At 45.2% G+C, this 100,031-nt stretch carries 86 protein-coding genes, 2 tRNA genes, 1 rRNA gene and 1 riboswitch; of the genes, 55 read left to right on the top strand and 34 right to left on the bottom strand.

All coding sequences use genetic code 11. The features are described 5' to 3' along the window. Positions 1-2 precede the first annotated feature (2 nt). Positions 3-119, top strand: a 5S ribosomal RNA gene (rrf, locus tag L3V27_RS21265). Positions 120-165: 46 nt separating this feature from the next. Beyond that, positions 166-242, top strand: a tRNA-Asp gene (locus L3V27_RS21260). A 748-nt stretch (positions 243-990) separates the two neighbouring features. On the opposite strand, the gene L3V27_RS21255 is transcribed toward L3V27_RS21260, so the two are convergent. Further along, the gene (locus L3V27_RS21255) at positions 991-2,322 is read right to left on the bottom strand and encodes a sodium:proton antiporter (RefSeq protein ID WP_041852885.1); all 1,332 of its coding nucleotides are present in this window, start codon (positions 2,320-2,322) and stop codon (positions 991-993) included. A gap of 191 nt (positions 2,323-2,513) precedes the next feature. Here L3V27_RS21255 and metH point away from each other — a divergent pair, with 191 nt between their 5' ends. After that, entirely contained in the window at positions 2,514-6,194 is a 3,681-nt protein-coding gene (gene metH, locus L3V27_RS21250) for a methionine synthase (RefSeq protein WP_167426195.1), read from the top strand. Positions 6,195-6,280: 86 nt separating this feature from the next. Here the strand turns inward: metH and lysC are convergent, their stop codons facing one another. Continuing rightward, positions 6,281-7,633 carry a lysine-sensitive aspartokinase 3 gene (gene lysC, locus L3V27_RS21245; protein ID WP_104974744.1) on the bottom strand — a complete coding sequence of 451 codons (1,353 nt, stop codon included), beginning with the start codon at positions 7,631-7,633 and terminating at the stop codon, positions 6,281-6,283. A 101-nt stretch (positions 7,634-7,734) separates the two neighbouring features. Continuing rightward, a riboswitch (Lysine riboswitch) is annotated at positions 7,735-7,913 on the bottom strand. A gap of 220 nt (positions 7,914-8,133) precedes the next feature. On the opposite strand from lysC, the gene L3V27_RS21240 reads away from it, so the two are divergent. Further along, entirely contained in the window at positions 8,134-9,255 is a 1,122-nt protein-coding gene (locus L3V27_RS21240) for an alanine--glyoxylate aminotransferase family protein (RefSeq protein WP_017821323.1), read from the top strand. 59 nt (positions 9,256-9,314) lie between these two features. On the opposite strand, the gene L3V27_RS21235 is transcribed toward L3V27_RS21240, so the two are convergent. The 4 genes from L3V27_RS21235 to L3V27_RS21220 form a co-directional block, all read right to left on the bottom strand. Beyond that, positions 9,315-11,096 carry a PglL family O-oligosaccharyltransferase gene (locus L3V27_RS21235; RefSeq protein ID WP_237312692.1) on the bottom strand — a complete coding sequence of 594 codons (1,782 nt, stop codon included), beginning with the start codon at positions 11,094-11,096 and terminating at the stop codon, positions 9,315-9,317. A 67-nt stretch (positions 11,097-11,163) separates the two neighbouring features. Beyond that, positions 11,164-13,986, bottom strand: a complete 2,823-nt coding sequence (gene uvrA / locus L3V27_RS21230) for an excinuclease ABC subunit UvrA (protein ID WP_237312691.1) — start codon at positions 13,984-13,986, stop codon at positions 11,164-11,166. A gap of 149 nt (positions 13,987-14,135) precedes the next feature. After that, positions 14,136-15,008, bottom strand: coding sequence for a UTP--glucose-1-phosphate uridylyltransferase GalU (gene galU, locus L3V27_RS21225; protein ID WP_005397418.1), 873 nt, complete (start codon positions 15,006-15,008; stop codon positions 14,136-14,138). Between the two features lie 158 nt (positions 15,009-15,166). Then, positions 15,167-15,811, bottom strand: coding sequence for a LuxR C-terminal-related transcriptional regulator (locus L3V27_RS21220; protein WP_005397417.1), 645 nt, complete (start codon positions 15,809-15,811; stop codon positions 15,167-15,169). 277 nt (positions 15,812-16,088) lie between these two features. Here L3V27_RS21220 and L3V27_RS21215 point away from each other — a divergent pair, with 277 nt between their 5' ends. The 26 genes from L3V27_RS21215 (at position 16,089) to tldD (ending at position 47,064) form a co-directional block, all read left to right on the top strand. Further along, a complete protein-coding gene (locus L3V27_RS21215) occupies positions 16,089-16,625 on the top strand; it encodes a single-stranded DNA-binding protein (RefSeq protein WP_012841367.1) in 537 nt (178 codons plus the stop codon). A gap of 242 nt (positions 16,626-16,867) precedes the next feature. Continuing rightward, positions 16,868-18,877: an RNase E specificity factor CsrD gene (csrD, locus tag L3V27_RS21210; RefSeq protein ID WP_048626836.1), complete on the top strand. Its 2,010-nt coding sequence runs from the start codon at positions 16,868-16,870 to the stop codon at positions 18,875-18,877. Between the two features lie 11 nt (positions 18,878-18,888). Further along, the gene (locus tag L3V27_RS21205) at positions 18,889-20,334 is read left to right on the top strand and encodes an MSHA biogenesis protein MshI (RefSeq protein WP_237312689.1); all 1,446 of its coding nucleotides are present in this window, start codon (positions 18,889-18,891) and stop codon (positions 20,332-20,334) included. Continuing rightward, positions 20,331-20,981 (top strand): type II secretion system protein GspM, encoded by a 651-nt coding sequence (gene gspM / locus L3V27_RS21200; RefSeq protein WP_237312687.1) that lies wholly within the window; start codon positions 20,331-20,333, stop codon positions 20,979-20,981. The genes L3V27_RS21205 and gspM overlap by 4 nt, the downstream gene beginning before the upstream one ends. Beyond that, positions 20,974-21,306 (top strand): hypothetical protein, encoded by a 333-nt coding sequence (locus L3V27_RS21195; RefSeq protein ID WP_046873588.1) that lies wholly within the window; start codon positions 20,974-20,976, stop codon positions 21,304-21,306. The genes gspM and L3V27_RS21195 overlap by 8 nt, the downstream gene beginning before the upstream one ends. Positions 21,307-21,326: 20 nt before the next feature. After that, entirely contained in the window at positions 21,327-22,970 is a 1,644-nt protein-coding gene (mshL, locus tag L3V27_RS21190) for a pilus (MSHA type) biogenesis protein MshL (protein WP_046873589.1), read from the top strand. Between the two features lie 44 nt (positions 22,971-23,014). After that, positions 23,015-23,860, top strand: coding sequence for an AAA family ATPase (locus tag L3V27_RS21185; RefSeq protein ID WP_182020052.1), 846 nt, complete (start codon positions 23,015-23,017; stop codon positions 23,858-23,860). Next, positions 23,857-24,951, top strand: a complete 1,095-nt coding sequence (locus L3V27_RS21180) for a tetratricopeptide repeat protein (protein ID WP_237312685.1) — start codon at positions 23,857-23,859, stop codon at positions 24,949-24,951. The genes L3V27_RS21185 and L3V27_RS21180 overlap by 4 nt, the downstream gene beginning before the upstream one ends. Then, positions 24,948-26,672 carry a GspE/PulE family protein gene (locus L3V27_RS21175; protein ID WP_074191841.1) on the top strand — a complete coding sequence of 575 codons (1,725 nt, stop codon included), beginning with the start codon at positions 24,948-24,950 and terminating at the stop codon, positions 26,670-26,672. The genes L3V27_RS21180 and L3V27_RS21175 overlap by 4 nt, the downstream gene beginning before the upstream one ends. 8 nt (positions 26,673-26,680) lie before the next feature. Further along, a complete protein-coding gene (locus L3V27_RS21170; RefSeq protein ID WP_048626840.1) occupies positions 26,681-27,904 on the top strand; it encodes a type II secretion system F family protein in 1,224 nt (407 codons plus the stop codon). Between the two features lie 3 nt (positions 27,905-27,907). Then, complete coding sequence (locus L3V27_RS21165) at positions 27,908-28,369, top strand: MSHA biogenesis protein MshF (RefSeq protein WP_065274904.1); 462 nt, start codon at positions 27,908-27,910, stop codon at positions 28,367-28,369. Positions 28,370-28,660: 291 nt separating this feature from the next. After that, positions 28,661-29,134 carry a prepilin-type N-terminal cleavage/methylation domain-containing protein gene (locus L3V27_RS21160; protein WP_237312683.1) on the top strand — a complete coding sequence of 158 codons (474 nt, stop codon included), beginning with the start codon at positions 28,661-28,663 and terminating at the stop codon, positions 29,132-29,134. Positions 29,135-29,203: 69 nt separating this feature from the next. Beyond that, positions 29,204-29,437, top strand: a complete 234-nt coding sequence (locus L3V27_RS21155; protein WP_237312681.1) for a type II secretion system protein — start codon at positions 29,204-29,206, stop codon at positions 29,435-29,437. 115 nt (positions 29,438-29,552) lie between these two features. Next, positions 29,553-30,038 carry a type II secretion system protein gene (locus L3V27_RS21150; protein ID WP_237312679.1) on the top strand — a complete coding sequence of 162 codons (486 nt, stop codon included), beginning with the start codon at positions 29,553-29,555 and terminating at the stop codon, positions 30,036-30,038. Next, a complete protein-coding gene (locus L3V27_RS21145) occupies positions 30,035-30,601 on the top strand; it encodes a type II secretion system protein (protein WP_053809346.1) in 567 nt (188 codons plus the stop codon). The genes L3V27_RS21150 and L3V27_RS21145 overlap by 4 nt, the downstream gene beginning before the upstream one ends. After that, positions 30,601-31,314 carry a prepilin-type N-terminal cleavage/methylation domain-containing protein gene (locus L3V27_RS21140; protein WP_085344282.1) on the top strand — a complete coding sequence of 238 codons (714 nt, stop codon included), beginning with the start codon at positions 30,601-30,603 and terminating at the stop codon, positions 31,312-31,314. The genes L3V27_RS21145 and L3V27_RS21140 overlap by 1 nt, the downstream gene beginning before the upstream one ends. Beyond that, positions 31,304-31,738, top strand: a complete 435-nt coding sequence (locus L3V27_RS21135) for a hypothetical protein (RefSeq protein WP_053809344.1) — start codon at positions 31,304-31,306, stop codon at positions 31,736-31,738. Before L3V27_RS21140 ends, L3V27_RS21135 begins: the two co-directional genes overlap by 11 nt. Before the next feature lie 6 nt (positions 31,739-31,744). Then, positions 31,745-36,073, top strand: a complete 4,329-nt coding sequence (locus L3V27_RS21130) for a DUF6701 domain-containing protein (protein WP_237312677.1) — start codon at positions 31,745-31,747, stop codon at positions 36,071-36,073. Positions 36,074-36,224: 151 nt separating this feature from the next. After that, a complete protein-coding gene (locus L3V27_RS21125) occupies positions 36,225-37,268 on the top strand; it encodes a rod shape-determining protein (RefSeq protein ID WP_005381144.1) in 1,044 nt (347 codons plus the stop codon). 150 nt (positions 37,269-37,418) lie between these two features. Then, positions 37,419-38,318 (top strand): rod shape-determining protein MreC, encoded by a 900-nt coding sequence (mreC, locus tag L3V27_RS21120; RefSeq protein ID WP_053809360.1) that lies wholly within the window; start codon positions 37,419-37,421, stop codon positions 38,316-38,318. After that, on the top strand, positions 38,308-38,796 hold the full coding sequence (gene mreD / locus L3V27_RS21115) for a rod shape-determining protein MreD (RefSeq protein ID WP_012841380.1): 489 nt from the start codon (positions 38,308-38,310) through the stop codon (positions 38,794-38,796). Before mreC ends, mreD begins: the two co-directional genes overlap by 11 nt. 4 nt (positions 38,797-38,800) lie before the next feature. Continuing rightward, the gene (locus L3V27_RS21110; protein WP_048626847.1) at positions 38,801-39,370 is read left to right on the top strand and encodes a Maf family protein; all 570 of its coding nucleotides are present in this window, start codon (positions 38,801-38,803) and stop codon (positions 39,368-39,370) included. A gap of 18 nt (positions 39,371-39,388) precedes the next feature. Further along, on the top strand, positions 39,389-40,858 hold the full coding sequence (rng, locus tag L3V27_RS21105; protein WP_005381138.1) for a ribonuclease G: 1,470 nt from the start codon (positions 39,389-39,391) through the stop codon (positions 40,856-40,858). A 12-nt stretch (positions 40,859-40,870) separates the two neighbouring features. Beyond that, the gene (locus L3V27_RS21100) at positions 40,871-44,752 is read left to right on the top strand and encodes a YhdP family protein (RefSeq protein ID WP_237312675.1); all 3,882 of its coding nucleotides are present in this window, start codon (positions 40,871-40,873) and stop codon (positions 44,750-44,752) included. Positions 44,753-44,785: 33 nt separating this feature from the next. Beyond that, on the top strand, positions 44,786-45,607 hold the full coding sequence (locus L3V27_RS21095; protein WP_085344285.1) for a carbon-nitrogen hydrolase family protein: 822 nt from the start codon (positions 44,786-44,788) through the stop codon (positions 45,605-45,607). A gap of 11 nt (positions 45,608-45,618) precedes the next feature. Then, on the top strand, positions 45,619-47,064 hold the full coding sequence (gene tldD, locus L3V27_RS21090; RefSeq protein WP_170892775.1) for a metalloprotease TldD: 1,446 nt from the start codon (positions 45,619-45,621) through the stop codon (positions 47,062-47,064). Positions 47,065-47,130: 66 nt separating this feature from the next. Here tldD and L3V27_RS21085 read toward each other — a convergent pair whose 3' ends face one another. Continuing rightward, positions 47,131-48,507, bottom strand: a complete 1,377-nt coding sequence (locus tag L3V27_RS21085) for a PhoH family protein (RefSeq protein WP_237312673.1) — start codon at positions 48,505-48,507, stop codon at positions 47,131-47,133. Positions 48,508-49,067: 560 nt separating this feature from the next. On the opposite strand from L3V27_RS21085, the gene rapA reads away from it, so the two are divergent. Further along, on the top strand, positions 49,068-51,977 hold the full coding sequence (gene rapA / locus L3V27_RS21080; RefSeq protein WP_237309670.1) for an RNA polymerase-associated protein RapA: 2,910 nt from the start codon (positions 49,068-49,070) through the stop codon (positions 51,975-51,977). A gap of 128 nt (positions 51,978-52,105) precedes the next feature. Here rapA and L3V27_RS21075 read toward each other — a convergent pair whose 3' ends face one another. Beyond that, positions 52,106-53,371: a divalent metal cation transporter gene (locus L3V27_RS21075; protein WP_225462001.1), complete on the bottom strand. Its 1,266-nt coding sequence runs from the start codon at positions 53,369-53,371 to the stop codon at positions 52,106-52,108. Between the two features lie 342 nt (positions 53,372-53,713). Between L3V27_RS21075 and L3V27_RS21070 the strand changes: the two genes are divergently transcribed. Together L3V27_RS21070 and L3V27_RS21065 are read left to right on the top strand one after the other, a co-directional pair. After that, positions 53,714-54,466 (top strand): pseudouridine synthase, encoded by a 753-nt coding sequence (locus L3V27_RS21070; RefSeq protein WP_237312671.1) that lies wholly within the window; start codon positions 53,714-53,716, stop codon positions 54,464-54,466. A 93-nt stretch (positions 54,467-54,559) separates the two neighbouring features. Continuing rightward, a complete protein-coding gene (locus L3V27_RS21065) occupies positions 54,560-55,522 on the top strand; it encodes a D-2-hydroxyacid dehydrogenase (protein WP_237312669.1) in 963 nt (320 codons plus the stop codon). Positions 55,523-55,610: 88 nt separating this feature from the next. Here L3V27_RS21065 and yjgA read toward each other — a convergent pair whose 3' ends face one another. Then, positions 55,611-56,138 carry a ribosome biogenesis factor YjgA gene (yjgA, locus tag L3V27_RS21060; RefSeq protein ID WP_237312667.1) on the bottom strand — a complete coding sequence of 176 codons (528 nt, stop codon included), beginning with the start codon at positions 56,136-56,138 and terminating at the stop codon, positions 55,611-55,613. Positions 56,139-56,248: 110 nt separating this feature from the next. Between yjgA and pmbA the strand changes: the two genes are divergently transcribed. Beyond that, positions 56,249-57,592: a metalloprotease PmbA gene (pmbA, locus tag L3V27_RS21055; RefSeq protein WP_006742351.1), complete on the top strand. Its 1,344-nt coding sequence runs from the start codon at positions 56,249-56,251 to the stop codon at positions 57,590-57,592. A gap of 61 nt (positions 57,593-57,653) precedes the next feature. Here the strand turns inward: pmbA and mgtE are convergent, their stop codons facing one another. From mgtE to L3V27_RS21000, 11 genes are all read right to left on the bottom strand, one after another. Next, positions 57,654-59,012 (bottom strand): magnesium transporter, encoded by a 1,359-nt coding sequence (mgtE, locus tag L3V27_RS21050; RefSeq protein ID WP_006742352.1) that lies wholly within the window; start codon positions 59,010-59,012, stop codon positions 57,654-57,656. Between the two features lie 148 nt (positions 59,013-59,160). Next, positions 59,161-59,436, bottom strand: a complete 276-nt coding sequence (locus L3V27_RS21045; protein WP_005396244.1) for an HPr family phosphocarrier protein — start codon at positions 59,434-59,436, stop codon at positions 59,161-59,163. A gap of 2 nt (positions 59,437-59,438) precedes the next feature. Beyond that, positions 59,439-60,302: an RNase adapter RapZ gene (gene rapZ / locus L3V27_RS21040; RefSeq protein WP_006742353.1), complete on the bottom strand. Its 864-nt coding sequence runs from the start codon at positions 60,300-60,302 to the stop codon at positions 59,439-59,441. Between the two features lie 14 nt (positions 60,303-60,316). Next, positions 60,317-60,763 carry a PTS IIA-like nitrogen regulatory protein PtsN gene (gene ptsN, locus L3V27_RS21035; protein WP_237312666.1) on the bottom strand — a complete coding sequence of 149 codons (447 nt, stop codon included), beginning with the start codon at positions 60,761-60,763 and terminating at the stop codon, positions 60,317-60,319. A gap of 2 nt (positions 60,764-60,765) precedes the next feature. Beyond that, positions 60,766-61,053, bottom strand: coding sequence for a ribosome hibernation promoting factor (hpf, locus tag L3V27_RS21030; protein ID WP_005381114.1), 288 nt, complete (start codon positions 61,051-61,053; stop codon positions 60,766-60,768). Positions 61,054-61,077: 24 nt separating this feature from the next. Continuing rightward, a complete protein-coding gene (locus L3V27_RS21025) occupies positions 61,078-62,547 on the bottom strand; it encodes an RNA polymerase factor sigma-54 (RefSeq protein ID WP_005396241.1) in 1,470 nt (489 codons plus the stop codon). A 50-nt stretch (positions 62,548-62,597) separates the two neighbouring features. Beyond that, entirely contained in the window at positions 62,598-63,323 is a 726-nt protein-coding gene (gene lptB, locus L3V27_RS21020) for an LPS export ABC transporter ATP-binding protein (protein WP_005396240.1), read from the bottom strand. A 1-nt stretch (position 63,324) separates the two neighbouring features. Next, a complete protein-coding gene (lptA, locus tag L3V27_RS21015) occupies positions 63,325-63,819 on the bottom strand; it encodes a lipopolysaccharide transport periplasmic protein LptA (RefSeq protein WP_005396239.1) in 495 nt (164 codons plus the stop codon). After that, positions 63,800-64,363 carry an LPS export ABC transporter periplasmic protein LptC gene (gene lptC, locus L3V27_RS21010; protein WP_005396238.1) on the bottom strand — a complete coding sequence of 188 codons (564 nt, stop codon included), beginning with the start codon at positions 64,361-64,363 and terminating at the stop codon, positions 63,800-63,802. The genes lptA and lptC overlap by 20 nt, the downstream gene beginning before the upstream one ends. Before the next feature lie 86 nt (positions 64,364-64,449). Continuing rightward, positions 64,450-65,421, bottom strand: a complete 972-nt coding sequence (gene kdsD / locus L3V27_RS21005; RefSeq protein ID WP_047009142.1) for an arabinose-5-phosphate isomerase KdsD — start codon at positions 65,419-65,421, stop codon at positions 64,450-64,452. Between the two features lie 29 nt (positions 65,422-65,450). Beyond that, positions 65,451-66,416, bottom strand: a complete 966-nt coding sequence (locus tag L3V27_RS21000) for a calcium/sodium antiporter (RefSeq protein WP_005396236.1) — start codon at positions 66,414-66,416, stop codon at positions 65,451-65,453. Between the two features lie 374 nt (positions 66,417-66,790). Between L3V27_RS21000 and mlaF the strand changes: the two genes are divergently transcribed. From mlaF to L3V27_RS20960, 8 genes are all read left to right on the top strand, one after another. Beyond that, positions 66,791-67,594 (top strand): phospholipid ABC transporter ATP-binding protein MlaF, encoded by an 804-nt coding sequence (gene mlaF / locus L3V27_RS20995; RefSeq protein WP_005396235.1) that lies wholly within the window; start codon positions 66,791-66,793, stop codon positions 67,592-67,594. Then, the gene (gene mlaE / locus L3V27_RS20990) at positions 67,584-68,375 is read left to right on the top strand and encodes a lipid asymmetry maintenance ABC transporter permease subunit MlaE (protein WP_005396234.1); all 792 of its coding nucleotides are present in this window, start codon (positions 67,584-67,586) and stop codon (positions 68,373-68,375) included. Before mlaF ends, mlaE begins: the two co-directional genes overlap by 11 nt. Before the next feature lie 2 nt (positions 68,376-68,377). Continuing rightward, positions 68,378-68,866, top strand: a complete 489-nt coding sequence (mlaD, locus tag L3V27_RS20985) for an outer membrane lipid asymmetry maintenance protein MlaD (RefSeq protein ID WP_012841383.1) — start codon at positions 68,378-68,380, stop codon at positions 68,864-68,866. Between the two features lie 2 nt (positions 68,867-68,868). Continuing rightward, complete coding sequence (gene mlaC, locus L3V27_RS20980) at positions 68,869-69,507, top strand: phospholipid-binding protein MlaC (protein WP_005396232.1); 639 nt, start codon at positions 68,869-68,871, stop codon at positions 69,505-69,507. Continuing rightward, positions 69,507-69,827, top strand: a complete 321-nt coding sequence (locus L3V27_RS20975) for a lipid asymmetry maintenance protein MlaB (protein WP_005396231.1) — start codon at positions 69,507-69,509, stop codon at positions 69,825-69,827. Before mlaC ends, L3V27_RS20975 begins: the two co-directional genes overlap by 1 nt. 3 nt (positions 69,828-69,830) lie before the next feature. Then, positions 69,831-70,085 (top strand): BolA family iron metabolism protein IbaG, encoded by a 255-nt coding sequence (ibaG, locus tag L3V27_RS20970; protein WP_005396230.1) that lies wholly within the window; start codon positions 69,831-69,833, stop codon positions 70,083-70,085. Between the two features lie 9 nt (positions 70,086-70,094). Then, positions 70,095-71,360, top strand: coding sequence for a UDP-N-acetylglucosamine 1-carboxyvinyltransferase (murA, locus tag L3V27_RS20965; RefSeq protein ID WP_046873610.1), 1,266 nt, complete (start codon positions 70,095-70,097; stop codon positions 71,358-71,360). Between the two features lie 146 nt (positions 71,361-71,506). Continuing rightward, positions 71,507-72,232 carry a 1-acylglycerol-3-phosphate O-acyltransferase gene (locus tag L3V27_RS20960; protein ID WP_005381088.1) on the top strand — a complete coding sequence of 242 codons (726 nt, stop codon included), beginning with the start codon at positions 71,507-71,509 and terminating at the stop codon, positions 72,230-72,232. Between the two features lie 85 nt (positions 72,233-72,317). Here L3V27_RS20960 and L3V27_RS20955 read toward each other — a convergent pair whose 3' ends face one another. The 6 genes from L3V27_RS20955 to arcA all read right to left on the bottom strand — a co-directional run bounded on the left by L3V27_RS20955 (position 72,318) and on the right by arcA (position 76,906). Further along, positions 72,318-72,707, bottom strand: coding sequence for a RidA family protein (locus L3V27_RS20955; protein ID WP_005381087.1), 390 nt, complete (start codon positions 72,705-72,707; stop codon positions 72,318-72,320). Between the two features lie 128 nt (positions 72,708-72,835). Next, the gene (pyrI, locus tag L3V27_RS20950; RefSeq protein ID WP_005381086.1) at positions 72,836-73,297 is read right to left on the bottom strand and encodes an aspartate carbamoyltransferase regulatory subunit; all 462 of its coding nucleotides are present in this window, start codon (positions 73,295-73,297) and stop codon (positions 72,836-72,838) included. Between the two features lie 15 nt (positions 73,298-73,312). Continuing rightward, positions 73,313-74,242 (bottom strand): aspartate carbamoyltransferase, encoded by a 930-nt coding sequence (pyrB, locus tag L3V27_RS20945; protein ID WP_237312693.1) that lies wholly within the window; start codon positions 74,240-74,242, stop codon positions 73,313-73,315. Between the two features lie 87 nt (positions 74,243-74,329). Continuing rightward, positions 74,330-74,425, bottom strand: coding sequence for a hypothetical protein (locus L3V27_RS20940; RefSeq protein ID WP_031780631.1), 96 nt, complete (start codon positions 74,423-74,425; stop codon positions 74,330-74,332). Positions 74,426-74,524: 99 nt separating this feature from the next. Continuing rightward, a complete protein-coding gene (locus tag L3V27_RS20935; protein ID WP_012841385.1) occupies positions 74,525-75,529 on the bottom strand; it encodes an ornithine carbamoyltransferase in 1,005 nt (334 codons plus the stop codon). 156 nt (positions 75,530-75,685) lie between these two features. After that, positions 75,686-76,906: an arginine deiminase gene (gene arcA / locus L3V27_RS20930; RefSeq protein ID WP_005397470.1), complete on the bottom strand. Its 1,221-nt coding sequence runs from the start codon at positions 76,904-76,906 to the stop codon at positions 75,686-75,688. 583 nt (positions 76,907-77,489) lie between these two features. On the opposite strand from arcA, the gene rraB reads away from it, so the two are divergent. Next, the gene (rraB, locus tag L3V27_RS20925) at positions 77,490-77,903 is read left to right on the top strand and encodes a ribonuclease E inhibitor RraB (RefSeq protein ID WP_005381081.1); all 414 of its coding nucleotides are present in this window, start codon (positions 77,490-77,492) and stop codon (positions 77,901-77,903) included. A gap of 166 nt (positions 77,904-78,069) precedes the next feature. Further along, the gene (locus L3V27_RS20920; protein WP_237312665.1) at positions 78,070-78,870 is read left to right on the top strand and encodes a hypothetical protein; all 801 of its coding nucleotides are present in this window, start codon (positions 78,070-78,072) and stop codon (positions 78,868-78,870) included. A 19-nt stretch (positions 78,871-78,889) separates the two neighbouring features. On the opposite strand, the gene L3V27_RS20915 is transcribed toward L3V27_RS20920, so the two are convergent. The 5 genes from L3V27_RS20915 to pepA form a co-directional block, all read right to left on the bottom strand. Next, on the bottom strand, positions 78,890-79,795 hold the full coding sequence (locus L3V27_RS20915) for a bifunctional helix-turn-helix transcriptional regulator/GNAT family N-acetyltransferase (protein WP_080936680.1): 906 nt from the start codon (positions 79,793-79,795) through the stop codon (positions 78,890-78,892). Positions 79,796-79,910: 115 nt separating this feature from the next. Next, positions 79,911-80,315: a DUF2061 domain-containing protein gene (locus L3V27_RS20910; RefSeq protein WP_053809377.1), complete on the bottom strand. Its 405-nt coding sequence runs from the start codon at positions 80,313-80,315 to the stop codon at positions 79,911-79,913. 202 nt (positions 80,316-80,517) lie between these two features. Further along, positions 80,518-83,376: a valine--tRNA ligase gene (locus L3V27_RS20905; protein ID WP_237312663.1), complete on the bottom strand. Its 2,859-nt coding sequence runs from the start codon at positions 83,374-83,376 to the stop codon at positions 80,518-80,520. A 96-nt stretch (positions 83,377-83,472) separates the two neighbouring features. Then, positions 83,473-83,922, bottom strand: a complete 450-nt coding sequence (locus L3V27_RS20900; protein ID WP_046873623.1) for a DNA polymerase III subunit chi — start codon at positions 83,920-83,922, stop codon at positions 83,473-83,475. 115 nt (positions 83,923-84,037) lie between these two features. Beyond that, positions 84,038-85,546, bottom strand: a complete 1,509-nt coding sequence (gene pepA / locus L3V27_RS20895; protein WP_005397459.1) for a leucyl aminopeptidase — start codon at positions 85,544-85,546, stop codon at positions 84,038-84,040. Positions 85,547-85,746: 200 nt separating this feature from the next. Here pepA and lptF point away from each other — a divergent pair, with 200 nt between their 5' ends. Then, positions 85,747-86,847, top strand: a complete 1,101-nt coding sequence (gene lptF, locus L3V27_RS20890) for an LPS export ABC transporter permease LptF (protein ID WP_006742363.1) — start codon at positions 85,747-85,749, stop codon at positions 86,845-86,847. 3 nt (positions 86,848-86,850) lie between these two features. Next, positions 86,851-87,921 (top strand): LPS export ABC transporter permease LptG, encoded by a 1,071-nt coding sequence (lptG, locus tag L3V27_RS20885; RefSeq protein WP_237312661.1) that lies wholly within the window; start codon positions 86,851-86,853, stop codon positions 87,919-87,921. Positions 87,922-88,008: 87 nt separating this feature from the next. Here the strand turns inward: lptG and L3V27_RS20880 are convergent, their stop codons facing one another. Then, positions 88,009-88,488, bottom strand: a complete 480-nt coding sequence (locus L3V27_RS20880; protein WP_005397453.1) for an RDD family protein — start codon at positions 88,486-88,488, stop codon at positions 88,009-88,011. Between the two features lie 184 nt (positions 88,489-88,672). Then, a complete protein-coding gene (locus L3V27_RS20875; protein ID WP_104970976.1) occupies positions 88,673-89,941 on the bottom strand; it encodes a DUF2254 domain-containing protein in 1,269 nt (422 codons plus the stop codon). Positions 89,942-90,168: 227 nt separating this feature from the next. Here L3V27_RS20875 and L3V27_RS20870 point away from each other — a divergent pair, with 227 nt between their 5' ends. Both L3V27_RS20870 and L3V27_RS20865 read left to right on the top strand, forming a co-directional pair. After that, complete coding sequence (locus tag L3V27_RS20870; RefSeq protein WP_109170278.1) at positions 90,169-90,834, top strand: SDR family NAD(P)-dependent oxidoreductase; 666 nt, start codon at positions 90,169-90,171, stop codon at positions 90,832-90,834. A gap of 190 nt (positions 90,835-91,024) precedes the next feature. Further along, positions 91,025-91,109, top strand: a tRNA-Leu gene (locus L3V27_RS20865). 199 nt (positions 91,110-91,308) lie between these two features. Here L3V27_RS20865 and L3V27_RS20860 read toward each other — a convergent pair. Next, on the bottom strand, positions 91,309-92,592 hold the full coding sequence (locus L3V27_RS20860) for a carbohydrate-binding protein (protein ID WP_046873617.1): 1,284 nt from the start codon (positions 92,590-92,592) through the stop codon (positions 91,309-91,311). 247 nt (positions 92,593-92,839) lie between these two features. On the opposite strand from L3V27_RS20860, the gene L3V27_RS20855 reads away from it, so the two are divergent. The 7 genes from L3V27_RS20855 (at position 92,840) to L3V27_RS20825 (ending at position 99,524) form a co-directional block, all read left to right on the top strand. Next, positions 92,840-93,145, top strand: coding sequence for a PTS sugar transporter subunit IIB (locus tag L3V27_RS20855; protein WP_025767645.1), 306 nt, complete (start codon positions 92,840-92,842; stop codon positions 93,143-93,145). 88 nt (positions 93,146-93,233) lie between these two features. After that, positions 93,234-94,568: a PTS sugar transporter subunit IIC gene (locus L3V27_RS20850; protein WP_167713413.1), complete on the top strand. Its 1,335-nt coding sequence runs from the start codon at positions 93,234-93,236 to the stop codon at positions 94,566-94,568. Positions 94,569-94,619: 51 nt separating this feature from the next. Continuing rightward, a complete protein-coding gene (locus L3V27_RS20845) occupies positions 94,620-94,931 on the top strand; it encodes a PTS lactose/cellobiose transporter subunit IIA (RefSeq protein ID WP_031780628.1) in 312 nt (103 codons plus the stop codon). 10 nt (positions 94,932-94,941) lie between these two features. Beyond that, positions 94,942-96,264: a 6-phospho-beta-glucosidase gene (locus L3V27_RS20840; protein ID WP_005397437.1), complete on the top strand. Its 1,323-nt coding sequence runs from the start codon at positions 94,942-94,944 to the stop codon at positions 96,262-96,264. 18 nt (positions 96,265-96,282) lie between these two features. Then, positions 96,283-97,038 carry a chitin disaccharide deacetylase gene (chbG, locus tag L3V27_RS20835; RefSeq protein WP_237312659.1) on the top strand — a complete coding sequence of 252 codons (756 nt, stop codon included), beginning with the start codon at positions 96,283-96,285 and terminating at the stop codon, positions 97,036-97,038. A gap of 105 nt (positions 97,039-97,143) precedes the next feature. Beyond that, entirely contained in the window at positions 97,144-98,142 is a 999-nt protein-coding gene (locus L3V27_RS20830; protein ID WP_006742369.1) for a LacI family DNA-binding transcriptional regulator, read from the top strand. Positions 98,143-98,270: 128 nt separating this feature from the next. Next, on the top strand, positions 98,271-99,524 hold the full coding sequence (locus tag L3V27_RS20825) for an HD-GYP domain-containing protein (RefSeq protein ID WP_237312657.1): 1,254 nt from the start codon (positions 98,271-98,273) through the stop codon (positions 99,522-99,524). Positions 99,525-100,031 lie beyond the last annotated feature (507 nt).

Raw genomic sequence — 100,031 nt, 5'->3', positions numbered from 1 at the left:
TGCTTGGCGACCATAGCGTTTTGGACCCACCTGATTTCCATGCCGAACTCAGAAGTGAAACGAAATAGCGCCGATGGTAGTGTGGGGCTTCCCCATGTGAGAGTAGGACATCGCCAGGCTTTAAATTATGGACACTTGCTGATTACAAGCGAGTGATACCACTGCGGAGTGGTAGTTCAGTTGGTTAGAATACCGGCCTGTCACGCCGGGGGTCGCGGGTTCGAGTCCCGTCCACTCCGCCACTTATATTAAGCCTCAGTCGAAAGACTGGGGCTTTTTTCGTTTTGGTTACCCGATTTACCTTAACCTCATTTCCATATTGAAACCTTGCATCGAGAGGCAGGCTTCCCTCTTCGCTATGCTTTCTAAGCCCTGTCATGAACTAGTTGATGCTAGTCTCGAGCTCTCGTTTTGAGTACCAGCACATGCTTACCAAAGATTCCTCTATAACATATTAGAAATATCTAGCCATGTGACAGAACTTAGTCGTTCGAGGTGTCGCTTTGTTTCTATCTCGAAAACAGAACAACTTTGAATATAAGTTCAGTGTCGCTGAGATCAAGTATGAGGACTCTAAACTTCTGCTAAGGGCTTGAACAACCTGAGTGCTAGCTCAGACCTTAGTTTGGTGGGATTTCAAGCCCGTTTGGGGGAGTGATCTCGCAATCATCCTCAATGCTTCTTTCTCTATACAAATACAAAGTCGCTCATTGTTAAGTGTTGTGGAAGTTTAGCTTTGATGTTTGCGAGGAGCCTATATTGCCAAGGGAAGAGAAGTGATACAGATGAAAATGGGTAAATTAAAAGGCTCGTCTATGAATACTATCTATCGGCAATAGTTAGTATCTATGAAAATGTAGCGTAGCGATTCTTAGTATATTTGAAGGTATATCAAAGAATAAGGAGCATTCGTCCTTGAAGGGGAGTCTGAAAATTAGTTATGAAAAAAGCAGCTAGGTAGCTGCTTTTTATCTATTAAGTTACGTGTCTTTAAGAGTCCACTGGCTCCGTATGCTCTGGAGTGGTTATTGCTTGGTTGTTCTCTTCCATTTTCTTCTCTTCATCTTTTGCTTTTTCAATCATTGGGGTGATTGTTGAGCCTTGAATGAGGATAGAGAAAACAACGACGGAGTAGGTCATTACAAGAATAATCTCTTTTACATCGATTAACTTATCTTGAATCACCCAAATACCTGATGGAATAGAAAGTGCCATCGCTAGTGCCAGGCCTCCGCGTAAACCGCCCCACGTCAAAATACGTACTGACCACGGGTTATATTTTCTGTAACGTTTAAAGCCTATGTAAGAAAGAAATACACTTAGATAGCGAGCTGCTAGTACAAGAGGGACTGATATAGCCATCATGATCCAGTCTTCTTTGTGGAATTCAAATAGCAGCATCGACATACCGATCAGTAGGAATAACACGCCATTCAAGAACTCATCGACGAGCTCCCAAAAGTGGTCAAGGTGATCTTCACTCTCTTTTGAAAAGCCAATAAAACGTGTCCAGTTGCCAATCATAATACCAGATACAACCATCGCTAATGGTCCTGATACATGGATGTATTCAGCAAATGCGTAACCTGCCGTTGGGACACCAATGGTAAGTAATAACTCCATTGAGTGATCATCGGTGGCACTGATTAAGTAGTGGAATAGCAAACCGAGTACGAAACCATAAGTGATACCACCGATAGCTTCTTGGATGAAGAGTAAGGTGACACTACCTACAGTTGGTGCCTCAGTACCAAATGCAATCGTAAATAGAGTGACAAAGATAACCAAACCGAAGCCGTCATTGAAGAGCGACTCTCCTTCAATCTGGGTGGAGATACGTTTGGGAGCATCGAGCTTTTTAACTATAGCCAGTACAGCGATTGGGTCAGTTGGCGATATAAGTGCACCGAAAAGTAAGCAGTAGACTAAATCAAATTGGATGCCAATTAACTGACAGAATCCGTAGAGCGCAAACCCGATAAAGAAAGTGGAAAACAGGGTGGCTCCAAGGGCTAAAACAGTGATCTCCCACTTTTGATCTTTAAGGTTCGGGAGTTTGATGCCTAATCCACCCGCAAATAGTAAGAAGCCAAGAATGCCTTTGAGCAAGAAATCTTCGAAGTTGATCCTTGTGACCGTCTCCGTCGCAATTTCGGTGAGATGGAACCAGTTGTTTTGACCCGCAATTAAGATTAGAAGTGAAAGCACCATTGAACCTGCGGTAATCGCAATGGTGGTTTGCATCTTTCCTATCTTGCTGTTTACAAAAGCAATTAGCATCGCAGCTGCGGATAGAAAACATAAAGTATGATAGACCGACATAGAGCTCTCTATTTGTAACATTTTATGAATGGGATTCTCGACTGATGCTGCTTAAATAGCAAACATTTTTTCGCGATTATTTTGTAAGTTAAGAAGGAGATAAAATAATCATTAATTCCACGTTTAGACGTCTAGACTCCTGAAGTTTGTGTGATAGGATGGAAAGATAACTAAAGGAATGAGGCTGTACTGTGGGAAGTAACGTAAGACAACAGATTGAAGCTCAATTGAAGCAACGTATTCTTTTGATTGATGGTGGTATGGGAACCATGATTCAGGGATACAAACTTGAAGAGCAAGACTATCGAGGAACGCGCTTTGCGGATTGGCATTGTGATCTAAAAGGTAACAACGACCTGTTGGTTCTAAGTCAGCCTCAACTTATCAAGGAAATTCACGCTGCATATTTAGAAGCGGGTGCAGATATTCTCGAAACCAACACGTTTAACGCAACAACCATTGCGATGGCTGACTACGAGATGGAAAGCCTAAGTGAAGAAATTAACTTTGCTGCTGCCAAGCTTGCACGTGAAGTTGCAGACGAATGGACCGCAAAAACACCCGATAAACCGCGTTATGTCGCAGGGGTTTTAGGGCCGACGAACCGCACTTGTTCTATCTCTCCTGATGTAAACGACCCTGGATATCGAAATGTTTCTTTCGACGAGTTAGTTGAGGCTTACTCTGAATCGACTCGAGCGCTGATTAAAGGTGGTTCTGACCTTATTCTTATCGAGACCATCTTCGATACTCTTAACGCTAAGGCTTGTTCATTTGCTGTTGAAAGTGTGTTTGAAGAGATGGGTATTGAGTTACCTGTGATGATCTCGGGGACTATTACTGATGCTTCCGGTAGAACATTATCAGGTCAAACTACAGAAGCGTTTTACAACTCATTACGTCATGTTAAACCGATTTCGTTTGGTTTGAACTGTGCGCTGGGCCCAGATGAGCTTCGTCCTTATGTTGAAGAGCTTTCGCGTATATCAGAATCTTTTGTTTCCGCTCACCCAAATGCCGGGCTTCCGAATGCATTCGGCGAATACGATTTATCGCCAGAAGATATGGCTAAGCATGTTCAAGAGTGGGCTCAAAGTGGCTTTTTAAACTTGATTGGTGGGTGTTGTGGCACAACTCCAGAGCACATTCGCCAAATGGCACTCGCGGTTGAAAATGTCGCCCCTCGTCAATTGCCTGACCTTCCCGTTGCTTGTCGCTTGTCTGGCTTAGAGCCGCTCGCCATTGATAAAGACTCTTTATTCATCAATGTCGGTGAGCGTACGAATGTAACTGGCTCTGCGCGTTTTAAGCGCTTGATTAAAGAAGAACTGTACGATGAAGCGCTCGATGTGGCTCGTCAACAAGTTGAAAATGGCGCTCAAATTATCGATATCAACATGGATGAAGGCATGTTGGATGCACAAGCTTGTATGGTTCGATTTTTAAACCTTTGTGCGTCAGAACCTGAAATCTCAAAAGTACCAATCATGGTCGACTCTTCCAAGTGGGAGGTTATTGAAGCCGGTCTTAAGTGCATCCAAGGCAAAGGCATTGTTAACTCGATCTCTCTCAAAGAAGGCAAAGAGAAATTCGTTGAACAAGCTAAGTTGATTCGCCGTTATGGTGCGGCTGTGATTGTGATGGCGTTTGATGAGATAGGGCAAGCAGATACACGTGAGCGCAAAGTGGAAATTTGTACCAACGCTTACCGAATTCTCGTTGATGAAGTGGGCTTTCCACCAGAAGACATCATCTTTGACCCGAACATTTTTGCCATTGCTACGGGTATCGAGGAGCATAATAACTACGCGGTGGATTTCATTGAAGCCGTTGGCGATATCAAACGTGATTTACCACACGCGATGATCTCGGGTGGGGTTTCTAACGTCTCGTTCTCTTTTCGAGGGAATAACTATGTGCGTGAAGCGATTCACGCGGTGTTCCTCTATCACTGTTTTAAAAATGGTATGGATATGGGGATCGTGAATGCGGGTCAGTTAGAAATCTACGATAACGTGCCTGAAACGCTGCGTGAGGCTGTGGAAGATGTCGTTCTTAACCGTCGCGATGATGCCACTGAGAGGTTGTTAGATATCGCGGCGGAATACGCAGGCAAAGGGGTAGGTAAAGAGGAGGATGCCTCTGCACTTGAGTGGAGAACTTGGCCTGTTGAAAAGCGTTTAGAACACGCGTTAGTGAAAGGAATAACCGAGTTTATCGTTGATGATACCGAAGAGGCTCGTGTCAATGCTTCAAAGCCATTAGAGGTGATTGAAGGCCCACTAATGGATGGGATGAACGTCGTCGGAGACTTGTTTGGTGAAGGTAAAATGTTCCTTCCTCAGGTCGTAAAATCTGCCCGAGTGATGAAGCAAGCAGTAGCGCATCTGGAGCCCTACATCAATGCAGAAAAGCAGGTGGGACAAACAAACGGTAAGATCTTGTTAGCGACGGTAAAAGGTGATGTACACGATATCGGGAAAAATATCGTAGGCGTTGTATTGCAGTGCAATAACTATGAAATTATCGATCTTGGTGTCATGGTTCCTTGCGAAAAGATCTTAAAAGTAGCGCAAGAAGAGAACGTCGATATTATTGGTTTGTCAGGGTTGATCACGCCTTCATTAGACGAAATGGTGCATGTTGCAAAAGAGATGGAGCGTCTCGACTTTAACTTACCTCTTCTCATCGGTGGCGCAACAACGTCAAAAGCCCATACAGCAGTTAAGATTGAGCAAAATTACAAGCATCCAGTTGTTTACGTGAATAACGCCTCACGTGCGGTGGGCGTATGTACTTCTCTATTGTCAGATGAACGTCGCCCTGAATTTGTTGAAAAACTTGAAGCTGATTACGAACGAGTACGTGATCAACATAATCGAAAGAAACCGAGAACCAAACCAGTGACATTAGAAGCTGCTCGAGCGAATAAAGTTGCGATCGATTGGGAAGCTTACACTCCTCCAGTGCCTGTTAAGCCTGGCATTCATATCTTCGATGATTTTGATGTGGCTATATTACGTCAATACATCGATTGGACACCATTCTTTATGACTTGGTCACTTGTGGGTAAGTATCCAACAATTTTCCAACATGAAGAAGTTGGTGAAGAAGCAAAACGTTTATTCGAAGATGCCAACGAGTTACTTGATCGAGTTGAGCGAGAAGGCCTGTTAAAAGCGCGTGGAATGTGTGGCTTATTCCCTGCTGCGAGCGTGGGGGACGACATTGAAGTTTATGCTGATGAAACTCGTACCAACGTTGTGAAAGTACTGCGTAACTTGCGTCAACAGACCGAGAAACCAAAAGGATTTAACTATTGTTTATCCGACTACATCGCACCTAAAGAGTCGGGTAAACATGATTGGATAGGGGCATTTGCTGTCACTGGTGGTATTGGTGAACGAGAGCTTGCTGATGAATACAAAGCACAGGGAGATGATTACAACGCAATTATGATTCAAGCGGTGGCGGATCGCCTAGCCGAAGCGTTTGCTGAGTATTTGCATGAGCGTGTCCGTAAAGAAATTTGGGGTTATGCTGCGGATGAAGATTTATCTAACAATGATCTCATTCGTGAAAAATACCAAGGTATTCGCCCTGCGCCGGGTTATCCAGCGTGCCCTGAGCATACTGAAAAAGGACCGCTTTGGGAGCTACTTAATGTGGAAGAGAATATTGGCATGACTCTAACCTCCAGCTATGCAATGTATCCGGGCGCGTCAGTCTCTGGTTGGTATTTCTCTCATCCTGACTCACGTTACTTTGCGATCGCACAGATCCAAGAAGATCAGCTAGAGAGCTACGCCGATCGTAAGGGGTGGGATAGGATCGAGGCTGAAAAATGGTTAGGGCCAAACATTAACGGTTAAATTGATGTTTACCTCGTTCAAATGTAACAACTATTGAAACAACAAAGGGCTGCAGATACGCAGCCCTTTGTTTTATTGAGTTGAACTTACTTCTCAAACAACTCGGTGTGGAGTTTTTGTATGGCTTTTTTCGATACCGATTCATGGAGCAAGAAGCATAAGTTGTGAGGGCTAGCACCATAACAAATCATGCGTAGGTTAAAGTCTTCTAGCGTGCCAAAAACCTGTTTCGCGTAGCCTTTACTCTCACTCATGTTGTTACCAATGAGAGCAACGAGGCATAGGTCATGTTCAACTTCTACCTTACATAGCTCTTCTAACTCTTCTCGTACAGCTTGCGGCAGCTGTGGTGCTCCGCCGGATGTATCGGTTTGATCAAGTGTTAACGATACACTGATTTCAGATGTCGTGATCAAATCGACAGAGATCTTATGTTTTGCAAGGATCTCAAAGACCTTTGCTAAGAAGCCGTATGCGTGGAACATATTGGCGCTGCGTAGCGTTACCATGGTTTGGTTACAACGCAAAGCTAGCGCACGGAACAACGGTGAGCTTTCGACTTGGTGGCGAATCCAAGTTCCTCCTTTTTCTGGCTCTTTCGATGACCCTACAAATACCGGAATGTCGTGGCGCAATGCGGGTACTAGCGTAGAAGGGTGAAGGATTTTAGCGCCAAAGTTAGCCATTTCTGAAGCTTCACTAAAGCTGATCTCGGGAATTGGTGAGGCTTTTGGCGCAATTCGCGGGTCTGTTGTGTAGATGCCCGGTACATCAGTCCAGATTTCTAACCCTGCCGCTTTGACGCTCTCAGCAATTAAGGCGGCGCTGTAATCGCTGCCTCCTCGACCTAGTGTTGTTGTATTACCGGCTTCGTCAGATCCTATGAAGCCTTGAGTAACAACAACGGATTGTTGGCAAAGTGGTACGAGTTTATCTTGCGCAAGCGTCGAAATTGCTTCAATGTTTGGCTCCGCGCGACCAAAGTTGTCATCAGTACGCAGCACATCGCGGATATCAAAGCGCACTGCTTGAATGCCTCGCTCACACATTAACTGAGCTAGAATGTGCGTCGACATGAGCTCACCACATGCGACTAAATGATCGGTTAACTTCGCACTAGCTTGGATAGATGCAGCCTCGGCAAGGCTGGTTACGGTATCTAATATGGCATACACCTCGGCAGCAGTTTTTGTGCTGTCTTCGAGCTGAGTTAAAATGGCGTCATGAATGTTGGCCAGATTTTGCAGCAGCTCAGTACGGTGCGTTTGATCCTGTACACCATTGGCGAGTTCCACCAATAGGTTGGTGACGCCAGAACAAGCGCTGCTCACGACCAGGCGAGTAGTTGGATTGTTTTCGATAATGGTGGCACAACGACTCATTGCCTCAAAGTTGGCAACACTGGTTCCACCGAATTTAGCTACGTTAAATGCGCTCACTGCGTTCTCCCACGACTTCCTAAAAAATTGTACATCCAATGTTTAGTGAGAAAAGGAACAGAGCAAAAAGAGAGGTATTTAGAATGCTGTTTGAAAAATTTACCCTCAGAAGCCCTTCATCAGACTGCGCTGATGACAGTTGATGGGATTCAGCCCAATTCAACCGACAAGTCAAATCCTGCAACTTTGACTTACCTCGGCACTACTCCCCCTCAATGATTGGTGTTGGAATTGCGGTTCCACAAATCATCTACCTGGGTAGCGCTCCTCTTCTACATAAAGCTCAAACATTGAACGGTTTTGAGGCCTTAATGTCAATCAATATTTCAACCTTTATGGTGTTTTTTATTAACGATTTTGTGACACTGGTTTGACCTCCATACTTACGGCTAATTGCTGATAGAGGAAAAATCTATTAGGGTGAAGAACCCTACACCTGAGCCATGTTATTGAATAGAACTTTTAGAATGCTCAGGATAAAAGATAATCAAGGAGCTGACATGTCGATCCAAAGCTTTATTCCGCCTCACCGTATTTTAATGGGACCTGGTCCTTCTGATATTTATCCTCAAGTGTTACAAGCGCTAAGCCGTCCTACCGTAGGTCACCTTGATCCTCTGTTTATCGGTATGATGGATGAGCTCAAGCAGCTATTGAAGTATGCCTTTCAAACTGACAATGAGTTCACTATTGCGGTTTCAGCGCCAGGTAGTGCAGGGATGGAAACCTGCTTTGTAAACTTGATCGAGAAAGGCGACAAAGTGATCGTCTGCCGTAACGGTGTTTTTGGTGAACGCATGCGCGAAAATGTCGTCCGTGCTGGTGGTGAAGTTGTTATCGTCGATGATGAATGGGGGACGCCTGTTTCCATTGATAAAGTCGAGCAAGCACTCGAACAGCACCCAGATACAAAAATTCTTGCTTTTGTGCATGCCGAAACCTCAACTGGTGCAGTCAGTGATGCTCAAGCATTGGGCAAGCTGGCGAAGCAGCATAATGCATTATCTATTGTTGATGCGGTGACGTCACTTGGTGGTGTGCCGTTAAAAGTGGATGAATGGCAACTGGATGCGGTTTACTCTGGCAGTCAAAAATGTTTGTCATGTGTACCAGGACTCTCACCCGTGACGTTTTCTCCTGCCGCAATTGAAAAGATTCAAGCAAGAACAACACCAGTACAGAGTTGGTTCCTCGATCAGAGTTTAGTGTTGGGCTATTGGAGTGGAGAAGGTAAGCGTAGTTACCATCATACGGCGCCAGTTAATAGCTTGTATGCGCTTCATGAAGCTTTATTGATACTGAAAAATGAAGGATTAGAAAACGCTTGGGCTCGTCATCAACTGATGCATGAAAAACTCAAAAATGGCTTACAAAAGTTAGGCTTTGAATTTGTTGTGGACGAAGCCCATCGGTTGCCACAATTAAATGCGATTTACGTGCCTGAAGGAATTGATGAAGCAAAAGTTCGTGCTCACTTGCTAGAAACCTATAACCTAGAAATTGGTGCAGGCCTTGGGGCATTAGCTGGTAAAGCGTGGCGTATTGGCTTAATGGGTTACGGCGCTCGATCTGAAAACGTTGCGCTGTGCTTAAAAGCGTTAGAAGAGTCACTCACTGAATAAAACTATACCGCAATGAGATAAAGAAAAGCGAAGGTCATCCCTTCGCTTTTTGGTATTTATTACTCAGCTCCTGAAATGGGGGCTGGTGAGGCAGAGATTGCTTGAGAAGGTGGTTGGTAATTGACGTCACTGAAATCAATCTTCGGGAACAAAAACTGCGCTTCAGCTCTAATTTGCTCCGCTTTACTTGAGTCATCTAAGCCTTGGTAGGCCAAAATCAAATTATTATAAAATGCAGGGCGAGGCTTATCTTTGATGATTTTTAGCGACCAATCGATATAAGGCTGAATCAAGGTTGCGTCTTGTTGGTACAGCCCAATGTTTAAAAACGTGCTATAGACATCCCAATCAAACCTGTCTTTCCAAACTACAGGGTTACTGACTTGATTCAGAATATCAGGGTTAGTTGGCCTAGTGGTCTCAAACTTCGTCAATACATAGTTCGTATGCAATGCGCTTACCATGTAAAACGTAAACGTAACGGGAAGTACCAAACTAAAGACTCGCAGCAAGCTTTTGGTCACATTACTAAAGCCGACTTGTCGATAACGAGAGACGCGCTGATCGACCCAGTACAGCAGGATAACGAAGATCAACCAATGTACGAGAGAGTGGTAGAAAGGGTATTCCAGTTGTGAGTGCAATACGATAGGTATAAACAAGGCCAGCAACGCAAGACGAGTTCCGCGTTTGGCTTGATAGATTCGATACAGTACCAGTGCCATCGCTAAGAAGATGCCGAGTATTGGCAGCAAACCACCTTCTACTCCCCAGTAAAGTAGCTCGTTATGCGGATGATCCATGGCTGGCAAACCAGCTGGGTAATTCTCATTTAGGGCATGTTGACGAGCCGTATACAGCATGTACTCAGATTCAAACTTGCCATATCCATAGCCAGTAAAAGGCTTTTCAATCACCATGTCTAATGTTTGCGGAAAAGTATACGCTCGAGGAGACTCCATGTTTACTTTTTCTGCGGCTAACCCACTTCCATCAGGAAAGGCAAGATACATGACAACGACTGAGAGTGCGAGCCCAGTGACAAGCGACGTAACCCAGCGGATAAAGCGCCCTTTGGTCGCAAAGCGATACATGTATGGGATGGCCAACAACACGGCGATGATCGATGCTAACCAACCAGTGCGTGAAGCCAACGCCACAATCAATGGTAAGGTTAAAACTGGCACTGCATAGAGAAGATAAACATCGCTTAACTTACGGTCGTATTTGTAGGGCTGACGTGCAAGTAAATAGCTGGCAATCACCAATCCTGTCGCAAGAAAACTGGCCATTACATTAGGCTGTTGGAAAATACCATAAGGACGATTGGCCATCGTGTCGTAACCAAACGGATTGCCTGGTTTGAGATACAGATATTGTGTCAGACCAAAAATGGCTTCGATAACAACCGCAAGGACAATAAACCATAACAGGCGTTGGCGATGTTTATTACTGAAATGAAATTGTTGTAAGACAATAAAAAACAGGACACCACACCACAGACCAATGAGCTTGTTGGCTGCCAAACTGCTATTCGCATTTGGGTACAGAATGGGCACCGTCATGATAAGAGCACTAATGAACAAGCCGATGGTTAATTTTGAGTAACGTAGCGCTCGATTATTCGCGAGTTGGTAGCACCCAATGCCTAATGCAAAGCTAAAAGTAATCCAAGTTGTCGCATTGAAGGAAAGTGAAAGCCCTGAACCGCCGGGGTTGGGCATGAAAAAGTGCATTGCCAACACAAATAGTGTTGCCAAGGCAATGAGAAACTTGCGATTGAGGGGAACCTGTACTTTTTCGGGAGAAAGCTTTGTTCCACTTACATGTATAGTAGCCATAGTTATTGCGTTGTTTTGAATGAAAAAAGACCAGCACTTGCTGGTCTCGGTACTTTACCTGTTTTTTCTACTTCAACATAGGCTTAAGGAAGTGAGCTGTGTGCGAACCCTCGATTTGCGACACATCTTCCGGTGTGCCTTGAGCGATTATCTCGCCGCCACCCTGTCCCCCTTCAGGTCCTAGATCGATAATCCAGTCCGCAGTCTTAATGACGTCCAGGTTATGCTCGATCACCACGACAGTGTTTCCGTGGTCGCGAAGTCTGTGCAGCACGGTGAGCAACTGCTGGATATCATGGAAGTGCAGGCCGGTTGTTGGTTCATCCAAAATGTACAAGGTTTTTCCTGTATCGCGCTTGGATAGCTCTCGCGCCAATTTCACACGCTGTGCTTCACCACCGGAGAGTGTCGTTGCCGCTTGACCTAGGCGAATGTAAGACAAGCCAACATCCATTAGAGTCTGTAGCTTACGTGCTATAGCAGGTACGGGTTCAAAGAACGTTCGGGCGTCTTCGACCGTCATTTCTAGCACTTCATCAATGGTTTTGCCTTTGTAGCGTACTTCAAGTGTTTCACGGTTGTAGCGCTTACCTTTACATACATCACATGGCACATAAACGTCTGGTAGGAAATGCATTTCAACTTTAATGACACCATCACCCTGACAGGCCTCACAACGACCACCGCGTACGTTAAAACTAAAACGGCCCGGCTTGTAACCGCGAGAACGCGACTCTTGTGTGCCTGCAAACAGTTCACGGATTGGGGTAAAGATCCCCGTATAGGTTGCAGGGTTAGAGCGAGGTGTACGACCAATTGGGCTTTGATCGATATCGATAACCTTGTCGAAGTGCTCTAGGCCTTTAATCGATTTATAAGGTGAAGGTTGAGCCGTTGTTGCTCCGTTGAGTTGGGTGTGAGCAATTTTAAAGAAAGTATCATTAATCAGCGTTGATTTACCTGAGCCAGATACCCCTGTAATACAGCTGAATAACCCAACAGGAATAGAGAGATTAACGTTCTTAAGGTTATTACCTGTTGCGCCTAAGAGCTCAACCGTTTTTTTCGGATCACGCGGCGTGCGATCTTTCGGTACTGCGATTTCTTTAACGCCACTTAAGTACTGACCTGTCAGAGAATTCGGATTTGCGATGATCTCTTCCATGGTGCCTTCCGCGACAACATTACCACCGTGTACGCCAGCGCCAGGACCGATATCTATGACATGATCCGCACAGCGAATCGCATCTTCATCGTGCTCTACTACAAGTACGGTGTTACCTAAATCACGCAAATGAGTGAGCGTTCTTAATAAGCGTTCATTATCACGCTGGTGGAGACCAATCGACGGTTCGTCCAGAACATACATCACACCAACAAGACCCGCCCCAATTTGGCTGGCTAAGCGAATGCGTTGGGCTTCACCACCAGAGAGCGTTTCGGCGCTGCGAGACAAGTTTAGATAGTTCAAACCGACGTTAACTAAGAATTGCAGGCGGTCGTTGATTTCCTTCATCACTTTTTCAGCGATTTGGGCTCGTTGACCTTCCAGTTTCAAGGAATGGAAGAATTCCAATGCATCAGCAATGCTAAGTTCAACAATCTCAGGCAGTGTCGTATCAGCAATAAACACGTTACGTGCTTCAAGGCGCAGACGAGTACCACCACAGCTTGAACAAGATTTAGTGGAGATGTATTTCGCAAGCTCTTCACGGACAGAGTTGGATTCTGTATCACGATAACGACGTTCTAGGGTATTCAGAATACCTTCAAATGGATGGCGCTTAACGCGAATATCGCCACGATCGTTGATGTATTTAAACTCAATCTCAGTACGACCTGAGCCCTTTAGAATGACATCTTGCGTTTTCTTTGGCAGAGAGTTAAAAGGTGCATGGAGATCAAAACCATAATGATCAGCCAATGAGGTGAGCATTTGGAAGTAGTAATAGTTCTTTTGATCCCAACCGCGAATCGCACCTTGTGCCAAGCTTAATGAATCATCTTGAATTACTCGGCTTGGATCGAAGTATTGCTGCACACCCAAACCATCACAAGTGCCACATGCACCAGCAGGGTTGTTGAATGAGAAAAGTCGCGGCTCTAACTCTTGCATGCTGTAACCACATTGTGGACAAGCGAAGTTGGCGGAGAAAATAATCTCTTCACCGTCTCCATCCATTGGCGCGACAACCGCAATTCCTCCTGATAATTCGAGCGTTGTCTCAAAAGATTCGGCTAAGCGCTGTTGCAGGTCTGGACGAACTTTAAAGCGGTCGACCACGACTTCAATGGTGTGCTTTTTATGTAGCTCTAGCGTTGGAGGATCAGATAGATCGCATGTCTCTCCATCAATACGCGCACGAATAAAGCCCTGAGCTGCCAGGTTCTCAAGCGTTTTAACATGCTCACCTTTACGCTCTTTGACAATAGGGGCCAACAGCATCATTTTGCTGCCTTCTGGCATCTCCAGAACTTTGTCCACCATTTGACTGATGGTTTGTGCGGCAAGAGGGGCATGGTGCGTTGGACAGCGTGGTTCGCCTACACGAGCATACAACAGACGTAAGTAGTCGTACACTTCGGTAATTGTACCGACGGTTGAACGCGGGTTATGAGAAGTAGACTTCTGTTCAATAGAAATCGCGGGTGATAACCCTTCAATGTGGTCGACATCGGGTTTTTCCATCAGAGACAAAAACTGACGAGCGTAGGCAGAGAGAGACTCTACGTAGCGTCGTTGGCCTTCTGCATACAATGTATCGAAAGCGAGAGAGGATTTACCGGAGCCACTTAGCCCAGTAATGACAATCAGTTTATCGCGAGGGATTGTAAGATTAATGTCTTTGAGGTTATGGGTTCGGGCACCGCGAACTTCTATTTTATCCATCGTTTTTGCTCTATGTATAACCAAGTGGGGCAAGTATTACATAGTGTGAGAAATGTGCAAAGAAAATTACTGGATAAAAAAACAGTAAAAATAAAAGCCCAACATAATGCTGGGCTTTAGAAACAATAATTTCGTACTACGACGATGCTTTATACCGCTTTTTGTGTTGCGTGTTTACCTAACTCTGAAGCTTTTTCATCTTTTAGATAAAGGTTTTCAAAACAGTAGTTGGTTGCTTCGATGTAACCTTCAACACTACCACAGTCAAAGCGTTTGCCTTTGAATTTGTAAGCCAAGACACAGCCCGCTTTTGCTTGTTTAAGTAGCGCGTCAGTGATTTGAATTTCACCACCTTTACCTGGCTCTGTATTTTCAATCAGTTCGAAAATATCAGGGGTCAGAATGTAGCGACCAATGATCGCAAGGTTGCTTGGTGCCGTGCCTTTCTCCGGTTTTTCTACCATGTCGTCTACGCGGTAGATGTCATCTTTGATCATTTCACCAGAGATAACGCCGTATTTGTGAGTCTCATCTTCTGGGACTTCTTGTACGGCAACGATAGAACAACGGAACTGTTTAAATAGCGCCACCATTTGAGCTAGCACGCCTTCTTCTTCGTTGACACAAAGGTCATCAGCAAGAACGACGGCAAATGGTTCGTCACCCACCAGTTCACGCCCGGTCAGAATCGCATGGCCTAAGCCTTTCATCTCGCGTTGACGGATGTAAGTGAAGTTTGCAGATTCAATGATTTCACGGATATCTACCAATAGCTCTTCTTTATTGGTACCGCTAATCTGGTGTTCTAGTTCGTAGTTCTTATCAAAGTGGTCCATGATAGAGTGTTTGCCACGACCTGTCACAATACACATGCCGTTCATACCAGCTTGAATTGCTTCTTCAACGCCGTATTCAATAAGCGGTTTATTTACGACTGGCATCATCTCTTTTGGCATAGATTTCGTTGCCGGTAAGAAGCGAGTGCCATAGCCTGCAGCAGGGAACAGACATTTTTTAATCATTGGGGGAATATCCTATCTCGTTATTATCAAGAATCTGCGCATAACTTTAACACGAGAGTCGTCAATGAATCATGAATAAAGTAGGAAAAAGTGTGAGACTCAGTGCGGAAAAAAGATGAGCGACTCGTCATTTTAGTCATAAGAGTCGCGGCATCGCATCATGACATTAAGTTTTGATCTGCCCAAGCGATTGCTTGAACGCGATTCTTCACTGATAGCTTTTTGAATATCTGATACAAGTGCGATTTGATGGTGAATTCACTGACAAATAATTCCTCGGCCATTTGGCTGTTTGAGGCGCCAGCTTGCAAGCAACGCAGTACTTGCAGCTCGCGAATGGTTAGGTCTACCGTAGCTGGGGCAGTATGAGTATTAATGACGTTACGGTAATAGTGTAAAAGTTGACTGGTTACATTACGCGGCAGCCAGTTTTGACCGTTAACAATGCCTTTTAATCCTTCTCCAATTTGCTCTAGCGTATCTTCGGAATAGAACAGCCCCTTTAGTTGACCAAATGAAAGAAGCTCATCCGTGGTCAGCCTTTTAGGGACATTGAACACAACGGTTTCAAAGTTCTTCCATACCAGCGGTAAGTTTTTGATCGATTGAACGAGTGATTTATGTTCACTGAAGTCGATCAGTAGGATTTTATTACGATGCTGTGGCTTAGCTTCCATGAGTGCTTCGGTCGAAATCACCGGGATGCTCATATCAATGTATTTTTCGAGTGCCGCCACCTTTTTTTGCGCATTATCTTCCATACTGATCAGAAATAGCTTTCTTGCGTAAGCCGACTTTCTCACGTGTTCAAATCTCCCAGCGTTCAATAAAGGCCATAAGTTGGCATTAAAGAGAGGTTATAACCATAGCTTTACTGAATAAATGCGTTCGAATTCAAAGCTTCACGAAACGATGTCTGCAACGCGAATCAAAAATGCTACAGGCGTAAGTTGAAATGCGATTTGGGTTCTAGTAGGTGACTCATTAGATCACAATGGTATTAGACTTTAATCAAAACATTAAAGCGTGCTATTCTAATGCGCTAAAATTTTATATATCCAGAGTGAAACGGAGCACATCATGGCCAGCCGTGGAATTAACAAAGTTATTTTGGTGGGGAATCTAGGTAACGACCCTGAAATTCGTTACATGCCGAACGGCGGTGCAGTAGCAAACATTACTATTGCGACTTCTGATTCATGGCGTGATAAAGCGACTGGCGAACAGCGCGAAAAAACGGAATGGCACCGTGTTGTGTTGTTCGGCAAGCTTGCGGAAGTAGCAGGTGAGTACTTGCGTAAAGGTTCTCAAGTATACATTGAAGGCCAACTGCAAACTCGTAAATGGCAAGACCAAAGCGGTCAAGATCGCTACTCAACTGAAGTCGTTGTTCAAGGCTTCAACGGCGTGATGCAAATGCTTGGCGGTCGTGGTCAAGGTGGCGGCGCACCAATGGGCGGTCAACAGCAGCAGCAAGGTGGATGGGGTCAGCCTCAACAACCAGCTCAGCAGCAGTACAATGCGCCTCAGCAACAGCAACAACAGCAGGCTCCGCAGCAACCACAGCAGCAGTACAATGAGCCACCAATGGATTTTGACGACGATATCCCGTTCTAAATTCTGCTTATGCTTGAATCGAAAAGGCCGCGAATATCGCGGTCTTTTTTATTGTCACTATCTAATGATCTCAAAGGCTTATCTCAGCAAGGTTAGGCGTAACAATAAAACTTATCAATGAGTGTGATGTTCTTTATGCTCCAGCCTCTCACTATCAGACGAATCCGATTGTTTGATGAACTCTTATCAAGTATAAATATTTCAATAAGGTATATGATGAATAAAAAAGGAATTTGGTATTCATGAGGTATACCCCAACTCTTAAGTTAAGCACACGGCTGGTGGCTTTTGTCACCATGATCGTCATCTGCGCCATGTTTATCTTGTTTGTCGGTGGCACCCTCTCTTTTAAGCGTCTTGGGCAGGAATATCTCACCCATTATTTAGAAGGGATCGTAGAGGTGGTCGACAAGGAGATGGAAGATCCTGACGCTGCTTATTCTATGCAGCGCTGGATGCCGAAAATGCTGCAGGCTTCCAATATTGTCGAAATGACATTGTCGACCAACAATGCGGTTGTTTATCGCTTCAAAGATACTTCTCATCAAATGGAAGCGTCAGTCTTGTTTGAGACAGAATACCAACTGACTCACAATCAAGATTACACGATTCATTTTAAAGCGATCCCGCCTTACTTAGGTTACAGCTACTCAATGCAGGCGCTTTGGTCGATCACGCTTGCCGTTATCTTGATCATCTTCTGTTTAATGCGCGGCGTTGCGTGGCTTAAGGAGCAATTAGAAGGCTCTGAAATGCTCGAAGAGCGAGGCAGGATGATCCTTGCTGGTCGGGTAGAGCAGTATGCAAAAGGTGACAAAAAAGAATGGCCTTATACTGCCAGTGAAGCGCTCGATGTATTAATTGAAGAGTTACAAGATGCGCGTCAAGAGCGAAGCCGATTTGATACCTTTATTCGAACTCAAACCTTCCTTGATAAGTTAACAGGTACCGCCAATCGAGTGCTGTTTGATAGCAAACTGGAATCGGCGTTACTAGAAAGTGGGGCTCGCGGCGCCGTTTTGCTAGTACGTATTCAAGACTGGAAACTGGTTGAAGAAGAGCAAGATAAGCAAATTACGGATGAGTTTATTGTTGAAGTTGGGAGTTTATTATCCAACTTAGTTCAGCGATACCCTGATGTTGTGTTTTCTCGTTATTACGATGCTGATTTTGCGTTATTTCTGCCGCATCAAAGTGCCAAAGATGTGGCTAATTTGGCATCACAATGCATTCGCCAGTTAGAAAAATTAATTCCGCCAGAGCCACTCGACCCAGACAACTGGTGCCATATAGGCATCACTACTTATAAAGAGGGTGAGCGACACAGCCAAATCATCGATGAGGCAGAGACAGCTTTGCGTAGTGCGCAACTACAAAATAACAATAATTGGAGTCGCTTCAAAAAATGGAACCACGATGAAGAAGCTCGCGGAAGTGTGAGGTGGAGAACGTTATTTGACACAGCACTTACACCAGAAAATGTGATACTCTACGCACAATCTGTGCACCCAATAAGTGACGCGACGCATAAAAAATCATTATATGAAGAGTTAACATGCCGGATTCGCGATCCTGAGAATGGCATTGTTAAAGCGTCTCGGTTTATTTCTGCGATCAGACAGGTTGGTTATGAAGCGCAAATGGATAAGTCAGTTATTAATAAATTCTTAAGAGAATTTAAGGATAATTTTGATAACTCAAGATCGTATGCGCTCAATTTGAATGTAACGCCTTTTTCTAACCGAGAGTACTTTAAATGGTTTCGTGATGAACTCTTACAGTTGTCACGTGAACAGAGAAAGTGTCTCAGTTTTGAGTTTGTTGAAGCACAATTTGTAAGACACTTAGACTTTATGCGACCAGTCGCTAAAATGCTGGCCGGTTTAGGGTGCCACTTAATGGTTGGGCAGGCTGGACGAACCATCGTCAGCACTCACTATTTAAAAGAAGTGGATATTCGTTACCTTAAACTTCATCGCAGTTTAGTAGCAAAAATCGACCAGCGACATGAGAACCAGCTATTTGTCCGCAGCATGCTAGGTGCCGCGGCAAACAGTAAAACTAAAATCATAGCAGTGGGAATTGAGAATCAAAACGAGCTCAACACGTTAATTGAACTCGGGGTTTATGGTGGGCAAGGGCGCTACTTCTCTGCAGAGCAGCAGTTTCTTCCTCGTCCACAAGCATTGCCAAGTTCTCAATCAGAATCCCAAGTGAAATTGGGAAGACGAAATCGCTGGCGTAAAAAATAAAGATAATAATCATGGATTTCAAAGCACTACTCGACAAGCTCAAACGATCATCTGGTGGTGGTCGTTCCTGCTTTTTGGTTATTCAGCCAGACGCCGTTTATTTATCATCTTCAATAAAAAGTGGCCGCCCATACCAATTTGATATTTCTGAATCCAATTGGGAGAAAGCCGTAGAGCAAGCATTGAGCGTTGCTGCGAGTGCGTATGATTCTCTAACGGTTGTCCTTTCTCATAACTATTATCAGATGTATCAAATCGACAAACCTGTCATGCCGCGCCAAGAATGGCCTGCAGCATTACCGTTTTTGTTGAAAGAACTGATCTCTGAGCGCGCCGTTGACATCATTGCCGATGCGGTAGAGCTACCCAATTCAACCAAAGTGCAAGCTTACGTCTTATCACGAAAAATGTTGGATAAGATCGTGTTACTGGCCAGTCGCGCCCAGTTGCCATTAGAAGCTATTCTTCCTGAAGACGACATTTGGGGAGAGACCGCAGGTGAACTAGGTAACTTCCTATTATTACAACGCAGTGTGCGTGGTCACTTCCGTATTAGCGCTTTTGTCGAAAATACTATCGCGTTCCATCGTTCGATTCGCAGTGTGACGCCACCGTTAACGGGTGTTCCGTCTAGCGAGTTACAGATGGATAGCCTCTCGTTAGAACTGCAACGTTCGATTGATTATCTTTCTTCTCAGTTGCGCCATGTGCAGCTGCATCAATTGAAAGTATGTTGTGATGAGGAGGATGAGAGTGAGCTTGTTCAGTCTCTGAACTACCGTTTAAGCACTAAAGTTTCTCCGTTATTACCACCAGAACATGAGTTATCAGGACACGTTTTAGCAGATGCTGCTGCGGCTTTTAATACTCGACGCGTTAACTTATACCCTGATTACTTAAAGCCGAAAAAAGAGCTCCTGACACTAAGAAATATCGCGTTATCTTGGGGTGTCGCGGCTGCGGCCATTCTACTCTCTTACGGCTATGTGACTTGGCAGAGCAGTGGTTTAGAAGATGAAATTGCTATTGTAAAAAGCAAAGGCGATATCATGAAGTCAGAGCTTGAACGCTATCAAGTCAAGCTACGTAAGCATCAACCCGACAATAATAAGCTGGCAGCTAAAGCCCGCTTAGAGCGTGAAGTCAAGGCGAAGCGAGACTCGCTTAAAGCCGTCGGGAAATACGATGACTCGCAGCGCACGGGTTACTCTGGCGTTATGCAATCATTAGCTAAGCTAGGAAACCAAGAAATTTCTTTGTCCGAAATTCGAATCAATAACCATACCTTAGATCTGAAGGGACTGGCGAAAAAGCCGAGCTCAGTACCAAGTTGGGTTAACCAATTTAAAAATGAAATTAGCTTGGTTGGCCGGACATTTGACGACGTCAAAATTGGCCGAAATGATAAGGATATTGTGACGTTTGAACTAAAAACGCGCGAGGATAAAGAGAAATGAACGAATTCTGGATCTCATTAGAAGAGCGCTTTGGCGAAATGAGCGCGCGTGAAAAAGTGCTTATCGCGCTGTGTGGTTTAGTTGTCGTGATCATGTTGCTTTTTACGCTGGTACTGGAACCAAAGCTTAACGAGATCATCAGTAATGAGAGGCAACTAAGCAATTTAAAGCAAGCCAATCAAAAGATTGAAATCGACACGCTACGTATTCAAGCGCAGCTGAAGAAAGATCCAAACGCTGAGATTGATCGCACGATATCTAACCTGCTAACAGAAAGTCAGCACCTTTCGATGCAGCTAGCGGAGATCATCGAACACCTTATTACACCTTCGCAAATGGCTGAGCTGCTGGAAAATGTATTAGAGCAGCAAAGTGGCATTCACCTTTTGTCTTTGCAAACTTTGCCATCTGAGCCAATTACGGAAGATAAAGAAGCATCGCAATACTCTGGTTACTACGTGCACCCTGTACGCATGGAGCTGACTGGCGACTACTTTTCTATTGCCAATTATCTAAATAAGTTGGAGAGCCTTCCTGCCAGTTATTATTGGCGCAGCTTTAGTTACAAAGTCGAAGAGTACCCGAAAGCGAAGCTTGTGTTGGAAGTCTACACTCTAGGATCTCGAGAGGAGTTTATTGGTGGTTAAAAAACTCATCATCTCATTGCTTGTCATGGCTGCGGCAGGAACCGCTTGGGCGAACCAAGATCCAACGGCACCACTTGGCTGGGAAAAGCCTGCGGTTGAAACGTCAGCGAAACCAAAAGCAAAACAGTACCGACTGCCTACGCTCAACAGTATTGTGTGTAAGCCAAGTACTGCTTGTGTCGCGATTATGGATAACAAGCTTGTTGAAAAAGGCGAGCTATTTAAGGGTTATCGCGTCGCGAGCATTAATAGTGAATTTGTAACTTTAAAGCGTGGTAACCGTCAGTGGGACCTAGAGCTTTTTGGTTTAAACGTAAAAAAATAATAACCAGAGCCTGATCAGATATGCGCAAATTAGTTGTAGGAATAACGATTGCTTCTTTAATGGGATGTTCAATGGGTCATCGTGACCCAGTGGAAGTCAAAGAAGCGCTCAATGAATCTATCAATCAAGCGAACAGCCGCACGTTAGAAGAAATTCCTTCTTCTGTCGAAGCGGACCTGATGCCTAACTTAGACTCGAATGTTGCTTCAGAGCAAGGCACCTCGAAGCGTTTCCGTATTCAAGCGAATGCGGTCGATGCACGAAGCTTTTTTGCCTCTCTAGTCAAAGGCACTGAGTACAGCGTGGCGATTCATCCAGCGGTACAAGGTAATATCACCGTCAACTTGTCAGATGTTACGTTGGATGAAGTCCTGAGCGTTGTACAGAACATGTATGGCTATGATGTGGTGAAGTCTGGCAAAGTTATTCAAATCTACCCTGCTGGTATGCGTACGGTAACCATTCCTGTTGATTACCTCCAGTTCAAACGCTCTGGTCGATCATTGACGAGCATTGTCACGGGCTCAGTGACCTCGGCTGGTACGTCTAATTCTGGCGGTAGCTCAGACAGTTCTGACTCATCAGACTCTGACAATGGAAGTAACAGCGGCGATAGCTCGACGACTTCTACGGGCGGTACGCGCATCGAAACCATCACTGAAAGTGACTTCTGGCCGATGCTGCAGCAAGCCGTTGCGAATCTAATTGGTTCAGGCAAAGGACAAAGTGTTGTCGTAACACCACAAGCAGGAGTGATTACGGTTCGAGCGTTTCCAGATGATATTCGAGAAGTCCGTGAGTTCTTAGGTGTATCGCAGGAGCGCATGCAGCGTCAGGTCATTCTTGAAGCTAAAATTCTAGAAGTGACGTTGAATGATGGCTACCAACAAGGCATCAACTGGTCGAACTTATCGGCGTCAATTGGTAACTCGGGTAGTGTCGTCGTGAACCGCCCAGCGTCGGCATTACCACCGTTGGATGCGATTGGCACGCTATTGGGCGGCCAAACCAACGTGACTATCTCTGATGGCAACTTCAATGCTGTGTTGAGTTTTATGTCTACGCAAGGTGACTTGAACGTTCTTTCGAGCCCTCGTATTACCGCAGCCAACAACCAAAAGTCGGTCATCAAAGTGGGTACCGATGAGTATTTTGTTACCGAGTTATCGAGCAATGCAGGCAACGGTGAAAACTCAAATGCCGTTCCAGAAGTGGAATTGACACCATTCTTCTCAGGTATCTCTCTCGATGTGACTCCGCAAATTGATAACAAAGGCAATGTGTTCCTGCATGTTCACCCTGCGGTTATTGAAGTCTCGGAAGAAGTGAAGAAATTGAACTTGGGCGGTGAGTTCCAAAACATCCAATTGCCATTGGCAAAAAGCTCTATTCGTGAATCTGACTCGGTTATTCGTGCTAAAGATGGCGATGTTGTGGTTATCGGCGGTTTGATGAAACAGCAAAATCGTGAGCTTGTTTCTAAAGTCCCATTCTTAGGCGATGTGCCCGCATTGGGGCATTTGTTCCGCAACGTAAATAACGTGACTGAGAAAACAGAATTGGTCATCTTGCTAAAACCGACCGTAGTTGGTGTGAACTCTTGGCAGAAAGAGCTAGAGCGCTCTCGTGATCTGCTGCAAGAGTGGTTCCCAGATGCGCAATAAGCGCGGGGAAAGGTTCCGTTTTTCAATGAGTTTGTGATTCGAGTATGTACTTGTCACATTTTGGATTCCGAGTTCAGCCTTTTTCGTTAACCCCAAATACAGAAATGTTCTTGGGGTTAGTCCCTCACTATGAGGCGATCCAAACCATTTTAGCCGCTGTGCAAATGGGAGAAGGGGTGATTAAGGTTACGGGAGAAGTCGGCACCGGAAAAACCATGGTGTGTCGTAAGTTAATTGAGCAGATTGAATCTGAAGTCGAGCTGATTTACTTACCCAATCCAGTTTTGAATGGAGAGCAGTTGCAGTTTGCTGTCGCCAGAGAGTTAGGCATCGAGAACGATGACCCGCTACGTATTGTTTCTCTCATTCAAGAACACCTGATTCAAGTGCATTCTACGGGAAAGAAAACCGTCTTGATCGTCGATGAAGCACAAGCTCTTTCTCCACAAGCGTTAGAAACATTGCGTCTGTTCGGCAACCTAGAAACGGAACAAGATAAACTCATTCAACTGGTGTTATTCGGACAACCTGAGTTGGATGAGCGGTTAGCCAGTCACGAGCTAAGGCAGTTTCGTCAACGTATTACGTTTAGTTGTCAGCTGCGTCCTCTTTCTATCGATGAAGGCGTGGCTTACATCAATAATCGTTTAGACAAGGCAGGCAATGGAGCGCACATCTTTTCTATTGAGCAGAAAAAAGCGATTTGGCGTTCATCCATGGGGATTCCACGTTTGATCAACCAAATTAGCCACAAGTCGTTGCTTGCGGCATTTAATGATCGTTGCACACTATTAAAAAATCATCACGTTTACGCAGCTATGCACGATACGTTTGATGCCCGTAAACCTAAGTTTAAAACACCCGTATTTTGGGGATGGAGTCAACCTTGAGTGCCATCAATAAAGCATTATCAGAACTCGCTGAAAAAACATCACCGTCAGAGCTTACTCGTGCGGACATTCCCAACGTTTCACGCAGTAAACCTTGGCTTTGGCTCGTTGCCGGTTTCTCGTTAAGCCTTGCGGTGGGCGGCTGGGCGGTCTCTCGCGGTCCTATCCCTTCAGGCGAGCTTTCATCTGCTCAAACAGAAACCATGCTATTGTCGTCAGTGAATGCTTCGTCAATCACATCATCAGAGCATACTCATTCGCCAACGAGTAAAATGACGCCCGAGACAGCCCATGTGGTTTACACGAAGCCAGTGACACAACCGGCTGCGCAACAGCTTCATATGCCTGAGACTGATAGGTTCACGCCAAGAGCGGAGGTAAATGCGGTCTCTGAAGATGCAGTGCTACTCGCGCAAGTGGCAACGATGCCAAGCGATGAGCAATCTAATCACGTAACCCGCACGACAGCAGAAAACAGTTCAATGCGTATTGAGCAGGTTGAGCTGACGCACCGCCAGTTATCTCTTAAAGCGGTTAGACGAGCGGAAAAAGCACTGGATGCTAACGATATGCAAACGGCGTTGTCGGCTTATGCTGAGGCGTTACGTTATGAGCCAATGAATGCAGACACGCGTCAAAAATTATCGGCGTTGTACTTTGGCAAAGGCGACACGCGTAAAGCGTATGAGATTATCCAAGAAGGGATCAACCTTGACACGAACAACCAAGTACTTCGTTTGGCCTTGTCTAAGTTGTTAGTGAAAGCTAATCAACCTGAAGCGGCGCTGAGTCCGCTTGTGCATTTGCCTCCAATACCAAGTCGAGATTACTTGGCGATGCGTGCGGCATTGGCACAAAAACACAAGCAGAATGATATTGCGCTTGAGAGTTATCAACTCCTTACTCAACGTGAGCCGGAAAATGCGCGCTGGTGGCTAGGTTTAGCGATTCAACAAGAGCGCGCGCTGACGTTTACCGCCGCGATCAACTCTTACAACCAAGCTCTGGGTAAAGTTGGCATTTCGAATCAATCGCAAGCGTTTATTCGTGACCGTTTGAGCATCTTGAAACAGCTGGAGAGTGCACAATGAAAATTCAGTTGAGAAAACGCTTAGGCGATCTTCTGGTTGAAGAAGGCATCGTCTCTGAAGAACAAATCCAGCAAGCACTAAACGCACAACGTAGTACCGGGCAGAAGCTAGGCGATGCGTTAATTGATCTCGGCTTTATTACTGAGAAGCAAATGTTGGACTTCTTGTCCCAACAACTTGGTTTGCCATTGATCGATCTTGGTCGTGCCCCTGTGGATGCGGAAGCGGTACAGATTCTACCTGAGGTACACGCACGTCGCTTACGTGCGATGGTCGTTGCTCGAAATGGGGACACGTTGCGCGTTGCTATGAGTGACCCTGCAGATTTGTTCATCCAAGAGTCACTGATGAATTTGCTAGGTGAATACAACCTTGAGTTCATTGTGGCTTCAGAGCGCCAACTCATTTCAAGCTTTGACCGCTATTATCGCCGCACTAAAGAGATCGCTTCTTTCGCGGAACAGTTGCATGAAGAGCATAAAGACGAGCAAAGCTTCGATTACGGTATTGATGGAACCGACAGTGAGGAAGTTACCGTTGTAAAGCTGGTTAATTCCATGTTTGAAGATGCGGTACAAGTCGGGGCATCGGATATTCATATTGAGCCAGACGATCAGATATTGCGCTTACGTCAGCGTATTGATGGTGTACTGCATGAAACCATCCTGAATGAAGTGAATATCGCATCGGCTTTGGTTCTTCGATTGAAGTTGATGGCGCACCTAGACATCTCTGAGAAGCGCTTGCCACAAGATGGCCGATTCAATATCAAAGTGCGTGGTCAATCAATCGATATTCGTATGTCGACGCTACCAACGCAATACGGGGAGTCCGTGGTAATGCGTCTGCTTAACCAGTCTGCTGGTTTGCGTCCATTAGAAGAGTCAGGTTTGCCGCCAGATTTGCTTGCTCGTTTACGTCGACAGTTGGCTCGTCCGCACGGCATGATCTTGGTGACGGGGCCGACAGGTTCAGGTAAAACCACCACGCTTTACGGCGCATTAAGTGAGCTCAACGAACCTGGGAAAAAGATCATTACAGCAGAGGACCCGGTTGAATATCGCCTGCCTCGCATCACTCAGGTACAGGTAAACAGTAAGATCGATCTGACTTTCTCGCGTGTGCTTCGAACCTTCTTGCGTCAAGACCCAGACATCATTCTTGTTGGTGAGATGCGTGACCAAGAGACGGTAGAAATTGGTCTACGAGCTGCACTAACGGGTCACTTAGTATTGAGCACTCTTCACACCAATGATGCTGTCGACAGTGCGTTACGCATGATCGATATGGGCGCACCGGGTTACTTGGTTGCTAGTGCGGTCAGAGCTGTGGTAGCGCAGCGTCTTGTTCGCCGTGTTTGTCCAGATTGCAAAACAGAAGACCATCTAGACGATTCACGCCAACAGTGGTTAGCTGGGCGTTTTCCAAACCAAGTGGGCACCACTTTTTATAAAGGTGCAGGCTGTCAAAACTGTAACTTGACTGGCTATCGAGGCCGAATCGGTGTGTTTGAAATGCTCGAACTGGAGCAAGAAATGATGGATAAACTGCGCGCCAATGATGCGGTTGGCTTTGCCCAAGCCGCGCGTCGCTCAGAAAACTATAAGCCGCTGCTTGCCTCGGCGATGGAACTGGCGCTGCAAGGCACCGTCAGCTTGGATGAAGTGATGACCCTAGGTGAAGGTGACGCTTCTGGTAAGACTGATCCCATTTTCATATAGGTAAGTGAATGCCAACTTTTCGTTATCAAGGTCGTACTCTAGACGGCTCATCCACTAACGGCAAAATCGAGGCAGTGAACTCAGAAGCTGCAGCGGAAGCGTTGATGAACAAAGGGATCATCCCGCTCAATGTGCGGTTAGAGAAAGAGTCGGCAAAAAGCCAAATGAGCTTGTCTAAGCTATTTGTGCCAGCCATTCCATTGGAAGTGATCATTCTTTTCTCTCGCCAGTTGTTTAGCTTAACTAAAGCGGGCGTACCGTTGCTGCGTTCTATGCGTGGCCTGCTGCAAAATTGTGAAAACAAACAGCTCAAAGAGGCACTGGAAGATGTCGTTTCTGAACTGAGTAATGGCCGAGGTTTGTCTTCTGCGATGCAGCAACACAGCAAAGTATTCAGCCCACTGTTCGTTTCTATGATCAACGTAGGTGAGAATACGGGTCGACTCGATCAAGCGCTATTGCAACTGGCAAATTACTACGAGCAGGAACTCGAGACTCGCAAACGCATCAAAGCGGCGATGCGTTATCCGACGTTTGTCATTATCTTTATTACCATCGCCATGTTTATATTGAACATCTTGGTGATCCCTGAGTTTGCATCGATGTTTACGCGCTTTGGTGTTGAGTTACCACTGCCGACGCGTATTTTGATCGCTACTTCTAATTTCTTTGTTAATTATTGGGTGTTGTTGATTGTGGCAATGATTGGCGCGTTTGCGGTTTTCAGAGCCTGGGTGGCGACGGCTGATGGTCGGGAAAAGTTCGATAAGTTTCGGCTTCGGCTTCCAATTGTGGGCGATATCGTTAATCGCGCGCAGCTTTCCCGTTTTGCTAGAACCTTCTCGTTGATGCTGAAATCAGGCGTTCCACTTAACCAGTCTTTAGCTTTAGCCGGGGAAGCCCTGGGGAACCGCTTTTTAGAAAATCGAATTCTTGAGATGAAATCCGCGATTGAAGCGGGTAGCACCATCTCAGTGACTGCTATCAACAGTAAAATCTTTACCCCTTTGGTGATTCAGATGATTGCAGTAGGGGAAGAAACCGGTCGTATTGATGAGCTGCTGCTAGAAGTGTCGGATTTTTACGATCGAGAAGTCGATTACGATCTAAAAACACTAACCGCAAGAATAGAACCGCTACTTTTGGTGATTGTCGCCGGCATGGTCATGGTGCTAGCACTGGGTATCTTCCTGCCAATGTGGGGAATGCTAGACATCATCAAAGGCGGCTAATAGGTGGTTGAAAATCAAAGTCGAGCGACGCTAATCGTTTTTGGGGTAATTGCTACCATCATTGCTGTTGGCTTGGCGGTCAAATTACGTCCTGTTACCGAGCAGGCGCAAGTGACCGGAGCGAAGTTGGCGAGAGTTTGGATGCAAGATAGTGTTCAGCGTTATCGTCAAGCTTGGTTAGTACAAGGCGAGCCAAAACATATGCTGATGGATGGTTTTAATCTCACCATGACTGAGGGCGGGCTAGTGTCTCCCTTTACTCAACAAGGTGTTTTAGATTGTGGTTATTGGCTAGCAGTGCATTATCCACAACGTAAAATAATGACCAATAAGTTAATAGATATCAGTGGAGCCATCAAAACTGATCGTTATGTCTGTCACTATACTTATGAAAATGGTCAGTCGATTGTAGTTATTTCAACAGCTAATCAACTGAAAATAGACGTCGAAATGTCGGCGGAGTGAATTTTTTGACACTTAATCACTATAATTGGTATTGAAAGTCGGTATAATGCAATCATTACCATAAGTAAGACGCTGTAATAGAGGGTAAACAATAATGTGTTTTTCTCATTGCAGCATGAACTGAATAATGGCGAATAGTCATTCTGCTCAAGCGGTAGATACAGTATCCACTTCACGGTCAGTTTTAGTGAACGTTGCTGCCCCAAACCGTTTTGACAATATCCAAAATGGTCGCGTGACCTAAACAAAACTTTGCAGTTGTACTGCATGCTTACATAGAGAGAGTAAACAATGAAAAGACAAGGTGGTTTCACCCTTATCGAACTAGTGGTGGTTATTGTAATCCTAGGTATTCTAGCGGTCACTGCAGCACCACGCTTCCTTAACCTGCAAGATGATGCTCGCAACTCTACGCTTGAAGGGTTAAAAGGAGCTATTACAGGTGCTTCCGGTATCGTTTATGGCAAGGCCGCGATTGCTGGTCTTGAATCAACAAGCGGTGCGGTGAGTGCTGGTGCTGGTTCAATTGATACAGTGTTTGGCTACCCTGTTGCTACTAGTGGTGCAATTGCTGCTATCGTTGATGGTATCGGGAGTGACGATGATTTCCAATTTATTACTAATGATGGTAACGGCTCTGCTGCTGGTAATTGGGTCACTTTCGGTATTCCAAACTATACGAAAAACTGTGTTAAATACACACGAGCAGCTGACGAAAACTCAGCTCCATTAATTGAAGTTACAAGTGCCAACTGTACTAAGTAATTTTATATAGTAAAGGCCAGCTAGTCTGGCCTTTATCTCTTTATTTTGATTAATCTCGGAATAGTTCATATGCGTAAATCATCGGGTCTTAGTGCAATAGAGTTTGTGGTTGTGCTAATTATCTTGGGTGTGATCGGTTATGTGGTATTACCAAGATTTATCAGCTTTGAACCAGAAACTTATGAAGTTAAGTGGGAGCAAACTAAGCAAACCGCCGAGCACGTTTCTGAGACGCTGAGCAACAAAGAAACGTACGATCGGATTGAAGAAGAAATTGGTCGTTCAAAGGGGCAAAATAACTAGACATTGGTTATTTGTTCATCTGTTCACACTTCGAATCGAAAAATTATAAATCTATCATTATTCTCATAATTTCATCGTATACTTATCTCGCTTGTTCTAAGCCTAAGGTTGGGTTATGAAAATTCGCAGCTCTACATTAGGGTTTACATTAATGGAGCTGATCCTAGTGGTCGTCCTCCTTTCCATTCTTTCTCTCTATGCTGCTAGCCGCTTTATGGGCAAGGGCAGTGTTTCTGCATTTGCGCTTCAAGAGCAAGCTATTTCAGTGATTCGCCAAGTACAGGTGAATCGCATGCAATCAAACACCTCAACCACGGATACCAACTTCCAATTACAAGTCTCCTCTAGTTGTATCGGCTCAGTTGCGGCTTGTTCGCTGAGTGGTAACGCGAAGGACGCTCGTAGTGACTTGGTTGAAGATTCCGTTGCAACGATTAGTCTAACTGGCGCAACAAGCCCAATTAGCTTTGATTTACTGGGGAATCCGTTGAATGTCGCTTCTGGTGGCGTGTCTATTCTTATCCGTGATGTAAACGGTCAAAGCCAATGTCGAGTGCTGATTAACTCTCAAGGCTATGTCTCTGAGGGATCGTGTTCATGAGAAAGCAACTCGGTATGACCTTAGCTGAAATGATCATCGCTATTGTCCTAATGGGCATTGCGATGGTTGCGTTTACCTCCTTTCTTGTACCTCAAATTCGCGACTCTGCAATGCCACATTACCAAACCCGAGCAACCGCGCTCGGGCAAAGTTTTATGTCGCAAATTTTGGCGCGTGGTTTTGATGAGAACAGCGACTTTGATGGTGGCCTATTACGTTGTGGGGAGAACTCGACTTCCTGCACCCTACCAGCCAATCTTGGTCCTGACTCTGGTGAGTCTATTCCCGAAAACTTTGACGATGTTGATGATTACATCGGTTGTTGGAGTACACCAACGACAGTTGCTCAATGCCAAGGGACCAGCCGGGGTAATATCTCAGATGTTTTGGGGGGAAGCAGCGAGAATAAATACCGAAACTTCCGAGTTGAAGTCGGTGTGGTATATGACAATCTGACTGCTACACCACCGACAGGAATCACTAACTATAAAAAAGTCACGATTACGATTTTTGCTAGTAACACTCAACCCCTCACACTGACTGCAATAAGAGGTAACTACTGATGAAAGTTCGTGGTTTCACCTTAATGGAAATGATCGTCACCATCGTAATCGGCAGCTTCATCATGCTTGGTATTGCGGGTTACGTACAGCTAGGTATGAAGGGATACGCAGACACGATTGATCGCCAACGAATGCAAACGCAAGCGCAGTTTGTGCTAGAGAAAATGTCGCGAGAAATTCGTCACGCAGTCCCAAACAGCTTTCATGTCCCTACCGGAACTACCAATTGCTTGGAGTTTATGCCGATTGAATATTCTGGTTTTTACACGCTGACGAATAACAATTTAGAGTTTCTGTTAGGCAATGACTCTACATTGAATCCTATTCCAGCGGATCGTTGGATGGTGATCAATCCAAGTCGCTATGAAGATTTGCAATCTGCCTCTCCTCAGAGTTTGGCGATTGGCAATCTAGCGAAAACTGGTGATGTTTTTATTGTCAGTGGTGCAGCTAGTACGATTGGCGGGTCTTCCATTTCGAGCCGTCATTATATCTATCAAGATAACTCTGAAGTACGTTACTGCTTCGACAATGGTCGAATCACACGGAATGATATTACGGTCGCGGACAGTGTAGATACTTCCGTTAGCGATATGCATTACCTCGAGCCAACACTTCAACGTGGCGGTATCGTGCATATCAATTTAGAGTTCACTCAAAATGGGGAGCGTAGTGTTTACCAACAAGACGTACAGGTGCTCAATGTTCCGTAAAAAAGCTCTGCAAGGTAATGTCCTGATCGTCGTATTGTTCGTCATCATTGTGATGGGCTATCTAGCCGCATCTTTAATGAAGGTGAGTTGGTCAAACCAAAGTACGTTAACCAGAGAATTCTTAGGAACGAAAGCTTGGTTTATTGCGCAATCTGCCAATGAGTGGGCACTAACCCAGCTCTATCCTTTAAACGACACTACTCCAGATGTGGCCGATTTTTGTGCCAATACGGTAAGTGGCGCTACACCAAATGTTACACAAGGCACTAGTTGTCAATTACGTGCTATGACATGTTCAAACATTGGTACCTTTAATGCAGGTACCTCTGAAGCTGAATCTCTATTTAGAGTGCAAGCCACAGCAATTTGTGGTTCCGGGGTTGCACAAGTACAGCGACAACAAGAGATTTGGGTTAGGGAGTAAATAATAATGAAAAAACTGGTTAATTTGGTAGTGGCTACCATTGCTTGCTTACTTGTATTTCCTGCTTTCGCTGGGACGTGTGAGTTTTGGGGGAATAAAAGCTTTGAAGTTACTTTTGATGTTGTAGGTCCTGCGCATAATAGTTATGTGCTTCTTGAACACAATGGTAATCACCCTGATGAAGTTCTTTGGTACACAACGGACCGTCTTTCCAATTCAAATCATTACTTTTATGAACTAAACTTGTTAGAAGGCCAGCGTTATAATATTCGTATTGACTACTCTGTATCATCTGCGACCCTGAAGTATTACCGCAAGTTTGCTAGTGAGAGTCACTGGCTACTTATTGAAACCCAATCTGGCGTTGATTTGAAAAATGGTAAACTTTCCCTTGTTCATTCTGGCAGCCCAAGCAACGTAGATTGTGGTGGTGGTGACGAACCTAACCCTGTTGAGCCTGAAATACCTGATAATGTCTGTCAGTATTTCCCAGAACCGATTCAAGGTATGAAAGGCGTTACAAATAACACTCTTGTTGTGCCAAACAAATCTGCGCGTGCGTTAGGTTGGTCAGAAGACTACAAGACTTACTATACCGTTACAGATAAACAAGATTTATTTCGCTACTCAAGCTCAATGCCAACTCCGAGACAATCAAAATTTATTCTGGCGGGCTTTGATACGGTGAGTCAATTGGATGCTCAAGATCGCTTATATATGGAGCCAATGTGTGACTCAGATGCTGGCTGTGATGTGGGTAATAAAGATGGCTACCTAGAAAGCCGAAAAGCGAATGAACCACTGGGCGTGGCTACCAACTTTGGCGATGGTTCATTACGTATTACTGCTGAAAATATAGGACAGATTTGTTCTAACAATAGTCTTTGTCGAGCTAATACGTATTCAGTTGATGGAAAAACAGGGATCGAAATTCAAGTCACATCGAATTTAGATACGCTAGATGTAAATCAATACAACTCACCTTATGATCAAGTGAAAGTCATTCTTCCAAATCAAACTAATATCAAGAAATTAGTTATGGAGGTCGGGACAAATGATGATGTGCGCCTAGTGATTCCCGAAGATGCAGAGGTAACTCTCGGGCAATGGAGTCATACTGGGCATGGTAAGTACACTTTTTTCAACCAGTCGAAAATCAATGTCAGTGGGGATTCTGTAATCTTCAATAACTCTATTGCGATAACTACTCATTACTATGTAACGATTTATGCTCCTGATGCGAACATAATTTTCAAAACTCGCAACCCTGATTTTTATGGCTTTGTATTAGCAAATCGCATTAGTTTTGAGAACCCAATAACTGTTCATGGCTCAGTGACGTCTCGACATCTAACCATGAAAAACGGTGTAGTTATTAAGAAGCCAGATTACTCTTGTCCAGTTCAGCCTCCAGTCCAACAGTGTAATCTATTACCTATGGAAACGTTTAGCTCATCTAATGTAGATAACTGGTCTGTTATTGGTTACGGCAGCAGTGTTAAGCCACAAGTAATTAATGGGCGCTTCAGGTTAAATGATAATCGTGCTCGTCAAGCTACGGCTTCGGCATACAATTACTTGTTCCCATCCAAAGAGAATTATCTAGAAATAGAGTTTGATCACTATGCGTATGGTAGCTCTCGTAATGGTGCCGACGGTGTAGCTCTCGTGATTTCTGATGCTAATGTTCCTCCCCAAACAGGAGCGTTTGGTGGTCCACTAGGCTACGGTATGAAATTGAGAAAAAACCACTCACACGAAGTCTCACAAGATGTTGAGGGCTTTGCTGGTGGTTGGTTGGGTATTGGTATCGATGAGTACGGTAACTTTTATCGAGAAGGTGGAGAAAATCTAGCTCGCAATGGTATTCCTAACAATGTTGGTATTCGGGGCGCTGGTTTAAAAGATAGTGATGGGAAATGGTTACGCGGATATAAATACATTAAAGGTCAGCAATTTAATGGTGATTTAGATAATCGTAAAAATAAGCGCCATCGCTATAAAGTTATTTTAAATTCACGAAAATCTGGCGTTATTACACTTTCTGTTCAACGAAAAATCAAGAATGGGCAGTGGAGTATGGTTATTCGCGACTTTGATGTCTTAACTGAGGGAGGTTTTAATTATACTCCGGAAAATTTCCGTATCTCGGTTACAGCCTCTACTGGTGATTATACTAATACTCACGACATGGATAACTTCCAAGTTTGTGCTGATAAATACCAAAAAATTACGGACGGTATTCATCACTTTGAGTTTGATTACGCAGGGACAGGAAGTATTTGTCAGGCATCTGAAGTTACGCTTCGTGCCTGCATGGATGAATCTTGTTCAAAAACTTATCCTTCTTCAATATTGAATGCGAATCCAGGAGCTGTTGTTGATCCAGTGACGGTCTCCTTATTACCTCAATCTGATTCTCTTGTAGCATGGGAAGGTGGCGATCATGTTACGTTCTCTGACTCAGTGTCATTGAAGTTACAAGCATTCCAATCAGGCTCCGCAAAACTTGGGATTGCAAGTAGCTCGGTTCCGCAGTTTGGTTTTGACGGTGCGAAGTGTCGTATCGCTGGTGGTCCGCTATCTGAACAAAACTGTAATATCTTGTTTAACTCTGCTGCATTAGGGGTCACTGTGCCGGATAAAGTCGCAGGTAAGCCATTCTTTAACAATGACGGAGATGCATTATATAGCAACCAAAGCTCACCATATTTAGAGTTTTGTAGCTTGCCAAGTCAGCAAGGTGGTAACGGCGAAAATCGAGATGTTCAGCTGTCTATCGAAAGAATAGAGCCGACAAGTAACGCAGTATCAGTACCAGCTTACGTTTCTTTCAAAAAACGAGATGGTAAGTTCAGTGATGAAGTTAGTGTTGGAACAACTGATGTTGATATCGCAGATGTTTATTTTAATAACCAAGGTAAAGCATACTTTAACCTGAGATACCCTGAAGCTGGCAAGGTTGCGCTGAAGGCAAGAATTAAAGATGAAAGTGACTCCTTGGGCCAGAATAGCTTTGTTAGTTTCCCTGCATATCTGACGCTGTCAACCGATGGGGGACAATGTAGCTCAGGTTCTTGTTCTCAAGGTTTTGTTGCTGCTGGTGAACCTTTCAATATGTTCGTAACAGCTCATCAATTTGGCGGAGCATTGGCGAAAAACTATCAGCAAGAAGGGCTATCTGTCGCTCATAAAGTGACTTATCCAACGGCTGGCGCTTTGTCAACCGGGGTTTTAGGTAAGGATGTGTATAATCATGACACGCCAACAAATGCAAAAGATTCAATTGAGCAAAGTGTCTCCGAGGTTGGGGCGTTTGAGTTTACAGTAACGCCACCAGAAGCCTACTTGGGTAGTAAAGCATTTGTGATTGAGCCCGCGAAAGGCGTCATTGGTCGATTCTACCCTAAATACTTTAAAGTTTACCCAGATGAAAGTGTGGACTGGGATTATCCCAACGCGCAGAGCTTTGCTTATATGAATCAGCCGTTTGGAGTGAGTAAGTTTTATGTTGAGGCTCTAAATGCGGGTAAAGGTGCTTTAACTAACTACACATATTTTGATGATTCTTTGTTGGCTAAGTTCAACCTATATGAGAATGGGGCATACACGTCTCGTTTCTCTTCTGTGAAGACGTACAGCGGAACATGGAAGGAAAGCTCTGGTAAGTCGCTCGCGGATTCTAGAAGTGTAGGTATTTATACGGGCTCAAGTAGTGATGGTTTGTTTGTAGCGAAGGGAAATGGAGCCCATTACCCTGATGGACCTTTTAACTTGTTTGAGCAAGGTAAGGACACATTAATTTCAATCACAGGCTCAAGTGCTAGTAAGGATCCTGTGACGGTAATCGAGAGTGATTCAGTTTTGGCTCCGCAACCCGACATCCGCTTTGGTCGAGTTGACCTAGATGATGTAGGTGGCAACCAAGGCACGACATTACATGTGCCACTTCGAGTTGAATACTGGAATGGTAGCCGCTTTATTGCTAACCCTGATGACAGCCAAACTAAAGTGTTTGGAGAAATTGAAGATGACTCTCAGGTGCACATTTGGCCGACAGATAATAGTGCAAAAGAGGTAACTCTAGGCGATGGTGGGACCGTTTCTTCTGGTTCTTCTCGCTCTGTTACTGCAACTCAAGCTGAACCATACCGTCAGCAAACGCGCGTTTGGTTAGACCTTGATGATTCAAAAAATGGTTTACCTTGGCTCAAGTACAACTGGGATAATGACAAAGTGGGAGAAGAAAACCCATCCTCCGTCGTCACCTTCGGTATTCACCGTGGTAATGACCGTGTGATTTACCGTGGTGAGCCAGGGTTAACCGGACAGTAACAACTTAGGTTTTTGCCCTTAAGTTAGGAAACTGCAAGAAATTGAGGCTTTCTGCTCATGTTTGTGTACCAATACCTTGCTGTGACAGCGAGGCATTGGTACATTTAGAGCAATTTTTGTCTTCTATATTTTTGCAGGATGAGCGAAGAGTATGTTTAAGAAACTTCGTGGCATGTTTTCTAACGATCTATCTATCGATTTAGGTACAGCCAACACTCTAATTTACGTAAAAGGGCAAGGTATTGTCCTTGATGAACCTTCTGTAGTTGCTATTCGTCAAGATCGTGTAGGTTCTGCAAAAAGCGTTGCTGCAGTCGGTCACGCAGCAAAACAGATGCTTGGTCGTACACCTGGCAACATTTCCGCTATCCGCCCAATGAAAGACGGCGTAATCGCTGATTTCTACGTAACCGAAAAAATGCTTCAGCACTTTATCAAACAAGTGCATGACAACAGCATCCTAAAGCCAAGCCCACGTGTTCTTGTTTGTGTTCCTTGCGGTTCTACCCAAGTTGAGCGTCGCGCGATTCGTGAATCAGCACTCGGTGCTGGCGCGCGTGAAGTTTACCTAATCGACGAGCCAATGGCGGCAGCAATTGGTGCAGGCCTGCGCGTATCTGAGCCGACAGGTTCAATGGTGGTTGATATCGGTGGTGGTACAACTGAAGTTGCTGTTATCTCTCTAAACGGTGTTGTTTACTCATCGTCTGTACGTATCGGTGGTGACCGCTTTGATGAAGCGGTAATTAACTACGTACGTCGTAACTACGGCAGCTTGATTGGTGAAGCCACGGCTGAAAAGATCAAACACGAAATCGGTTCTGCTTACCCTGGCGATGAAGTTCAAGAGATTGAAGTTCGCGGTCGCAACCTTGCAGAGGGTGTGCCACGCAGCTTTAGCCTGAACTCAAACGAGATCCTAGAAGCGCTTCAAGAGCCGCTATCTGGCATCGTCTCAGCAGTCATGGTTGCACTAGAGCAGTGTCCACCAGAGCTTGCTTCAGACATTTCTGAAAACGGCATGGTTCTGACTGGTGGTGGCGCGCTACTGAAAGATCTTGATCGTCTATTAATGGAAGAAACCGGTATCCCTGTGGTTATCGCGGAAGATCCACTAACGTGTGTTGCGCGTGGTGGCGGTAAAGCACTAGAAATGATCGACATGCACGGTGGCGATCTGTTCTCTGAAGAATAAAGGTTTAGGTGAAGCTCATGTCGGGCTTCACCTTCATTTCTGCTCTCTCTGTAATTCAAACATGCTCCATACCTAAAAGTATTTATTTAAGTATTTTTAGGTTGCCAAGTAAGGCTCAATAACCATGGAAGCAATCAGGTCAAAAACAAGATGAAACCGATTTTTGGCAGAGGGCCGTCTCTGCAATTACGTCTGTTTTTTGCTGTCATCGTGTCGGCGAGCTTAATGCTGGCTGATAGTCGTCTAGATACGTTTTCCAACGTCCGATACTTATTGAACAGTATGGTTGCCCCCATTCAATACGCAGCCAATTTGCCTCGCAGCATGTTCGATGGCGTATTTGAACGTTTTAATACTCGTCAGGCATTAGTTGAAGGCAATCGCAACTTAAAGCGAGAAGTGCTACGCCTGAAAAGCGAGCTGATCTTGCTCGATCAATATAAAGAAGAAAACCAACGTCTACGCAAATTGTTAGGTTCTTCATTTGTCCGGGATGAAAAGAAAGTCGTAACAGAAGTGATGGCGGTTGATACCTCACCTTATCGTCATCAAGTGGTGATTGATAAAGGACAAATAGACGGTGTGTACGTCGGACAGCCAGTGATCAACGAAAAAGGCATTGTTGGTCAGGTCACGTTTGTCGCAGCGCACAACGCACGTGTTCTGTTGCTAACGGATGCGAAAAATGCGATTCCTGTCCAGGTGATCCGTAACGATATTCGAGTGATCGCGTCGGGCAATGGTGAAATGGATGAAATCCAACTGGAGCACATTCCAACCAGTACTGATATTCAGGTTGGCGATCTACTGGTGACATCCGGCCTAGGTGGGATTTACCCAGAAGGGTACCCAGTCGCGACGGTTACCAATGTGGATCACGATACGCGCCAAGAATTTGCGGCAATCAAGGCTGAGCCAGTTGTAGAGTTTGATCGTTTACGTTACCTCTTGCTGATTTGGCCGAATGAAGATCGTCAACACAAAGTGCTGCGATCCAATGTGGAAGAAGGGTTAGAGCAAGAAGAACAAGAGGTAACTGATGGCCAATAATGTAGTGAGTAGCCGAATGGTGATTGGTGTCAGTTTCTTCGTTGCGCTGGTGTTGCAAACCATTCCGTGGCCAGGTGTGTTAGATGTTTTACGTCCATCATGGTTGTTCCTTGTAACGTGTTATTGGGTGTTGGCACTGCCGCACCGAGTGAACGTTGGAACCGCGCTAGTACTGGGCTTATTATGGGATATCTTGATCGGTTCAACGCTTGGAATTCGCGGCATGATGATGTCGATTGTCATCTATCTGGTGGCGTTGAATTTCCTGTTGATTCGTAACATGGCATTGTGGCAACAGTCGATTTTAATTGCCTTTTTTACTGCGTTATTGGAAGTTTTGATATTCTGTGGGGAATATTTGAACCAGGACGTAGTATTTAATCCATTATCTCTGTGGACGGCGGCAATAAACTGTATACTTTGGCCATGGATGTTTTTATTAATGCGACGAGTTCGTCGTGCATGGCACGTAAGGTAAAGCGGTGAAGAAAAGCTTATCTCTCGTTCTCGCTTCGGGTTCTCCGAGAAGAAAAGAGCTGCTTGCTCAACTAGGTTATGACTTTGAGATCGTATTGCCTGATATTGAGGAAGCTAAACAGGCTCATGAGCAGGCACGAGAGTACGTGCTGCGTCTTTCTTTGGAAAAAGCTCAGGCAGGCTTAGCATTAGCTAAGCCTGATTCCGTTGTATTGGGCTCTGACACGGTCGTAGTATGCGATGACCGTGTGCTAGAAAAACCAAAAAGTTTTGAAGATTCAAAGCGTATGCTTACTGACTTATCCGGTCGTCGTCATCAAGTGATGACTGCGGTGAGCGTCGTATCATCGGAACAACAACATTCAGTGGTCGTCACCACTGACGTGTGGTTCAAACAACTGACTCACGAAGAAATCGAACAATATTGGCAGTCAGGAGAGCCATGCGATAAAGCTGGAAGTTATGGTATTCAGGGACTCGGAGGGCGATTTGTCACCCGAATCGAAGGCAGTTATCACGCTGTAGTAGGCTTACCTTTGTTCGAAACCGATCAGCTAATTCAAGAATTTTTATAATTGTTTTGAGGTGTGCACATGAGTGCAGAATTGCTGCTTAACGTGACCCCGAGTGAAACTCGTGTGGCCATGATTGAAGGTGGAGTACTACAAGAAATACATATCGAGCGCGAATCGCGTCGTGGCATTGTGGGCAATATATACAAAGGCAAAGTCAGCCGAGTACTGCCAGGTATGCAAGCGGCTTTCGTCGATATCGGTTTAGATAAAGCGGCGTTTTTACATGCGTCAGATATTGTCCCGCATACCGAATGTGTGGCAGAGAACGAAAAACAGCAGTTTCAAGTCCGTGATATCTCTGAGCTGGTACGTCAGGGGCAAGACATTGTTGTACAAGTGGTCAAAGATCCGCTCGGTACGAAAGGCGCGCGTTTAACGACGGATATCACCTTACCTTCGCGTTATCTTGTTTTTATGCCGGGGGCCAGTCATGTCGGTGTTTCGCAGCGTATTGAGAGTGAGAAAGAGCGCGAGCGTCTGAAAAAAGTGGTGAATCATTACTGTGATGAGCACGGTGGTTTTATCATTCGTACCGCAGCGGAAGGCGCGGATGAAAAAGAGCTTTCTCAAGATGCGGCATTTCTAAAGCGTTTGTGGCTAAAAGTCATGGAGCGTCGTTCAAAATACAAAACGCGTTCAACGCTTTACGGTGAGCTTGGTTTAGCCCAGCGCATTCTGCGTGATTTTGTCGGCACAGAGCTCGATAAAATCATGGTCGACTCCCGCCTCGAATATGAAAACCTGAAAGAATTCACTTCTGAGTATGTACCTGAGTTAACAGACAAGCTTGAGCTTTACGAAGGTGACAAGCCAATCTTTGACATGTACGACACCGAGAATGAAATTCAGCGCTCCTTAGAGCGCAAGGTTGAGCTAAAGTCGGGTGGCTATTTGATCATTGATCAAACTGAAGCTATGACAACTATCGACATCAACACTGGTGCATTTGTTGGTCGTCGTAATCTTGAAGAGACCATCTTTAATACCAACATTGAGGCAACGCAAGCTATTGCTCGTCAGCTGCGTTTGCGTAATCTTGGCGGCATCATCATCATCGACTTTATCGATATGGCGTCTGAAGAGCACCGTCAGCGAGTGCTTACCTCATTGGAAACCGCACTGGCTAAAGACCGAGTAAAAACCAACATCAACGGCTTTACTCAGCTCGGCTTAGTCGAGATGACGCGTAAGCGCACACGAGAAAGTATTGAACATATCTTGTGTTCTGGCTGTCCTACTTGTGAGGGCCGTGGTAGCGTGAAAACGGTTGAAACCGTGTGCTTTGAGATATTACGCGAGATTACTCGTGTAAACCGTGCTTACGACGCCGATAATTTTGTTGTGTACGCATCGCCGTTTGTTGCTGAAGCGCTGTTGGGTGATGAGTCTCATGCATTGGCTGAGCTCGAAGTATTTATTGGCAAGCAAGTGCGAGTTCAGGCTGAGCCCCTGTACATTCAGGAACAGTTTGACGTCGTAATGATGTAATTTGGAACATTTGTGAATTCTGGTGTTAACCGTTTTGGGCGTTTTTGTGCGTGGAGTTTAGTTACTGTACTGGTGTTATTGGCCATATTAGTAACCACACTGCGCGTCACATTGCCACAACTTAACCACTTCCAAGATGAGATCAAAACCTGGGTCAAGCAGGACACAGGTTTTGACTTTTCTATCGCTAACGTCGCAGGGACGTGGCGCAATAATCACCCCTCCATCGCGCTACTCGGTTTAGAAGCGAACCTGCCGAATATTCAGGATGCACGCTTTGCCGTTGAAGAAATCCAAATTGAATTCGATCTCATTCAATCTCTTTTGCAACTCAAACCGGTGGTCGCAGACCTCACCATCCATAACCTCGCTCTGGATATTCACACCGTAGACATTCTGCCGACCTCTAGTCGTCAAGAGCAGGAGTCGAGTGTGGACAAGAGCGAAGTGAAGCTCATCGACCAACTCGACTCACTTCTTTTACGTCAGTTTGAAGACTTCACCATTACCGACTCACGGATTTGGTATAAATCGGTATCTGGTGAGACTCGCCGTTTAGATATCGAGCAGCTCCGTTGGAGCAACCAAGGCAAGCACCACTTAGCAGAAGGCACCGTGAACATTGCCGATGTTCGTCTGAATTCATTGTTAGTGAGCGCTAACTTTAAAGACCATGGTTCGCTGCGTGATGTGTCTGGTGAGTTTTACGTGAGTGCCCAAGATGTCTCAGTGACGCCTTGGTTAACCACTTACATGCAAGAAGAGTCGGGTGCTGAATCGGGTAAGGTCAGCTTAAACACTTGGCTGACGCTGAAACACAGCCAACCGAATGATGCGTATGTTGAACTGTTGCCTTCTGAGCTCGTGTGGAATGAAAACGGTCGTCATGAGCTGTTTATCGAGTCAGGTATTTTCAATCTTCGACCAGATAAACAAGGTTGGAAAGTAAATGGTCACTCACTTCGGATCCGAACCGACAACACCCCTTGGCCGGAATTAGACGCAGCGTTTGATTGGCAACCGAATGGTTGGACGCTCAACCTTTCTCAACTCGATATCGAAGCACTTATTCCGCTCATCAAATTGGCTCCAGAGTCGGAATCGACCAGTGATCTTATCAACAAACTGGCACCGAAAGGCCGAGTTGAAGATGTTCGCTTGTCCATGAACGGTGGCTTAGACACGTTACGCTACTCCGCGGAACTGGATGAACTTGCGATGACGCAATGGGAACTGCTACCAGGATTCCATCATGTACAGGGCAGTGTATCTGGTGATTTAGATCAGGCAAAAGCGAAAGTAACCGTCATTGATGATGTATTTCCGTACGGTGATGTATTTCAAGCTCCGCTGAATATCAAACAAGGTGAAGTCGATATTATCTGGCAACAAGATGAGAGCGGCTGGCGCTTGTGGTCTGATAAAGTGACGGCAGCGACACCAGATCTTCAAGTACTAGGAGCATTCCGTCTTGATTTTCCAAAAGAACAAAGCCCATTTTTATCGTTTTATGCTGAAGCAGATCTCTATAACGCAGGTGAAACATGGCGTTACCTGCCGACTCTGGCACTAGGACAAGACTTAACGGATTACCTATCGACTGCGATTCAAGGCGGTAAAGTGAATACGGCTAAGCTGCTGTGGTATGGCGAGTTAGGGGATTTTCCTTACAAAGATCATAATGGCATGTTTCAGGCGTGGGTCGGTTTAAAAGACGCGAAATTTAGCTTTGATACGGCGTGGCCAACCATCACGGATCTGCAGCTGGACTTGCTGTTTGAAAATGATGCCATGTATTTGGATTCAAAGTCCGCTACGCTAAATGGTGTTCATGCCAAGCGTATTACTGGGCGAATCCCTGAGTTGGCGGAAGGTGGACACATTGAGATTGAAGCCAAAGCGAGCGCGCCGGGCAATGAAGTTCGTGACTACATGATGGCGACGCCATTGGTGGACTCGGTCGGGGCAGCGTTGACGGCGCTGCAAGTGAGTGGTCCGGTTTACTCTGAGTTCCAGCTCAACATTCCGTTTGATTTTGAAAAAGAGTCCCGTGCTTGGGGTTATGCCGATTTAACAGAAAATCGTGTCGATATTGAAGCGCCGCCAATGACGCTGGAGAAAGCCACAGGGCGTATCCACTTCGATAATGATGTGGTCACCACATCGGGTTTGTCTGCAGAGTTGCTTACCCAGCCTATCTCCCTCGATTTTCGTGGTGAGAGTGCGGAACAGGGCTACAATGTGACGATTAACACATTAGGGGATTGGGACGTTGAGCCTCTCAAACCTTATGTTGGTGAGCGTTGGTTAAAGCTTGTTTCTGGGCATGCGCCGTGGCAAATGGACATTGACTTACAACTTAATGATGTAGGCTTCACCTATCAACTTGATGTGTTGGCGCAGCTAAATCGTTTAGCGAGTCAATATCCCTATCCGCTAGCGAAACAAGTTGGCGAGTCCGGGCAAGCAAAACTGCAGGCATCCGGCAACCAAGAAAGTATTTCAGCAAGACTACAGATCCCAAATGCTAAGTATCAAACCGAGATAGATATAACTGGCGAGGTACCTGTTCTGACGGCGACTCATTTAATGGTCGGCAAAGGTGGTTTCAGGATCAGCCCTATTGTCGGACACGATGCATCAGTGCGTGTCGGTGAGCTTAATTTAGACCAGTGGGCAGAGCTGCTTCAGGGCTCGGAAGGTAAGCAATCCTCATCTGTTCTGGCAAGCATGAAGACGCCGAGTATTCCATTGCCTACACGGATTGATGTTGAAACGCCAAACTTGCAGCTTGGTGGGATTGAGTTTCATGATGTGGACTTCTCCGCAAGCAAAAAGAATTTGAGCTGGCAACTCGATGTGGACAGTCAAGAGGTTAAAGGTAAGGCTAACTATCTGAAGCCGTATGACTTATCGGTCTCTTTGGAGCACTTGCACCTGTATATTCCAGGGTTTGAAGAGATGACCAAAGAGCGCAGTTCGCTCTTTGCCAGTGAAGACCAAAATGCGCCTTTGATTACCAATTTTGACCGCCAGTTTCACGCTGAGATGCCAAACTTAACTTTGAACATCGATGATTTTTGGTTGCAAGGTTACAAAGTGGGGAAGGTGAATGTTGATTTGCAGCGTCGCGAGAATCGTTTGGAGTGGAAAAATATCACCTTTAGCAGCGGCAAAAACCGCATTGATATGAGCGGTTGGTGGGACCTGACAAAAGAGAGTAGCCATTCCAACTTAACCATGAAAATGAAAGGTGATAACAACTCTGACCTTATGGAGCGCTTTGGTATCACATCGGGTATTCAGCAGGCACCATTTGAGATCAACGCCAATATGGAATGGGACGGCGCGCCTTGGTCGATGAAGACACAAACCTTGCAAGGGCATGTCTCAACGGAATTTGGTAAAGGCGTGATCAGTGAAGTCAGTGGTGCGGCACGCTTGTTAGGCTTGTTCAGTTTGGATTCTATCATCCGTAAGATGCAGCTCGATTTTACCGACGTATTCGATAAAGGCATGGCGTTTAACTCGATCACGGGCACGGGCAAAATCCAAGATGGCGTGTTTATCACCAACGATATCGTGATGGATGCCTTAGCAGGAGAAATGCAGATCCGCGGCATCGCCAATATGACCAGCAGAATGGTCGATGCGGAAGTGAAGTTCACCCCAGACATCACATCAGGCCTACCAATGCTGACCGCGTTTGCAGTAGCGCCACAAACCGCGTTGTATGTTTTAGCCATCTCAACAGTGATTTCTCCGGTGGTTGAGGTCTTCACTCAAGTCAATTATGAAGTGAAAGGCCCACTAGATTCACCAACGGTGAAAGAAATTTCGCGAAGTAAAGGTGAATACAAACTGCCAGAAAAGCTGCGTGAACAGGCCAAATAACTCACCGACTAAAATGGAATAAGGAGGAAACACATGGAACGTGTTGGCATTATTCAAATGACATCGGGTCCAGATATCACCGCGAATCTGGACTTTATTGAAAAACAGTGTGCTTTGGCGAGTAAGCAAGGTGCCAAGCTTGTCCTTACCCCTGAAAATACGGTGCTGTTTGCCAACCGCGAAGCGTACCATCAACATGCAGAGCCACTTGGGAGTGGCGTGATTCAACAGCGGCTCTCTGAAATCGCAAGAAAGAACCAGTTAACACTGATTGTCGGAAGCATGCCCATTCAAACCGCAAAAGGTGTCACGACCACAACGCTTGTATTGCCGCCGCACGGTAAATGCATTGCTCACTATGACAAACTGCATATGTTTGATGTCGACGTAGCCGATGGTTATGGTAGTTATCGTGAGTCGGATACGTTTATGGCGGGTAATCAAATAGTCGTGGCGGAAACCGATATCGGCAGCGTTGGATTGAGCATCTGTTACGATCTTCGTTTCCCTGAGCTTTATAAAGTATTACGCCAAGAAGGCGCGGATATCATTGTGGTGCCTGCTGCGTTTACCGCTGTGACGGGGCAAGCTCACTGGGAAGTATTATTGCGAGCTAGAGCGATTGAGACACAATGTTGGATTTTGGCAAGCGGACAAACTGGAACGCATCCATGTGGACGAAAAACATGGGGACACTCAATGGTCGTTGACCCTTGGGGACGTATTCATAAACAGCTTCAGGATGAAGTAGGCTTATTGGTGACAGAGATAGATTTGTCACAAAGCCAACAAGTAAGGCAGAATATGCCGCTGACTCAACACAGTCGCTTTCAAAATGAATTGAGACGGAAATAAAAGAGCTAACTATGAGCACAAACCAAATAGAACAGGCACTCCTTGCCCCAAATGGTCTGACAGAACAAGACATTGCTGACACGCTTGCCAGCATTGCGACACGCCAGATCGATTATGCGGACATTTACTTTCAGTCCAGCTGGCATGAGTCTCTGGTTCTAGAAGACAGCATCATCAAAGATGGCTCTTTTAACATTGATTGTGGTGTTGGTGTCCGTGCGGTAACTGGTGAAAAAACCGGCTTTGCCTACTCTGATCAAATCCAGCCTGAAGGTCTGAAGCAGAGTGCAATGGCGGCGCGCGGTATTGCTCAACAAGGGCAGAATGGTAAAGTCCAAGCGTTTAAACGCACCGAAAACCAAGCGTACTACGCCGCTGTGAATCCATTAGCTGGGTGGGAAAAGCAGCAAAAAACAGAATTGCTCAAATCTCTAGATGCTTACATCCGCACTAAAGAACCATTGATTAAAGAAGTCTCGATCAGCATCAGCGGTGTGCATGAGCAGATGCTTGTTGCGGCAACAGACGGTACTTATGCAGGCGATATTCGTCCTTTGGTGCGTTTGTCTATTAGTGTGCTTGCACAAAAAGGTGAACGACGTGAACGAGGTAGCGCTGGTGGCGGTGGCCGTTTTGGTTACGATTTCTTTTTAACGGAAAGCAATGGTGTGAAACAAGCTTTCCATTATGCAGACGAAGCGATTCGCATGGCGTTGGTAAACCTTGAAGCAGAAGCCGCACCAGCAGGCATGATGCCAGTGGTATTGGGCTCAGGTTGGCCAGGCGTATTGCTACATGAGGCGGTAGGTCATGGCCTAGAAGGTGACTTTAACCGTAAGGAATCTTCGGTTTTCTCTGGCAAAATGGGTCAACAAGTGACGTCTTCACTGTGTACCATCGTCGATGACGGCACGTTAAAAGACCTTCGTGGTTCACTCAATGTGGATGATGAAGGAGTGAATGGCCAGTACAACACGCTTATCGAAAATGGTGTGCTGAAAGGTTACATGCAAGACAAGCTAAACGCGCGGTTAATGGGTGTGAACCCAACAGGTAACGGTCGTCGTGAGTCGTATGCACATTTGCCAATGCCTCGTATGACCAACACCTACATGCTTCCAGGTGAACATACGCCAGAAGAAATTATCTCGACGGTCGAGAAAGGGTTGTATGCGCCAAACTTTGGTGGCGGCCAGGTGGACATTACTTCGGGTAAGTTTGTGTTCTCTGCATCCGAAGCATACTTGATTGAAAACGGTAAAATTACGCGCCCTGTTAAAGGTGCGACGTTGATTGGCTCAGGTATCGAAGCAATGCAGCAAGTGTCTATGGTCGGTAACGACCTAAGTATCGACAAGGGCGTTGGCGTATGTGGTAAAGCAGGTCAAAGTGTACCTGTTGGTGTTGGTCAGCCGACCTTGAAGCTGGACTCACTGACAGTGGGTGGCACTGAGTAACTCAGTCGAATCGTTATAAAAAGAGCGCTCATTAGAGCGCTCTTTTGCTTTGTGAGTCGGTGTCAATTACAGGTTTTCTTCAGCAAATTCCGCCAAGCGGCTACGAACCACGCCGTTGAGGTGAATATTTGCGCTGCCTTCAAAGTTCTTGAAGCGCTCAACCATGTACGTCAACCCTGATGTCACTGGGGTGAGGTAATGAGAGTCAATCTGCGCCAAGTTACCGGAGCAGACGATCTTGGTTCCTTCGCCGCAGCGGGTGATGATGGTTTTGATTTGTGAAGCGGTGAGGTTTTGACACTCATCAAGCAGCACAAACGCATTTTGAATCGAACGGCCACGCATAAAGTTGATCGATTTAAACTGAATATTGGCTTTATCGCAGATGTACTTCAATGAGCCTTCAGTGCAGTGATCGTGTTTATGTAGCGCTTCCAAGGTATCGGTCACCGCCGCTAACCACGGCATCATTTTCTCCTCTTCTGAGCCGGGTAGGAAGCCGATGGATTCACCGATGTCTGGCGTGTTACGCGTCACGATAATTTTATCGAACATGCCTTTTTCAATCGTTTGCTCCAGTGCTGCTGCCATGGCTAATAGCGTTTTACCACTACCAGCGGCACCGGTTAAAATCACCAGGTCAATATCCGGGTCAAGTAAGGCATCCAACGCCATTCCTTGGTAGATATTTTTTGGTGTGATGTCCCAAGCCTTACGGTGCATCATGCGTTCGCGGCTCAGGTCGAGTAGCGTTAATTTGTCTTCATTGATGGTTTCTACGCGGCCAGCAAAGTCGCTGTCTTCATCAATCACATATTGGTTAATAAAGGTTGGTTCAAAAGGTTCACGACTGAGCTTGTGATAGGTTTTTCCGTCCAGCGCATAACTTTCTACTTCCTCAATATCACTCCAGAAGTCCCCCTCACGCAGTTGAAAACCTTTGGTGAGGTATTGAATGTCGTCAATCAGTTGATCGGTTCGGTAGTCTTCAACAAAACGTACGCCAGCGCCTTTGGCGCGCAGACGCATGTTAATGTCTTTCGTGATCAGTACCACTTCACGTGGTGCTCGTTTGTTTTGCAGATAAAGCACCGCATTGAGTATGCGGTTGTCACCGGCTTTGTCGGCGAAGGCTTTGACGGTTTCCTGCAGTTCAAAATCCGCCAAAATGGAAATGGTGCCTTGGTCGGGGCTGTCTTTAGAAACAGGAATACCTTCAGAAATTTCATCGGGCGTTGCTTCTTTAAATAAATCTTCCAAAGCGCGAATAGCCACGCGAGCGTCTCTTGCGACATCGCGTTTGCTGTCTTTGATTCGGTCGAGTTCTTCCAACACGGTCATGGGGATAACGACATCGTGTTCTTGGAAAGAGAAGATGGCAAAGGGTTCATGAAGAAGAATGTTGGTATCAAGTACAAACAGTTTCCGATCGGTATCGCCCATAGCGTCTCCTTGCCGTAATACGGCTCTGCATGCGAGTGGTTAGGTCGTTCTCAAATAGGTGTGAAGCGGCCTAACTCTGATTGCTTGCAATAGAGGTTGTCGGGCTGATGTCGGTTAGTGTGCAACCGAGTAGCAAGACAACTTACTGCAAACCCGTGTTGATCCTAATCGTGTACTAACGCGCTTAAATCATATGCAATGGTTTTAAACGCCCCTCACTAGAAGTATACGTAATATTTACGTTCTACAACTTAATAATTGGCATGAGTATTTTACAATTTGATTGCATTTATAGTTTGGGAAAAAAAGTTTCCGCTTGATGCGGTTTCGGCGTGACCTAAATCACAGCTTCAAGTAAGATTAGCGACCTTTTTCTGCGTATAGGCTACGTCCGATTTATCATGTTGAGCTGGCTTAAAAATACTCAGTTCATACTGGAATGACGAATGCTATCGGCATAGCAGAAGCCAGAATCAGATCTAAACTATTATCCATGCCTACGGGCATGAGTAGACCAACAAGAAACACGAATCAAGAACTAATAACGAGGTAGTCAATTCATGACATTTGCTTTGGGGCAGCGCTGGATTAGCGATACGGAAAGCGATTTAGGTTTAGGTACCGTTGTAGCAATGGATGCTCGTACTGTGACATTGATGTTTGCAGCGTCAGAGGAAAACCGAGTTTACGCACGTAACGATGCACCTGTTACCCGAGTCACCTTTAACGTTGGTGATGTCATCGACTGCCAAGAAGGTTGGTCTCTAAAAGTTGAAGAAGTACTGGAAGATGAAGGTCTATACACCTATTTCGGTACTCGTGAAGACACGCAAGAAACCGCCGTTGTTCTGCGTGAGATTTTTCTGAGCAACCAAATTCGTTTTAATAAACCTCAAGATAAGTTGTACGCCGGTCAAATCGATCGCATGGACAACTTTGTTCTGCGTTACCGTGCGCTAACCAACCAGTTTGAGCAGCATAAGAGTCCAATGCGTGGCTTGTGTGGTATGCGTGCAGGTTTGATCCCTCATCAGCTTTACATCGCGCACGAAGTTGGCCGTCGCCACGCGCCACGCGTATTACTGGCGGATGAAGTGGGTTTGGGTAAAACCATCGAAGCGGGCATGATCATCCACCAGCAAGTGCTGTCTGGCCGTGCAGAACGCATTTTGATTGTGGTACCTGAAACACTGCAGCATCAATGGCTGGTTGAGATGATGCGTCGTTTCAATCTGCATTTCTCTATCTTTGACGAAGAGCGCTGTATCGAAGCTTTTGCGGATGCAGAAAACCCATTTGATACCCAGCAATACGTGCTGTGTTCTTTAGACTTCCTACGCAAGAGCCGCAAGCGTTTTGAACAAGCACTGGAAGGCGAATGGGACCTATTAGTTGTCGATGAAGCGCATCACCTTGAGTGGAGCCAAGATAAACCGAGCCGTGAATACCAAGTGGTAGAAGGTTTAGCTGAACGTACTCCTGGAGTGTTGTTACTGACGGCAACGCCAGAACAGCTTGGTCGTGAGAGCCACTTTGCTCGTCTGCGTTTGCTGGATCCTGACCGTTTCTACGATTATGAAGCGTTTGTCGAGGAAGAAGAGCAATACGCACCTGTAGCGGATGCGATTACTTCACTTTTCTCTGGTGAAAAACTGCCTGATGAAGCGAAAAACCAGATTACTGAGTTGTTGTCTGAACAAGACGTAGAACCACTTTTCCGCATTATCGAAAGTGAAGCGGACGAAGAAGCGAAAGCGTCAGCGCGCCAAGAGTTGATCGACAACTTGATGGATCGTCACGGTACGGGACGAGTTCTGTTCCGTAACACACGTGCGGCTATCAAAGGCTTCCCTGCGCGTAACGTGCACCTGATGCCAATGGATATTCCACCGCAATACACCACGTCAATGCGTGTTGCTGGGATGATCGGCGGTAAGATGAGTTCGGAAGCACGTGCGATGAAGAACCTTTACCCGGAAGAAATTTTCCAAGAATTTGAAGGCGATGACGCAAGCTGGTGGCAGTTTGACTCGCGCGTGAATTGGTTACTTGAAAAGGTAAAGGAGAAGCGCAGCGAGAAAATTCTGGTGATTGCCTCTCGTGCAAGTACGGCTCTGCAATTGGAGCAAGCACTGCGTGAGCGTGAAGGCATTCGTGCGACCGTCTTCCATGAAGGTATGTCGATCCTTGAGCGTGACAAAGCAGCCGCTTACTTTGCGCAAGAAGAAGGTGGTGCACAGGTTCTTATCTGTAGTGAAATCGGCTCTGAAGGTCGTAACTTCCAGTTTGCCAACCAATTAGTCATGTTTGACTTGCCGTTCAATCCTGACTTGCTTGAGCAACGTATCGGTCGTTTGGACCGTATCGGCCAAAACCGCGACATCGACATTCATATTCCTTACCTGAAAGGTACCTCGCAAGCCATTCTTGCTCGCTGGTTTGATGAAGGTTTAAACGCTTTTGCAGAAACTTGCCCAACAGGCCGTGCCGTTTATGATAAGTACTCTGATGATCTGATTGAAATCCTTGCTTCTGGTGATACCAGCACGCTAGATGAGATCATTGAAGCGTCAGCAAAAATGAATAAAGAGCTGAAATCCCAATTGGAGCAAGGCCGTGATCGCCTGTTAGAAATGCATTCAAATGGCGGAGAAAAAGCACAACAAATCGTTGAGAAAATTGAATCAACCGACGGTGATACCAATTTGGTCACCTTCGCACTTTCTCTTTTTGATACGATTGGCTTGAACCAAGACGACAAAGGTGAAAACGCACTGATTGTGACCCCATCTGAGCACATGATGGTACCAAGCTACCCAGGCCTGCCATACGAAGGGGCGACGATCACGTTTGATCGTGATACGGCTTTATCTCGTGAAGATATGCACTTTATCAGTTGGGAGCACCCAATGATCCAGGGTGGTATCGATCTTCTGATGAGTGAAGGGGTGGGGACGTCTGCGGTATCTCTACTGAAAAACAAAGCGTTACCAGTCGGGACCATTCTTCTTGAGTTGATTTACGCGGTAGATGCGCAAGCGCCAAAACGCAGTGGTATCGCGCGCTTCTTACCGAAAACGCCAATCCGTTTGATGATGGACTCGCGTGGCAATGACTTGTCTGCTCAAGTGGAATTTGAAAGCTTTAACCGCCAGCTCAGCCCTGTAAACCGTCACTTAGGCAGCAAGTTGGTCACGTCGGTACAGAAAGACGTACACCGCTTAATTGAAGCGGGGGATAGTCTTATCGAAGCGAAGGTTGAGGAAGTACGCAAGCAAGCTCATCAAGATATGCAGCATAGCTTGAATGCAGAACTTGAGCGTTTGCAAGCACTGAAAGCGGTAAACCCAAATATTCGTGATGAAGAAATTGAAGCCATTGATGCACAAATTAAGGAGCTCACTGGTTACATCAACCAAGCTCAAGTGCAGCTCGATTCGCTACGTTTGATTGTGGTGAGCCACAACTAAGTAAGCATTTATTGCTCATTAAAAAAGGTCTTCAGTTGAAGACCTTTTTCTTTATTTGCGGTTTAGTTTCTTTATTTGCGGTTTAGTTTCTTTATGCAGCATGCATTACTCACTCATAGCTAAGTAATTTATATCAACCACTTCCACCAGATAAATACAGCCAAGAAGCCAAACAAGTAAATCAAACCGGCAATCGACAACCACTTCAATTTAGGTCCAACAGCCAAAGGTTCAGGTAACTCGGTTTTGCTCACTAATGTGTAATTCAGCAGAGCAAAGAATGGCGTGGTCATAAAGGCGAGGATCATCGCAAAGTTCAGCATAGGCAATAACGCAGAAGCCCAGAAAACCACAATACCTAATGCAAGTAAGGCGACCACCAGCATGATCGCTGACGTGGCTTTAGGGTTAGTGTCTGGTTGTGAGCGCAGTAGACGTTGAGAGTCAGAAATAACGCGTGAGTAGCCATCAATAACGGTAATCGTGCTGCCAAAGATACAGAAAAACGCAATTACCGCGATTAAGTAACGAGACCATTCGCCAATTGTTGCCGCATATAAGCCAACCAATTGGTGGGAGAAGCCAACGCCAGAGCTTTCAAGCGCAACGCCAGAGCCATAAAGCATCAAAGAACCTAATGATACAAAGATAATGGCAAGAAAAGCCGTGCCAATATAACCGACATTAAAGTCAAATAGAGCAGAGCGATACGTTACTTCTTGCTGGCTTGATTGGCGTTTTAGCCATGCAGAGGTTAAACAGGAGATCTCTATCGGTGCTGGCATCCAGCCCATTGTTACGACGATAAAGCCAATTGCCGCAATCGACCAAGGTGACGGTGGCTCGAAGTTGGCCACTTGCTCAACAGGGTTACCAAAGGCGATAGAAACGGCAAGTAAAGTCGCGATGGTTAACACCGACATGATCACCTTAGATAGCGTATCGAGCGCTTTGTAATGGCCAGCAAATAATATGATCAGGCAGGTGACAATCACAATGATACTGAGTGATGCCATTGATAGTGAAAACGGAATGAAGTAGCCCAGCAAGCTAGCACTAAACATCAACAAAGCGGCGGTATTGATTACGGCTGAGACCACGCTCAGAAATAGAAATAGCCATAGATAAGGCCGACCTAATTTCGCGTAGCCCTCAACCAAGGTGAGCCCTGTCCCCATGGTGTACTGTACGCCCGCTCGGAAAAAAGGGTATTTAAACAGGTTTACGAGCAGAATCAGTGCAGCCAATTGCCAACCATAAATCGCACCAGCTTTGGTTGATGCGACGAGGTGAGAGCCACCGACTGCAGCAGATGCCATTAATATGCCGGGGCCTAGCGAACGAAAAAATAAGGAAAGTTTGGATTGGGGTTTATCTATAACGGCGGAGTCCATTGCTTATTGTCCTTTTTATCTTATGTATCTTTCTAAAGAGATACATACCGCAGTACATGACAAGCTGAGCGCTCGCCCTATACTGCGCAACGGTAATGTCTTTTAAATGCTGTGTTTTGATGTATTTATTTTAAGTATTCTTTGCGAATATCATGCTGTGTGCATCTAGCACTCTATTCAGTTATGCGTCTTGTTGTCAAACTAAATTTACAACGTGCTAGTTTTAGTTTTTATGCTAAAGGATTGACTTTGTTTTATTGGTTTGAACTTTTCTTCAGAACCCTGCATCTGGGGGCTATTTGGGTATATAATCGCGGCGTTTTTATTTTGTAGAGATCTCCCATGGCAATGCTTGAATATACCCCTCCCACCGACCCTTGGGTCGATATCGTTTTTGAGGATGACGACATTCTGGCAGTGAATAAGCCATCAGGATTGCTGTCTGTTCCTGGTCGCCTTGCAGAGCATTACGACAGCATGTGGAGCCGCCTCAAGGAAGTGCATCCAGAAATCCAAGTAGTGCATCGCTTGGATATGTCGACATCAGGGTTGATGCTGCTGGCGAAAAACAAACCTTCGGAGCGAGCATTAAAAAAGCAGTTCCAATATCGTCTCACTCACAAGGTGTATTACGCACGTGTTTGGGGGCATGTTGAGCCGAAAGAAGGGAATATTGATCTTCCATTAATTTGTGATTGGCCAAATCGTCCGCGACAAAAAGTATGTTTCGACGACGGTAAACAATCTCAAACTTTATTCCAAGTGGTGAAGCGTGAAGTGCACCCTGATGGCACCCATACGACCGTTGTGCGACTACTGCCCATTACTGGTCGATCGCATCAGTTACGCGTGCATTTGATGGCGATTGGTCATGCGATTGTGGGTGATGAGTTTTATGCAAGCGAAGAGGCGTATCAGTTTTCAGAACGTTTAGAGTTGCACGCTGCGGAGCTAAGTTTTTATCATCCAGCTACGGATCAGCTGAGCAGTATTTTTGTACCTTGTGACTTTTATCCTGAAGCCGAGGCGGCGATCTTTAACTATTTTTCGCCAGAACGTACATTGCCTGATTATAAAACATTGCCACACCCTTAATGCCAACCGCAGTCAACAACGGTTCTTTCTAGTTCGCTATTTCGTTACTGTGGTTGATGTATCCTGTCTTTCAGCCGTGAACAAGGAGTTGTTATGTCTTTGCCGACCATCGTATTTTTGGACCGAGCGACCATCCCAGAACATATTGAGATCCCACGACCTAGCTTTCAGCATCACTGGCGTGAGTATGACTTAACCGCGCCAGAGCAGGTAATAGAAAGGTTAGCAGATGCAGATATCGTGATTAGCAATAAAGTCCTGCTTGACCAAAATGTATTAGAGCAACTACCACAATTGCGGATGATCGCGGTTGCCGCGACTGGTTTTAACAACGTCGATGTGGACTACTGTGCTAAGCATGATATTGCGGTTGCCAATGTACGCGGTTACGCGACGCGTTCGGTGCCTGAGCACGTGATTGCGATGCTGTTTGCTTTACGCCGAAATTTATTTGGTTACCATCAAGATATTGCCGCTGGCGAATGGCAGCGTAATAAGCAGTTCTGCTTTTTTACGCACCCAATCGGGGATATAGGTGGTAGCACGTTAGGTGTTGTTGGTAGTGGGGCGCTGGGGCAAGCGACGGCGAATCTAGCTCAAGCGTTAGGAATGACCGTGTTGTTTTCTGAGCGTAAAGGTGCATCAGAATGCCGACCTGGTTATGTGCCGTTTGAGGAAGTATTGAAACGCTCTGATGCGTTGACTTTGCATTGTCCGCTCAACAAGCATACTCAGAATTTGATTGGCAAAGCAGAATTGCAGCAAATGAAGCCCAACGCCATTCTAATTAATACGGGGCGTGGAGGCTTGGTGGATGAGGAAGCGTTGGTGGATGCCCTAAAACAGGGAGAAATCGCTGCGGCTGGTTTTGATGTTTTTACACAAGAACCAGCTGATGAAAGCAATCCGCTGATTGCCAATATGGGTTTACCTAATTTGTTACTTACACCGCATGTTGCATGGGGCAGCGACTCATCGATTCAACGTTTAGTGGAAATCTTGATTGAGAACATTAACGCTTTCGAGCGCGGAGAGCGTATTAATCGCTTGGTGTAACGCTGACATTTAAGTAAAAGATAAAAAAGCAGACATCATGTCTGCTTTTTTTCGTTAATTGAATGCTCGTTGGAATCGAACCGTCGAATTAAAACTCTTCTTCGTTCAGACCTTTTAGGAGCTGGAAGATTTCGCGGTACGCTTTTGCTGGTTTCCCTGCTTTTTTCTCTTTGGCTGCTTGGCGAGCCAGTTGGCGTAGACGCTGACGATCCGCCTCTGGGTACATTTCCATTACGTCATCAATGGCTTTGTCACCTTCTTCCACCACGCGATCACGCAGAGCTTCAAGCTTGTGGAATACCGCCGTTAATTGAGAGTGCTTGTTACGAATCTTATCCAACGCCGCTTGGATTGGCTCTGGATCTTCATAACGCATCAACTTACCAATACGTTGTAATTGGCGACGACGTGCTTCGTTTTTAAAGCGTTGTGCGTCTGCAATTGCTTCTCGCAGGTCTTCGCTCAATGGAAACTTTTCGAGAACTGCAGGTTTGAGGCCGACAAGCTCCTCACCTAGCTTTTGCAGTTCTTCCATGTCTCGCTTCATCTCGGATTTGCTTACCCAGATGATCTCTTCTTCTGGTTCCCATGGCGCTTTTTGATTCTTACGTGCCATTTCAGTTGCCTGTGTTTTGATTAATATTATGACTATTTTAACAAGAATCGTGGGGAGAAAGCGAAATTCTTGTTATCCTATTGTTCATCAAAGACAAGATGTGAAAGACAATGGATATTAAACAGCAGGTTGCTGAGCAACGTACCGAGCTAGAGCAAGCCGTCGCAAGAGCCTTAAAGCTTGCATCGGCAAAATCTGACGCCGCCGAAGTCGCAATTACCAAAAGCACTGGTTTAAGTGTATCTACTCGCATGGGCGAGGTAGAGAATGTCGAGTTCAACAGCGATGGTGCGCTGGGCATTACCGTTTACCGAGGTCAACGCAAAGGCAGTGCTTCCACGTCTGATTTAAGTGAAGCTGCTATCGAGCAAACCGTTATTGCGGCGCTGGATATTGCGCATTACACATCTGAAGATCCATTTGCAGGGCCCGCAGCCAAAGAATACATGGTGCAAGAGATCCCTGAGCTTGATCTTTTCCACCCAGACGCCCCTGATCCCGATTATGCTGCCGATGTGGCGATCGCCGCTGAGAAAGAAGCGTTAAGTTATAACAGTGCAATCAAGCAAAGTGATGGCGCGAGTTATGATAGCCACTACGGGGTGAAAGTGTATGGTAACAGCCATGGCTTATTAGCAAGCTATGCGTCTAGCCGCCACAGTACCAGCTGTTGTGTGATTGGCGTTGGTCAAAATGGCGAAATGGAGCGTGATTACAGCTACACAGTGGCACGTCATCGCGATGACTTATGGACACCAGAAACAGTGGGTCGTAAGGCGGCAGAGAATACGATTAACCGCTTAGATGCGCAGCGCCTAAAGACAGGTAAATACCCAATCATGTTTGCGGCTGATGTTGCGACAGGCTTGATTGGCCATCTCGTTATGGCGATCAGCGGTGGTAACCTGTACCGAAAATCTTCTTTCTTACTTGACCATCTAGGCAAACAAGTGCTTCCTGAATGGTTCAATATCTCAGAACGTCCGCATGTATTGCGTGGTTTGGCATCAAGTCCATTCGATAGTGAAGGTGTGTACACTCAAGACCGTGAGATCATTACCGACGGTGTGCTAGCAACTTATCTGTTAACCAGTTATGCCGCACGTAAAATGAAGATGGCGCCGACAGGTCACGCTGGTGGCATCCATAACTGGTACGTGAAATCGACTGGTCAAAACTTCGAACAAATGCTCAAAGAGCTCGGCACTGGTTTGTTAGTGACAGAAGTGATGGGGCAAGGCGTGAACGTGGTAACAGGGGATTACTCTCGCGGTGCTGCAGGCTTCTGGGTTGAGAACGGTGAAATCCAATACCCAGTATCGGAGATTACCATCGCTGGTAATCTAAAAGACATGTTCAATAAGATTGTTGCCGTAGGTAGCGACGTTGAAACGCGCTCGCAAATTCAAACGGGTTCAATCTTACTGGATGCGATGAAAGTTGCGGGTGAGTAAGCTTTCCTAATTCAGAATTAAAAAAGCCTGATGTGTTCATCAGGCTTTTTAGTTTTTGCAGCTAGGTAATCAGTATTGTGGCAAGCCCTAAGAATACTGATAAACCAATTACATCCGTTACGGTCGTTAACGCCATACCACCAGCTAAAGCTGGGTCGATGTTCATTTTCTTTAAGAGGATTGGAATCGTTACTCCGGCAACCCCAGCGACCAATAAGTTGGTCAGCATCGCGGCGGAAATGATTCCCCCTAGCATCCAGTTACCTTTCCAAGCGACAACAATGCCGCCAATAATCAGCGCCCACATGATGCCGTTGAGTAAACCGATCGAGGCTTCCTTCATCAACAGTTCTCGTTTGTTCGAGTCACCGATATGACCAAGAGCAAGACCACGAATCACTAGTGCGACGGTTTGGTTACCAGCGACACCACCCATGGAAGGAACAATCGTCATCAATACGGCAATGGCAGCCATCTGGTCTAGCGTGGCTTCAAACATGTTAGAAACAGAAGCGGCAGCTAGTGCGGCCAACACGTTGGCCCCAAGCCAGATACTGCGTTTGCGAGCTGATTTTACAACGGGTGCGAAGGTATCTTCGTCATCGTCCATACCTGCCATACTCATCATCGAGTGCTCGGCATCTTCACGGATAACGTCAACTACGTCATCGATAGTGATACGGCCAACGAGATGCTGATTCTCGTCTACGACAGGAGCAGAGACCCAGTTACGACGTTCGAACAGACTAGCAACATCTGAATCACTGGTATCGACAGTGATCGCTTCGTCAGCATCTTCCATGATGTCGACAATTTTGACATCAGGCTGGGTCGTGATCAGCAGAGTAATGGGTAGTTCACCAATCAGTTTGCTTTCTTCATCAATGACATAAAGTGCATCCGTTGCTTCTGGTAGTTCACCTTTCATACGCAGATAACGTAAAACCACGTCCACATCTACGTCACCACGAATCGTGATAACGTCGGTGTTCATCAGCCCACCTGCAGTGTCTTCTGGGTAGGACAGGGCGGTTTCGACACGCAGACGGTCAGAGGAGTCCATTTGCGACAGGACTTCGCGTGACAGGTTGTCTGGCAAGCTACGCAGTACATAAGCCACGTCATCGGTATCCATGCCTTCTGTCGCTTCTGCAAGCGCTTCTGGTGCCATTTTGGATACGAGACTATCTTTGACGTCTTCGTTCAGTTCGTCGAGGATTTCACCGTAGTCTTCAGGGTCGGTGAGTTGCCAGAGAACTTCACGGCTTTTGCGTGGAGAGGCTTCTAAAAGGTGAGCGATATCCTCAGGTTCCATGTCCTGTAACTGACGACGAACATGGACGAAGCGGCCATTTTCTAGCGCTTCTGTGACTTCTTGGAGGGCTTGGTGAGCTTGGTCGAATTCAATTTGCTCTGCCATTCATTCCTCCCAATTCCTGATATTTACAATGCGTTGAATAATAACTTAATTCTAGGCGCCTTTTAATAACAACTTATGATACTAAGCAAATTTATTTATTGGCGCAGTCAGGGGAAGGGGAGTGAGAGGTAATAAAAAAGCGAGTAAATTACTCGCCTTCATCAAATTTATCTTCGATTAAGTGGCAAACGGCATCCAGTGCTTCTTCTGCTTGCTCACCCGCAGCGTGGATTGTGACGTACTGTCCTTGAGCAGACTCAAGCATTAATAAACCCATTACGCTGTCTGCTGTGGCGGTTTTGTCTTCTTCATTGTCGATAGTGATGACCGCTTCAAAGCTCTGGGCCAGTTCGACCAGTTTGACGGCTGCGCGAGCATGTAAGCCAAGGCGATTTTGAATCAATACTTTACGACTTAACTCCACAGCTACTCCTTAGTGTTTTTCTCTAGTGAGGTATGGCGAATTTGCACTTGGTGTCCTTTATTGGCGAAGTACTCACCGATTTGCTGAGTTAAGTACACCGAACGATGTTTACCTCCGGTACAACCTATTGCAACGGTCAAATAGCTGCGGTTGTTCTTCTCGAGCAGAGGTAACCAATTCTCTATAAAGTTTTCAATTTGGTATTTCAAACTTAACACCGATTGGTGCTGCTCCAAAAATGCGGCGATAGGAGCATCCAAACCCGTAAGTGGGCGCAACGCTGGTTCCCAATGTGGGTTGGGCAAGAAGCGAACGTCGAATACGTAATCGGCATCGGAAGGCAGGCCATATTTGAAGCCAAAAGACTCAAATACCATAACAAGCCCTTTGCGATCTCTGCCTTCAACACGCATACGCACGGTTTCACTCAACTCATGCAAAGATTGTCCACTGCTGTTCAGTACAAGATCGGCATGCGCTTTAAGTGGCGTTAAAATTTCTTTCTCACGCTCGATGGCTTGGTCAAGGGAGAGAGAGGTGCCACCTAAAGATAAAGGGTGGATTCGGCGTGTTTCGCTGTAGCGTTTGAGTAGCGTTTCCTTATTGGCGTCCAAGAAAAGCACGGTCACATCAAGCTCTGTTTTCAACTGCTCCAGTGTACCAGTCAGTTCTTTTAGCTTTTTAGGGATATTGCGAATATCAATGCTTACCGCAACATTCTGCTTGCTGTCAGCAACAGAGTGAACAAATGCGTCCAGCAAATTCACTGGGAGGTTATCAACACAGTAATAACCTAAGTCTTCCAGTACGCGCAGCGCAATACTCTTACCGGCACCTGAGTGCCCGCTAACCACGATTAGTCGCATGATGTCCGTCCTGCTTATTGGTGAATCATGATGTCGTAAAGTTCTTCATCACTCTGAGCATTGCGCAGTAGTTTCAATACTTGCTTATCGCTCAGACGTTCTGCCATAGAGGATAGAGTCTTGAGGTGCTCTTTGCACTGTTCTTCTGGTACAAGGAGCGCAAAAAGAAGGTCGACAGGTCGATTATCAATCGCATCGAATTCAATGGCTTCATCACATTGCAGCAAGACAGCAATAGCCTTGTCGCTCGATTGCATTCTAGCGTGTGGGATCGCAATACCGTTTCCGATACCAGTACTGCCCATTTTCTCTCTGTTGAGCATGCACTCGAACAGTTCGGTAGAATCTTGGCCCGTGTGATCAGCCACGATGCGGCTGATCATTTCAAGGGCGCGTTTTTTACTCGTGCAGTGGACCGCACTCTTGGTGCAGTCCAATGACAGTATTTCGCTCAGTTGCATGATTAATGACTGTTTAGTTTTTCTTTGTGCTTATTGAGTTGGCGAACCAATTTATCTACCAGCGAATCGATCGCGGCATACATATTTTCGTCATCAGCTGATGCGTGGATTTCGCCTTGATTTATATGAAGCGTAGCTTCCGCGATTTGAGTGATTTTTTCAACTTTTAGTACAACATGTACTTGATTGATATGGTCGAAGAACCTTTCGAGCTTCTGAAACTTAGAATTTACATAGTCTTGCATTGAATCGGTAAGATCAACGTGATGGCCTTGAATATTGATTTGCATAGACTTTCCTTTTCAGTTAGTGCCTTATAATAGGCGTTTACGCTGACTTGAAGGGGCAATTCCCAAGGATTCTCGATATTTGGCTATCGTACGTCTCGCGACCTGAATCCCTTGGTCAGCCAGAAGAGCAGCAATCTTGCTATCACTCAGTGGTTTAGCAGTATTCTCTGCTGCGACCAGTTTTTTAATGAGTGCGCGAATTGCTGTTGACGAACATTCTCCGCCGTTGTCAGTACTAACATGGCTAGAGAAGAAGTACTTCAATTCAAAAATGCCACGTGGTGTATGCATAAATTTTTGTGTTGTTACACGAGAAATCGTGGATTCATGCATGTCCACTGCCAAGGCTACATCATTTAGTACCATTGGCTTCATGGCTTCCTCACCATACTCGAAGAAATCTTGTTGATGTTCAACAATACATCTTGCAACTTTGAGTAGCGTCTCGTTTCTACTCTCTAAGCTCTTAATTAACCATTTTGCCTCTTGCAAATTGCTGCGGATGTACTGGCTATCCGCGCTATTGCCTTTGCCTAATTGAGCATATTGTTGATTTACTTTTAATTTTGGAACGCTATCTGGGTTGATAGAAACGGTCCATTTGCCGTTGTCTTTAAAAACGGACACATCTGGAATTACGTACTCGGTATCATCCGGTGTGATACGGCTACCGGGACGAGGATCTAACTGCTGGATAAGTTTGAGGACTTCACGGAGATCGGCTTCTTTCAGCTTAGTCTCTTTGATGACTAGCTTGTAATCACGGTTCCCCAGGTGATCAATATGATCCGCAAGAATCATTTTGGCTTCAGCAAGCCACGGTGTGTCTTCTGGGAAAGTCGCTAGCTGTAGCAGTAGGCACTCTTGTAAGTTGCGTGATGCCACACCGAGCGGATCGAACTGCTGAATACGTTTACGAACGGCTTCTACTTCGTCTAACTCAATCTCTTCGTTATCGAAGCTCTCATGAATTTCTTCAGGCGATAGGGTTAGGTAACCGTAGTCGTCAACAGCGTCAATAATCGCTAATGCAATCGTACGATCGGTTTCACTGAATGGTGTCAGGTCAAGCTGCCACATTAGGTAGTCATGCAATGATTCAGTGGTTTCGCCTTGGTAGACGGGCATATCATCATCAAGAGCTAAGCCAGTGCTACCGGTATTCGCGCTGTAGACGTCATCCCAAGTGGTATCGATTTCAAGTTCAGAGCTGATCTCTGACTTCTCAATTACGTCTGAACTGTCTGGAACGTCAATGTCTGCTGGTTCGTTAGCACTGTTGCTATCAGCAGCCTCGACCGCTGATTTATCTTCACCGTTTGCTAGAGGCTCATCTTGGCCTTCTTCAACTTCCAATAATGGGTTTGAATCCAAGGCTTCTTGGATTTCCTGTTGAAGATCGAGTGTCGACAGTTGCAGTAAGCGAATCGCTTGTTGCAACTGTGGCGTCATGGCTAACTGTTGACCTAGCTTGAGTTGTAATGAAGGTTTCATTCAGTGTTACTTACCTTGTAATGCTCAGAATCTTACCGTTCCTAATATAATCATAGACGGAATTGTTCGCCGAGATAAACTTGTTTCACCTGTTCATTATTGAGAACTTCTGCCGGAGTTCCCGATGCAATTAGGTGCCCTTGGCTTACGATATAGGCTTTTTCGCATACGTCCAGTGTTTCACGCACGTTATGGTCAGTGATTAACACTCCGAGGCCGCGATCGCGTAGATGCTCGATGATTTTCTTGATGTCATTAACCGAGATTGGGTCAACACCAGCGAAAGGTTCATCCAACAAAATGAATTGAGGGTTGGCTGCTAAAGCGCGAGCGATTTCCACTCTGCGTCGCTCCCCCCCCGATAGTGCCATACCCGCACTGGTTCTGATGTGCTGAATGTGGAATTCTTCCAACAAATCTTCCAGCTTATCTTGGCGCTCTTCACGTGTCATTTCTTGACGAGTTTCGAGTACAGCCATGATGTTATCTTCTACCGACAGCTTACGGAAAATCGACGCTTCTTGCGGAAGGTAGCCAATCCCGAGACGCGAACGACTGTGCATCGGCAGAATACTGATATCTTTATCATCAATGGTGATGGTGCCTTCATCTCGTGGCACCAAGCCGACAATCATATAAAACGAGGTGGTTTTACCTGCGCCGTTTGGGCCTAGCAGCCCAACAATCTGACCAGATTCAACTTCCAAGCTAACATCGGTTACGACTTTGCGCTTTTTGTAGCTTTTCGCCAAGTTTTTCGCACTCAGTACTGCCATATTAGTTCTCTATCTGATTGGGTTGCAAAATGGTCGTAACGCGCTCTTCCTTAGAGCTATCAGCGACTAGCTTTTGTTTACCAATTTGGTAACGAATCGAAGAACCTTTGATGGTGTTGTTGTCTTGTGCCAGTTGCGCTTGACCTTTCATGGTCAGTTCGTCTGTAGAAATACGGTAATCCAGCTCCACAGCTTGACCACTCAGTGTCTTACCATCGTCCATCAGCTGAGAAAACTTGGCAGGTTTACCAAATGCTTGAATCTGTTTGATGGCTTCGGTTTTAGGATCGCGCGTTACCACGATTCTATCAGCATCGATATTGATGCTACCTTGCTTAAGAGATACATCGCCTTTAAAGATAACCTGGTTACTCTTCATATCCACCTGTTGGGTGTCAGAGTTAATGTAAACCGGTTGTTGAGTATCCGACTTAAGTGCCAGCGCTTGAGGCGCCGCCAATACCAGTGCCAGTAGGCTAAGGTGTAACGGTTTCATATCGACCTTGAACTTCGTCTGTCAGAGTTGCGGTATGCTGCTTTAAGTTGCCTTGCATTGCGCCTCCAGTAGTTTCAAATTGTGGCCCAACCAACATGACCTGTTGATCAGCTTTAAAATCACGATTGGTTAGATTAATGACTAACTTGTCTGTTGCCATGGTATCAAAACTCGCACCCGGCAGAAGATTTTGCATTAAGACTTTGTCATATAACGTTAAGACTTGGTCTTCATCTAACACGGCTCTTGTGGCCGTCACCTTCCATTCAATGACGCTACCTTCACGGTAAACCATCAAAGTCGGGTTATTAAAAATGGTATCTCCACTCTTAGCATAATGGTCTAAGTTCGTGGAGCGGATGATGTAACTGCGGACACCATCTTCACCATAGGTGATGTTTTCCAGTCCAGTACCACTGAACATGGGCAGTTCAGAATCTGGTGCTACTTGAATTGCGTCGTTGCCTTTTGGGGTCAGTAGGTAATAACCGCACCATGCGACAACGAAGATCAAGAGCAAATAAATAAGGCGAGTAAAACTCATATAATGAAGGCCTATCGTTTAGCTCAGTACTTCCCTGACCATTGCCTTTATTTGTGTAATAAATGATTTAAATGTTTGTGCTGATATTACATCACGCCAGCTTTTAGTAAATCGTGCATGTTCAGTGCACCCACAATTTTTTCGTCTTTACATAAAATCAGAGCGTTAATATTTTTATTCTGCATCAAGTTCAAACCTTCAACCGCTAGCATATCAGGGTGCGCTGTGGTTGGATTTGTCGTCATGACTTCGCCAATCGCGGTCGTATGAATATCAATGCGTTTGTCTAAGGTGCGACGTAAATCACCATCGGTGAATATACCAAGCATAGCATCGTGTTCATCGACGATAGCGGTCATGCCTAGCCCTTTTTCTGAAATTTCAAGCAGGGCATCGCGAATCAATGCGTTTGGAGAAACTTTAGGTAACGCTTCTCCAAAGTGCATAATATCAGACAACTTAAGCAGCAGTTTTCTCCCTAACGCGCCACCTGGATGAGATAGGGCAAAATCTTCGGCAGAAAAACCACGCGCTTGAAGTAGGGCTACGGCTAATGCGTCTCCCATTACTAATGTGGCCGTGGTACTGCTGGTCGGTGCCAACCCTAGTGGGCAAGCTTCTTGAGGTACCGTAATTTGTAGGTGCAAGTCAGACAGTTTTGCCATATTGGATTCTGGCTTGCCTGTCATGCTAATTATCTTGATGTTCAGGCGTTTTAATACCGGAAATAGAGACAGAATTTCGTTTGACTCACCAGAGTTAGAAATTGCGAGCACAATATCTCCAGGGCTGATCATGCCCAAGTCGCCATGTGCAGCTTCGCCAGGGTGAACGAAAAACGCAGAAGTCCCCGTGCTTGCCAGAGTCGCAGCAATCTTATTACCAATGTGGCCTGACTTGCCAATACCCATAACGGCTACTTTGCCGCTGTTGGAAAGGATCAGTTCGCACGCTTTCTCAAATTGATCATCAAAGTAGGTATCCAGCTCTTGCAGAGCAGCAACTTCGATATCAAGAACTTGTTTAGCAGCAGCGCGAAAATCAAATTGATTGGACATATCAGTTCTCTACTTATTTATCGTGGTAATTAAGCGGCCATGTTTGCGAATAAGTACACTTGATAACCTAGGAAGCATGCAAACAAGATTGCACCTTCAATACGGTTAATACTGCGTGATTTACCCAAACACATCGCGACAAGTAACAGTGAAACGCCTAACATGACCCAGAAGTCACGTCCCATCGCGTACTCACTCAGTACCGATGGATTAATGATGCCAGGAATGCCCATTACGGCCAGAATATTAAACACATTCGAGCCAATAATGTTACCGACGGCCATGTCGTCTTCACCTTTTAAAACACCAGCAAGCGATGCTGCGAGCTCAGGTAGACTAGTACCGATGGCAATGATAGTCAGCCCGATGACAAGATCGCTCATGCCAAAATACTTTGCAATAATCACCGCGTTATCCACTAGCATGCTTGCTGCCAAAGGAAGCAGTATCAGGCCAATAACCACCCACATGATCGCTTTAGGGTTGCTGACGCCTTCTGGGATCTCTGACTCTTGGTCATCAAGAAAAACATCACCTGATTTTTGTTCTTTGCGGCTGATCTGCAACATAGCAAATAAAAATGCCCCAAAGAGTACAAACAATAAGACACCTTCATAAAAACCGAGATGGCTATTCCAAAGCAGAATACCGGCGAGTACTGTTACAGCAATCATTAATGGCAGTTCCCGGCGGATGACCGCGGAGCTAATCGACAGAGGCTTGATGAGTGCTGTAATACCTAGGATTAACGCGATGTTCGCGATGTTTGAGCCTAAAACGTTACCCACTGCAGTATCGGTTTTTCCGTCCCAGGCTGCGGTTGCAGAAACCATCATCTCTGGCGCAGAAGAGCCCATCGCAAGGATTGTCATGCCGATGACAAGAGGTGAAATACCGACGTTGCGGGCTATCGCTGCAGAACCAAAAACAAGTTTATCTGCACTCCATACGAGCAAAACAAGACCGACTATAAGCAACGCTACGGCTTCGAGCATGAGAATTCCTAAGTATTAAATAAGTAAAATGAATAACCGCTAATTTTGACCTTTTGCGGCCTAAAATGGAAGATAAACGACGAATAAATTAAAGGTTAGTAACGAAAATGTATGCAAATGTCGTTCATTTAAATCAGCAATTCTTGTCTAGGATTTAAACACTTTGCGCTGATTTGATCGTAATCCACAAAAAATTGCAGGTATATACTCGACTTTATTTAATTGAACAGTGCTTTAAATTCAAAGCCAATGTGCTTATGATTGCAGCCTAATAAATGTACCGACGTTACTTTATTAAACGTGAAATTCAACTCCGTTGTGTGTCTGGTTGATGATGCCGTGAGTTGCAACGCTCCGACAGTAGAAGAGATGATATGTCGAACAACGATTTAGTCACCGTGAACAACCTCACTTTTTCACGGGGAGAGCGCAAGATCTTTGATGGTATTGATCTGCATGTTCCTGAGGGCAAAGTGACGGCCATTATGGGACCATCGGGAATAGGTAAAACTACACTGCTGCGTTTAATTGGTGGTCAGTTGTATCCCGAGCAAGGAGAGATCTGGTTTGATGGCGACAATATTCCCTCTCTCTCGCGTAAAAAGCTCTACCATGCTCGAAAGAAAATGAGCATGTTGTTTCAATCAGGAGCTTTATTCACTGATTTGAATGTCTTTGATAACGTCGCCTTCCCATTGCGAGAGCATACGAATTTATCTGAAGAGCTGATTCGTACCATGGTGTTGCTTAAGCTTGAAGCCGTCGGTCTACGCGGCGCGGCACAATTGATGCCGAGCGAGCTATCGGGTGGCATGGCTAGACGCGCTGCGTTGGCGCGTGCGATCGCCCTGGATCCTGATTTAATCATGTATGATGAACCATTTGTCGGACAAGACCCAATCACCATGGGTGTCTTGGTTGAGCTCATTAGTAATCTAAATCAAGCGTTAGGTTTAACTTCTATAGTTGTTTCTCACGACGTGCCTGAAGTGATGAGTATTGCTGATTGGGTTTATCTGATGGCCGATGGCAAAATTATCGCTTTTGGCACACCAGAAGAGCTTAATCAGAATCCTGACCCTCGCGTTCAGCAGTTCTTACAAGGTGATGCAGATGGTCCTGTACCGTTTCGCTTCCCTTCTCAAAGTATCGAAAAGGACTTATTTGATGGTCGATAACTTTATGCATTTTGTCGCCTCACTAGGTAGACGAACGCTCTCCATCTGCGGAGCATTTGGTCGTGCGACTTTCATGCTGATTGGGGCACTGTTTACTAAGCCACAACCGCTTAAAAGCTTTCCTTTGCTCGTTAAACAACTTTATTCCGTAGGCGTCCAGTCTCTGGCGATTATCGTCGTATCTGGGTTGTTCATTGGTATGGTCTTGAGCCTACAAGGCTATGTTGTTCTGGTGGATTACGGCGCAGAGGGCAGTTTGGGGCAAATGGTGGCGCTCTCATTGCTACGTGAATTAGGGCCCGTTGTCACTGCACTTCTGTTTGCTGGTCGTGCAGGCTCTGCGTTAACTGCAGAGATAGGTTTGATGAAAGCGACGGAGCAACTCTCTAGCCTTGAAATGATGGCGGTAGATCCTTTGAAAAGAGTGATCGCGCCACGTTTTTGGGCTGGTGCTATTTCAATGCCATTACTGGCTATGATTTTCATGGCAGTGGGTATTTGGGGCGCTCAGCTTGTTGGTGTTGACTGGAAAGGTGTTGACCATGGCAGTTTTTGGTCAGCGATGCAGTCCTCAGTTGAACTAGGACAGGATATTGGTAACAGTATGATCAAATGCTTTGCGTTTGCAATTACGGTTACTTGGGTCGCTCTATTTAATGGTTATGATGCTATTCCAACTTCGGAAGGGATCAGCCGAGCAACTACGCGCACTGTTGTGCATTCTTCTTTAGCAGTACTAGGACTAGACTTTGTACTGACCGCATTGATGTTTGGGAATTAATCATGCAACAAACACGTAAAACTGAATTATGGGTTGGCAGCTTTGTATTAGCGGGAATTTGCGCGATTCTTGTGATGATTTTTCAAGTTGCTGACGTAAAAAGCATTGGCTCTGGTGATACTTATACCCTCAAAGCTGAGTTCGATAATATTGGTAGTTTAAAAGTTCGCTCGCCAGTAAAAGTGGGTGGGGTTGTGATTGGTCGGGTAAGCAACATTTCACTTAACCCAGATAACTTATTACCTGTTGTAACTCTATCGATCAATAGCAAATACAATCAATTCCCAGAAACGTCGAGCGTACAAATTTTGACGTCTGGCTTGATTGGTGAGCAATACATTGGTTTAGTGCCAGGCTTTGTTTTTGACGATGAAGTCATGCTGGTCGATGGCGATACCATCGAAGACACCAAATCAGCGCTCGTGCTTGAAGACTTAATTGGTCAAGTGCTTTACAGCGTAGGTGGTTCAGACGATTCAAGTAAGGAATAACTATGTTAGCGAGATTATTACTTTCAGTTTGTGCTGTGTTTAGCGCGTTTGGTACAAGTGCAGCAGAAGTGGATAAAACTGAACCTTATAAGATGATGAAGCAAGTGGCTGAAGTCACGTTCGAAAGATTAAAAGCTGAGCAGCCGAAAATCAAACAAGACCCAGATTTACTTAAGGTGATTGTTGAAGAAGAGCTAATGCCTTACGTCAACTACCGCTATGCTGGGTTAAAGCTCCTAGGTCCAAACCTAAAAGGAGCGAAACGTGAAGACGTACTTGAGTTTATCGATGCATTTCGCGCGTACTTAATTGCTTCTTATGCCCAAGTGCTAACGCAATACAGTGACCAACAAATTGAATTTGGTCCTGAGCCTAGCATTGACGACTCTAAGCGTATCACCAGTATTAAAGTTGATATCATCGATACGCCGCGTCCAAACATCAAGCTAGAGTTCAAATTGCGTAAAGACAACAAATCTGGTGAGTGGGAAGCGTTCGATATGATTGCGGAAGGCATTAGTTTACTCTCTAGCAAACAGTCAGAATGGAATAGCAAAATTCGTCAAGAAGGCATTCTATCTGTCGCGAAAGATCTAGAAAAATTAGCTGCGGAACCGGTTCGCTTTGAGGCGAAGAAATAATGGCCCAGACTCCCGCTCAGTGGCAATTAGATCAAAACATTCTTAAGCTAACAGGGGCACTTGATAGAGATACGGTGCCCTCATTGTGGGCGTATGCTCAGCAATGGCAACCAGCTCAAGCTGAGCTGGAATGCTCGTTAAAAGAGATAGAGCGCGTCGACTCTGCAGGAATGGTGATGTTAATCCACTTATTAGAGCATGCAAAAAAGCAAAACTGTCATATAATGCTCAGTTTCGTGCCGGCGCAACTGCGCACTTTGTTTCAACTGAGCAATGTTGAATCTTTAGTGGCCAAACACATACAGAATTATCAGGGGTAAATTGTGGATAGCGCAAAAGTACAACAGTTATTAGAAGAAGCACTAAACCTTCAAGAAGTGCATGTAAAAGGTGAAGGTAGCCACTATGAGGTGGTTGCTGTTGATGCTTGTTTCGATGGAATGAGCCGCGTTAAGAAGCAGCAGTTAATTTATGGTCCTCTGATGGAATACATCCAGCGTAACGACATTCACGCATTATCAATTAAAGCGTTCACACCAGAAGAGTGGGCTCGTGATAAGAAACTGATGTCGCTTTAAGGTTTATTGATGGAAAAGTTTCGAGTTATTGGGTCAGATAAACCACTCGTTGGTGAAGTGACCATTTCCGGTGCAAAAAACGCAGCACTGCCGATTTTATTTGCGTCTATCTTGGCGGAAGAGCCTGTAGAAGTGGCAAACGTGCCACACCTTCGTGATATCGATACAACCATGGAACTGCTTAAGCGTTTAGGCGCGAAAGTAAGCCGTAATGGTTCTGTTCACGTCGATCCTAGTAGCATTACTGAATACTGCGCACCGTATGATTTGGTGAAAACCATGCGTGCTTCTATTTGGGCTTTGGGCCCGCTCGTAGCGCGATTTGGTCAAGGTCAGGTTTCTCTACCTGGCGGTTGTGCTATCGGTGCTCGTCCTGTTGATCTGCATATTTCTGGCCTAGAGCAGCTGGGCGCAACGATTACGCTTGAAGATGGTTACGTTAAAGCTGAGGTTGATGGTCGTCTAAAAGGTGCGCACATCGTGATGGATAAAGTCAGCGTAGGCGCGACGATCACCATCATGTGTGCTGCAGCACTTGCTGAAGGCACTACAACACTAGACAACGCGGCGCGTGAACCTGAAATTGTAGACACCGCGGATTTCCTAAATAAGCTTGGTGCAAAAATTTCTGGTGCAGGTACAGATACGATCACGATTGAAGGTGTTGAGCGCCTAGGTGGTTGTAAACACAACGTAGTTGCCGACCGTATTGAGACAGGAACATTCCTTGTCGCTGCCGCGGTATCTGGTGGTAAAGTAGTATGTCGTAACACTAACGCTCATTTGCTTGAAGCGGTTTTAGCCAAGCTAGAAGAAGCTGGCGCGCTTGTCGAAACGGGTGAAGATTGGATTTCAGTTGATATGACTGATCGCGAGCTGAAAGCAGTGAGTGTACGTACAGCGCCGCATCCAGGCTTCCCGACCGATATGCAAGCGCAATTTACGCTACTAAACATGATGGCGAAAGGCGGCGGCGTGATCACTGAGACTATCTTTGAAAACCGCTTTATGCACGTACCAGAACTCATGCGTATGGGCGCGAAAGCCGAGATTGAAGGCAACACCGTTATCTGTGGTGATGTTGAGTCATTAAGTGGTGCGCAAGTCATGGCAACCGACCTACGAGCTTCGGCTAGTTTGGTAATTGCGGGCTGTATTGCTAAAGGCGAAACCATCGTTGACCGTATTTACCATATCGACCGCGGTTACGACAAAATCGAAAATAAACTGGCTGCACTTGGCGCAAATATTGAGCGAGTGAGCGAGGCAAGTTAAACTGCACCGCAGGTAACTTGGATATCAAGAGAGCCGAAACCTGAGTTTCGGCTTTTTTATATCACTCTCATGACCATAGTTATCCTTTATGGAAAGAGAGAAATTAATAGCTGTATCTGGCAAAAGCCGGTTCCTGGAGAACAAGAATGATTGCACTGTTACGTGTATTTGCTGTCGCTATCTTTGCGATTGTTATGTTTATTGGTGGTTGTGGTTACTGCCTGTTAAGCCCCCGAAACCCTAAGCACGTTTTCACTTTTGGCCGCTTGTTTGCCAAGATGTCTCGTGTGTTTGGGATTAAGTTAGAGTTGCGTATCCCTGAAGATGCGTATTCACGCGGCCAACATGTTTACATTGCTAACCACCAGAACAATTGGGACATGTTTACTGTTTCTGCGGCTGTGACTCCGAAAGTTGTGACAGTAGGTAAAAAGAGCTTGGCTTGGATGCCACTGTTTGGTCAGCTTTACTGGCTTACGGGTAACATTCTGATTGACCGAGCGAATCGCTCGAAAGCAAAAGGTACTATCGATCAGGTCGTGAGCAGCATGAAAGAAAGTGATGTTTCGGTGTGGATGTTCCCAGAAGGCACGCGTTCTCGTGGGCGTGGTTTGCTGCCATTCAAAACAGGTGCTTTTCATGCGGCAATTGGTGCAGGTGTGCCAATCATTCCTATCGTATGTAGCTCGACGAATAAAATTAAGCTGAACCGTTGGAACAATGGTCATGTGATTGTTGAAATGTTACCTCCAATCAGTACAGAAGGCTATGGTAAAGAGGGCATTCGCGAGCTAGCAAATATCTGTCGTGAACAGATGAAAGAGAAACTTGAATCGTTAGATGAAGAAGTCAAACAGCGCAACGCTGCTTAAGTTTTACTGCGATATCATCACGAAAAGACAATAAAAAACGGGTAGCCTGAGCTACCCGTTTTTTTATGTTTGTCAGCAAGTGCAATTATTTGCGAACTGCGATTGCTTCAATCTCGATACCAACATCTTTAGGTAGGCGAGCGACTTCTACACAAGAACGTGCAGGGTAGTTTGCTACGCCGTGCTCATCAAAGAACTTGCCGTAAACTTCGTTCACCGTGCCAAAGTCGTTTAGGTCTTTAACAAAAACCGTTAGCTTCACGATATCTGACACTTTAAGGCCTGAAGATTCAACCACAGCCTTTACGTTTTCTAGAGACTGACGAGCTTGCTCTGCGATATCAGCAGACACTTCACCTGTCGCTGGGTTTACTGGGATTTGGCCTGAAGTAAGAACCATGTTACCTAGATCTACGCCTTGAACGTAAGGACCGATTGCTGCTGGTGCAGATTCAGTGTGAAGTACTTTCGTCATTTGATTTTTCCATCAGTTGTAGGGAATAAAGATTCTCAGTTTGCCTCTAAACCCGTGGTAGGTAAAGAGTAAAATACCCCGACATTGCGGGGTATTTTAAACGTATCACGCCTAGTCGTACGGTGTGTTTATCGTTCGGTTACGATCTCACGTGAGAACACTTTCTCGCAGTACTTACACTTTAAGCGGATTTCTTGTTTCTTTTCGAATACGCTAAAGCTGCTTTCTACTGGCTCATTGTGAGAAATACAGTTTGAATTTGGGCATTCGAAGACATCATTGATGCGCTCTGGAAGCTCTAACGCGAGCTTTTTCACCACTTCATAATTTTCGATTTGGTTCACGGTCGCGTGAGGAGCATACAGAGCCAACTTGCTCGCTTGCTCTTCATTAATAAACACATTTTCGATTTTGAGTAGATCTTTATGACCGAGTGCTGATGATGGCAAGTTCAGACCAATAGTAACGCGCTGTGATGAATTGTGCATATCGAACAGTCTTAGTACTTTGATGCCGATTTGCGCAGGGATGTGGTCGATGACCGTGCCATTTTTGATTGCTTCTACCTGCAATTGAGTTTCTTTAGCCATGGGTTTTCTCCTCGATTACAGTGTTTCGTTTAGAACAAGCGCCAACAGTGCTTGGCGAGCGTATACGCCATTTTGAGCTTGCTGGAAGAAGTAAGCATGAGGTGTTTTATCAACATCGGTTGTGATTTCATCCACACGTGGTAGTGGGTGGAGTACTTTTAGATTTTCGCGCGCCCCTTCGAGTAATGCAGCTGTCAAAATATACGCCGATTTAATGTGCGCGTACTCCGATTCGTCAAAACGTTCTTTCTGTACTCGTGTCATGTACAGAATATCCAGTTCAGGAATCACGCTCTCCATGTCCGTGTGCAGGCTATATTGAATGCCAGCTTCGTCTAGCTCTTCGCAGATGTAATCTGGCATTGCCAATGCTTCTGGTGCAACAAAGAAGAAGCGGATGTTATTAAACTTCGCTAATGCTTGAGTCAGTGAGTGCACTGTGCGGCCATATTTTAGGTCACCGACGAACGCGACGTTCAAGTTGTCTAGACGACCTTGTGTTTCCGCGATGGTGTATAGGTCGAGTAGCGTTTGAGTTGGGTGTTGGTTTGCACCGTCACCAGCGTTGATCACTGGCACGCCATTTGAGAATTCAGAGGCCAAGCGAGCGGCGCCTTCTTGTGGATGACGCATAACAAAGGCATCGACGTAAGAAGAGATGACTTGTACTGAATCTGCGAGTGTTTCGCCTTTTTTCGCCAGAGAGGTATTACCATCATTATCAAAGCCAATCACGTCACCACCAATGCGTTGAACCGCCGTTTCAAACGATAAACGTGTACGTGTTGATGGTTCAAAGAAACAACTTGCAACGACTTTGTTTTTAATCAGTTCTGGTCGAGGTGCTTTTTTAAGGCTGCCTGCTGTTTCTACGATAAGTTCCAGTTCTTCACGTGAAAGCTCTGGAATAGAGATGATGTGCTTCTGGTAAAGCGAGTTCGCCATGATCTTCTTCCCTATAACATTGATGACTACATCCAAATTGCCGAAAGGAATTTTGGACATAAAAAAACCTCCCCAAATGGGGAGGTTTTAAAATTCAATAGAATTAACGAAAATAACACCACGTAAGCGTAGTCGCTTAGCTAGAGCAAATCGCGTTTTCATGTCGGCAATTAGCTTGGTCATTTCTTAATCCTCAGACAAATTGCCGAGCATTATACGCTTAACTTTCGTGAGCGCAAGCGATTACATCATGGTTTTTAGCGGCTGTTTTGGCTTGCTAGTTTAGCTTCCTAATGTTGCTACCATCACGGCTTTGATAGTGTGCATACGGTTTTCAGCTTCGTCGAATACGATGGAGTATTCTGACTCAAATACCTCTTCTGTTACTTCAAGGCCTTTCATGCCGTATTTTTCAGCGACTTCTTTGCCGACGGTGGTCTCATCATTGTGGAAAGCAGGAAGACAGTGCATGAATTTCACATGTGGATTACCCGTTTGTTTAATCACGTCCATATTGATTTGATATGGTGTCATTAAAGCCACACGTTCATCCCATGCCTCAGCGGATTCACCCATAGATACCCAAACATCGGTGTAAAGGAAGTCACAACCCTTCACGCCTTCCTCCACGCTTTCAGTTAATGTGATTTTTGCACCAGTTTGCTGCGCGATAGTTTGGCAAGTTGCCACCAAATCTTCTTCAGGCCAGAACGCTTTTGGCGCGACAAGGCGAATATCCATGCCCATTTTAGCGGCACCCACCATGAGCGAGTTGCCCATATTGTTGCGTGCATCGCCTAGGTAAGCGAAGGTCATTTCATGCAGCTGCTTACCACGTCCGTGCTCTTGCATGGTAAGGAAATCGGCAAGGATTTGGGTAGGGTGGAACTCATCAGTCAAACCATTCCACACTGGAACACCAGCATAAGTGCCAAGCTCTTCAACAATGGATTGGCCAAAGCCGCGGTATTCGATGCCATCATACATGCGGCCAAGTACGCGAGCGGTGTCTTTCATTGATTCTTTATGGCCAATCTGAGAACCAGAAGGGCCTATGTAAGAGACTTGAGCGCCTTGATCAAAAGCTGCGACTTCAAACGCACATCGGGTACGAGTCGAAGATTTCTCAAAGATGAGTGCAATGTTTTTACCTTGAAGTGTCTTCTGCTCTGTTCCTGCATATTTTGCTTTTTTTAGCTCTGCAGACAGTTCGAGCAAGAACTGGATTTCTTTGGTTGAGAAATCCAATAGCTTCAAAAAGTTGCGGTTACGTAAATTGAAAGCCATAGCTCGTCCCTTAGTACGTGTGATTGAATTAATAGAATGCATTAAAACATATAAATGCTTTATTTGTGAATAGTTATTTTTGTGTAGAACTAAAAAAGGTTGATGCATTCACATCAACCTTAGTTTTTATTCATTTAATGTAAAAGGACGAATTGGTTATATATCGTCTCGTTCTATCGGACAACTCATGCAGCGGGCGCCACCACGGCCACGGCCAAGCTCGTTACCTGGGACTGTCAGTACTTTGATACCAGCTTTGTCGTATTTTTCGTTGGTGTATACATTGCGTTCGTAACCAATCACAACGCCCGGTTTTACGGTAAGAACGTTATTGGCGTCATTCCATTGTTCGCGCTCAGCTTCATAACTGTCACCACCCGTGGTGATGATTTTCAGCTGATCTAAGCCAAGAGCAGACTCAATCGCATGTAGGTAGTTATGAGATGCTTCAACATGCATTTCACCATTGCCTTTTGGTGTTAAGCGCCATGTGTCGAGATCTTTGCGCATGATCTCTGGGTAAACAGAGAACGTGTCCACATCCATATGGGTCATAACGGTGTCTAAATGCATGCATGAACGGTGTTTAGGCAGATCAATCGCAATCACTTCGGTCGCTTGTCCTGCCTTAAACAGGCTCGCTGCAAGGTTCTCTACGCCTTGCGCGGTCGTACGCTCAGACATACCGATCAGAACTGCACCTTTACCAATAACCAACACATCACCGCCTTCGACATTCGCATTATCATAATGCAGATCATCATCACCGAAGTATTTGATAAAGTCTTGGCCAGCAAAAATTGGGTGCCAACGATAAATTGCACGTAAGTGGTTTGTTTCACGTTGGCGTGCTGGCATCATCATTGGGTTGAGCGATACACCACCATAAACCCAGCATGAGGTATCACGCGTAAATAGGTGGTTAGGTAGCGGCTCAATAACAAAATCCAGCGGACGCTTCATTTTTGGCAGCATAGAAGATGAGGTGATCGGCAGCTCTGAGTAAGCTAAGCCACCTAAAAAGATGCTGGCAAGGTGTTCATCATCCATTTCTGAAAAATATTGGCGCAGGTCTCGCGCAAAGGTTGGCCCGTAACGAAAGTCAGAAATCTGAGTATTTAGCAGCCACTGTTTTGCTTCTGGAACGGCGAGAGTTTCGACCAGTAAATCGTGGAGGAGAAGCACTTCTACATCTTGATCGCGTAGCGTGCGTGCGAACGCATCGTGCTCTTCACCGGCCGCTTCTACAGCAAGAACATCATCAAACAGTAATTCATGACAGTTTGATGGAGTTAAGTGGGTTAGGGCGCGCTCTGGGCGATTTAATAGAACTCGTCGAAGTTGACCAACTTCTGATCCAACGTACAGCTTGCTCATTTTGTATCCTTACAAATTTTCCAGCCGTTAGTTATGACAAGCTTCCTAGAAAGATGCAAATCACTACGCTTTGCCTATATTCTGAGTTTTTATTGATTTTTAGATTTTAGTTTTGGGTGTTTTACTTTTTAAGTCTTGTTTTAGGTTTAAATTCTATTTTGTGAAATGTGGAGAGCGTGCGTTTTTATTCTAATTTTCCCGTTGAGAAAGAATACATGCATAGTGCATAAAACGTGCATTTTTATTCTAAATTATGCATTATTAAAGTGAGTTTATTCGTTATGCTTCTTCGTTTTACACGTGAGTGTATTCAAGAAAGCGCCATAAACACGCACAGAAAGAGAAAATAACCGCATTAAGTGTCAGTTAGGATGTTCTGAATATTAAAAAATGCCATTTTTTGTTAATTTTTTGTTTCTTTGCGTGGTCGGTTTAATATTTATATTCAAATAACCGATAAGAATCGCGGTGGTATGATGTTTGTTTGTGGCTTTTCATCGCAATCCATGCCATATTTCACCGGATCAGCATACTCAGTATCGGGTATAGTGTTTCTATCAAGTAACTAATCTGGAGCCAAAACATGTCTCACGAAGATGAATATCTATCAGTAGAAGAATTAATTGAGATTCAAAAGGAAGAGACTCGCGATATCATTGCAGCATTGCTAGAAGATGGCAGCGATCCAGATTCGCTATACGAAATCGAGCACCACCTGTTTGCAGAAGATTTTGACACGCTAGAAAAAGCGGTAGTTGAAGCATTCAAGATGGGTTTTGAAGTGCTTGAAGCGGAAGAAACTGAAGATGAAGATGGCAACAAGTTGCTTTGCTGTGACGCAACCATGGAATCAGCATTAGACGCAGAAGCCATTGATGCGCAAGTTGAAAAACTGATTCACTTGGCAGAAAAATACGACATCATCTACGACGGTTGGGGTACGTACTACGAAGGCGAAGATGCGCTTTACCCTGAAGAAGATGAAGACGACGAGTAATCAAAGCTCACCTCTTTTAGAAAAACCAGCGTTTAACGCTGGTTTTTTTATACCTTGAAAATGGCATCCAACAACAGATGAATGTGGAGGTGATAAATAATTCACATTGAGTTTATAGGGGATTTCTCCCTATAATGCGTGAAAATTGATCTAGCGCAAGGTGTATATGCAACTCTCACTCGCCGGTTTATGGCAAGTCTCTCCACTGACGGACCTCTCGATTCCACAGGATGACATCACTTTTCCCGCCCCTTTAAGTCTGGTCCTGCCTGATGAATTGACGGAAGAAGCGATTCGTCAACAAGAATGGCACTTGATGCACGATATTGAAGTGGATGAGGCGATGATGGCATTTCCTGTAGTGGAAATGGTAATGGGTGGTGTTGATTACCATGCGGAGGTACGTTTGAACGGCGTGGCTGTGTTTGATTGTGATGGCTCGCAAAGTGTGTATAAGAAAGACATTCGCCCATACATGCAAATGGGGCGTAATCGCTTTGAGATATTGTTCCTAGAGGAAGAAGAAGATCTTTTATTCGATGAGGATAAGCCAGAGCTGTGCCCGCTTTCTGAACATCAATATAAGAAAAGTGATGAGCGACTGGGCGTGTGGCAAGAACCGTACTTGCAGTTTATTCGCAACGTGCGTTTAGAGCGCGTGGCAACCGAGCAGATTTGGCACCATGGTGGCGGGTGTGAATTTAAGGTCGATTTGTATTACCAGACATTTGCACCAGGGCTAGTGTCAGCAGCGGTAAAGTTTAATGGCATGACTTACCATATCCCAATTGACGTTCGTGCAGATCACGCCAGCGCACTCTTTCAGATTGAAGCGCCAAAGTATGCTGATCTTAATGACCCTGATCCAAATGATCTCTATCAGTTGTCTGTTGAATTGGATGGGCAACGCCAAAACTTCACTGTTGCATTGAGCCAGGAGCTTTGCGTTACCCATGTTTTGCTTTAACGTCTGATAATATTTTTTATTACAGTACCTTAAGCATTACGACTTCACATGCATCATGCCCTGTTTGCCCAAGCGGGGCATCAAGATGCTCAAAGCCTAGCTTTTCATACAAGCCTACCGCCTCTCTTAGACATTCTGTTGTCTCTAAATAGCACTGCTGATACCCAAGCTGTTTCGCCAGTTGTAAGCTCAATGCGACGATGCGTTTGGCTAAACCGTGTCCTCGTGTTTGAGGTAAGAAGTACATCTTTTGCAGCTCACACACATTTGGCTCACCAGCTAAAGGGGCAAAGCCACCGCCACCAACGATCTCTCCGCGATGTTCAATGACCCAATAGGCGGCCCCGTTTTGATTATACACCGAATACATATCATCAAGCGTTGGATCTGCCACACCATAACCTCTGTCTGCGGTTAAGCCGTATTCTGCGGAGACTTTACGAATTACGTCTGCCACTTGCGGATTGTCTGCTTTGGTAAGAGGTCGAAGGGTGTATTCCTCTGCCTGACACACTTTTGTTAGCCCTTTTAGGTAAGTCTCTAGACCAAGTTTGAGTTGTTCTTGCTCACAGTCATCAAGTTGTGTAAGCAACTGCTCAAAAAAGCTGTTTTGCTGTTGGTCTAGTTGCGATAACGCCTGCTGTCCTTGAATTGTGAGCACTACGAGTTGGCTTCGTTTATCTTTCGGGTTTTCGATGCTCTCAACCAAACCTAATTTAATCAAACCAGTAATGGTGCGGCTTGCATTGGACTTGTCGACACTAAGCTGCTGCGCCAGTTGGTTGATGGTCAATGGTTGCAATTGGATTTCACCTAATGCGTGCGCTTGTACCGGGGTAAGAGCGACATCGCCGCATTGTTTATCGAGCATACCAAGCAATCGGACGGCTTGACGGGAGTAGTGTCGGAGTTGACGAGCGTTCATTATCACTTACCTCTAAAAATAAAGTTGCGCACCGCAATTAAATTAATTGCGGTGCGCAACTTTGTCAATGATAAATGTCATTTGGCTCGTTAGGAGACGTAGTGAGCCTCCATGTTTAAGCGTGGTGATGTAAACAAAACTGCAGTGCTGGAGTTTTTGCTGATGATTTACGCATCCATACTTTCTCGTGGAAGTAGTAAGCCACCGTATTCAAACTCGGCTCTAGCATCGCCATTACGCCGCCGACAAATGCATCACCTGTTAGTAAGTAAACCACGGTAAAAGCGACGCTGAAGTGCACGGTCGCAAAGCTTGCGGTTTTTAATTTGGTCATCCACTGACGAGCTTTAAGTGCTGGGACTTTTGCCCATGCCTTTTCATGAAAGTAGAAGGCTACGGTGTTCACTGAAGGCTCAATCATGGCAATTAAACTACCAATTAAAATGTCGCCTGTGAGTACGTAAGCGACACTAAATGCGATAGTAAAATGCAGTGCTGCGAAAGTTAGTGTCTTTTTCATGATAATTACTCAATCGTGTTTGTTTCGATGAGTTTATTATCGATAATAATTCTCATTAATGCTAATGGATGATGAGTATTGTTGCGATAGGGGAAAGCTATTGATGATGGTTTTTGGTGAAAGATATACAAAAAAGGTTGACCATGATGGCCAACCTTTGGATTCAAAGTGAGAAGTGTTAGTTCTTCTCTTTTACTGAGGCTTAAAGTGCAGCGATCGTTGTCTTCTGCTCTTCTAGCTTAGCTAGTGTCTCTTTGTAGCCTTCAAGCTTCTCACGCTCTTTAGCAACAACCGCTTCAGGTGCTTTCGCTACAAAGCCTTCGTTGCCCAGTTTGCCTTCGATACGCTTGATTTCGCCGTGCGTCTTCTTGATTTCGCCATCTAGACGAGCAAGCTCTGCATCTTTGTCGATCAAACCCGCCATTGGGATCATCAGCTCAGACTTGCCAACCAGTGCCGTTGCACACGCAGGGGGCTCTTCGCCAGCTTCAAGCACGCGTACTGCTTCTAGCTTCGCTAGAGACATCAATACTTGTTTGCTTGCTTCTAGACGAGAGGCGTCTTTCTCATTCGCTGCTTTCAGCATAACGTCTAGAGGCTTGCCAGGGTTGATGTCGTACTCTGCACGTAGGTTGCGGATGCTAGTGATGAACGCTTTCACCCATTCGATGTCGTCTAGCGCTTCTTGGTGGAAGTTCGCTTCGTCGAATTGAGGCAGCGTTTGTAGCATGATTGTCTCGCCCTCAACACCGTCAACTAGTGGCTTGATGCTTTGCCAGATAGTTTCTGTGATGTAAGGAATCACTGGGTGAGCCAGACGTAGCGTCTTCTCAAGTACCGTGATTAGTGTACGGCGAGTACCACGCTGTTGCGCTTCAGTACCTTTCCATAGAACGGGTTTAGTTAGCTCTAGGTACCAGTCACAGAATTGGTTCCAGATGAATTCGTAAAGTGTGTTTGCAGCCATATCTAGACGGAAGTTGTCGATATGGTTGTTGAACGCTTTCGCTGCGAGTTCAAACTGAGACTCGATCCACTTGTCTGCTAGTGAGTACTCGATCTCACCTTCACCAAAACCACAATCTTGCTCTTCTGTGTTCATCATTACGTAACGGCTTGCGTTCCATAGTTTGTTACAGAAGTTACGGTAACCTTCAAGACGCTTCATATCCCAGTTGATATCGCGACCTGTTGATGCCATTGCTGCAAGAGTGAAACGCAGTGCGTCTGTACCGTATGCTTCGATACCGTTTTCAAACGTCTTACGCGTGTTCTTCTCGATCTTCTTCGCTAGCTGAGGCTGCATCATGTTGCCACAACGCTTCTCTACTAGAGACTCTAGGTCGATACCATCGATCATGTCGATTGGGTCAAGTACGTTACCTTTCGACTTCGACATCTTGTCGCCGTTTTCGTCACGGATTAGGCCGGTAACGTAAACTGTCTTAAATGGTACTTGTGGTTTGCCATTTTCGTCTTTCACGAAGTGCATGGTCATCATGATCATGCGCGCAACCCAGAAGAAGATGATGTCGAAACCAGTTACTAGAACGTCTGAAGGGTGGAATACTTTCAGATCGTCAGTTTGCTCTGGCCAACCTTGAGTACCGAACGTCCATAGTGCAGAAGAGAACCATGTATCCAGTACGTCTTCGTCTTGGTGCAGTTCAATGACTGACTCTAGGTTGTTGTTCTTGCGAACTTCTTCTTCAGTGCGACCTACGTAAACATTACCTTGGTTGTCGTACCAAGCTGGGATGCGGTGACCCCACCATAGCTGACGAGAGATACACCAGTCTTGAACGTCACGCATCCAAGAGAAGTACATGTTTTCGTATTGCTTAGGAACGAATTGGATGTCGCCGTTTTCTACTGCTTCAACTGCTGTTTTCGCTAGAGGCGCAGTACGTACGTACCATTGGTCAGTTAGCATTGGTTCGATAACCACGCCACCACGGTCGCCGTAAGGAACTTGTAGATCGTGATCTTTCACTTCTTCAAGTAGACCTAGCTCGTCGAATTCAGCAACGATAGCTTTACGAGCGGCAAAACGCTCCATACCGTGGTATTTAGCTGGTAGCTCAGTGCTGTAAGCGTCGCTTGCTTCGCCGTTAGTGTTGAATACTTCTGCTGCGTCGCGGATGTTCGCGTCGAAAGTCAGAATGTTGATCATTGGTAGCTGGTGGCGCTTACCAACTTCGTAGTCGTTGAAGTCGTGCGCAGGTGTGATTTTCACACAGCCAGTACCTTTTTCCATATCGGCGTGCTCATCGCCCACGATTGGGATGCGACGATCAACGATAGGAAGGATGATTTCTTTACCGATAAGATCTTTGTAACGTGGATCTTCTGGGTTAACTGCAACACCCGTATCGCCTAGCATGGTCTCTGGACGAGTCGTTGCAACAACGATGTAGTCTTTGCCATCCGCTGTTTTAGCACCATCTGCTAGTGGGTAGCGGAAGTGCCACATGTGGCCTTTAGTGTCTTTGTTCTCTACTTCTAGATCTGAGATCGCTGTGTGTAGCTTTGGATCCCAGTTAACTAGACGCTTACCGCGGTAGATTAGATCGTCTTCGTATAGACGTACGAAAACTTCTTGAACGGCGTTAGATAGACCATCGTCCATCGTAAAGCGCTCACGGTCCCAGTCTACTGATGCGCCAAGACGACGAAGCTGTTTAGTGATAGTGCCACCAGATTCGCCTTTCCATTCCCAGATTTTGTCGATGAAAGCTTCACGACCGTAATCGTGTTTTGTTTTGCCTTCTTCTGCAGCGATCTTACGCTCAACAACCATCTGAGTAGCGATACCAGCGTGGTCAGTACCTACTTGCCAAAGGGTGTTTTTACCCTTCATACGTTCACAACGGATAAGCGTATCCATGATCGTATCTTGGAACGCGTGGCCCATGTGTAGGCTACCAGTGACGTTCGGTGGCGGGATCATGATGCTGTATGATTCTTTAGTAGTGTCACCGTGTGGCTTAAAGTAGCCTTTCTCTTCCCAAGTCTGATACAGAGCTTGTTCGATTGAAGTTGGGTTGTATGTCTTTTCCATAGCGCTCTTTTAATGGATACGTTGATGGTTGAATCTTAGTCAATCTTTATAAGTGAGGGATCTTAACAAGATCGCCTTAACTATAAGGATTGACCGTTAAGGATATTGAATTTCGATCGTTTGCAGCTGGTAACCTGCTTGACGGTAAATTTTATATCTTTCTCTTGCGAGTTGTTTAGCTTTTTCTTCGCAGGGCACGAAGTCTACCACTTGAGCAAACTTGTTCGCAAAGGTTGTCTCATTTTCCGCCAAATTAATTACCAATTGACGATTCCAAGACGGCTTTACACCGTTATGGCCGATCTCAATATTGGTGGCGTATTTCGGTCCTTCGCCTACGAGGTTATGTGCCATGAACTTGTCTGCATCAACTTGCCAAAAGGCTTCAGCGAGCTGCTCGGCGTGTGGTTTGTCTTGGCAGTTTAAATACACTTTAGCGCCTTGGCGGGCAAAGTGCTGCGCCAAAAACACAATGTACTCTTCAAAGCCAGCCACCGTTGCTTGCGGGCTCTCTTCGTTAATGATGTAGAAGGTTGCAGTTTGCATCATTCTCTCACTTGCCTTGGGTCTCTTCCTAAGACCATCTTAAATCCCATTTTCATTTTAGAAAATTAGGATAATAAAAAAGGGCCTTGCGGCCCTTTTAGATTTTGTTCAGAAATTACTCTTCTGTCTCTTGGCCGCTGCGGTTCAAAAGGAATTGGACAAGCATTGAGACAGGACGGCCCGTTGAGCCTTTCGCTGCGCCTGATTTCCACGCAGTACCTGCGATATCGACGTGAGCCCAGTTGTACTTCTTCGCGAACTTAGATAAGAAGCAACCCGCAGTGATAGTACCAGCAGGGCGGCCACCAATGTTTGCCATATCCGCAAACGGGCTCTTCAGCTGTTCGTGGTACTCATCTGCCATTGGTAGACGCCATGCACGGTCACTCGCTTGCTCTGAAGCGTTAACTAGCTCATGAGAAAGAGGGTTGTGGTTAGAGATAACGCCACTGATGTGGTGACCTAGTGCGATAACACAAGCACCAGTTAGGGTTGCAACGTCAACCACGCAGTCTGGTTCGAAACGCTCTACGTAAGTCAGTGCGTCACAAAGAACAAGACGACCTTCTGCATCCGTGTTCAGAACTTCTACAGTTTGACCAGACATTGTCGTTAGGATATCACCTGGACGGTAAGCATTGCTGCCAGGCATGTTTTCACAGCCTGCTAGAACACCAATAACGTTAATTGGTAGGTTTAGCTTCGCTAGCGCTTTCATTGTACCGAATACCGATGCCGCACCACACATGTCGTACTTCATCTCATCCATACCTTCACCCGGCTTTAGAGAGATACCGCCTGAATCGAAGGTTAGACCTTTACCTACAAGCACGATAGGTTTTGCATCTGAGTCAGGGTTACCTTTGTACTCGATGATAGACATCATAGATTCGTTTTTAGAACCACGACCGACTGCTAGGTAAGAGGTCATACCCAGTTTTTCCATCTCTTGCTCACCAATGATTTTGGTGGTTACGGTTTCGTAATCGTCCGCTAGACGACGAGCTTGAGAAGCAAGGTAAGCTGGATTAGCTACGTTTGGCGGCATGTTGCCAAGGTCTTTTGAGGCTTTGACACCTGATGCGATAGCGAGACCATGAGTGATTGCTTTTTCACCCAAGTTTAATTCACGACGCGTTGGTACGTTGAAAACAAGCTTGCGCAGTGGGCGGCGAGTCTCAGGTTTAACGCTCTTGAATTGATTAAATGTGTATAGACCATCTTTAGTCGCTTCTACAGCCTGGCGTACTTTCCAGTATGTATCGCGACCCTTAACATGCAGTTCAGTTAGGAAACATACCGCTTCCATTGAGCCTGTCTCGTTAAGCGTGCTGATCGTCTTTTGAATGATTTCCTTGTACTGGCGCTCGCCAAGTTCACGTTCTTTGCCGCAACCGACAAGTAAAACGCGCTCTGACAAAACACCTGGTACTTGATGCAGTAGCAGCATCTGACCAGGTTTACCCTCTAGATCACCACGGCGAAGTAGTGAACTGATGTAACCGTCACTGATTTTATCAAGTTGTTCGGCTACTGGAGAAAGGCGACGTGGTTCAAACACACCAACAACGATACATGCGCTACGTTGTTTCTCTGGACTGCCACTTTTTACACTGAACTCCATGCGTACTCCTACATCCTGAAGACAAATTGCTCTAAATGTTAGATAATGATCGCTTACTTGTTGAATTTTAGCTCCAGGCTTACATGCAGAGCTGATTAAGCGACTAACATCTAGTTTATAATTTTTAAAAAAATAAATGGTTCAACGGGAAACTATAGTGATTCGACCAAAAAAACAAGTTTTGTATAGGTAATTTCAGCGTGATTATTGTTAGATATTTGATCCGCGAAACACTCAAGAGCCAATTTGCGATTTTTTTCGTACTTTTTTTGGTGTTTGTAAGCCAGAAATTCATAAGTGTTCTTGCTGATGCTTCTGATGGGGATATTCCTGCTGGATTGATTTTCTCGATTGTTGGTTTGAATATGCCAGCAATGGGGTTGTTAATGCTGCCTTTGAGTCTGTATATCGGCATACTGATCACCTTTGGTCGCCTGTATGCAGAGAGCGAAATTGTCGTTATGAACGCGACAGGTATTGGTAACAAATTCCTGGTACAAGCGGCCTTGTACTTAGCACTGATTACTTCTGCTGTGGCGGCTTTCAATGCATTGTGGTTATCGCCGTGGTCTCAAGACCGTGTTGAGCAACTTTATGAACAAGTGGCAGCAGAAAACAGCGTTGACTTGCTAAAGAAAGGGCAATTCCAAGGCACGCCAGATGGTTCATCGGTTGTCTTCATCGATGACATTAAAGACAATACATTGAGCAACGTTTTTGTCGCGCAGATGCGCCCGAGAGATTCAGTATTGCCGAGTGTGATGTTCTCGTCCTCTGGTGAAGTAAAAGAACTGTCGGACGGCCGTCAGGTCATCACCATGAAAGAAGGCACGCGTTATGAAGGTGTGCCTACTCGCGTTGAATATATGATCACAAAATTCGATGAATACGAAGGCGTTATCGGCCAGCGTGAGGTCAAAAAGAAAGGGCGAGATTGGGAAGCGTACCCAACGGTTGATTTGATTGGACACCCAGACCCAGAAGCACAAGCAGAGCTGCAATGGCGAATTTCGTTATTTGTGTGTATTCCACTCTTAACGATGCTGGTTATTCCTTTGTCGGCGGTGAATCCGCGTCAGGGACGATTTGCCAAAATGGGGCCCGCGATTCTTATTTATCTAGCGTATTTCCTGGCGATTAGTGCAACAAAATCTGCATTAGAAGATGGTGACATTCCGGCGGCAATCGGCATGTGGCCAATTAATGCGATGTTACTGATTGTCGCAATCATGGCCAATATGATGGACAGCGTTGCTGCTCGACGAATAAAAGACAAATTCCGTAAGAAGAGGCTCGCGTAAGCTGTGTTCAAAATCTTAGACCTTTACATCGGTAGAACCATCATCTCTACCACTGCCTTGGTTTTAGCGACGTTTGTTGGCTTATCGGGCATCATCAAATACGTAGAACAGTTACGTAAAGTAGGGCGAGGCGTGTATGACCTCACTCATGCGTTGTACTTTGTGTTGCTGAGTGTGCCGCGTGATATCGAAATGTTCTTCCCAATGGCGGCATTACTCGGTGCCCTTATTGGTTTGGGTATGTTGGCGTCAAGCTCTGAGCTGGTGGTGATGCAAGCTGCTGGTTTCTCAAAGTTGGATATCGGGTTATCCGTGCTCAAAACGGCGGTGCCACTTATGCTTATCGTTATGACGTTAGGGCAATGGGGCGCTCCAGAAGCACAAAAGATGGCGCGTGACTTACGTGCGTTTGCGATATCGGGAGGTAGTATTGTCTCAGTTCGTTCTGGAGTTTGGGCTCGTGACGCAAACGACTTTATCTTTATAGGTAAAGTCGAAGACGACAAGCTTTATGCTTTAAATATGTGGCGTTTTGATGATGATAAGAATCTACAAAAAGTTATTTTCGCCGAAGAAGTCGACTATCAACAAGATAACAACTGGTTGATGCGCGACGTACAAATCACGGATATGAAAAATGAAAACGTGATTTCGAAGCAAGACATCGAACAGGTGGAATGGCATACGTCATTGGCTCCAGATAAGCTAGCTGTGGTGACGGTAAAGCCTGAAGAGTTATCACTGAGCGGTTTGTATGATTACGTGACCTATCTGAAAGCATCAGAGCAAGATGCGTCTCGCTATGAATTGGCGTTTTGGCGTAAGTTGACACAGCCGCTTTCAATTGCCGTGATGATGTTGATGGCGCTATCGTTTGTTTTCGGTCCACTCAGAAGTGTGACCATGGGGGCAAGGGTATTGTCGGGCGTGGTTGCCGGGTTTACTTTTTATATATCCAGTGAGTTCTTTGGCCCATTAAGCTTGGTATATGGCATATCCCCAGTGTTTGGTGCATTGGCTCCGAGTCTGGTGTTCTTAGCCATTGCGATTGCGCTGCTGAGAAGAAAGCTGTAGCTGAAGTATCACCGAATAAACCATGTTTCATCGGACTAAATGTAAAAGGAAGGCATTATGCCTTCCTTTTTTGTATTCCCGGATAAGTTAGTTTGCCTTAGGCAACACAACAACCTCTGTTTTTGCCCAAATGTCGTGGAAACCACGTTTCTTGGGATCAATCGGCACAGTCAGGTTTGCCAAACCAAAGCCAGATGTTGCAATGCGAATCAGGGCTTGAGTGACTGTAATCGGAGCACCGTCTTTGGCATTGCGAACTCGAAGTTTCCAAGCGCGCATCCCAAGTGTTTGCCCTGCTCGCGTCCAGAAGAAGACAAAGAAGTATATCCACACAACCGCAAGATACAGTGTAAATAGAGGGCTTAATACAGGGTGCTTTCCGAGCATATCAGCGGCATCTGCGTACTCGCCATAGCTCAACAGCCCTGCTGCATTTAGTGCAAATACAACGGCCATAACAATACCTGCGGCCATCATTTCAATTGCGATAATAATCAATGTGTCGTAAATCAACGCTGCAAGTCGACGAAAGAGACCAGCAGGTGGAAGAGTTGTAGACGTCGTCATTATTCCATCACTTACCTTAAAAATTGTGCGTCAGAATATAGATTCCCTCACCAAGAGAAAAGAGACCTAACGCACAGAGTCTTTAATTATGCATAAACGAAGTGACTTTTCTGCTGTGTGTTATGAACACATATCACGATGTACAAGGCCTTTCGGTAACCTATTTCAACTGAATTTTACTTGCCTAACCATTAGCTTTTTGGTCTGTAACTAGATTAGACAGATGAGAGAGTTGGTGTTTCTCATCTTCGGTATAATGCTGGCTCAAGGAGAGCTCTAAAGCTTTTTCTGATAGCTTGGTTGCAGGTGATAAAAACAACTTGGGGTGCATACTAGAGAGAGCTAGCAAGGCTTTTTGTAGGCGAATCTGTATTTGGAGTTGCGCTGCACCATCGTGCGCGATTGGCAAAAAGACATCATCAAATAAATCTTGGCAGCTTAATGCGGGCACAAATAGCCTAGGGTATCGAGTCTTGGTGGGAGGTTCGCTGAGTAACTCTCCCCATAATGAAAGCGCTCGTACAGAACGCCCAAGAACATCAATCGCGGTACCGTTATCATTCACTGCGGGGGAGAGAGCTCGTGAGGCGATCTCCGCCATTACGACTAATCCAAAACGAGGATCTTGATCATAGGAACGCTCCGTTCGAATCGTGAAGGCTGCCGTTATTTCGTTTTCGTCTGGCAACGCTCCACAAACCCAAGCCAATGGTTGACTCACATACACAAAGCTTCCTGGTTGTCGTTCAAGATAGATAGTGCATTGGTTTGCTTCGGCAATACTATCGAGATGATGCATATCAACATGCTGTAAGTAGCCAATTTCTTGGCTGAAAATAGGCTTGCTTCCTCTGGGTTTATGTTCTGGATGGCTCCATGGGTGAGCACCTAGCCAACGCTCTTTGCCCCGTTTTCTTATCGCATCTAACAAGGCTTGCTCTACGTATGAAGTGGTTTCACTGACCCTTCCTAGTACGGAAAGGTGCTGAATCCAACGTAGCAGAGTGAGTATGATCATCACGATTACGGCGATAGTCACGATGAACAGATAAATTTGTGCTTGTTGATGATAGGCCCCAATACCTAGCGCGATAATTCCTACCAAACTAAATAGAAAAGAGCCAAGAAAGGTTGCTAAGGCATTTTGTGTTGTGCTGTCTTCCATCAACAGTTTTGTCGCTCGCGGCGTTACCCCTGCACTAGCGGCACTGTACGCTGAGACCATTATATTGAGCGAGAATGTGGTCACCGCAAGCATGGAAGTCGCGAGGATATTTAATATGTTGTTAAGCAAATCCTTACTGACGTTGATTGCAGGAGGCAGAGTAATGAACTGGTTTAAAACAATGGATATTAGGGCAGTGGCGACAGCAAGCAAGGCATAAAGTGACGTGCGAACCCACAGTTTGCGCGTCATTTGCTTCAGTAACCATTGCCATTTTGACCCAGTCATTCGTATGCTCCTATTAGGCTCTTACTCGAAAGTCGATAGAAAATTCAGAAAGTTATTCTTGCTTAAGCATAGGTTAAATCTTCCTCATTCTACTTGGTATTTCATGCATCATGAGAGTAAGAAAGCCGCTTGCTTCAAAGAATGGTGTTCTTGAGGTGTGAATTACCAAGATTCTGTTACCTTAATTGATAGATGCATTAAAAGTATGTGATAGAAAAGAGGTAGCCATGATTGTAATTACAGGTGCAAGTAGCGGTTTAGGGGCTGAGCTGGCAAAGCGTTATGATGCGGAAGACAAAGAGACGTATATCATAGGAAGAAACACAGAAAAACTATCCGCATTAGCTAAACAACTCTCTCATAACGTCGGCTATCAAGCTTGCAACCTTTCACTGCATCAAGATGTGAAACACCTATTTGATGGGATGAAACAGCCGCCTGAAATGGTCATTCATAGTGCAGGAAGTGGTTATTTTGGCGAACTGGAAGAGCAGGAACCGGAAGAGATTCAAAAACTGATTGATAATAACCTGAATTCTGCCATTCATGTATTAAGAGAGTTAGTAAAGCGTTACAAAGATCAACCGATAAAAGTGGTCATGGTTATGTCTACTGCTGCGCAACAGCCTAAAGCGCAAGAGTCTACGTATTGTGCTGTGAAGTGGGCTGTCAAAGGATTAATCGAGTCGGTTCGTTTGGAGTTAAAAGGAAAGCCAATGAAAATTATCGCGGTTTATCCTGGTGGAATGGATACGGAATTCTGGAAAACAAGCGGCAACATGATGGACACGAGTCACTTCATGCAAGCGGAAGATGCTGCCGAGATGCTCCATACGGCTTTGTCGAGCATCGGGAATGGTTATGTTTCTGATATTACAGTGAATAGAATTTAAAAAGAGTTACGTATACTCATTTCCACCTGGAACAGTAGTAGGAAATGGAGTGTACGTTTCTTATCAGTACAGCTTTGTCACACTTTGTGGCGAAATTATCAGCAAACGATAGTTATTTAAGGTATTTCTGCTTGCGCAGGTCAAAAGCTTCCGTATAATGCCAATCATCAAAGGGCAATAGCCCAAAGATGCCGGTGTGGTGAAATTGGTATACACGACGGATTCAAAATCCGTTGCCTTCGGGCGTGGCGGTTCAAGTCCGCCCACCGGTACCATAATTCATATGATAAAGCCTCGACGTAAGTCGGGGCTTTGTTGTATCTAGGGTTTGTGAATTCAAATCCAGCGTGGCGTCAGGAATGCCAGGCCCAGTCAGTCCACTCTTTACTGCTTTCCATTTTTACTTTTCTAAAAATAAAAAAGCGCGAGGGATTACCTCGCGCAAGCTACTACATGATAATAGTAGGGAACAGCTTATAGAGCTGTGAACAAGGTGTTCTGTGAGTCAGGTGTCCAATCGGCTTGAGAGACGTGTGGGACGTTGACGAGATAACGTTTGCCAGAGTACGTCACTACATCTCCCTCTTTATATGAAACATTCACTTCCCAATTTGTTGCCGGATCAGCATTGGTCCAAAGGCTAGAGGTTGGGGAAGGTGCCCAGTCCTGCTGTGCGTTATGGCTGGTCACTGCTTGGTAAACGGTGCCTAAATGTAGGACGTAGTCGCCAGCGTTGTAGCTATGACCAACTTGCCAGTTTGGTGTGTAGTTATCCATCGTATCGAATACATAGCCAGCTTGTTTTGCTAGTCGGATAAATTCCGCTAATTTAGGTAAATTCTTGGTTGCACCCATTCCTCGCTTACCATCTTCAAACAAAAACTCATGCGTTAGAATAATGACCTTGTCTGCGTGGAGTGGTGTACCACATGGAAACTCTTGTGCTTTTGAGTTGATCGGGTTGATGGTGGTAGGAGCACAGTTGTTCAATGCTGCATCTACGTAACCTAGGAAAGGTTCTGCCTCTGTTAGACTGTTGGCTGGCATTGCTATCCCCCAGTTTTCAGGTGCCCAATCTACATCCCAACCATGTGTTTGATAGCCTTTATTAGCCAGAATGTTTTGTACCGCAATTGAGGCTTTCACACTGTTTGATGGGTCGTTGATATTACAAACGTAGCCTGGTTCCCAAGGTTTAAAGTCATCAGACGTTGCACATAATCCATCTGCTTTGAAGTCTTTAGTCACGCGCCAGCCGTTGGTGTAGGGCAGTCTAGCAAACTCTGTTGCCTTATAATTCGGGTAGCTTGTAATGTTAGGCAAATACTTCTCTAACACAGATAAGTTTTCCGTAAACATTGAGGCATCGTAAACAGGATCTTGGTACGAGTTAAGCTGGTGGTCGCCGGTAGCATTACATTCTGCTGCGCTATTAGGTCCAAACTCATCAACGCAGTTATGAACCATATGATCGTAACTATGGTTCGCGACAATATGACCAGTGTCTAATGCGAGCTTTAAGGCTTCTAGCGAACGGTCTTCATTCTCATCACCAATTCCGTCTAAGTGCCAAGCATTAAAGTAAAACGTCGCTTTGATATCTTCCTGGTTAAGTACTTGAATAACGTCAATAGAAGCATTGATTGGTCCATCATCAAACGTTAGATAAATGGTGCCTTTAGAGTCGGTTTGAGCAAATGAGTATTGTGATAGTGCGGCACTTACAAGCGTTGCAATAGCCAATTTATTAAATTTCATTCTCTATTCCTTTTTAGAAATTAATAACGACGTTGTCAGTAGTAATATATTGATAATTTGAAACCTAATGTAGTGTCTTAATTTATTTCCTGACTTTTATCCTAGACCTAAATAATTACTAAAAAACAGGTCGTATTTTCTAAATTGGGATTGTGTTCACGAATAATGCAACCGGTTGCGCTTTTTTGTCTTGGTTATTTTTGCTACAGTTTTTGCAGGTTGAAATTTACACAACGGGAGTAAGGCTATGAAAAAGATCCTTTTATGCTGTAGCGCAGGGATGTCAACCAGTATGCTTGTTAAAAAAATGGAGCAAGCTGCTGAAAATAAAGGAATTGAGTGCAAAATTGATGCGATGTCAGTGAATGCATTTGAAGATGCAATTAAAGAGTACGATGTTTGCCTTCTCGGGCCTCAAGTACGTTTTCAGCTAGAAGAGCTAAGAAAAACGGCGCAAGAGCATGGTAAAAACATTGATGCGATTTCTCCTCAGCATTATGGAATGATGAAGGGAGAGGAAGTACTAGAGCAAGCATTAGAATTAATTAACTAAACCATAGTTTTAAATTAAAAAAGATAACTGTACATCAAATATAAATATTTGATGCGGGATTCTTTTGCCTAAAATAAGGATGGATTCTATGAAGCTTTATGACGCAATTATAGGCGCAGTCGAAAAGCATATAGCCCCTATAGCAGCAAAAGTGGGGAATCAGCCCCATGTTCGAGCAATGAGAGACGGTTTTATAGTTGCAATGCCGTTTATTATTGTCGGTAGTTTCATTTTGATTTTTGCATTCCCACCATTTGCCGAAGACACGACCTTTACTTTTGGTCGAATTTGGCTCGATTTCGCCACCACACATTTTGATACCATAATGATGCCCTACAACATGTCGATGGGGATCATGACCATTTTTGTTTCGCTCGGCGTTGCTTATAGCTTAGCTAAGGCTTACAAGATGGATGGGATCACGAGTGCTGTATTGTCGCTGATGTCTTTTTTACTCATCGCGGCCCCTGCTAAAGATGGCGCGTTGTCTATGTCACACATGGGAGGAACCGGGATCTTCACTGCTGTGATGTGTGCATTCTTCTCGGTAGAGCTCTACCGTTTTATGAAAAAACACAACATTACGATTCGCATGCCAGAGCAAGTTCCACCGGCGATTGCACGATCATTTGAAGTACTGTTACCAGTCTTAGCGATATTCATTACCTTATATCCACTTAGCCTTTTCGTGCAAACCCAGTACGACATGTTGATTCCAGATGCGGTCATGGCAGTTTTTAAGCCTTTAATTAGTGCGTCTAACTCATTGCCTGCCATTATTGGCGCTCTATTGCTTTGCCAACTACTTTGGTTTGCGGGTATCCATGGTGCTGCAATTGTTGTGGGGCTGCTTTCTCCAATTTTCTTGACCAACATTGGTGCCAACATCGAAGCCTTTGTTGCAGGTGAACCGATTCCAAACGTATTTACTCAGCCTTTCTGGGATTTTTACATCTTTATCGGTGGCTCTGGTGCAACACTTGCTCTTGTTATGCTGATGTCATTTAGCCGTTCTGTTCACCTTAAGAGTATTGGTCGAATGAGTGCGGTGCCTGGCTTCTTCCAAATCAATGAACCTGTGATCTTCGGTAGCCCAGTTGTGATGAACCCGACCTTGTTTATCCCGTTCGTCTTCGCTCCAGTCATCAACGCTACGATAGCGTACTTTGCTGTGCATGTCGGCTTTGTGGGTATGGGGGTCGCTACAACGCCTTGGACAACACCAGCACTGATAGGTGCTTCGTGGGGTAGCGGTTGGACCTTTGCTCCAGTATTGCTCGTCATTGGTTTATTGATTCTTGATCTAATTATCTACTTCCCATTCTTCAAAATGTTTGAGAAGCAAATGTTGGAGCAAGAACTACCAACGACGAAAGAAACTAAGGATGAGACGCAACCTTCAGGTGAAGGTGTTACTGCTTAACGGTGCTTAATGGGCCGCAATTACCGCGGCCCGATTTTCGGAGAGAAAATGATGGAACAAGAATTGGTTGTGATGGAGATCATCTGTAATGCTGGCGAAGCCAGAAGTTTGAGCTACGAGGCGTTGCGTTTATCTAGAGAACAAGATTTTGATGCGGCTGAGGAGAAGCTCTCTCAAGCAAGAGAGTGCATTAACAAAGCCCACTTAATTCAGACTCAGTTGATTGAGGAAGATCAGGGGGAAGGGAAAGTCCCGATGACGTTAGTGATGGTACATGCTCAAGATCACTTAATGACCACGATTTTGGCTCAAGAAATGGCTGTAGAAATCGTTGCACTGAACAAAAAAATCTCGAACAAATAAGGGGAGAAAAATGTCTAGAGAGGCGATCAAACTTGCCATTATTGGCGGTGGTAGTAGCTATACTCCTGAACTGGTTGAAGGGGTTATTAAGCGCTTAGAATATTTACCCGTTAAGAAGATTCATTTTGTGGACATTGAGTCAGGAGCAGAGAAGCTTGAGATTATCAAAGGTCTAGCGCAGCGAATGGTTGATAAAGCAGGTGCAAAGATTGAGATAAAAGCAGACTTTGATCGTCGTGCTGCGATAAAAGATGCGGACTTTGTGATGACGCAGTTCCGTGTGGGTGGTCTTGCTGCTCGTGCTAATGACGAGCGAATTCCAATTAAATACGACGTCATCGGCCAAGAAACAACAGGCCCTGGTGGGTTTGCTAAAGCACTGCGAACCATCCCGGTTATTCTTGATATATGTAAAGATATTGAAGAGTTGGCACCCAATGCATGGATGCTCAATTTCACCAACCCTGCGGGTTTGGTCTCTGAAGCCGTCAGTAAGTACACCAAAGTAAAGAGTATTGGTTTATGTAATGTGCCGGTTTCGATGGAAATGATGATCGCAGAAATGATGGAGTGCGAGCCAAAAGAGCTACAACTGGAGTTTGCCGGATTAAACCATCTCGTTTGGGTGCACAAAGCATGGCTCAATGGAGAAGATATTACTCAAACGGTATTAGAGAAAGTCGGTGATGGTGCTAACTTCAGCATGAAGAACATCTGGGAAGAACCGTGGGATCCAGCATTTTTAAAAGCGCTGGGGGCGATACCATGTCCTTACCATCGTTATTTCTATCAAACCGATGCTATGCTCGCTGAAGAGAAACAAAGCGCGGGTGAAAAGGGCACTCGTGCTGAGCAGGTAATGGAAACAGAAAATGCGCTATTCAAGCTCTATCAAGATCCTAATCTCGATCATAAGCCGAAAGAGTTAGAAGAGCGGGGTGGGGCTTATTATTCAGATGCATCACTAAACTTGGTTGATTCAATTTATAACAATCGTAATAGTATTCATGTTGTTAACGTCTTAAATAACGGAGCGATTAACGGCCTCCCCGACGATGCTGTGATTGAGTGTAGCGCGGTGATTGGTAGTTGGGGCGCGAAACCTCTTGCGGTTGGTGAGCTGTCAAACAATATCAAAGGATTACTCTATCAAGTCAAAGCATATGAACAGTTGACAATAGACGCTGCTGTGGAAGGTAATTATGACAAAGCGCTCATGGCATTAACCAACAACCCATTGGTGCCAGACATTGGTCGTGCCAAGTCAATTCTGGATGATATCCTAGCGGTGAACGCTCCGTATTTACCTCAATTTAAACTAACGACGTTGTAGTACTAAGGAAGGGCGCCAATGAAAGTCATTTTTAATGCTGATGATTTTGGTTTAACGAGAGGTGTAAATAACGGCATCGTAAAAGCTCATCAGCAAGGTGTTGTTCATTCAACCACCATGATGGTCGGTATGGATGCTGAGAAACATGCTTTAGAGTTGGCTCGCCATAATCCAGACTTGAGAATTGGCGTTCATCTTAGGTTTACAGCGGGAGTGCCTCTAACTGGGCACCCTAATTTGACCAACGGTCGAGCGCATTTTATCAAATACGACGAACTGTGGGGTAAGCAGGACTTCGAAACTCAGGTCATTTATGACGAAGCAAAAGCTCAGGTGGAACATTTTTTATCGCTTGGGTTAGAGCTAAGCCACTTAGATAGCCATCATCACGCGCATACTCACCCTCAAATTTTGCCCGTTATTAAAGAGGTAGCGAGTGAATACCGAGTGCCACTGCGGGGCACTGGCTTGTGTCAAGAATCGATTACAACAAGGTATGTCTTTACTGACGAGTTTTACGATCAAAAAGTAAGTTTAGATGGTTTGATGGCGCATTTATTGAGTCTAAAGACAAACTATGATTTGGTTGAGGTGATGTGCCACCCGGCAGAGGCCGATCAAGCGCTGATTTTAAAGAGTGGTTATGCGCTTCAGCGAGAGCTAGAGTTACAAGTTCTAACCTCTCCCATTTTAAAAGAACAGTTAGCTCAACATGGTATAGCTGTCACGGATTACTCTGAGCTCGTTTCTACCAATCAAATGGTCGGTGTATGATTAAAGGCTGCCAGCTTCGCCCCCTATAAGCACCTTACGAATTGCTGGCAGCCGTTCTACACAAACGGATATTTAATAACAATTGCAGTTGGACCCAATAGCATTATGGCAAGGATTAAAGATGTCGCCGAACTCGCCGGTGTAAATCGCTCTACCGTTTCTCGAATCATTAATGGGGAGGGGAAGTTTCGCGAAGAAACTCGAAAAAAAGTAGAGCAAGCTATGGCGCAACTGAATTATCGCCCGAGTGCGATTGCTCGTTCACTCGCAACCTCATCCAGTAATATGGTTGGCTTATTGGTGACTTACTATACGGGGGGCTTCTTTGGCGAGATGATGGAGCAGGTTCAGACTGAGCTGGATATTCATAAAAAGTTTCTGATTACCGCTCAAGGACATCATTCTGCAGAAGGTGAAAAGGAAGCCATTCAGCGTTTTAATGATCTGCGTTGTGATGGCTATGTCCTCCATAGTCGTTATTTGTCAGATGATGATTTACGTGAATTAGCAAAACAGCCTACGCCTTTCGTTCTTCTGGATCGCTATGTTGAAGGAATAGAAGAGCGTTGCGTTACTTTTAATCATCATCATGCAAGCCGTATTGCCGTCGAGCATCTTTTAGCTGGTGGTCATAGAAAAATCGCCTGTATTACCGGTCCATCCCAACGTCATAATAGTTTATTAAGAAAGCTTGGGTACGTTGACGCGATGAAGGACGCAGGTATCGATATTGACGAAAGCTGGTGTGAAGAAGGGAATTATGGTCGGCAAAGTGGTTATGATGCAATGGCTGCAATTTTACAACGACACCCTGAAGTTACTGCAGTCTTTTCTTGCAGTGAGGAAATGACGGTCGGTGCAATGCAGTACTTACACGAGCACAATATTTCAGTACCGGAGCAAATCTCTTTAACTAGCTTTGACAGTGTCGACCTTTGTGAAAGCCTTTATCCTACAGTGTCGGCAGTGCACTTTCCTATCAGTGATATGGCCCGTGTAGCGGTACAAACATTAATGGGATTAGTCAAAGGTCAAGAAATAATAGATAAGCCAACGTTCGAGGCTCAGCTAAAAATACGCAAAGCAGATCGAACCTTAAAGTAGCTTGCTTTTGCTCATTAAATGAGTCATTAGAAATGACCATCTGATGTTTTGATACTTACTGATGAATTTATTCACAAAATTTACTAGTATTCTAACTCTCTTAGGCAACGTAAATCAGTAGTGAATAAGTGGCAGCCATTAAACTTACGGTCGATCGTATTCAACCCGGATTACATATCCGTCTTCCGCTAAAGTGGAACGATCACCCTTTTCTACTCAATAGTTTTAAGATTAAAGATCAAGAACAAGTCGAGATGATCCGTCACCTCGGTGTAAAGTTCGTTTACTTTAATCCAGAGCAAAGTGATGCCGCACCACTTCCAGTCGACCAGATACAAGCTGATAGAGTAACGAATGAAGCGTCGCTAGATCATGAAACTCAAAAACTTTGGCAAGAAAAACAAAACCGCATAGAAAAGTTAAGTGCGTATCGTCGACGCGTTATCCAGTGCGAAAAAGAGTTTGAGCGCTCTCTTGCGCGTATGCGCTCGGTCATGACGAAAATTCGTAATCGTCCAACAGCTGCCGTTGATGAAGCGAAGCTTCTTATTGAAGATATCGTCGAGAAGTTAATGTGTGATGATAATGTCACTCTACACCTGATGAACGGTAAAAATGAGTTTGAAGATATTTATTTCCATTCGTTGAACGTTGCTGTTGTCGCCATGATGATTGGCCGTGCTAAGGGGTACTCAGCTGCGCAGTTGAAAGAGCTTTCATTCTCAGCGCTATTCCACGATATCGGGAAAATAAAAATTCCTACCGCAATATTAAGAAAGCAAGCACCGCTGACGGAACCAGAAACTAACTACTTAAAGTTGCACACCAAATATGGAGTAGACCTTGCGAGTCAAATAGAAGGTTTTCCCGAAGTTGCAAGAGTTGTGATTGCACAGCACCATGAACTAAGAGATGGGTCTGGCTATCCCAAAGGTCTGAAAGGAGATGAGATCAACGAGTTTGCTCAAATTATTGCTGTAGCTAACGCATTTGATAACTTGTGTCATACACCTATAGTCTCAGAGCAAAAAATTCCTTATACCGCACTCTCTCATTTATATAAGAACTGTAAACACCTATATAAAGAAGAAAACCTGAATATCCTGATTAAGTTTATGGGCGTGTTTCCTCCAGGCACTGTGGTTCAGCTTTCCAATAATATGGTGGGCTTGGTTATCTCAGTGAATGCATCGCATCTATTATTCCCAAATGTATTGGTTTACGATCCATCAGTGCCAAGGACGCAGGCGCCAATCATTGATCTTGCATCAAAGGATATAAAGATAGTTAACGCTATTCATCCGTCTAAATTGCCGGAGAAAATCAAAGAGTATCTTAATCCGCGTTCACGCATTTCTTACTTCTTCGATAGTGATGAGTAGTTATCCACAGATTTTTGTGGGTAAGCTGTAGAGATCTTGAGTGTTATTTAGGGGGAATTTTGAGGTTGGGTGGAAAGTATCCACTTGGCATGTTTTTTTAGAAAAAATGCATTTTTAGTATTGCCAAAGAAAATCTTATCCCTATAATGCGCACCCATCGACACGGCAGACGCCACAAGGCTTCAGCAGGGTCGAAGAGGTAAAAAGGTTCTACGAAAAATTAGTTGAAAAAAGTGTTTGACACTAACAACCAAATCGCTAGAATTCACCTCCGCTTTGAGAGAAAAACTTCTCGAAAAGCAAGCTCTTTAACAATATAGACCTATCAATCTGTGTGGGCACTCGTTGATGATAATCCAAATAGTTTCTTCGGAAACAATTTAGGTTTCAATGAAACGAAGTGACCATTGAATCTTCGGATTCAGCACAGTCAATTCAAACATTACTTATGTAATGTTCAGTATTCATTGAGCCGAACAAAATCTTAAATTGAAGAGTTTGATCATG

It is taken from the genome of Vibrio sp. J2-3(2022), assembly GCF_021725735.1.
GTDB lineage: Bacteria > Pseudomonadota > Gammaproteobacteria > Enterobacterales > Vibrionaceae > Vibrio > Vibrio diabolicus.
This window is presented reverse-complemented; position numbering and strand designations above follow the sequence as displayed.

Excerpts from the sequence above, each read along its gene's own strand:
- L3V27_RS21255 (WP_041852885.1), bottom strand. The coding sequence starts at position 2,322 with ATGTCGGTCTATCATACTTTATGTTTTCTATCCGCAGCTGCGATGCTA.
- L3V27_RS21240 (WP_017821323.1), top strand. The coding sequence starts at position 8,134 with ATGTCGATCCAAAGCTTTATTCCGCCTCACCGTATTTTAATGGGACCT.
- L3V27_RS21235 (WP_237312692.1), bottom strand. The coding sequence starts at position 11,096 with ATGGCTACTATACATGTAAGTGGAACAAAGCTTTCTCCCGAAAAAGTA.
- uvrA (WP_237312691.1), bottom strand. The coding sequence starts at position 13,986 with ATGGATAAAATAGAAGTTCGCGGTGCCCGAACCCATAACCTCAAAGAC.
- galU (WP_005397418.1), bottom strand. The coding sequence starts at position 15,008 with ATGATTAAAAAATGTCTGTTCCCTGCTGCAGGCTATGGCACTCGCTTC.
- L3V27_RS21215 (WP_012841367.1), top strand. The coding sequence starts at position 16,089 with ATGGCCAGCCGTGGAATTAACAAAGTTATTTTGGTGGGGAATCTAGGT.
- csrD (WP_048626836.1), top strand. The coding sequence starts at position 16,868 with ATGAGGTATACCCCAACTCTTAAGTTAAGCACACGGCTGGTGGCTTTT.
- L3V27_RS21205 (WP_237312689.1), top strand. The coding sequence starts at position 18,889 with ATGGATTTCAAAGCACTACTCGACAAGCTCAAACGATCATCTGGTGGT.
- gspM (WP_237312687.1), top strand. The coding sequence starts at position 20,331 with ATGAACGAATTCTGGATCTCATTAGAAGAGCGCTTTGGCGAAATGAGC.
- mshL (WP_046873589.1), top strand. The coding sequence starts at position 21,327 with ATGCGCAAATTAGTTGTAGGAATAACGATTGCTTCTTTAATGGGATGT.
- L3V27_RS21185 (WP_182020052.1), top strand. The coding sequence starts at position 23,015 with ATGTACTTGTCACATTTTGGATTCCGAGTTCAGCCTTTTTCGTTAACC.
- L3V27_RS21175 (WP_074191841.1), top strand. The coding sequence starts at position 24,948 with ATGAAAATTCAGTTGAGAAAACGCTTAGGCGATCTTCTGGTTGAAGAA.
- L3V27_RS21170 (WP_048626840.1), top strand. The coding sequence starts at position 26,681 with ATGCCAACTTTTCGTTATCAAGGTCGTACTCTAGACGGCTCATCCACT.
- L3V27_RS21160 (WP_237312683.1), top strand. The coding sequence starts at position 28,661 with ATGAAAAGACAAGGTGGTTTCACCCTTATCGAACTAGTGGTGGTTATT.
- L3V27_RS21155 (WP_237312681.1), top strand. The coding sequence starts at position 29,204 with ATGCGTAAATCATCGGGTCTTAGTGCAATAGAGTTTGTGGTTGTGCTA.
- L3V27_RS21150 (WP_237312679.1), top strand. The coding sequence starts at position 29,553 with ATGAAAATTCGCAGCTCTACATTAGGGTTTACATTAATGGAGCTGATC.
- L3V27_RS21145 (WP_053809346.1), top strand. The coding sequence starts at position 30,035 with ATGAGAAAGCAACTCGGTATGACCTTAGCTGAAATGATCATCGCTATT.
- L3V27_RS21140 (WP_085344282.1), top strand. The coding sequence starts at position 30,601 with ATGAAAGTTCGTGGTTTCACCTTAATGGAAATGATCGTCACCATCGTA.
- L3V27_RS21135 (WP_053809344.1), top strand. The coding sequence starts at position 31,304 with ATGTTCCGTAAAAAAGCTCTGCAAGGTAATGTCCTGATCGTCGTATTG.
- L3V27_RS21130 (WP_237312677.1), top strand. The coding sequence starts at position 31,745 with ATGAAAAAACTGGTTAATTTGGTAGTGGCTACCATTGCTTGCTTACTT.
- L3V27_RS21125 (WP_005381144.1), top strand. The coding sequence starts at position 36,225 with ATGTTTAAGAAACTTCGTGGCATGTTTTCTAACGATCTATCTATCGAT.
- mreC (WP_053809360.1), top strand. The coding sequence starts at position 37,419 with ATGAAACCGATTTTTGGCAGAGGGCCGTCTCTGCAATTACGTCTGTTT.
- mreD (WP_012841380.1), top strand. The coding sequence starts at position 38,308 with ATGGCCAATAATGTAGTGAGTAGCCGAATGGTGATTGGTGTCAGTTTC.
- rng (WP_005381138.1), top strand. The coding sequence starts at position 39,389 with ATGAGTGCAGAATTGCTGCTTAACGTGACCCCGAGTGAAACTCGTGTG.
- L3V27_RS21095 (WP_085344285.1), top strand. The coding sequence starts at position 44,786 with ATGGAACGTGTTGGCATTATTCAAATGACATCGGGTCCAGATATCACC.
- tldD (WP_170892775.1), top strand. The coding sequence starts at position 45,619 with ATGAGCACAAACCAAATAGAACAGGCACTCCTTGCCCCAAATGGTCTG.
- L3V27_RS21085 (WP_237312673.1), bottom strand. The coding sequence starts at position 48,507 with ATGGGCGATACCGATCGGAAACTGTTTGTACTTGATACCAACATTCTT.
- rapA (WP_237309670.1), top strand. The coding sequence starts at position 49,068 with ATGACATTTGCTTTGGGGCAGCGCTGGATTAGCGATACGGAAAGCGAT.
- L3V27_RS21075 (WP_225462001.1), bottom strand. The coding sequence starts at position 53,371 with ATGGACTCCGCCGTTATAGATAAACCCCAATCCAAACTTTCCTTATTT.
- L3V27_RS21070 (WP_237312671.1), top strand. The coding sequence starts at position 53,714 with ATGGCAATGCTTGAATATACCCCTCCCACCGACCCTTGGGTCGATATC.
- L3V27_RS21065 (WP_237312669.1), top strand. The coding sequence starts at position 54,560 with ATGTCTTTGCCGACCATCGTATTTTTGGACCGAGCGACCATCCCAGAA.
- yjgA (WP_237312667.1), bottom strand. The coding sequence starts at position 56,138 with ATGGCACGTAAGAATCAAAAAGCGCCATGGGAACCAGAAGAAGAGATC.
- pmbA (WP_006742351.1), top strand. The coding sequence starts at position 56,249 with ATGGATATTAAACAGCAGGTTGCTGAGCAACGTACCGAGCTAGAGCAA.
- mgtE (WP_006742352.1), bottom strand. The coding sequence starts at position 59,012 with ATGGCAGAGCAAATTGAATTCGACCAAGCTCACCAAGCCCTCCAAGAA.
- rapZ (WP_006742353.1), bottom strand. The coding sequence starts at position 60,302 with ATGCGACTAATCGTGGTTAGCGGGCACTCAGGTGCCGGTAAGAGTATT.
- ptsN (WP_237312666.1), bottom strand. The coding sequence starts at position 60,763 with ATGCAACTGAGCGAAATACTGTCATTGGACTGCACCAAGAGTGCGGTC.
- hpf (WP_005381114.1), bottom strand. The coding sequence starts at position 61,053 with ATGCAAATCAATATTCAAGGCCATCACGTTGATCTTACCGATTCAATG.
- L3V27_RS21025 (WP_005396241.1), bottom strand. The coding sequence starts at position 62,547 with ATGAAACCTTCATTACAACTCAAGCTAGGTCAACAGTTAGCCATGACG.
- lptB (WP_005396240.1), bottom strand. The coding sequence starts at position 63,323 with ATGGCAGTACTGAGTGCGAAAAACTTGGCGAAAAGCTACAAAAAGCGC.
- lptA (WP_005396239.1), bottom strand. The coding sequence starts at position 63,819 with ATGAAACCGTTACACCTTAGCCTACTGGCACTGGTATTGGCGGCGCCT.
- lptC (WP_005396238.1), bottom strand. The coding sequence starts at position 64,363 with ATGAGTTTTACTCGCCTTATTTATTTGCTCTTGATCTTCGTTGTCGCA.
- kdsD (WP_047009142.1), bottom strand. The coding sequence starts at position 65,421 with ATGTCCAATCAATTTGATTTTCGCGCTGCTGCTAAACAAGTTCTTGAT.
- L3V27_RS21000 (WP_005396236.1), bottom strand. The coding sequence starts at position 66,416 with ATGCTCGAAGCCGTAGCGTTGCTTATAGTCGGTCTTGTTTTGCTCGTA.
- mlaF (WP_005396235.1), top strand. The coding sequence starts at position 66,791 with ATGTCGAACAACGATTTAGTCACCGTGAACAACCTCACTTTTTCACGG.
- mlaE (WP_005396234.1), top strand. The coding sequence starts at position 67,584 with ATGGTCGATAACTTTATGCATTTTGTCGCCTCACTAGGTAGACGAACG.
- mlaD (WP_012841383.1), top strand. The coding sequence starts at position 68,378 with ATGCAACAAACACGTAAAACTGAATTATGGGTTGGCAGCTTTGTATTA.
- mlaC (WP_005396232.1), top strand. The coding sequence starts at position 68,869 with ATGTTAGCGAGATTATTACTTTCAGTTTGTGCTGTGTTTAGCGCGTTT.
- L3V27_RS20975 (WP_005396231.1), top strand. The coding sequence starts at position 69,507 with ATGGCCCAGACTCCCGCTCAGTGGCAATTAGATCAAAACATTCTTAAG.
- murA (WP_046873610.1), top strand. The coding sequence starts at position 70,095 with ATGGAAAAGTTTCGAGTTATTGGGTCAGATAAACCACTCGTTGGTGAA.
- L3V27_RS20960 (WP_005381088.1), top strand. The coding sequence starts at position 71,507 with ATGATTGCACTGTTACGTGTATTTGCTGTCGCTATCTTTGCGATTGTT.
- L3V27_RS20955 (WP_005381087.1), bottom strand. The coding sequence starts at position 72,707 with ATGACGAAAGTACTTCACACTGAATCTGCACCAGCAGCAATCGGTCCT.
- pyrI (WP_005381086.1), bottom strand. The coding sequence starts at position 73,297 with ATGGCTAAAGAAACTCAATTGCAGGTAGAAGCAATCAAAAATGGCACG.
- pyrB (WP_237312693.1), bottom strand. The coding sequence starts at position 74,242 with ATGGCGAACTCGCTTTACCAGAAGCACATCATCTCTATTCCAGAGCTT.
- L3V27_RS20940 (WP_031780631.1), bottom strand. The coding sequence starts at position 74,425 with ATGACCAAGCTAATTGCCGACATGAAAACGCGATTTGCTCTAGCTAAG.
- L3V27_RS20935 (WP_012841385.1), bottom strand. The coding sequence starts at position 75,529 with ATGGCTTTCAATTTACGTAACCGCAACTTTTTGAAGCTATTGGATTTC.
- arcA (WP_005397470.1), bottom strand. The coding sequence starts at position 76,906 with ATGAGCAAGCTGTACGTTGGATCAGAAGTTGGTCAACTTCGACGAGTT.
- rraB (WP_005381081.1), top strand. The coding sequence starts at position 77,490 with ATGTCTCACGAAGATGAATATCTATCAGTAGAAGAATTAATTGAGATT.
- L3V27_RS20920 (WP_237312665.1), top strand. The coding sequence starts at position 78,070 with ATGCAACTCTCACTCGCCGGTTTATGGCAAGTCTCTCCACTGACGGAC.
- L3V27_RS20915 (WP_080936680.1), bottom strand. The coding sequence starts at position 79,795 with ATGAACGCTCGTCAACTCCGACACTACTCCCGTCAAGCCGTCCGATTG.
- L3V27_RS20910 (WP_053809377.1), bottom strand. The coding sequence starts at position 80,315 with ATGAAAAAGACACTAACTTTCGCAGCACTGCATTTTACTATCGCATTT.
- L3V27_RS20905 (WP_237312663.1), bottom strand. The coding sequence starts at position 83,376 with ATGGAAAAGACATACAACCCAACTTCAATCGAACAAGCTCTGTATCAG.
- L3V27_RS20900 (WP_046873623.1), bottom strand. The coding sequence starts at position 83,922 with ATGCAAACTGCAACCTTCTACATCATTAACGAAGAGAGCCCGCAAGCA.
- pepA (WP_005397459.1), bottom strand. The coding sequence starts at position 85,546 with ATGGAGTTCAGTGTAAAAAGTGGCAGTCCAGAGAAACAACGTAGCGCA.
- L3V27_RS20880 (WP_005397453.1), bottom strand. The coding sequence starts at position 88,488 with ATGACGACGTCTACAACTCTTCCACCTGCTGGTCTCTTTCGTCGACTT.
- L3V27_RS20875 (WP_104970976.1), bottom strand. The coding sequence starts at position 89,941 with ATGACTGGGTCAAAATGGCAATGGTTACTGAAGCAAATGACGCGCAAA.
- L3V27_RS20870 (WP_109170278.1), top strand. The coding sequence starts at position 90,169 with ATGATTGTAATTACAGGTGCAAGTAGCGGTTTAGGGGCTGAGCTGGCA.
- L3V27_RS20860 (WP_046873617.1), bottom strand. The coding sequence starts at position 92,592 with ATGAAATTTAATAAATTGGCTATTGCAACGCTTGTAAGTGCCGCACTA.
- L3V27_RS20855 (WP_025767645.1), top strand. The coding sequence starts at position 92,840 with ATGAAAAAGATCCTTTTATGCTGTAGCGCAGGGATGTCAACCAGTATG.
- L3V27_RS20850 (WP_167713413.1), top strand. The coding sequence starts at position 93,234 with ATGAAGCTTTATGACGCAATTATAGGCGCAGTCGAAAAGCATATAGCC.
- L3V27_RS20845 (WP_031780628.1), top strand. The coding sequence starts at position 94,620 with ATGGAACAAGAATTGGTTGTGATGGAGATCATCTGTAATGCTGGCGAA.
- L3V27_RS20840 (WP_005397437.1), top strand. The coding sequence starts at position 94,942 with ATGTCTAGAGAGGCGATCAAACTTGCCATTATTGGCGGTGGTAGTAGC.
- chbG (WP_237312659.1), top strand. The coding sequence starts at position 96,283 with ATGAAAGTCATTTTTAATGCTGATGATTTTGGTTTAACGAGAGGTGTA.
- L3V27_RS20830 (WP_006742369.1), top strand. The coding sequence starts at position 97,144 with ATGGCAAGGATTAAAGATGTCGCCGAACTCGCCGGTGTAAATCGCTCT.